We start from the raw sequence: 115,343 nt of genomic DNA, 5'->3' as shown, positions 1-115,343 counted from the left end.
TCATAACTTTAAATAATTTCTTGAGTATAAATAACATTCAGTTGAAGTTACCAGCTTCTGTAAAATCGTCCAAACCGGTTATTGAACTGGTAGTTATTCTAACATAATACTTTCTTGCTCAACATTTACATAGCCTCCTGGACAACCTGCTTTTGTTTACAATTTTAAATATCTTTGATTGATGAAAATAGTAACTTAAAAATCAGGATATGGATACCGTTTATTTTGATCACGCCGCAACCACACCTGTGGATGAACGGGTGCTTGAGGCAATGACACCCTACTTCACGGAACATTATGGAAATGCCAATTCTCCCCATCAACAGGGAAATAATGCCAAAGTTGCCGTTGAAGAAGCAAGGGAAACAGTTGCAGAAATAATCGGTGCAGAACCTGCGGAAATTATTTTTACCAGCGGAGGTACGGAAAGTGATAATTGCGCTATCAAAGGTGCGGTCCAGGCAACTGGTAAAACTGAAGTAATTACTTCTCCGCTCGAACATCATGCCGTATTGCATACTGTCGAAGCATTGAAACGCCATAACGTTACCCCCGTATATCTCGAGCCTGATGAAAAAGGAATTATTCATCCTGAACAGGTTGAGGAAGCTATCAATGAGAAAACTGCCCTGGTTTCACTAATGCATGTCAATAATGAAATTGGCTCCATTAATCCCCTTAAAGAGATCAGCAAAGTTTGTAAAGAATATGATGTTCCTTTTCATTCGGATACGGTACAAAGCGTGGGCAAAATTACGGTAGATGTTGACGAACTGGGTATGGACTTTCTCAGTATCAGCGGACATAAAATCTACGGTCCCAAAGGTATCGGCGTGATGTATATGCGTCATGCCACTCCCTGGCTGCCATGGATGCATGGAGGCTCCCAGGAACGTCGCCGCCGCGGCGGAACGTTGAATGTGCCCGGAATTATCGGATTGGCAAAAGCGATGGAGCTTACGACAAGTGAGATGGACGACCACCGGAAACATTTTATTAAGCTTCGCAAAAGACTTATCAACGGACTTGAAGAAACATTCGGCGACCGCTATCAAATTAATGGCGATGTTGAAAATGGCGTCCCCCACATTATTAATATTTCCTTCATTGATCCCGCAGGCAAAGGGCTTGACGGAGAAATGTTACTGCTAAATTTGGATGTTGAGGGCATCTGCGTATCAAATGGATCGGCTTGTACATCGGGTGCAATGGAACCTTCACACGTGCTAGAGGGTATCGGACTTGACGAAAAAACCGCCAATTCTAGCATCCGCGTCAGTCTGGGCAAACAAAATACAGTTGAGGAGATAGACTACTTTATTGAGAAGCTTGAAGTTGTCGTTGAACGCATGATGTCAACAGCCAAGGTATGAGCGACAAAAAAAGAGTTTGTATCTACTGCGGATCTAAAAAGGGAGATATGCCGGCTTACGCCGAAAAAGCAAGAAAGCTGGGTAAAACGCTGGCATTCCAAAATATTGGTGTAGTTTACGGCGGCGGATCTATTGGGCTGATGAATGAAGTTGCCAATGCCACGCTCAATCATGGTGGACAGGTACATGGAATTATTCCAAAGCATCTGCACGAAATTGAAGTAGCTCATCAACAGTTAACAGCTCTTCATATCACCGATACTATGCATGAGCGTAAAGCCCTGATGGCCGAACTTTCTGATGCATTCATTGCCCTCCCCGGCGGCTTTGGTACATTTGAAGAGCTGCTGGAAGCCACTACCTGGTTACAGCTCGAAATCCATTCAAAAGCTGTTATCCTTTACAATATAGAGGGATATTATGATAAGCTGATCGATTTTATCGATCACGCAATGGAAAGCGGCTTTATTTCGAAAAGCAATCGCTCGCGACTTAAAGTTGCTAATTCGGTGGAAGACTGTCTTGAACTGCTCCCATTTCAGACAAATAAACAGCACAAACCGGGTTAAACTTACGGGGAGAAATCAGCTTAGGAAAATCCCCCTAATCCCGGCTTATACAACCCTAACAGGATGCTTACCGTCACAAGTAGATACACAGCAATTGAAATTTTATAAGCGCTTCTCCATTGATCCGAGGTTCCAGAGCTAAGATTACTCTTTTCAAGCCTCGTTTTCCTTATAAAAATTATGCTGCGTTTTATAGAAACAACGACCATAATCAGAATAATTACAAACAGGATCTGCTTGAGTGTAAGCCAGGGATATAAAGCAATATTGAACCACCCCCACTGTGGACCACCAGATACAGAAACAAGGGCAATTCCCGAAATTAAGATTCCCAAGGCACCAAGATGACCTCCTAAGTGAGTTACGAGGCGTTCTATCCACATTAGCCTGCGCCTTCGTACAGCATCATCTTCTCTGCTTACCCAAAAGCCGTATATCATACTGCTGATGAACGCCAGCAGCCATGCGATAGAAGAGATAACATGAAGCCAATAAAAAAATTGATAGGACATAGTTAGGTAAACCTATTAGCATTTTAACACGATGCAGCACCTAAAGTGTTCGGAATCTTCCTGTGAAAAGGCATAAGTTGTCAGCCGACAGCTATCCGCTACTCAATAGCGGATTGTTGCTGCTGATAGCTGAATACTGTGAGACCTGACACCAAAGAAAGATTTAAACGCATAACCTTACTTTTAAAAGGTACTTTGCCAAAATTATGACTTTCCATCGGAAAATATATCATTGATCAAATGTCCATACTTATCTTCTACGATTCGGCGCTTGATTTTAAGAGTAGGTGTAAGTTCACCGGTTTCTACTGTAAATTCGTTAGCTACGAGCCGAAAATCACGTATTTTTTCATGTGATGCGAGCTCACTTGATCGACTGCGGACTTCCTGGCGATAGATTTTTTTGATCTCATCTTTATCCAGCAGTTCTTCGATAGAACTGTAGCTAATTTCTTGCTGTTTTGCATGTTCTTCCAGGACTTCGAAATCAGGTACAATCAATGCTGCCATATAAGGTTGCTTTTCACCGACAACTACCAACTGATCGATCCATTTACTCGTTTTAAACAGATCTTCGATCGGTCCCGGATAAATATTCTTGCCACCTGCGTTTACAATCATATGTTTAATACGATCTGTAATCTGGAGCTTTCCATCCACAAATTTTCCTACATCACCGGTATGCAGATATCCCTCGTCGTCAATCATTTCGCGTGTGGCTTCATTATTTTTCCAGTAGCCTTTCATCACATTAGGACCTTTGCACAAAATTTCACCCTGCTCAGACGTTTTATCTGTCGGATAATCTTCACCACTCAGCTCGGCAATGATTTTGTTGTCTTCGAGCCGCTGAATAGCTACGGTAACTCCCGGTATCACTTTACCAACTGTACCCATTACTTCATCGCCATAAGTATTGCAGGTCATTACCGGTGAAGTCTCAGTAAGTCCGTATCCTTCAATGATATGCAGTCCTGCCGCCATAAAAAATTCACCAATCTTGGCAGGTAATGCTGCTCCACCGGAGACAAAAAAGCGAATACGTCCGCCAGTACGTTCTTTCAGCTTATCAAAAACAAGTTTATCAGCTACCTTTTTCTGCAGAGAAATCAATCCACGCTGACCATTAGCATATTTGCGGCCAACACCCTGTGCCCATGCAAAAATTTTCTGTTTAATAGCCGTCCCTTCTTCAACACTCTTAGTAACAAGATTATAAATTTTTTCAAATAAGCGGGGTACACTAATTATAATGGTGGGACGAGCTTCGGTCATATTTTTAGCCACGGTATCCACACTTTCAGCGTAATATATTTCGGCACCGCCGGCCATCATGGCATAGTAACCAGCTGTTCGTTCAAACGAATGACACAACGGCAAAAACGACAGACAGCGATCCTGCTCATTGATCTCGATCTGCTGGTGAGCCGCTTTGATATTACTTACAATATTCCGATGGGTCAACATAGCTCCTTTGGGCTTGCCGGTAGTCCCAGAAGTATAAATTAGCGTAGCAAGATCCTCTGGCTCAATAGCTTTACTTCGCCGGTCAATTTCATCCTCATGCTTCGGATACAGCTTTAACCCTTCAGCCATTACTTTTTCAAACAATGATACGTACGGATCATCCAAATAGCTCTCGATATTCGGTTCGTCAAAAGCAATAATCTGTCGCAGGTGCTCGCAGTTATCAAAAACCTGACGTGCCTTTTTCAGCTGTATCCCGGTTGATACAAAAAATACTTCTGCCTCGGAATTTTGCAGGATATATTCACACTGATTGGGAGGCAGTGATGTATATAAAGAAACATTAACACCACCAATAAGCTGAATGGCCAGATCCGCTACGGCCCACTCGTATCGATTTTCACTTAAGATAGCCACCCGATCTCCGGCCTCTATGCCATGCTCAACCAAGTATGCCGCTAATGTATGAACATCCTCCGAAACCTGATTCCATGTAATTGTTTCATAATCGGCATCCGTTGCAGGTTTTCTGGCAAAAGCTGTTTTTTGCTCCCCATCATATTTCTTCTGTAAATTGAGGAACAATTCCGTTAATGTTTCAAAAGCTACAACTGTTGGCATAAGTTTTGAATTTTATTACCGTTAATACCCTGGCTACCTAAAGCAAAAACCAGCTCAAAACGAATATAACATTCTGAATTGAAAATTCAGCACTACCACAATGTTTTGTTTATTTTGGATTTAGGCGGTTGAGTTTTTTTGGGAACTCCAATTCATTATATTAAAAGAAAAATTTGTTGATATGGCTCATCCAGCGAAAGAAGAAACAATTAACGTAGTAAAGGAGATCTTCAGCTCCTACCTAAAGGAACATAATCAGCGACAGACCCCGGAGCGTTTTATGGTGCTTGAAGAAATTTATCGGGCGGACGGACATTTTGATGCTGATGATATCTTTTTCAACATGAAAGATGGCGGCACTCGTGTCTCACGTGCCACGGTTTATAATACGCTCGATCTGCTTGTAGAATGCGGATTGGTCCAGCGGCAGCAATTCGGCAAAAATCAGTATTACTACGAACGTGCTTATGCTTATCAGCAACACGATCATATCATCTGTAAAGAATGCGGTGCCGTACTGGAATTTTGTGACCCCCGCATTCAAGAGATTAAAACCATGATGGAAAAGATTCACAAGTTTAATATTTCAGGGCATTCACTTCACTTCTTCGGTGCTTGTGAGGATACAGAGTCGTGTTCTCGTCGTCAGGAAATCAAAGACAAAAAAAATAAGAAGAAATCTGAAGTCAACTAATAATTCATCGGATATTCCTGGCAATCTTCCCTTATGATAGAGCCGGCCCGTCCCGAACATCTTGAAACAATTAATGATATTTATAATCAAGCTGTAGAAGATGGACTGCGCACAGCGCACATAAAACCTCTTACCTACGAAGAACGAAAATCATGGTTTGAAAGACATCCCCGGGATAAGTTTCCGGTTTTTGTCTATTCAGACAAAAAAGATAACGTGCTCGGCTGGATTTCAGTTTCTGCTTATCGATCCGACCGACAGGCACTAAACGACGTTGTGGAGATAAGCTATTATGTGGATTACGACCATCACGGGAAAGGCATTGCTACTGAATTGATGAATCACGCGCTTCAATTTTGTGAAGAGACCGATTATCGGATAGCCGTTGCTATCCTGATCAGTAGTAATGAAGCGAGCATTAATCTCCTGCAAAAGTTTGGTTTTATTGAAGGGGGGCGCATCCCCGACGCTCTGCATTTTGGTGATGGTGATGAATACCGCGATCATCTTTATATGTATAAAAATCTTTGACTCGGTTTTCTGCGTCTGAATATTCATTCCCAAGCTGGAGCTTGGGAATTAGAGTATAAATTCAGGATGACACCTGCTCCTGAAGATTAAAACATATAGTATTTTTAAACAAAAATATTGCTCGATGAACCCGACTTCCTAACTTTCCTGAAGGAAATTTCGTACCGTGTTCCCTCCCCTTTTTGGCTTATTACCTTAATTTCTCCATTCAACTGTTTAACCAATTGATTTACAAGTTGATGGCCTAATGAGGTCTCAGTCATTTTCTCAAACTCCTTCGGTAGACCGGGTCCATTGTCCACTATAACGAGATTAATAGTCCCATTCCGGCTTTTTAATTTGACCTCAAGCTTATGTTCTTGTCCCTCCTCAAAAGCATATTTAAAGGCATTTGTCACCAGCTCATTTATAATCAGAGCGCAAGGTAATGCCTGGTTTATATTCAGATTGACATCATCACAGTCGATGCTAATCACAACATCATTACGCTTACCCAGAATGCTTGCAGAAACTGAATCCACCAGATCAGCCACATAATTTTCGAGTTCGAGATTGGCAAAATCTTCTGACTCATATAGTTTTTCATGGATTTTTGCCATTGTATGGACCCGTGACTTACTCTGCATTAGCACTTTATACACAGTAGTATCCTCATCCCAGTTCATAGCCTCGAGGAGCAACAGTCCTGAAATTATTGCCAGATTGTTTTTTACACGATGATGGATTTCTGATAACAGAACCTCCTTTTCTTTCAGAGATTTCTTTACTTCGTTTTCAGTTTGTCTCAACTTTGTGATATCGGTATATATACCAAAAGCTCCTATAGGCTCTTCATCAATGGTAACTGGTAATGCTCCCACCAGCAGATCTCTCCTCTCCCCTTGTTTTGTTATACGCTGATCTTCATAATATTTAGAACTTCCTGAATCTGTGAATACATTTCTATATATATCCTCTATCTCATCATACCGCTCTTCCGGCAACTGATGTTCTAGCAGATCCTCTCCGATAAGCTCATCTTCAGAATAACCAAATAGCTCTTCAAAACTTTGATTTATCTTTTGCACCTTTCCATCAACATCTATCATTGCAATGGCTACAGGAGATTTTAGGAAGAGGCTCTCAAATAATTCTTCGCGTCTTCTCAACTCATTCTTTGCCTTTTCCTGTTTTGTGATATCCTGAAGTACGCCCGACATTCTGATAAGTTCATCCTGATTGTTAAAGGTACCCTGGGCCCTACATTTTGCATATATAACTTCATCCCCATTACCAATTCTAAGAGCATAGTCCAAAGACTCTTTAGTCTGCCTGGCTTTCTCCATGACTTTCTCTAGCTTTGAGCGATCGTCGGGATGAACTAACTGGCTGAAACTCTCCAGAGTTTTCTCAAAGCTATCTTGTTCAACATTCAGAATATCATAAAGTTCATCAGACCATCTCACCTCATCTTCCTTCACATTATAACTCCACCACCCGATCCGAGCTAATTTCTGTGCTTGTTTCAATCGTTCTTGTTCGGCCTTAAGCTCACTTTTCATTTCTTTTATCTCTGTCAGATCTCGAAGTATGGCATGTAAATAAGTATCTTCTCCCAGATCAATTTTATTGAGACTGACTTCAACATCTATCAGTTCACCATCCCTATTTTTGTGACTCCACTTAAATATCTGTGGTTTCCCCTCCCTGGCTTTTTTAATCTTTTCTCGGGCTTTTTCAGATGAAAGTCTGCCATCTGGTTGTATCTCTGGAGAAAAGTCCAACGGATTTTTCCCAATGATCTCTTTTTTGGGAACGCCAAAAATTTCTGTTATCTGCTGGTTGCAATCCACAAAAGTCATATCATTCATCAAAAAAATACCATCATTGGCATCCTCAAACAGGCGATGATATTTTTTTTCTCTGTACTCAAGCTGTCGTTCATATTCTTTACGCTGACTTATATTTTCTATAAAAGCCACCACTGATTTCAGTTCACCATCAGCATACCGTAATGCCGAAGCATGAATCAACACTTCCATATATTCTCCACCCTTCAGTCGGATCGTAGTTTCAAAACGATCACTATCTTTTTCACCGGTAGCTAATTCATGAATCCGCTTTTTTATAAAATGGACTTGGTCTTCATCCAAAATGCCCATCTCAAATATCGACGCTCCAAGCGCTTCATCCTTCGTATACCCGGTTTTCTTTTCTGCCCTTGTTGACCACTCAATAATTCTGAAGTTGTGGTCATACTTCACCATACCCAGCGGATTATTATTAATGTGGTGCTGTTGCTCTCGGTAAGCTTTTTCCACCTCATTTTTTAGAGTAATCGTTTCAGTTAAATCATGAATATGAACAATTCTGATTTCTCGATCATCTGCTTGATAGAATTGAGACGTCACTTGAACGTGAAGAATTTCTCCCTCTTTTGTTTGATGACGATACGTATTATTCTCTGTTCTTATCGATTCTTCACCCAAACGATCAAGTCTGTTAAGAAATATTGGGATATCTTTGGGCGGGCGAATATCTTCGACGGTAAGCTTGCAAAATTCCTCTCTCGTGTATCCATATTTTTGCGTAGCACTTTTATTAACCTTCAGAATCTCAAGGGTATCAACATCAAAGATTAGCATTGGATTGGGATGATCCTCGAAAAATAATGTAGGCATATCCATAACTTTTATACCTCAACCAATCAAGCTCTCCTGTTAGTGGGAAAATATAATAATAGTATTATTAAAAAATTTTAATAATAAAAATATTTATCCAGGTACGGTAATGTGCGCAAATAAATTACAATTAATGAATTGACAATTAATCACGTTATACCACTCATTTTTCTCTCTCCAATGTTGAGCAATGGTCTTTCTTTTTCAGAGAATGAAGGTGATAAGATTATAAAATGCCCATATGACGCTGTAAGGGGCAAAAAATGAGGCCTCCGGAGTATCCGTCCGGAGGCCCTGTGCTTTAGGTTTCAGCATTTAGGAGTGACTAGTTGACTAACTAGATAGGGTCTAGAGAGACAATAATAGTGCGTTCTGTATACAAGAGTATTGCGAAGGGTATTTGTTACAAAAAAATTTATTTTCTTTTCAGAAATCTATAATTACCTAACTTATGATCACTTATTTTAACTCTCCAATTGGATGGCTGGAGCTCTCAGCTTCCAAAAATGCCCTGAAATCTATCCGCTATAACAAAGAACCTGTCAATGAAAAATCTTTCGGGAAAACAAATTCAATAATCGATCAAACCCGCAAAGAGTTAAGTGAATATTTTATCGGAGATCGAAAAGAATTCAGCATTCCGTTAGATCCTGAAGGCACAACGTTTCAGAAAAGGATCTGGAGCTTGCTGCAAAAAATTCCGTACGGGCAAACAACGACATATGGAGCATTAGCTAATAAGCTGGGTGATCCCAATAAAGTGCGGGCTATTGGTATGGCCAATGGCAAAAATCCCATCCCCATAATTATTCCCTGCCATAGGGTTATTGGTTCTGACAATCGGTTGGTGGGTTATGGGGGTGGTATAGAGAGAAAGCGATTTCTGTTACAACACGAGGGTGCCGTACTTTTATAATCAACTTAATAACTTTTTACTGTTGGCTGTTACAGCAGTTGTTTACATTTATCTCGTCACATGCTAATCAAATTATCTTCTATGTCCACCTTACGACCTTTATTAATAGTACTACCAGTAATACTTATTCTCGGACTAACCGGTTCTTCTTTTGCCCAGGTTCAGGAAGCACCTGATCGCACAATGGGTGAAGGACCTTATGATAAACTCATCATCCGCGGAGTAACATTGGTGGATGGAACAGGATCGCCACCGATGGGTCCGGTTGATGTGGTCGTAGAAGGCAACAGAATCACAGCTGTGCAAAACGTGGGATATCCCGGCTTGCCTATTGATGAAAACAGAAGGCCGGAAGCCGATTCCAATACAAAAGAGCTGAATGCTGAAGGTATGTATCTGCTGCCGGGATTTATTGATATGCATGCTCATACAGGCGGATCAGCACAGGGAACACCTGCCGAATACGTTTACAAGTTGTGGATGGCTCACGGTATCACTACCATCCGCGAGCCGGGTTCGTTTAACGGCATGGATTGGACACTGCGGCAGAAAGAGCGGAGCCAAAATAATGAGATTGCTGCACCGCGTATCTCGTCTTATGTGGGTTTTGGGATGGGACACGGCGGTGAAATTACAACGGCCAAAGAGGCACGCAATTGGGTACGGTCTATTGCTGATGACGGTGCTGACGGAATAAAATTCTTCGGAGCCAGCAGAGAGGTTTATGAAGCCGCCATTGATGAGGCTAATAAACTGGGTCTGGGTACTATGACACACCATGCCCAAACACGGGTAGTATACAATAATGCGCTGGAATCCGCCCGGCTTGGTTTGACGAGCATCACGCACTGGTATGGAATCCCCGAAGCGCTTTTCGATGATAAAGTCATACAAGATTATCCGCTCGACTATAACTACAGCAACGAACAGCATCGTTTTGAAGAAGCCGGCAAGCTCTGGGAACAAGCTGCAGAACCATATAGCGATAAATGGAACAACGTAATGAATGAGATGCTGGAGCTGGATGTCACGCTTAATCCCACCTTTACTATTTACGAAGCCAGTCGCGATTTAAGCGCCCAGCGACGCGCCGAATGGCACGAAAAATATACTCTCCCCTCTCTCTGGGAATTCTATAAGCCAAGCCGAAGATCCCATGGCTCGTACTGGATTAACTGGGGAACCGAGCAGGAAGTGGACTGGAAGAAAAATTACGATCTGTGGTTTGAATTTGTCAATGAGTTCAAGAATCGCGGCGGACGTGTTACGCTTGGCTCTGATGCGGGCTACATCTACAAACTTTACGGCTTCGGATATATCCAGGAGATGGAGATGTTTCGAGAGGCCGGTTTCCATCCACTGGAAATCTTTCAGGCTGCTTCATTAAATGCGGCTGAAGTACTAGATATGGATGATCAGATTGGTACGATTGAAGTGGGAAAACTGGCTGACATGGTGCTTGTTGATGCCAATCCGCTGGAAAATCTGAAAACGCTTTACGGCACGGGCGCTATTCAAGTGAACGACGAAAACGAACCGGTGCGTGTAGGTGGCATCAAATACACGATTAAAGACGGTATTGTATTTGATGCTCAAGAAATGCTACAGGATGTTGCCGAAATGGTGGAACAGGCAAAGAAAGAAAAGAATTATGAAATAACTCAACCGGGACTGAGCTATTAATTTAGATTTATATATCCCCTTATTGAACGTATAGTTCGGGAGTTAAGGCCAAGCTCTGGATTTTTCTTCCCTCGGCAGGTGTTATGACTGTTCTGTGACTGACCGGTATCTGCTTGTCCTTTTATCCTATTGGTCAAAGCGGTGTAACCTATAAAACCTGACAGACCGAAAGAAGCGCCACGAGAAAAAACAGATTGAATCTGATCTTTCAATAAAATTATCAGCATAAATAATTTTGTCACCAATGAACAAACGCGTAAGAAAAAAAGCAAAAGAGTTACATCTTGATAAAATTCAGCGCCATATATTTCTTTGTGCCGATCAAACCAAACCCAAATGCTGCAAGAAAGAGATTGGGCTTGAAGCTTGGGCTTTTCTGAAAAGACGTCTCAAAGAATTGAACATGGACGGATCGGGCGGCATCTATCGGACGAAAGCCAACTGCCTGCGGATCTGCAAAAAAGGACCAATTGCTGTTGTTTATCCAGAGGGCACCTGGTATCACTCCTGCAGACCCAAGGTCCTGGAACGAATCATTCAGGAGCATCTCATCAGAGGTAAGCCGGTGGAAGAATATATGTTTGCTGAACAACCGCTACAGGATATCAAAACTCATCGTTTTGAAGATTAGCTCTTAAAAAACTAATGATTGGCAGACCATCCCCCACTTAAAAAACCACCGCCCCTTTCGCAAATTGCAATTTTTACTAGCTGTTTCAAGCGTCCACGCTTGAAACTATTAGTGTGTGTTAAGTGTGGACGCTTATCACAGCAAGATTTCAAAGCCCGCTCCTCGGCATGACCTATTATTTTATATCTCCCCCCCAAGCTCCTGTTTTACCTCATTCCCAAGCCTGTCCTTCGTAGTTTTAACGCAGTAGGACTCCAGTTTGGGAATCTAATTATGCGTTTAACTCCGCAACTTCGGTTCAAAGCAAGAGCTTTGTACAAGGAATTATATCTTCCGCACTAAATCTGATAGCAACAATACATTAAAATCTCATTATAAAACAGTTCAGTTAATCAGAAATTTTTACTTTACAATTTCATCGGTTTCGATCAATAAAATTCCTTCTGATTATGAAAAAGTCATTGGTTATTGTTCTATTTTGTGGATCTCTGCTACTGGCAGGTAACTCTGCGATAGCTCAGGATAATCGCATTGGAATTGGAGCAATGATTAACAGTCCTACGGGTGTGAGTGCAAAGGTTTGGGTCAATAATACCCTGGCAGTGGATGGAGCCCTTTCGTTTACTATTTCTGAAATCAGCTCAAATATCTATCTCCACTCTGATGTTTTGAAGCATGGATATGCCATCAGTCATAATCAGTTGCAAAATTATTATGGGCTAGGAATTCGGATCTTGTGGAGTGATATTAGCGATAATATTACAGCAGGACTTCGCGGGCCTATGGGTGTAACTTACTCCTTTGAAGAGACAAGCATCGAAAGCTTTTTTGAAATTGCTCCCATTCTTGATTTTGCTCCTGATGCCCGTTTTTTCTTCGGCGGAGCCGTAGGGATGCGAATTTATTTGAATTAGCAGTCATTTCATCTCCATTCAGCAGAGAAGATTTACTGCATAAGTGTACTACTAGACCCTTTGAGTTCCTGTTTTTCAAAGGAAAAAGTAAACGATAAGCCATTTTGATTCTTAGTATCAATCTCAGCGTTGAGCTGTTTTATCAACGTGTCAATAATCGTATAGCCCAGAGATTTACTTTTTTTGCTGTCAAAATTTGACGGCAATCCCTTTCCGTTATCGCTAATGCTTATGGTAATAACATTCTCTTTCTCCTCCAGTCGAACTTGTATATTTCCGCATTTTTGTTCTGTAAATGCGTGCTCATAAGAATTTGAAATTATTTCATTGATAATCAGAGCGCAGGGAACCGCTTGATTTACGTTCAGATGAAAGGAGTTATAATTAAGATCCAATTCAATATTATCTGAAACTGCAGAAACCTGGCTTACGTTGTGAAGCAGATCTTCAACATATGATCCAAAATTAATTCTGGAAAGTGACTTTGACTGATATAATTTTTCATGAATCAAAGCCATTGTTTTAATTCGATTTTTGCTGTCGCTCAGCTGACTTTTAACTTCTTTATTTTGAGTTTTAAATGTTTGGAGTTCCATCATCCCCGAAACGACCGCCAAATTATTTTTTACCCGATGATGAACTTCTTGTAAAAGCGTCTCCTTTTCTTTTAAGGATTGTTCCAAATCGCGTTCATATTTTACCCGTTCAGTAATGTCTTGGGCTACTTGTTGAAGTCCCCTGCGGCCATCATCCAATTGTATGGGTACTGTCTGGGATTCCAGATAAAGTAAATTTCCCCTGGCATCTCTTATCTTAAAAGTATTTGACTCAACGCTTTCTCCTTTTAACACTTTTTGGAACCAACTTTTTTTTAAGTCAACTCTATCCTCAGCCATTTCTATAAGTTCAAGATAATTTTTACCTATTAGGTTATCGGGATGACTATACCCCAGGATCCTGGCTCCGGCCTCATTAATAAATTGTATTGTCGCATCCGGTTCCAGTATTTGTATTAAATCCGGAGCATTTTTAACCAAGTTCTCCCACTGTTCCCTACTTTTTTTCAGTTCTTCCTGAACAAGGATACGATCTATTTTCGAACAAAGAGTACCAGCAATCCCTTCTATTAGTTGTCGCTCTTCATTAGCGAAAGAACCTTCATCCAAAACTTTTTTCTCCTCAGTGTAGACTACATTTACTGAAAGCAGATTATCTCCAATACTGTTACTCTCAGCAGAAATCTTCCAGCTGGTATCGCGATAATCATCTGTTTTATAGGTTTTTCCCTTAAAGGTTATCGCTGCCTCAGTAATTTCAGGATACTTCCACCCCTCAGGTAAATATTGCACGGCCTTGTCAAGTAATTTATCAACAGATTCATCTTTCTCTGACAGGCTCGAAATATTATACAGGCATTTCTGCTCTTTAATACGTTCCTTTAGCTGATCCGTGGCCTCTTTGAGATCAGTTATATCCGTCGAAATACCACAGAGGCAGTGTTCAAAACCGGGCACCCCTTCTAGTGGATATTTTATGGTATAGTAATACCGCGTTTCATCCTCCAGCGGAATGACCTCTTCTACCTCCAGTGTTTCTCCGTACTGCAGAACTCTCCTGTCATTATCTTTTACATTGTCAGCTATCGTATCCCCGTGAATTTCTTGATCCGTTTTCCCGATTATCTCATCCCGACTGAGACCAAACAATTTTGTGTAGCTGTCATTTACCAGTCGTACCTTTCCTTCAGAATCTTTTACATAAATAATTGACTCTGTCTGATTGATAATTGCATCCATTAACTTTTGATGCTGCTTGAGCTCAAACTGGGCTTTTTTAATTTCGGACAGGTTCATTCCCGATCCAACAATAAAATATTTATCTCCCTTCATAAACTTCCGGGCTGTTACATAATGAGGGATCAATTCACCGCTTTTCGCCTTAATCTTTACTTCCGCTTCCGCAACACCGGTTTCAAGAACTTTTTGAATTAAGTTTGAAATAAATTCCTGATCTTCTTTGCGAAACAGATCAAGCGGATACATATCCTTCATATCTTCATCACTATATCCCAACACTCGCTCAATGTTGTTCCACTTGATAAAGTTTAAATCCTCGTCGATCATATAAAACAATTCCGGCAGACTTTGGATCGCCTTATCGATAAAACTCTTCTCTTCTTTAAGCTTTTGCTCATACTCTTTGCGAGCCGAAATATCGCAGGTACTGGCCTGTATCTCAGTTATTTCGCCCGTCTTCTCATTCCCGATCGGTCTCATTATACTTTCGACCCATTTATATGAACCCGATTTCATTTTTTTTCTAAATGTCCACCGTTCTATCTTGTCATCTTCAAACTCTTTTACACTTTCTCGCAGGCGGTCTCTGTCATCGGGATGAATGATGTCAAAAGCATTTAATCCAACTAATTCTTCGGGCTGATAACCCAGCAATTCTTCACTAGCAGGCGAAACATACAAATAAGTGCCGTCGGGCGAATGACGTGTAATCAAATCCGTCGAATTATTTGCCAACAACTGATATCTCCGTTTTTCTACCGTAAGCTCCCTGTTTTGCTTCTTAAACTGACGATTCTTTTCTCTCAGCTTCAACGAATATTCTCTCTGACGCAACAGTAGTTTAATACGAGATTCTATCAGTTTTTTCGTTGCAGGGATATATATCACATCATCTGCAAGTTCCAGAAGTTCGGGATCATTTCGAATCCGCTTCTCATCCTTAGATAATAATAATATGGGGAGAAATACCGGTTGTACCTGTTCCTTCAGATTTTGCAGATCCTTCCGGTGCAACTGAAATGAGTATTCATCTAACAAATAAAGATCAAATATTTCCCCGGTTATCTGATTTCCATGCTTCTGAATCTCCACAGAAAAGTAACCCGGTAAAGCCTTCTGTACTAGTTCACCATCTTTGTAGTTTCGCAGCGATAACGAAATTGTCGGGGATATGCCCTGATCTAAGCGTGCCGATTCTTTATTTAACGTTAAGCTTTTCATTGTTATCCCTTACTGCGAGTTATCCTACTATTTCCGGATTACCGCTTAAAATACCACGCATATTATCCAGTGGTTTACCAATTTTGATTCCTTCTGAAGATATTTCGTACTGGCGTATTTTCTTTTCAAAATCACTTAATCGCTTTTTCAGAACACCAATAGACTTACGTAATTCGCCATTTATTTCAAGATAGCGTAAGAACATAATGTTGTCGGCCAGATAGCTTGCATTCATATTCGTTGCCCTAAAGGTACCAGTTACACTCTGCGACTCATTGATAAGAAATATAGTTACACCCATATTCTGCAAATAAACAGTAAGTGAATGAAGGCGCTCCAAAATGTTTTCTTCCCGGATAGCCAGATTATACCCGCCTATTGAATCAAGCATCACCATCCGGGTATCATTTTTTTCCACATCAGTTCTTACTATTTTTGCGAACTCATCGGGCGAATAGGAAAGCGGCTCAATCGACATAATCTTTAAAGTGCCTGACTCCAGCATCTCATCGATCGGAATATTAACCATCCTTGATCTATTGATGATTAATTCTCTTGATTCTTCAAACGTATACAACGCCGCCCGTTCATCACGAGAAGCCGACTCTTTTAAAAATTGGAGTCCGAGATTGGTTTTACCCACTCCCGTTGCTCCTACAATAAGGGTCGTGGTCCCCTTTTCTATCCCGCCGTGCAACAACTTATCGAGCTCATCTATACCGGCCGATAATGTTTCCTGCTGAAACATTCGCTCATAATTATTAGGATGTAGCCTCGGAAAAACAGTAATTCCCTGGTCCGAAATTTTAAAAGCATGTGTTCCCTTATTGTAATCTGAACCCCGGTATTTGGTAATCTCTATTTTCCGCCATGCCTCGTTGTTATCCAATTGTATTATTCCATCTACCCAAAAAGTAGCATCATTATCAGATGTATTATCTTGAGATTCTGATACCAACAACAAGGTGGCACCACTGTTTGTTACAAAATTGATAAATGAGAGAGCTGTCTTTCGCATCTGAAAAGGATCAGGATTTAGCATCCTTAACATTGTTATAGAGTCAAACACAACACGAGTAGGTTCGTGCTTTTTTACAGCCTCGGCAATAGCCTCCAAGATAGGTCCCTGTTCAACATCGGCAGATGAAAACACACTGAAAGAACTTGAGCTGGCATTCAGGTCATCCTGCGGACTCAAATCAAGAAAGGCGACATCAGAAAGGTTAACGTCCATATTCGATGCATTTGAGACAATGCTTTCTTTAGATTCTCCAAGTGTGATGTATAAAGTTTTTTCGCCACTTTTTGCAGCCTCACTCAAAAAGTGCAATCCAAATGTAGACTTTCCAGTTCCCGGACCACCTTGTATTAAGTATGCCTTTTGGGGAATTAACCCGCCTTGCAAGATTTCATCAAGCCCACCTAAACCGGAAGAAATTTTTTCTCTGTACTCCATTATTTTATTATCTGCTGACTCCTTATTTTTTAATCATGATACAGAAAACTAAAGGATTAAAAAATCTTAACAATCGAGTAAAAGGCCTATTGCTATCATTAGGCTTTTACACGTATTCTTCATTAAAAAACACCCTTTAAGGAGGTCTAAGGCAGGTTCGGCGAACGTAATCTATAATTGAAATACAATAGGTTAGTTCGTCTGCAGGCTCCCAAAAGATCGGATAAACCCTTATTCTTTAAGGGGATATATCTGATTTCTGATAGCATATTTCACCAACCCAGCTGTATTCTTGGCCTTGGTTTTTTGCAAAATATTACGACGGTGAGCATCAACCGTACGAACGCTTATGGAAAGCTTATCCGCTATTTCTCGATTAGTCAATTCCTGGCAGATTAAGGTAAGAATTTCCCTTTCCCGTTCGGTTAGATCAGCTGATATATTATTGCTTTGAGAATTTCTGTTTGTTTCGTTATAAAGCTTGCGAATAACTTTATCAGAAAGGTACAAGTCCCCATCATTAATTCGTTTAATCGCTCTTATCAGCTCATCGGAATCCTGATTTTTACTTATATACCCCGAAGCTCCCGCCTGTATTACCTTCTTTATTTCGCTGGGGTTTTCATCTTCGCCAATAGCAAGGATTAAAAAATTCGCACAGTCTTTAGTTATCTTTTTTATAGCTTTTAACCTGTTTGAACCCGACAGATTAAGATCAAAAATAAGAATATCCAGCTCATCAGTAGATATAGAATCCAGCTCACTAATCTCATTTGTTGTACCTTTCACCTCCATTTCACTCTCACTGGATAGAATTCTTTTAAATCCGTCGCGTAAAATAGGAGATCGTACAGCTATAAAGATGTTCAATGGTTCCATCAATTAGCTCAGATAAGTTAATTTTAATCGATACGAGGGGCTAACAAAATACAATTTACAATAAATCTCTTCTCCCCATAATACATTACCAATGTTCTACTTTTCTTCTCAATCTGTGAAAAAACATTTATACAATAAGTGATTTCATCGAATATATGAATAGGTCAAACCGCCTATATTTTTTGTAGGTAGTTTTAAATAGGCATAAAGTATTAAGTCATTGTAATAAAAATAGGTATGCTCTTCCCGAGAAATCCTAATTATAAAAGATCAGTAGTTACAATACAATATATGTTATTTGTACATATTAGATCCCTACTGTCAGGTTTTAAAACCATAACCAATCTGCGGGAATCTTTTTAAAACTATTTCCTTTTTATCTTATGACATTAGAGGGACGTGTTCTCTGTGAGTAGCAATTATTACCTTTCATGATCTTATATGAAACGATACCAAAAGATTTTACTAAGCATCGTATTAACCTTGGTTATCCTCTTAGGGGGTATCCAGATTTTTGTCAGCTTTTATCTGGATGAACAACTAAAAGAAACAGCTATAACTCGTTTCAACGAAGCTACTGACGATACTTACGATCTGGAGATCGACGATATTGATCTGTGGATACTGGGACGTGAGTTAAATATTTCTGATTTAAAAATCACTAAAATTGCAAAAGGTGCTGGTACAGATATTCAGGCTACGCTTGAGCATTTGAATATTTCGGGTGTCGGCGTTATTAATTATTTGATAAACAAGAATCTGAATGTTAATAATGTCGAATTCGTCAATCCTGAAATATATATAACTGCACCGGGACAAAAAGAAGACCAAAGCCAGGAAACAGATTTAAGCAGCATGGCGCAGAAGCTTTCAGAGGCCGCCCTGCAAGAACTGAACTCCCTTTCTATTTCAAATTTCAATATTAGTGGACTTTCATCAGTTTACAATCGTGCCGACCTCCCCTTTGACACCCTAGCCTCCTTCAACGATAGCGACATTCGTATAACAGGCATCAATGTTGACTCCACCTCTCTGGAAGAAGATAAAATCCTGCCCGCCGAAAACCTATCAATGACATTTCGTGATGTTAACCATCATACAACCAACGGTTTATATCATCTTGTGGCAGATCAGCTGAAGTTTTCATCTTCCGATAGTCAGTTAACGGTGGATTCCCTGAGGCTGAATCCCAAGTACGATAAGGTTGAATTTACCGATCAGGTGAAATATGAGGTAGATCGGATTTTCCTGCTTCTCGATAGTATAAACTGGCAGGGCATAGACTTTGAGCGTCTGAATCGCGCAGAGGGACTCTTCAGCGAACACATTGCCCTCAGCGATGGGAATATTGATATTTTTCACGATAAGCGTCCACCGCCAAATCCCGGCAAACGTCCACCGCTGCCCTATCAAATGCTGCAAAACATCCCTCTTCCCTTTTCTGTGGATAGTGTTACCATAACGGAGACCGATATCCGGTACAGCGAACGTCTCGAAGAGGCCGAAAGAGCAGGATATATTGATTTTAAGGATTTGTCAGCCACTTTTAAAAATGTATCAAACAACGCAGAACGATGGAAACAGGGTGATAATCCCACATTACTAGCTTCGGCAGACGTGATGGGTGAAGCTCGCTTGAATACAGAATTTAATTTTGCAGTATATGACAGCACCTATCAGCAGCAGATCAAAGGCAGCATGGAGGGAATGGATATGCACCATCTGAACGATGCGCTTATTCCCCTGGCGTTTGTACGGGTGGATGACGGTAAAATCCTGGGGATGGAATTCGATATGACGCTTGGTCAAAAACAGGCAGATGGACAAGTGATTCTACACTACGAAGATTTGAAGGTGTCGCTGCTGAATAAGGAAACCAGCAGTGAAACTCTCGGTAAAAAAGTAATCTCCTTTTTGGCAAATGAATTAAAGCTGGAATCTGAAAATACAGGTGAGGATCTTCGCGTGGGTGAAGTTGATTTTGAACGGGATAAAGAGAAGTCAACTTTCAATTATTGGTGGAAATCCTTACTCTCGGGACTAAAAGGAAGTATTGGACTTTAAATCTCTACACATGGCTCAAGAACAACAGTCGATCTCCGTACCAACTTTTCAGGACGTAAAAAACGCCTATCTTAAAATTCGCGAAAAAGTTCATCGGACTCCGGTTTTAAGCAGTCAAAAGGTAAATGAACACGCGGAATGCCAGCTCTTCTTTAAATGTGAGAACTTTCAAAAAGTAGGTGCCTTTAAATTCCGCGGTGCTACTCATGCTGTGGGGGAATTATCTGATGAAGAGGCCAAAAACGGTGTGGCCACGCATTCATCCGGCAATCATGCTCAAGCGGTGGCACTTGCTGCCAAAATTCGTGGAATATCCGCTCATATCGTCATGCCTGAAGATGCTCCGAAAGTAAAAGTTAATGCGGTTAGAAACTACGGCGCCGATATTACCTTCAGCGGGCCAACTCAGGAAAGTCGTGAGGATACACTTAAAGAAGTTATCGATCAAACAGGCGCTACGTTTATTCATCCATACGACAATCCGAATATTATTACGGGACAGGGAAGCGCGGCGATTGAGTTACTGGAAGATCAGCCAAATTTGGATGCCATTTTATCGCCCGTGGGTGGTGGCGGACTGGTAAGCGGAACTGCTATTTCTGCTTCCGGAATTTCTCCCGATACAAAGATTATTGGCACGGAACCAGAAGTGGCTAACGATGCTTATCTTTCTTTTCAGACTGGCGAACTTCATCCCGTACAGAGTACTGATACCGTGGCCGATGGTTTACGGACCTCACTTAGTGAACTTACTTTTGCCTGCATACAGAAACATGTTGATGAAATTGTCACAGTATCAGAACAGGAAATTATAGAGGCTATGCGTTTTGTCTGGGAGCGAATGAAAATTCTGATCGAGCCTTCATCCGCAGTGCCCGTTGCCGCTGTCTTTAATGGCAAAATTGATCTGAAAGGTAAGAAAGCCGGCATCATTATCACCGGTGGTAATATGGATCTGGATCAACTGCCCTGGCAGTGAAAATAGTTATAGATTAAACGTTGAAGGCTAAAAATTGACGTTAAGTTATGAATTTGAAAGATGAAAAAGTAATTATCATAGGTGCGGGTATATCCGGCATTACAACGGCTGTCACACTACAGCTTCTGGGTTTTGATACCGAAATTTATACCGATCAGACAATCGGGCAGATTGAAGAAAAAAATGCACACCCTGATTTTGCAAGCCTCTTTCCATCGGCTTCTGTGATTCCTCATTCGGTTTATTCCAGCAGGCTTAGAGAACTTTTCCAGCTCTCGCAAGCAACATTTTACGAGCTACGCAAACTCCCCTTCCCGGGAATGACGATACACAGACATTATGAAGTTTTTGAGTTTAAACCCAGCCAGCCGGATTACGCCGACTGGATGATAAATTTTCAGAAAATTGATCAGCTGGATTCAGACGATATTCCCCGTCGTTCGGATTCTCAACAACTTTATGGATGGGTATTTAATTGCCTCTATGCAGATTGGCCGCTTTATTTTCCCGCATTAATAGAGGTTTATCAAAAAATTGGAGGGCAGGTAACGCATCACAAAATAAAACCAGGCGAAGTTGGAGATCTTCCTGCTGAGATTATAATAAACTGCAGCGGGACGAGCAGTCCCGAGCTTTTTGATGATCCGGTTGGAAATCAGCTGATACTACGCGGACACCTGCTTCATCAGCCGAATGCTCCGTTGATCACCAATGACGACGGTGAAATCATATCTTATAACTATATGCCTCAAGCCTCGGTATATGCTGATGCCAGCGGTGATCCTTGTGATGTGTACTGTTATCCACGAAAAGATGGATGGATTCTGGGTGGCAGTCGGCAAGCGGGGAATCTACAAGATGAAGAATGGGATAACCTGGATAATAGTGACAACTGTAAAATTAATGGCATCAGTTGTCCCCGTCAGATAATCGATCTGAATAATGAAATCATTGAAAAAAGTTACAATCTTTCGCTGGCGAAGACTGCTGACTTAACGTCTCTGGTTGGATATAGATACATTCGGAGTAAAAAAGAGGGCCTTCGCCTGGATCATGAAACAATTAGGAGCAAAAAGATCTTTCATAATTATGGACATGGCGGAGCGGGCGTATCTTTGTCTTGGGGATGCGCATTGGAAATCGCCAGTCAGATAAGTACACGGAATTCGATATCGCTTCAAAAAATAATTATAGAAGAAATAGCAGATTTAGAGATCACAAGTACCCTTTTAGTTTAGTTGCACAACAATTTGTATAAGAGAGAGCCATGGAAAAATATCCCATAGCATTACGTTATTTGATTCGACTCCTGCTGTTTTTTGCTATAATAACAGCATTGATTATTACCCGACAGCTATTAGTTCCTCTTTTCCTGGCTGTTTTATTTGCATATCTCCTTTATCCGGCAGCATACAGAATGGAGCAGTGGAATGTGCCCCGTATTGCCACCAACCTAATTCTTATTATCGGGTCATTTGCTCTTTTTGCAGGGTTCGTATACGGAATCATTTTACTGATCATCACCTTTTCAGAAGATCTACCTCAAATTCAAGAACAGATTGATAAGAATATCACCCGCTTTCGATGGGCACTGGGACGCACATTTGGGGTTACAGCCGAGGAGATCGATTCCTTTATCGGGGATATCAGAAATTCGGGTGAATACATTATGCAATTCTTTTCTGGCACAGCTAATACCGTCCTCACCATTGGTCTGCTGCCTGTTTACACTTTTCTGCTACTTTTTTATCGCAATAAGTTTCGCAAATTCATCTCTAAGCTCATTCCTGCTGAGCAAGAAAGAACGGCACAAAATATAATTGATCAAGCAGCAGAGGTAGTACCTCGTTATCTCAAAGGTCTAATCGTCGTTTGTTTAATTCTGATCGTACTCAACAGTCTGGGCTTTTATCTTATTGGTGTAGAATACTTTTTATTGGTGGGGGTTATCGCAGCCATATTTAACCTAATTCCCTATCTGGGAACTATTATCGGATATCTTGTAGCTTGTCTATTTGTTTTGACTACTCAATCTCCTACCGTTGCGCTCGGAGTAGCAGGTCAGTTTTTTGTTGTTCAGTTCATAGAAAATAATATTCTTACACCCAATATCACCGGTTCATATGTCAAAATTAATCCGCTGGTAACGATCCTTTCCCTTATTGCCGGTGGTATGATATGGGGGCTGCCGGGCATGCTTATGGTGATTCCTTACCTGGCTATGCTGAAAATAGTATGTGAAAATGTCGACAGCCTGAAACCAATCAGCTATCTGCTGGGCAATGAGGGAATGGAAAAATATTCGTTCTCTTTTCCATCACTTAAAAATCTTTTGAAAAGCGATGCAAAGCAGTAGTAACTAAAATGTTTCACTCATCCGACACCAAATGGTGTAGCAAATTAAGGTAAAGGTTCTCATTTGTTCGGGAGTACAACTCTCACAACTAAGAAGATATAGAGAAAAACACCCCGCGTCTGTTCCGAAAACCACGAACAGACACTCCCCTCGGAGGGAAGATTTTGGGGGCCCTTCCGACTTTTTCCGGCCTAAGCATTGTATGCTTAATTCCGGATATGCTGCTCGGCGCAGTCGGGACAGTCCAGCCAGTTTTCAGTTGGCATCTTTGGTAATGCCTCCGGACTCTTTCCTCTTTCAAAAACAGGACGGTAGAGAATTTCTCCCTTCTCGTGCTCTTCTCCACAGCTATGACAAGAGCTTTCGTTGTCTAATTCTTTAGGTGTATATCCTGCAATCACCCAGCCTTCGTGTCCCGTATGGGCAGCCAGACTCTCCAAAGCAGCTCGCACGGTTTGGGATTTATTGCCGTTATAATACTTGCCAGCTAAATCCTCGAGCAATGTTACCGTATCATCATCCAGGGTAAAGTTTAATCGTTTCATACGTCACTGGGTTCTTTATATTTATTTTGATGATGCTTGAAATTGTACCAATGTCCCGATATCAAGAAGGCACTGCCTACCATCGTAACTAGCGATTCTCCCCAAAGCCCCGTCCAATCGTGCAACAGCCAGGCAAGTGCAATTATAGCCAAGCAGATATACAACAAAACGGGAATACGTTTTGGAACGTCAGCTTTGCGGATAGCATAGTAAACAGTCGGCACTATAAGCAAAAAAAGGATAGGGTGCGTCCAGAAGTGGATGGCTTCAGCTACCGGCCAAAGAGGTAGCAACGCTACAACAACCGGAAAAAAAAGACAATGAATCGCACAAAAACCGGAAAGGCCAATTCCCATACGATCCCAAAATGCTTTCGTAAACAAAGGATATAATTTAGGCTAAGATTTAGTGTGTATTAAAATACACACTAAAATACTGATAGGCAAAGAAATGATGTAATTATATTTTCTCATCTCTTAAGGCTGATATCAATTCTTCACGGTCCATTTTGCGATAATTTTCTATTCCCATTTCTCTGGCTTTTTCTTCGATCTCTTCGTCGGACCATTTTTCATAATTTTGAGTGTCTCCCTCTTTGGTTGTAGCCTCTCTCTCAGATTCCGCTTCTCTGGCTGCAGCCTCTTCACTCATACCTTGCTCGCGCCGTTCTTTGTATTCTTCAGGATTTTCAACTTCATCTTCTTCTGGTTCTTCTGCCATAATATTTCTCTTATTGATCAATGGTTAGAGACGCTGACAGGAACCAACATCCGTTGGTACGCTGTCAGGCCCTATTATTTTTTGTACGATAAGTTTATATCTCGCTTATTATTCGTCGAACCTCATCTTTAGACTTACCTAATTTCTGCTGAAGACGACCGAGCAGCTGATCTTCTTTTCCCTCGCTGTATTTGAGGTCATCATCTGTAAGTTCGCCATATTTCTCCTTCATTTTTCCTTTGACTCTATTCCAGGATCCATCGAATTTTAATTCATTCATAATAACTCTCCTTACTTTAAATGATTAGTTACTGGTTGGTATAAATTACATTCGAGACAGGTTGAAATGTTCCCTCTTCCCTATCTTGATAACGATTTCAAATCAGGTTGTAGATAATAACGGTTAATGTGCCAATCGCTATCACTAATGCTATTAAAGCCAATAATCCATCATTATAAATTAAAGCTAGCCCAAAAGCCGTAAGCGCTGCCCCTGCCCCATTGGCACTGAAGGGGATAAACTCCAGAAAAGGCATGGCCAGAGCTATTATTATACAGACAACAGCGATAATATGTATACCAATTTCCTCAACAAATAGATTAAATCGGGGACGAAGCCATCGATCAAGAAATTGAGCAGGTGTACGTATCCACTCCAGAGCTTTAAACAAATTCTCCTCCTTTACCGAGCTGGTAACAATCCATTCGGGTAACCAGATATGATTTCTGTGAATCAGCAACTGTCCAGCTGTCAGCAGTACAAATATTCCCATAACTGTTGGTACTCCTGGAATATCCCCGATTAAAGGAGCTAATGTAATTAGCCCCGCCAAAAGCAGTAAGGGACCAAATGAGCGACGGCCCACCTGTTCCAGGATTGTGCCAAAAGTTACTTGCTCTCCATTATCAGCAGCACCTTTCTCGATCCGATCGAAAAGTTCATTTAAGCTCCTTAATTCCTGACTCATAGGCTCTAAGGTTAATGTTCAAAGGAAAGGAGTTAAGAATATTCTACGCTAGTAGTATTTACCACATCAAATTGGGACTTCCTACTATTACCGCCCTTCGGTATAAGAGTTAAATTATCAAAGAAACAAACGGCAACCCTTACCCCAGCCATAGTGCAAAGAGACGATAACAAAATATTGGATTACTGTTTGTCTATGTGGAATCAGCAGTTTTGTGGAATTAGTTCCCTTGACACAGCAAAGGATTTAGAAATACCGCATCACGAAGTGCGGGATTCGTTTAAACGGTTGAAGAAAAACCGCAAAGGAACAATTACCGATGGAGTTAAGCTCAGTACTGGTTATGGATCCAATGAGATTGAAACCCAAATTAAAGAAACAGCTACCATATTCTATCCTTCACACCATCAGTTAAAAAAGTATTTCCGGGCTAACAGAACAGAATTTTCCAATAGAGAAATTCTTCCTTTTCAAAAAGATCTCCACCTTGGACATCGTATTTTTGAGCTGAATTTCTTTTCGCCGTCAGTGTTAAATCGCTATTTCGATGGTACCGAAAAGTATAACATTCAGGATTATAAAAGGGTGGGTTTTTTTGCCAGCAACAACGAATATATCTCCGGATTAAAACTTCAGCATGCGCAGGAGAAATCATTTTCTGTGAAACGATACGGCAAGATGCGTACCGATGCTGGTGAACTCGTTGTCACCGCTATGTTAGCCGATCTTGTTGAACTACCAGCTGAGGAACAGAAACACTGGCTCGCTCATAAGATAGAAAGATCACCAGCTGCAATTAACCCCGAATTTCAAAAACAATATCTAAAATTCTTCAAGAGTGTGCCGGCCGATTCCCACGATCCCCTGCATGATCTGTTGAACCTTCTTGAAAAGATAAACTCGCTACAACATCTGGGCAGAGTCTTTAAAAACCTTGATCCGTCAAATCTCAAATACCCGGTCCAAAATACCTATCGGAGTTTTAAGGATGCCTGCAGGGAACTGTATAAACGGATTGGTCCCGAAGAAATCGATGCCAGCGTCATACAGAAGTTTTTAAGCACTAATCTTCATTATCAGGCGTCGGATTTCAGCTTGCGAAACCCTCTCAAGTTATTTCAAAATTTTTTGAACGAGTTTGAACTACCCGGGGAAACGATACAAAAGATAACAGATAAAGTTAAAAACAGCAGAATTCTGGATCCTCAAAAACGTGAGCAAGATTTTCTTATGGAGTTCAAAAAGCTCTCTCACGCTCTGCTCATTGCATATCGAATTCTTTATGAAGAGTTGAAAAGTCATAATGGCGGCCCTTCATCAAAAAAACAGATCATCAAAAAGTACAAGCTTAAATCTTAACAGCGCAACAGCTTATTCTTATGGATCCCAATATCGTTTGCACATTTTGTGGGCGCCCAAATTTTTCTTTGAACTATAACTGCAACTGTGAAAAAACAGATTGGTCTAACACTTACCGAACGCTACAACATGAGGTTCAAACAGAAGATATCGAAAATTTAGCTCCCGATTCATTCCAGGAGTATTCGTTCTTCAATCCCCGCGGCATGTTACAATATCAAACACTCCCGTTTGATAATTCGACCGGATACGACTATCCCACTGTGGGCTTAACTCCTCTGTACGAATTGAATAATTTAAGTCAACTTTTTGGTGCTCAACTGTATTTGAAGGATGAAGGGCACAACCCGAGCGGCTGCTTCAAGGACCGCGAAACTGTGCTTTGCCTGCAAAACAGCAAGCGTCGAAAGGTTGATAAGGCTACTATTTTTACTTCAGGAAATGCGGGAGCTTCTGCAGCTTATTTTGCCAAACGCTCCGGTATCGACCTCATCGCCTTTGTTCCCGGCGATACTTATCCCGAAAAAATTGAATATATCAAAAGCCACGGCGCCGACGTAGTTGTAATGGGCGACGATAAAACCAGCTTTGAACAAGGATATAAGCTATTTGCCAAGCTCAATGCTAAGCAAATTTTTGCCCGGCAGGGATATGACAACTGGTCAGTGTGCAATCCTTTTCGGGTGGAGGGCGACAAAACAATAGCACTGGAAATCGTCAAGCAGTTTTCAATGGGTAAAAAAGGCACACAGGTTCCGGAGTATGTGATTGTTCCTACAGCCAACGGGAGCTGTCTGTCAGGCATCTGGAAAGGATTCAAAGAGTTGGAAAAAGCAGGTGTTATTCTTAAGCTTCCACGTATGATTTCTGTCGGAATAAAAAATGCAAATCCTGTGGCCAAAGCCGTAAAAAAACAGACTACGGATAACCCGGTAAGCTGTGACCTTTCAAAGTCAGATAATCAAGATACAGAAATAGGTAGTGTTATTGCTGCCCGTGAAGGGTATGATTCGATGGCTGCTTCCGAGGCTGTACTAGAATCAGGCGGACATGCAATAGAACTTCAAAAATCAGATATAAAAAAGGCGTTGATAGATTTTCTTGAGCTGGAAGAAACGTTAGCCATTGAGAACAACATTTTGCCAGAACCAGCAGCCCTGACCTCCATCGCAGCCATCAAAGGACTTCATAAAAAAGTGGCACTTTCGCTTTCTGATAACGTGGTATCTGTCGCCACCGGCCACGGCATAAAGGCCAAAGAGGCGCTTTTTTCCCTAATGTCGGACCGGCCTGTCCTGCTGCAAAAAGCAAAACACATTTTAGATAAAAAAGAAAAGGGCGAAAAGAATATCATTACAGCGAAAGGTAAAAGGCTAAATGTCACAACTAATTTTGAGGCTGTTTTACAGGCTTTTAATCAATTACAACATCGGTATGTGAATGTTTGATAAGTTTCAGCAGTACAACGAAACCGATCCTCTAAAAAAAGTTATACTCGGTCGTACAAAAGGCTACAGAAAAGTTGATGATTATGTGCAGCAGGTTAATGAAGCACAAAAGTCAGGACTACCTTCGGAGGAAAAACTCAGCGGCGAGTTTACTGTATTGGCCAGTCTGTTAGAAAGCCAGGGCGTACAGGTTTTAAGGCCCGATTATGTTGGAAAGTTCGTTTATGATCAACTGACACCGCGTGATATCGGCGTCACAATTGGTGAAAAGTTTGTCATCTGTAATATGGCCAAAAGCAGCAGACGCTACGAAGCAGCCGGTATCTTCAAGCACATATTGTCTATGTACGGACCGGAACCAGTCATACTAATTCCTCCGGATCCCGATGCTTTGTTAGAGGGTGGCGACATCATCGTAGATAAAGAACATATTTTTGTGGGATTAACACAGCGTACCAATCAGAAGGGAGTTGCTTTTTTAAAGGAAACATTCGAACCTGAATTTAAAGTAGTGAGTGTGCCTTGCAAAAGTTTTAGCGGAGAAAACGAGGTTCTCCACCTGGATTGCGTATTCAATCCTGTGGGACCAAACCATGCCCTTATTTATCCCTCCGGGCTTCAATATATTCCTGAATCTATTTCCAACTCTTACGAGCTGATAGAAGTGACCACCAGTGAACAACAGGCATTGGCTACAAACGTGTTATCGATTGACAAGCGAACAGTTGTAAATAGAGATCATGCGGAATGCAAGAGAGTTAATGAATTGATGCGTAAAGCCGGTATACAGGTACACACTATCGCTTTCGATGCTGCTCCATCAACCGGCGGATCGTTCCGATGTTGTACCCTGCCACTACATCGAACAGATCATGACCAAGAATAAGTACAGCTGGATAATTAAAAATATGCCTCCAGACTCCAGGGTATATATTCAGCTGTGACATATAAATACCAGATGAAAAACGCGCCTCCTGCCAAAGCTAAATCTTTCATAAAGTGAATCTGCTCATTCTGTCTTGTTTCCGGTTCCTCTACCGTCCAAAAGTTATGCATCATGAAAGCAGCCGGTAATAAGAAAATGATTAACAACAGAGCTCCAACATCTACCCATAGTCCCAATAGAACGCTCAGTCCACCGAAAACCAGCATAAGTCCTGTTATGATAACCGAAACTTTAGGCATAATTACATTTTTGCTGGCGGCATATTGAGCCATCTCCTCAGTATTGGTGAGATGTCCCAAACCAGAACTTATAAACAGTACAGAAAACAACAGGCGGGCTAATAAAAAGAAGAACTCCATGACACTTTGATTAATAGTTAATTTTAGCTTCTCTCTCACAGTTATTGATGTAGCGTTTATGACACCTCTCCTCTCTCTCACATTTGCTACAAATCCATAATGAATACAGTTTCGCTGAAGATCAATAGCATATTATGTATTTAGCGGATCATAAAATTTATGACCTAATATTAGTACTACAATCTGCGGGGTGTCAATATTGGCGGATCAGAACCTCAATTTTCCAAGTTCATATTTAAATCGCGAAGATTCTGGGGGTGAAAATCCTATAGCTATGAATACTAAAGCTATATCACGAGCGCGGGAATTAATTCCCGCGCTATGGATTCAACTCCATCATCTTCCAAGCAAATGTTTAAATAAATTATTATCACTTTTTCGAAACTTAATATCCTCCTAACGATACAAATAATTCAACTAAACTGTACATAAAGGAAGCATTATTGTCATGTCAAATCTTGATGCATCAACACACAATACGCCATATAGCGATGAAGAACTTGAACATTTTAAGCAATTACTTTTAGAAGAACGCGAAGAGGCCCTGAATGATACTGAAGCCATGGACGAATCACTAAACGAGCAAAATGAAATAACAGATGACTTTTCTTCAAAAGATCATCATCCCGGAGATGTCGGATCAGAAGAGCAGCAAAAAGAAACCGAAAATATTTTACGCGAACGCACGCGTAAAAAAATAAATGAAATAGACGCCGCCCTGGAACGGATCAAAAATAAAACCTACGGCGTATGTGAAGATACCGGAAAAAAGATTCAAAAAGAACGGCTCGAGGCTATCCCTTATGCACGATTCAGCGTAGATGCCCGCAAAAAAGATGAGACGGACCAGCAAGGACCGCGTGTTTAATAGCAAATTTCGGTAGCTTCTTTGGTAGCCGGCGTTAACACACGGGCTACACTACACTTTCTTCAGCAAATTCCCGATCCACCAGTCGGCCATGGTGAATACTTCAGTGGCTCATCCTTCTCTAAACTTTAAACGTCAAAACACGCACAATTTGTTTAACTTTTCTCCTTCAACGCCTCGATAAGCTCTTGTTTATCCATCTTTGATCGACCTCTGATATTGGCTTTTTCTGCCTCATTGTAGAGCTCTTCCTTGGTCCAGTCGTCGTTATATTTTTCGCTGTCAGCCGCCTGTCCACCGTCGGTACGTTCGCCATTTCCTTTTTCGCCATTGCCAGCAGCGGCAATGCTTTCCTTCAAGGCAGTCATAATATCTCTGGTTTCGGGCTCTTTCTCTTCTACACTAACAACTTCTTTACCCTCAATCTTGGCTTCAATCATCTCTTTCATCTGCTGATAATAATGATCCTCCATATCGATATCAGAGAATGATTTTGTCATCTTGCTCACCAACTCTTTCGCCATCTCGAGCTGATCCTCGTCTACCTCTTCCTCTTCTTCCACATAGGGTACATCTTTCATGCTGCGTAATTGGTTCGGAAAACGAAGCTTATACATTAAAACACCTCCTTCATAAGGCTTCAGCAAAACAAGTGATTCTTTATTGCGAAGCACGACTCTCCCGACGGCTGTTCTTCCGGTATCTTTCAGTGTTCTGGTAAAAAGCCGGTATGTATCAATTCCGGACTCACTTTCAGGTCCGATGAAGTATGGCTTGTCATACAACATCGGGTGCGTCTCTGATTCGTCAATAAATCCTTCCACTTTGATGGCCTTTGAAGTGCTCGGCTTCACCTTTTCAAAATCCTCATCCTCAATAATTACATACTGATCAGGCTCATACTCATATCCTTTCACGATATCTCCTTTCTCGAGCGGTTCACCGGTCTCTTTATCAGTTTTGGTATATCCCACCGGGTGATGTTCATCCTTGGTAAGCCAGTCGAAGCTGATCGACTTTCCCGAATCAACCGCGGAATATAGCCTGATTGGGATGTTAACCAGGGAAAATTGAATATGTCCTTTCCACATTGTACGCATAAAGCACCTCTTCTCTTTATTATGTACAGTCAAAATACTGCTGAAAAGTTCCCTCACAGACGAAATTTTGAATTTTCAAGGATATCCTCCTCTCTGACATAATTGAGCTAACTAGAAAATTTTGTGCAATTTATAGTTAAAGGCAGGAAACTGAGGATCTTTCTCTTGTACCTTTTAATTGAGCCAAAAGGATTTTGGGACAGATATCAGTATAGCAAAAACAATCTGGTTTTTCCTATGCCGCGGTAATCTCGAAGCGGTTAAGGCATATTTTAAGTTTGGACATTGCCACATTCCATGAATCTTACAATCCTGGAACTGCTCCTTTTACAATGACACTTCAGCTGTCTTCAGACAGCTTCTGGTTTTACTTCTTAGACCAATCCTTTCAAGGCTGGTCTATGGAGGACTGCTCCGTGGGTAACAGGCAAATTGAGTCAGCCAGGAGGTCCCCAATACAATCCTTGGAAAAACACGGTGTTGTTGTCTAACAGTGCAAATCACCGTAACCACTTATATCGGGAGCAGAGCTCCCTCGTAACCACAAAATTGAGCGCACATTCCGCATTTCATAAAGCATTGTGTTACTCTGTGTCTGCTGTGTGAATCCTTGTATAATATAAAGGAACAAAAAAGTTATCTTATGGGTACTTATTAAAAAGAGAGTTTGAACTCAAACCCATCCTGCAATGAGTGAAGATAAAATAGTGACAAATGGAAAAAGAGTGCGACAACAAACAGACTCAGAATTGAATTTTGAAATAGATGAAGAAATCCTGAAAAACATCAAGCATTATTCCGATTTATCAGAAGAAGTGATCACCAAACGAATTAAAAAATTGGATCGGGAATGGGATATTGAGCGCATGTTGGAACTAAATTTATCCACACTGGCATTAACCGGAATTTTTCTAACGCTGTTAAAACATCGCAGCTGGATCATTCTACCGACTGTCACCCTTGGATTTTTTGCACAACACGCCATCCAGGGATGGTGCCCGCCCCTGCCTGTATTTCGCTTTTTTAAGTTCCGAACACGCAACGAAATCAATCAGGAAAAACACGCCCTCAAGGCCCTGCGCGGAGATTATAAAGATATTAAATCGGCCGAGGAGGCTTTTGTGGCGGCCAAAAAACAAACCCGCTAATTAATCTTCAAACAGGTCGGGACGCAAACGTACGAATACTGCTTCCCGAAACAGTTGATCGTTTGAAAGGCTGGAATAATCGACTTCAACAACAACTTTCGGTTCCACCCAAACTGTATCTTTTTCACCCGTCAGATCATGATCTATCGGCTTTTCTGTTTCATCCAGCTCTTGCACCAGCTCATACACTTCGGCAAGAGTAGATTGATCAAAACCGGTGCCCACTTTTCCCCGGTACTGCAGCTCACCTTTAGATCGCTCTGCCAGATGCAGAGCACCGAAGTATCGAGCCCGATCTCCCGTTCCTTGTGTATAGCCGATCACTAAACAATCAGCCGTCGTCTGTATTTTTACCTTCTGCCACAGATCTGATCGCTGGCCGGGATAATATTTGCTGTCTTTTCTCTTTGCCATGATACCTTCGAGATTATGAGCCTTCGCCGCCTCAAAAAGCTGTCTGCCTTCATCCAGCGCCTCACTAATGCGGTAGTATCCCCCTTTCTTGATGATATCCTGCAGCCATTCGTAGCGCCTCGTCAACGGTTCGTCCACAAGCGGTCGCCCGTCGAGATACAGGCAATCGAATACATAAGCATAGACTGGATTCGATTTAGACAATCTCTCGATAGTATTTAATGATGAAGTTTTTAATCTGTTGATCACCTTCTGGAAATCAGGACGTCCTTCATCATCCAAACAAACTATTTCGGCATCAAACAATCCAGCCGTTGCCCGCAGGCTGTCGGGCGCCTGCAATTCAGGAAATTTATCCGTAACATCATTTTGATTACGAGTTCTTATTCGGATATTACCATTCTCGAGCGCTATCAACGCCCGGATGCCATCCCACTTCACTTCGTAGCTATAATTTCCTTCAGGTGGCTCGGTAACCCGCTTCGCATGCATGGGGTCAATGCGATCATTCAGCCAGTCCACCGGCGACTCTTCAGCCTTTTCAAGTAACCAGTTATCACCATCCGTGCGATACATGAAATATTCTCCGTCAAATGCATCACTCATCAGATTAAAATGGAAACTGCCCTCCTTCTCTTTGGTGACTTCGTATGTGCCCCCGGAAAATACCCACATTTTTCCTCCGCCATATTCTCCCTTTGGTATTTCTCCCTCGAAAGTCAGATATTCCAGTGGATGATCTTCAGTCTGCACTGCCAGCCGTTTGACTTTGGGACGCGGCGGCATACCTTTGGGCACGGCCCATGATTTAAGAACGCCATCCTGCTCAAGACGCAGGTCATAATGTAGCCGGGTGGCATAGTGACGCTGAATTACAAAACGCTGCCCCTCCGACTTCATCCATTCGGGCTTTGGTTCGCCGGTCTTTCCAAAATCTCTTTTACTGCTATATTCTTTCAGCTGATCGGCTGATTTATAATAGTCGGAATCCGGTACTCCATTACTCTCATGTTTGCTTTCGGCACGTTTAGTGTGAAGAGGTACTGCATGCCGGCTGATATTTTTCCAGGCATCCCCGTCGGTATTTACTTTTTGCGCTGCATTTTTGATATGGTAATGATCCGCACTTTTTAACTGGGATAATTCCTGCCACTCCAGCGGCATAGAAACAGGCGCTCCCGGCTTGCCCCGCAGGCTGTAGGGGGATACAATCGTCTGGTGTGTACGATTGCGATAGATATCGATCAGAATTTTCCCCTTGCGAGCCTTCTTCTTAATCTGAAGCGTTGCCTCATCACCATGCGAATCCAAGTAATCCTGAGCGATCTCTTTGGCCGCCTCAAAGACTTCGGACATGCTGTTTTTGGGCACTATCGGCGCCAGCAGATGTACTCCCTTACCGCCGGTTGTTTTAACAAAGGGATGATATCCATATCCCCGGAGAAGATCTCTCAGCTTAAAAGCAGTTTCGATCACCGACTGAAAATCAGCATCTTCAGGCGGATCCAAATCAAACGCCATATAGTCGGGTTCATCGTAATGCGGTCGGCGGCTGTGCATCTGGTGAAGCTCGAGAGCAGCGAGATTAGCCAGCCAGATCAGTGTTGCCTGCTCATCGGCCAGGGTATAATTCTTCTTTTCATCGGTCCCCAAAGCCACCGTATCGATCCAGTCTGGTGCCCAACCGGGTATGTTTTTCTGAAAAAATTGATCTTCCCCTATTCCATCGGGATAGCGTATCAGCGTTATCGGTCGGCCTTTGATATGGGTAAGCATTATCTCACTAATGTTAAGATAATACTCAATAACTTCTGCTTTCGTAATTTTGTCCTGTGGATAAAGGATCTTCTCCAGATTCGAAAGCTTGAGCTTGCGATCACCTACATTTACCCATTGATCATCCCTGGCCATAGCTGTATCACTCGTTTCAAATTCACCATCTTTAAAACAGTATGTTACATACATCATATAACGCTTTCAGGTCCCGAGCAGTATCGGGACGCTGAAAGGTTATTTCTGCCTAAGACTTCTTCTTCGATTTGCTTACAACGAACGTAACCTTCGCATTAATACGATAAAATTGGATTTCATTATCTTCTACCATAGCCTCTATATCATCCACCCATACTTCTTTTATTTGATCAACAGTTTCTGAGGCTTCAGCTACAGCGTTTTCAAATGCTTCTTCTATGGTATCTCCTTCGGCCAGAATTTCTATAACTTTGGCAATCGACATATTATCTCCCTCTTTTAGATTATTTATTCGTGATTGGAAGGCCCGTTTGATATGGTAAGACCTCCCTGAAATGGTTAAATCTGTTACACGATACTATGTTCCTTTATTTCTCTCTACTGATTGATCTCGACTATCTTTGCCCCACGCAAAATGTGTATATATCGATTGATGACGAGCGCGGAATTAATTCACGAACTTTGGATTCAATTGACGACAATATTATCCGCTCACACTTTCCAAAAAGTTCCGAGGGAGTTGCACTCCCGAGGTCATAAGTTCGCAGATACAATCTCCTCATAACTATGATTTTTCTAATTTCTGGTTCAATTCTTCCATTAAGGAACAATTATTCATGATAAAATCTATATATCCTACAGGAAGTTTTTAATTGAATCCAACTATTATGTCAGATTCTGATAACGAAAGATTACCAAGCGAAGAGGAACCACAAGAAGAGTTTGTGGATGACAGCGTCTCGCAAGAGATTGACGAATCGAAGTACGAAACCTGGTCAATGGATAAACTTCAGGAAGAAGCAAAAAAAATAGAATTACCTAATTACGACAAGCTCTCAAAAAAGCAGCTTATTGAAAGGTTAAAGAACTATTGAGAATCTGTCTTGTAAAACAGATTTCATCAAGAACCAAAGAATCAAGGGAGCGTAAAGGGATCAAAAAATGAATCAAGCTACTCGGATAAATACGCTGGCTGTAATTCATGGGCTTTATTATTGCGCTACGGGATTCTGGCCCATCATTCACATGGATAGCTTTTTATTTGTAACCGGACCTAAAGAAGATTTATGGCTGGTTGAAACAGTTGGCATGCTTGCTTTCGCCATCGGATTGGGACTTTTCGTTGGCGGGTGGACAGAAAATATAACATTTCCTCTTGGCCTGATAGCCGTCTCCGCCGCCATCGGGTTTATACTGGTAGATGTCATTTTTGTTTGGGGGCTAATTATATCTCCCATCTATCTGCTCGATGCTGCAGCAGAGTTTGTCTTTTTGGTCGCCTGGATCATCTACATATTTAAAACCCGATTGTGGCAGCGCCGGACGCCAGCTGGCTGATTTCAGTTGCTTATTTACTGCTCTGAAGCAATTTCAATTTGTGTATCAGGATCTCCCGTACTTGTTGGAATATCAAAATGAAATTCCTGCGTATAGGACGGCTTTTCTCCCTCCTGGAAAGCTTTGTACAACCGCGCATATTCCTCCCTGGCATCCTGCACCGACAAGGTTTCGGTTATAATATCATGTGCCAGATTAATGGCCACAAAATTCATTGAGGTCCCTCCGCAACGGGCCGACATCTCTCCTTTTGTTCTTTCAGCTATCACACTGCCATCAAATTCAGCAAGCTTGGAATACATCTCGACCGGGACCTGATAATCTATAAACTGCTCCAGATAATCGGTATGAGGAGCCGGAAATTCATGGGGAATCTCTTCGTTGCGAAGCACGGTCCGCTTCCAACCATCATCAGTATTGTACCAAATCAATTGGGAATCGGAATATTCATCCGGTTCTCCGTAATAATCCAATAACCGCTCTGCTGATTCTCTGGGATTTTCACTCCAGTTCTTAATAACCTGTTCAACTGATTTATCCATATCTACCTCTCTTTTTTTTTGATTTATTTCCTTAACCGAATATTTGGCAAAATGATTTACCTATTTATTCGAAATCTTGAAACTTTTCCTGCAGAGTTCGATTAATTAATAACAAGGTGATATTCTTAACTATATGAGAGAGTTTTATGAAACAGCTTACATCTATCTGGAGAGATTTTGAAAAGGTACGCGATTATCCGTCGCTGCAACAAAATATTTCAACTGAAGTAGCTATCATCGGCGGTGGTATCACTGGCGTTACAGCTGCAAAAGTGTTGGGAGAGGCCGGTATCTCTTCAGTAGTGCTTGAGAGTAATACGGTGGGCTCTGGCACAACCGGCCAAAGTACCGGCAATTTATATTATACCCTCGACAGCCACCTATACGGATTAGAATCAAAGTACGACAGCGACACCGTTAAAGCTGTAGCCGCATCACGGGCTGAAGCCCTGCAACAGATGCGCCACTGGATTGAAGATCATTCCATGGATTGCGATTACCAAAAAGTACCTTGGTATCTGTACAGCAGTAATCGTCACAACAATGATACTATCAGAAAAGAACTGCAAACAGCGAATCACTCCAAGCTGTCGATTACAAAAGCTGAAAGAAGCGACATACCCTTTCCGCTGACTGATGCCATCACTATTGACGCACAGGCTCAGATCAATCCGCTGAGATATGTCCAAGAACTTGCGACAACTGTAGATTCAGGTTTCTGCCAAATCTATGAACAAACACATATATCATCAGTAGAACGAGAAAACGGGGGCTTCGAGCTGCACACATCTGGTGGTAGAGTCACAGCGGAAAAAGTTATTCACGCTACCCATACGCCCAAAGGATTAAAATTTGTACAAACACTTTTGGGCCCCTATCGCGAGTACGGTATCGCCTGCAGAGCTGAAAATATATCCCACCCTAAAGGAATTTTCTGGGGATTGTATAATGAGGGAACTGTTATTTCTACCCGGATGTACAGCAGAGATAATAAATCATTTTTGTTAGTGATTGGTCACCCACACAAAGTAGGACAGAAAGAAGAAAATCAGCAGGTGATCGAATCCCTAAAAGATTTTGCGCGTAACCATTTTGACATAGGAGAAATGGTATACCGATGGGGCGGACAGCATTACCGCCCGGCCGATCTGCTACCCTTTATTGGTCCCGCCCGAAAAGGATCAAACGAGTTTATAGCTACTGGATACTCCACTGATGGGCTAGTTTACGGCACATTAGCCGCAATGATCATTGGCGATCAAATTGCGGCAAAAGAAAACAAATGGGCTGACCTTTACGATGCTTCTCGCAAGCAGCCAGTGAAATCAGGCCCAAAATTCCTGAAAGAAAATATTGATGTTGCTACACACTACGCAGAGTATTTCACTACGCCTAAAGAGTTAGATCTCCAGAAGTTAAAGGCAGGAGAAGGAAAAGTAGTAAAAAAAGAGGGGCAACGTCTGGCTGTATATCGGAATGAAGAGGGAGAGCTTGAAGTGGTATCGGCTATCTGTACACATATGGGCTGTCACGTCCATTGGAATAAAGCTGAGCAAACCTGGGATTGCCCCTGTCACGGCAGTCGTTTCGATACTGATGGCACGGTAATCGAAGGACCTGCTTTTAAACCACTACAAATAAATCCTGTTAAAATATAACGGACGCTTTTGTCGCTCAAAATTTACTACAGATAAACCACAAATTATACTTGACTGCTTTTAAATTCTATTTGGTAGTTTAGTCAATCTTTCCCCTGCAGGGAATCAACAAATTGAAGAGAAATAAACCCAAAAAAGGACTGGCTTTCCAATCCCATTTACCAGTCCCATAAAAAAGAGTTAGAGAATATGAGTACATCAGCAGCTTCCCAATCGCACGACATTAACTCCATTGCAGTGATCGGCAATTACCTGCCAAGAAAATGCGGTATTGCCACATTTACGACCGATCTGGTTCAATCTCTGATAGCACAAAATTATCAGTGCAAAGCCCTGGCCATAAATGATAAGCCCGAAGGTTATGACTACCCTGAAGAGGTACGTTTTGAAATCAATCAGGATGATCTTTCTGATTTCTATACCGCCGCAAAATTTCTGAATATTAATGAAGTCGATATTGTATCGCTGCAGCATGAGTTCGGAATCTTTGGCGGCGAAGCGGGCGATTACATTTTAACGTTGCTCGGTGAACTTAAAATGCCGGTGGTTACTACACTGCATACGGTTTTAACTGATCCAACCCAAAAGCAGATAAAGGTTATGAAACGATTGGATAAGTTATCTGATCGTTTTATAGTCATGAGTAACAATGCCATCGATATTTTAAATACCCTGTATGACATTCCCCGGGAGAAAATTGCTTACATCCCTCACGGCATACCTGATATACCATTTGTAGATCCCAATTATTACAAAGAGCAATTTGACCTGTTGGGGCAAAAAGTACTGTTGACATTCGGCCTTTTATCCCCCAACAAAGGTATTGAATACGTTATCAAGGGATTGCCGAAAGTTATCGAACGATTTCCGAATTTAACCTATATCGTGCTGGGAGCCACACATCCTCACGTACTCGAAAATGAGGGAGAAAAATATCGTCACTATTTGGAGAACTTAGTCGAGGAATTAGGTGTGGAAGATCATGTCATCTTTAAAAATGATTTTGTGTCGTTTGAAGAACTTTGCGAATATCTTTCGGCTTCCGATTTGTACATCACGCCTTATATACAAGAAGAGCAAATTACATCGGGCACGCTGGCTTACGCCGCCGGCACTGGCAAAGCAATTATTTCCACACCCTACTGGTACGCAAAAGAGATGCTGGACGATGAACGAGGTTGTCTGGTACCCTTTGAAGATGAAGATGCCATTGCATCTACCATAAATGAATTATTTGAAAATGATGCCATGCGTCATCAAATGCGTAAGCGGTCATATGATTTCAACAGAAATGCTACATGGGAAGAAGTTGCGAGACAGTATGTAGATCTTTTCGGTACTATAAAAAAGGATCACAATCGCCACCCACGCCCACAAAACGCCACCACGCTCAATCAGCGCCCGCTTGAAGATACGCATCTAAAACTGCCACAATTCAATCCCGATCATCTTAGAATGCTGACCGACGATACTGGTCTTATGGAACACGCCGCCTTTGCAGTTGCCAAAAGAAATCACGGCTACTGTACCGATGATAATGCCCGCGGATTAATAGTCGCGATTAAAGGTCGGCAATTGCGGCAAATAACACAGAGTGATGAAGAGAACTTGAAAAAGATGGGCAACAGATATATGAGTTTTTTACTGCACGCCTATAACACAGAAACGGGTCGATTTCGAAACAACATGAGATATTCACGGAAGTGGCAAGAAACATCAGCCGGCTCTGAAGATGCACATGGCCGCGCGCTCTGGGCTTTGGGAGAAGCAGTTTCGTTAGCGGATCAACAATCAGATATGGCACTGGCTTCGTCTCTATTTCTGCGTGGACTCAAAGCCGCTGAAACATTCCGCTCACCTCGAGCTATCGCCTTCACGATACTGGGGATTGATGCATATCTGAATACATTTTCCGGAGACTCCAAAGCCCGCCGCATCTATATCAAACTGGCCGAAAAAATATTTAATCAATTTAAAGATCACGCCACAGATGACTGGCCGTGGCTCGAAGATATTGTCTCCTATTCAAACGGCAAGCTGCCTCACGCGCTGATACTGGCCGGACAAAAACTGGACCGAGAAGAAATGACTCAAATGGGGCTGCGAGCACTTAAGTGGCTGTTGGAAAGTCAAACCGACAATGGTCACCTCATCCCTATCGGCAATGAAGGCTGGTATGTCCGCAATATCCACAAAGCCCGCTTCGATCAGCAGCCTGTAGAAGCCAACACACTTTTGGAAGCCTGCATAGCTGCTTATGAAGCGGATGGGGATAACTACTGGCTGCGACAGGCAGAGCTTTGTTTCAGCTGGTTTTTGGGCAATAATGATCTTCATCTGCCGCTTTACGATCACGAAACCGGTGGCTGCCGGGATGGACTGCACGTTGACGGTGTTAATCAAAACGAGGGTGCAGAATCAACTTTGGCTTGGCTACTTTCACTTATTGCGATGTATGAATTGACCGAAGATGGAGTTTCGTTGTCGCCCCAAAAAACAAATCGGATGAAAGTAAAGGGATAATTGAATATGAAAATTGCTGTACTTTCACCAATTGCGTGGCGTACTCCACCCCGCCACTACGGGCCGTGGGAAAGCGTAGCTTCAAACATTACCGAAGAACTAGTAAACCGGGGACACGATGTAACGCTTTATGCTACAGGTGATTCTCTGACGAATGCCAAGCTGGAGTCAGTCTGTCCCCGCGGCTATGAAGAAGATCCAGACATTATACCCAAAGTGTGGGAAGCGATGCATATATCAAACCTGTTTGAGGAGGCAGATCAGTACGATATCATCCACAATCACTTTGATTTTCTGCCTCTCACCTATTCCGGATTGACGACAACACCGCTGCTTACGACTATTCACGGCTTTTCATCGCCCGGTATTCTGCCTGTTTACCGCAAGTATGATGGAAAGACGTACTATGTCTCCATCAGCGATGCCGATCGCTCACCGGACTTACACTATACAGCAACTGTACACCACGGTATCAATATTGCAGATTTTGATTTCCAACCGGAGCCTGATGACTATCTTCTTTACTTCGGGCGTATTCATCCCGACAAAGGAGTTCATAAAGCCATACAAATAGCTCAGGCCTGCGGTATACGGCTGGTCATCGCCGGGATCATACAGGATCAGGATTACCACGAAAAATACGTAAAGCCAGAACTTGCGGCCGATGATATAGAATATATCGGTAGCGTTGGACCAGAAAAACGAAATCCACTTTTAGGTAACGCAGTGGCAATGCTGCACCCTATATTTTTTGAGGAACCTTTCGGTTTATCGGTGGTAGAATCTATGGCTTGCGGGACACCCGTTATCGCCTTTAATAAGGGCAGCATGCCCGAGCTTATCGAACACGGCAAAAATGGGTTCTTGGTGGATGATGTACATGAAGCCGTTGAAGCGGTCGAAGATATAAATCAAATAGATCGTACTTATTGTCGAAATTACGTGGAACAGAATTTCACTATAGGAAATATGGTTGATAAGTACGAGGATGTTTACCAAAAAATACTGGAAAGAGACCAAGACGGAATAGCTGTAAAACAAAAAGACTAAATAACGGATTTAGTGTTTAAGGAAAAAGCAGGTATGCGACAATCTATTGTTAGGCGTTATGAAAACAATCCAATATTAGAACGTGATGATGTCCCCTACCCGGTAGCAACCATACACAATGCGGGAGTAGCAAAGCATGATGATCGTTATATCATGTTGTTTCGCTCTCATCAGCACAACGGCCGCTCCATAATCGGAAAAGCTGTCAGCGACGATGGAGTGCACTTTACGGTAGACTCGGAGCCATTTATGGTTCCGGCCGAGGATGGAATATTTGCCAAATATGAAGCATTCGGCGTTGAGGATGTACGCATTTGCCCATTTGAAGATCACTACCTGATCTGCTACAGCGCTTATTCTGAACAAGGAGTACGCATCGGTTTAGCACGGACAGAAGATTTTAAATCTCTGGAGAGAATTACTTTTATAAGCCAGGCCGACATGCGCAATGTGGTCATCTTTCCTGAAAAAATTGGCGGACGCTATGTTCGCCTTGATCGTCCTCATTCCGAAATTCACCCGTGGTCGATCTGGATATCATATTCTCCGGATCTGGAATACTGGGGCGATTCCAGGATGATTATAGAACCCCTGCCCTATCACTGGGACGAAATGAAAGTCGGTCCCGGCGCACCACCGATCAAGACAGATGAAGGATGGCTGAATATCTATCATGGCGTCTTTAAAACAATGGCCGGAGCCGTCTACCGACTGGGTGTGGCATTGCACGATTTAGAAAATCCCGAAGAATTAGTTGGCATAGCTGACCCCTGGATCCTGCAACCCGAAGATCCATGGGAAGTCAGTGGATATGTACCCAATGTGGTATTTACCTGTGCAGCGATACCAGAGCCGGATGGAACGCTCAGAATTTATTGGGGAGGTGCCGATACTGTCATGTGTACAGGAACGGCTAAGATTGATGATCTGATAAAGCTTTGCCTCGATCATCCCCGAAGTAGCTCAACAAAATATTACACTGAATTTTAAATACAATACTAAAATTATGACTAAGACAGCCGAATTGAATATCAAACGCAAAACTCAAGTAATAGAACGTGATGCTTCACGGGTAATTTGTCGTTTGTTACTCCATGAGGGAAATCCGGCCAGAGTCAAAAATATATTTTATCGCGTACTACGGCTTAACGACTCGGAAACAAAGTCACAGCTCGATATGGTATTCAGGGAATTTGCAGATCGTCATCTGGATATCCGCAATAACCTGCGACGACATTTTAAAAAAGTTAAAAGTTATTTGTCACCCGATGAATATTCATCGTTAACCGAAGATCAGGAACTGTTGATTGGCGCCTATTTTACGATGGAGTACGCCATAGAATCTGCGGCACTATTTAATCCATCTATTGTTCCACATCCCGATCAATCAGATGTACCCGATGGCAGTCTGCGTTTTGTGATGAGTTTGCGGGCAGTCGGAGAAGGACATATTTCGTCGATGGTTTTCCGGAGTGGCATGATAGATAGAAAAGGGAATCTAACCTTTGATCCATCCAGCTCGTTTGTAGATACACCAGATGCTTCAAACCCACTCTATGAACGTCAGCTATTTCGTTTAAAACTCAAAGAAATGGGGACGTGCAATGAAGTCACAGAATATATTTTGGAACAGTTACCGGGAGAATTCACTCTCGAAGAGTTACGGGAGGAAATTACTAAGCTGAGTGACAAACCTAGATTCCACACACAAAAGCAGCTGGAATGCTTTAGAGACATGCAGCGGTTGGCAGATTCAAATTATACTCTGCATTTTCATGAGGACCATGATCTGTCCGAAAGAGCAATATTTCCAGTTTCAGAAGAGGAAAGCGGTGGGGTGGAAGACGCCCGCTGGGTAAAATTTCGAAGGGATGACGGATCAACTATCTATTATGGTACTTATACTGCATTCGATGGCAAAACGATCATGCCTCAGTTAATTGAAACCCAGGATTTTACAAATTTCAAGGTCAGCACATTGTATGGCGACGCAATTAAAAATAAAAATCTGGCCTTATTTCCACGCAAGATTAACGGCCGCTATGCTATGTTATCGCGGCAGGATGGTGAAAACAATCATATAATGTTTTCGAATCACATCCATTTCTGGCAAAGATCAGAGGTTATTCAGCGCCCATGCGAACCGTGGGAACTGGTCCAAATCGGAAATTGTGGTTCCCCCATTGAAACAGATGAAGGCTGGTTGGTTTTGACCCATGGTGTGGGACCAATGAGAACATACTCTATCAGTGCTATACTTTTAGATCTTGAAGACCCTACCAAAATTATCGGACGTCTCAAGCAACCCCTTTTGAGGGCGATGGAAGAGGAACGAATAGGTTACGTGCCAAATGTGGTTTATACTTGCGGTGCTATCCTGCATCATGATAATCTTATCATTCCCTACTCGATGTCTGATGTACAACCGGCTATTGCCAGAATAAAATTAGATGAACTTCTTGACGCCATTAAAAGAGAGGTGTAAGATTCTCTTATCTCGCTCCGTATCTCCGGTGCGGAATGCATGCGGTATCTTCACTTTATTTAACTCGTCGGACATCAATCCCAGACGTTCGACGAGGATTGGTCGCTTTTAGTCGTAAGGGGATTATACGTCCAATCGATCGTATTTTTTGAATCGATAGCGCGGGAATTAATTCCCGCGCTCGTTATTTCCGTAGCCCTGATGCGGGAAGTATATTATTCGCACTTCCTGTCGTGACGACGCAGAGCATCGTCACAAAATATATTCTATCTTCTTTAGAATTTGGTTTTAGTAGAGTAGACAGCATTCCGCAGCAGAGCTACGGAACGAGAGGTAATAAATTTGTTATGTCTCCAGATTTTTCTCAGCTGCCTTGTCTGTTTTTTGAGTTACAAAAGATTCAGAAACTTTAGATTTACTTTCGTACCCTTTTTTTGAGGTTGAGTCGCCTCGCTTTTCCGGCAGTAATCGATCAATCAGATCAAAAGCGGCAATTGTCAATCCTGGTGCAATGCCGTGTGTAGCCACGGCCACTTTGGCAGGAATCGAAAGTGTGAGCGTTCGCTCCCGTTTCCGGAAAGCCTCAATAATTTTATCCGCCGCACGGTCGGCATCCATAGATAAAAATGGAATAGAATCCATAACCTTGAACCAGGCATATTCTTTTTCGTGTTGACCTTTTACATCGATATTGCGGGGACTGCCGGTGCGCATCAGGCCCGGATAAACCGTTGTTATATTGATGTTATCCTCCTCCAATTCAGCAGCCATCCCTTCAGAAAGCCCCGCCAAAGCATACTTGCTGGCGTTATACGGCAGAAGATGGGGAAAACTCACTTTACTCCCGATAGACCCGATATTCACAATATGTCCGGCTTTCTTTTTCTTCATATCAGGTAGAATTTCACTCATCAAATAAAATGGGCCCCAAAAATGGGTTTTCATAGCCTGTTCGTAATCCTCCTGTTTCATCGTCTCTAGCGGCCCCACCTGGATGATACCCGCATTATTGATCAGTACATCAACACTGCCAACATCATTATTAATTTTCCGGATCATCTTCTTTACCTGATCACGATCAGTGATATCACAGGGGATAGCAAGACTCTTTCCCCGGCGACCAGCGAGATCATCAGAAGCCTCCTGAAGCTGCTCTTCGGATCGTCCACAAATGACTACAGTCGCATCCATGTCAGCCAATTTCCGCGCCATCACTAATCCTAAACCGCGGCTTCCGCCTGTAATAAGCACTACTTTATCTTTCAGCGGTAACTTTTCAGGCGGATTAACAGCGTCTTTTATCATTTTTGCACCTACTGCTGCACCAGCAGCGAATGCCATTCCTTTTAACAACAACCCCGACCGGTTTTGCTTTTTTGGTTTGTCTTTCATCATAATCAATATTCTCACTTTTATTCTTATGAGATTATTGATATCTCTTTTTCGAAAAAATGATCCCTTAATTTCACAAATATCCACTAATGTATTTTCGGCAATACATCCATGATAAATTTACGGAGACGTTTTACATGATTCTTTGTTTCTTCCAGACGACCTTTGTTCTGTTCAGAAATGAAACTTGATTACTATCCGACTTAGACATTTTTTCTTGGCCTCTTATCTGGTTATACAGTTCGGCAGGAGCATCTTCTTTCGATAAATCTTTGGATATCTCCTTCACCTTAACCCATACTTGTTTCAGAATTCTTCCGCTGCGTCTGATAGCTCGGATGGATTTTCCGCTACCACTACAAGATTATAATTGTTCTCTGCAAACTGGTTAGTCAATACTTCTCCAGTCCCGCTAGATGCTCCCGTAATAAATGCTGTTTTACTCATAATGAGAGATTTTTTTAAGTTAGTTTTCTGCTTTTAAATTCATCGTATATATTTTTCCCACTCTCCGTATTCCTCTAATATTCGTCCGCGTGGTATCGAAAGTGCAGCCACGAGCACACCAACAATCAATACAATTATAAACAGTGTCGGCGATGATTCAGTAGTAAACCATATCGAACCTGCTACAAATAAACCGAATAAGATATTCAGGAAACGGACGATACGAACTACCTCGGCCATGCTGATTACAGAAGTAACTACGATCAGCGCGCCAAAGAGATGACAAATATCCGCAGTGTTGCTTTCAATACTGACCTCAAATGCACCGGGAGCAAACATTAGCACGATTCCCAAAGCGGTTGATAAAACTAATGTCCTGGGAAAACTTATTCCCCAAATTGAGGCGTTGAATACCTCGACAAAATTATTTGGCAGATCGATCAGCTCGGGTGACCGCTCATCAACTTTTTTATCCTCTGTGGAGCTTCCTTTCCAGAAAACTTCCCACATGTTCCAGTCTCCGCTTAACTTTTTTCGGATAAGATCGTGAACGGTGGCCACTACCTCATCTATTTCAAGTGGAATTACCGGCAGCATAAGGAGAGCTGTAACAAGACATATCGTGCACCATAAACCAACAACTACCGACTGGGCGATCACCAGAAGAATACTTACCAGTCCCAGCGGAACCACTAAAATACCGAACATCACCACCATCCATGGCATGGTTCGAAAGCGGGATGGACCGCCCATAAATCCCAATAGAAACTCAATGGTATAGGCCAGCGACCCCAATGCCGCATCGGAAATTGAAAATGAATGGGATAAATCAGAATCAAGAACCTGCACCGTACCGGCTCCAAAAAATGGATCCCAGGCGTAATCGATATAACCCAACTGATAAGCGCCAAGGTAGCGAGAGATCAACCAGCCGAGAAATCCCATTACTATGAGAAGCCAGCGCTGCGGCCAGCTCGAGGGATTATAGCTCCAGCCGTCAGGATATTGGGATCCTTTTTTTATAAACATGAAGATATTGGGAAGGCCCGGCACAAGAATAGCCAGCGCAATCACCCATACGCCAACTAATGTACCATTGAGATAAGCCACGGCCGTTGGCGCCCAAAAAAGAAGTGGCGCCATGCTGATCCATATCCCGATAAAGCAGCAGATCCACAGGCTGACAGGACGATTGGGTGTTAGCGATCGCCATCCAAAAATAATGAGTAAAATACCGCTGATAATGTCGCTCCATTTCATGGCTGAAATACGAGTATCCATCGACAGCCAGACTTCGCGTCCCAGTTCTACGGTACCGATACTGTAGCTGAATGTCAGCGGCGACAGTACCATCCAAATGCCGAGCATAATCAGCGTCCAGTAAACCCACAGCGTCTGCTTATGATGCATATGCAACATCTGGCGACGCTGGTCGGATCCCATCTCATGATGACCGTTATCGTCATCCTCATGCTCTGACATCGGACGAGTTGTGCCACGATTGCTCATTCCCTCGTGTTGGTTTTTATTGTTTTCGCTCTCTCCTGATTTCTTATTTGAGCTATTTTCATCCATAAATATTATAGATCGCCTATAGATACTGCTACCACTATAATCGCGTATGGTTAAGATGTATTATTTATACCCATCCAATCGTCCGCTCTGGTTCATGTTGCAACTTGCACCAGCTATCCAAGATTTAACTTTACTAGTCCATCCGATCCCAAGATCAGCGGTCGGATGGGTGTTATTCCCACTGCCTTGACCCATTTGATCTCAATAGCTGTTTCAAGCGTCCACGCTTGAAACATGAACTATAAATTGGTGATAAGCGTGGACGCTTATCACAGCAAGATTATCACAGGGCCAGCTCCTCAGCAAGAAAACTCCGGTATCTTTTTACCTGCTATGATTACCCATGCGATCGCAAATTAAGCAGTCGAATGGATTTTTTTAATGCTCGGCTGGTTGTGGCTCTTGTTCTTTCAGATCAGACGGTATTTCAAGATTATTTTCTTTGTACCATTTTTTTGGATCAGCTTTTAAATTGTTAATCATTTCAGGCAGCGTATCCGTCAGAGAATGCTGTGGTTCCCAATCAAGTAGTTCGCGTGCACGGGATATATCCAGCTCGAAATGTTGATCTGCACGATCAATCATCCACGGCTTGATAAACGGATCTCCCACCATATCCATGCTCCACGCACCGGCTTTGGCCAGCGGTTTGGGGACTTCAAAAGTCTCCCATTCTTCACCGTGAATAAGTCGACCGATCTTGTCCTGCAGCTCCTGATAGCTGGGTGTTTCGGGTTCTCCAATATTAATCGCAACTTCTTCGGGTAACGACTTCCGTTTTTTCACCGTTTTTACGACTGCATCCAATAAGTCATCCATATGCAGAAAAACATTGCCGTGTGATTTATCACCCGAGAAAAAATGGCTGGTGAACTCCTTTTCATAGATACGTTTAATCTGATGTGATATCGGGATGGAATGACACATCTCATCGTAAACTCCGGCCAGTCGTAGCAATACAGCATTGATATTACCGCGATTTTGACGAATAATTTCTTCCGTATTTTCTTTGGATTCTGGATAGTCCCAGTTTGATTCTACAGGAGCACTTTCGTCGATTTTTTTGCCTGGCTCAGTCGGCTTGTAAATCAAATTTGTGCTAGAGAATATGAACTGTTCTACGTCAAAATCCTGCAGAACGTTCAAGAATTTATGCGTTCCTTTTTCAGTCACTTCTTCGTATAAAGGACTTGGTTCTCCGGAAAAATCATAATAGGCAGCTAGATGAATTACCGAGGCGATTTTATTGCCATATACGTGGCGGATTCGCTCCATCGCCGCCCTAATGCTATCTTCTTTGGTGATGTCGAAATAGACAAATTCAGCTTCCTTCGGCGGATAAGGGTTACCCTGCTTATCCATACCCACAATGCGGAAATCATCTTTTAGAATATTGATAAGCCTAGTGCCAATAAGTCCACTACTGCCGGTGATAATCACTACATCTTTATCTTCCACATTTGCATCTCCATGATATTTTGATTCATTACTTTCTTCCATAATGCTGCTTTTTGGCTTTTAGATATTCTGTTGTCAGCGACTAAAATTTTCTCCTCACTTTTTTACTCTTCAGAATCTGGCTTTTTTAAAGACTATTCTTACAGTTTTTCAAGGAAGTCGCTTTAACCGCTAAGTTCAATAGTATTTTATTCCTTATATGGGCCCTAATTTTTATGACTTAAGGATTGAAGAAGTTGGGATTATCTTGGAGGTATTCGACCCTACTACTTCCCTATCAGATCGGAGTGCCGAGAGGAGCTGTTTCGTTAGTAAGGTTGTTTCGCAGAATTATACAACAGATCAAATAATTAATACTCAACATCTGATCGGGTTGCTCTGGTGCACGACCTGTATCATAGGCCAAAGAGAAGCACATAATAATATAATAGTCCGAGCGAACGCTCGAACTGTTATGCCAAACTGCAGATCTATTAATAGAGTTTCTCTCCAATCTTTATTTTATAACCTCCCGTTATGAACTAGAAGGGATACATAGTAGAGTTAGAAAAAATCATCTCCGTTTGAAGGCACTGACGATAAGAGCTTTCGCGACGATGCAGAGCGCCGGTTTAACCAGGAGAGATATTCTACTTCTGGAGGTATAGAAAAAGAATAACTCTCTCACTAAACAATAGCGCGGGATTTATATCCCGCGCTTGTAATATCAGTGTGATTTTTTAACTGAACCAGCCTTCTTTTACCTGTTCTTTTTGAGCATAGGCAGAAGGATCAGCAGGCCCAAGATCAGGTTTTTCACCTTGTGGTTCAGCTTCTGTAAAAGTAAATTCACCTTTGCCGTCAATGGAGGAACCTTCACTCCAGCGTCCTTTGGCTTTTGAATTCTTATTGATGTTGGTGGACATAAAATTATAATTAAAATCCTGATTCTCTTTATCCTGTGGAAATGAGTTTGGTATCGGATGATTATTTTCAAAGCCTCCCAATTCTTCTAACACAGCTAGCCACTGATTTTGGTGCATAGTATCGCGGGCAATCAGGAAAGAAAGCATATCTTTCATTCCGGGATCATCTGTAATCTCCCAAAGCCGCGTTGCCAAAGCACGTCCGCCCGACTCTGCCGTTACATTTGCATACATATCAGCAGCAATATTTCCAGTGCCTACCACCCACGATCCGTTAAACGGTACACCGTTGCTGTCTACGGCCATAGCTGATAAACCAGACGAAAGGACATGGCGCGGATTCATACCGCCCATAACTGCCTCAGTAACCGGATTTTTATCCGCCATTTGTTCTTTTATACTGGTGGATGCTCCTTCAAGATTTTTTGCAACAGCCGTAGATAAAATCTCAATATGCGACATCTCTTCGGTGCCGGTATCAAGCAGCATGTCGCGATACTTTTCTGGTCCTCGGGAGCCCCAGGCCTGAAACAGGTACTGGAGACAAACTCTTATTTCACCTTCGATTCCTCCGATAGCCTGCTGAAGCAACATTGCAAACTGGGGATTTGGCTCTTCTACTTTTACTTTGTACTGAAGTTTTCCATCATGATAAAACATAAATACACCTGTTAGCTTAGGGTTGCTAATACGATTTGGTTAGATCATTTAGAGGGAAGACTGCGCATATCAAGTAGTTTTTCTTACCCTCTGAATTACAAGTATTATTCTACCTCTCAATGAACGTACCTTTGCCACTAAGTACAATAGAAATTAGTACTGTATCTCAACCCTAATATTTATGATCCAACTTTCGAAGTGGCTTGAAATCCCCAATATTGATCTACATCCTTATAAACTGGCAACGCGACTGACTAGTTACTAATCAAACCTGAGATCGGCTTCAGGATGCTTTAGTTGATTAGCGTGTTATAAAAATTGAGACATTCCCTGGCGTAGCGTTCAGAACCAAGACGTTTACGTGCATCATCACTACAAAAAAACCGGTCGATTTCATCTATTCTTTTAATTTTTTCAAGTGCTTCCTCAAAAGATGTGAACAGATACCCATTTTCTCCATCGATTATCTGTTCTTCCATAGCACCATTCTTATATGCAACCACTGGAGTGCCCGTAGCGAGACTCTCGACCACAGTGCGCCCGAAAGTTTCATGCCACCTGTCATCCTCGTATCCAGCTGGAAAAATAAAAGTGTGAGCATATTTCATCAGTTCATACTTTTCAATCTCGTTTGCCTTATCGAAATAAAATATTAGCTCATCGTCAAAATGCGGCTTAATTTTTTCTTGAAAGTAGCTAATTGAAGTTTTTTGCGCATCAGCATACTCATCTATAGGTTTGCCAGCCAGCACCAATGGCATATTCAGCATTTTTGCCAGCTTTATAGCGGTAAGCTGACCCTTTCGCCTTGATATTTTTGAAAGCATCAGTAAGTATTGTTCAATTCCCTTTTGCTTCATTTTTTTTTGAAAATCCAATGAAAGCTCCGACTCCGAAACATCATAAAAAGGTTCATCAGAAAAAGGGATATGATCTGTACGTATACCCTGCAAGATGCCCACCACATTCGATAAAAATTGCTCGTAATAAGCGGCCTGTGATTTAGTTTGTGTAAGATAATAGCTTTCGAATTCATCAAATTTTCGGACGCGTTTCTCATCCACATAAATATATATACTCGTGATGAGCGGTGAGGCAACTTCTGATATTTCACGTACAAACTCTTCCTGAAAGATATGAAGATGTATTATATCATATCTTCTTTTATGATGTCGCAAGCACTTCAAGATAAAATCCAGATTGTCTTCGTCCGGATAGTAAATAGAATTGATGTTATCCGGAGCCAGCTCGGAACCTTCTTTACAAATTACATCGACGGTGTGTCCCTGTTGGATAAACTGTAATGCCAGGTCGTAGATTGTCTGTTCGCTGCCATTATATCCCTCATAAGTCGGCAGTGGCAAGTCATCGGGTGCTATAAAAAGTATTGTCACTATATTGTCATGCTTTTACAATTTGATGGTGGAAATTATCTAATGGGATAAAAAAAGGATAAAGAAATCCCATCAACGCTTGTCCTTGCGCAGTTTTAAACCAGGTTCAAGAGTTAAACCAGTACTAATGATTTCTCAGTGCATCAATAAGTTCGTCCTTGTCCATTTTTGAACGATCTTCAATGCCTACTTCTTTGGCTTTATCATAAAGCTCATCCTTTGTCCACTCTTCATATTTATTATGCTTGCCTCCTTTTTTGGAACTTTTATCGGATGAATTAGCAATACGAGCTGCCTTTTCTTTGCTCATACCCTGTTCACGGAGCTTTTCATACTGTTCATCATCTTTTACCGTAGGTCTGTCTTCCTCTGGCATAACTTCGTTTGCTTTATGGTTGCCATGCGGTAATCAGGGTATTCTTAACAATACCCCTTCTTGTTTGTTAATAAAATCAATCAACTGTAATAGATTAACATCTACCTATTCTACAACCGATAGCCTTTTCTATCTATTATTTATTTTTCAAGGCTTCTATCAGTTCATCTTTATTCATATTCGTATAACCATCAACATTTAATTCTTTGGCTTTGTCGTAGAGTTGATCTTTAGTCCATTCTCTGTAGTTTTCTGCCTGTTCTTTGGCCTCTTCTTTGGTCTCTTTAGCCTTTTGTTTGGTATCTTCCAATATTTCCTCGCCTTTTCGCTTGGCTTCGGCGCTCATTTCGCTCGCCTCTTCTTTGGTCTCCTTCATCCTTTTGTTCAGATTATGACGTATCTCATCGAGATCATCTTTCAATGTCTGAAGATACTCATCACTGGTTTTACTTATTTTTTTTCTGGTTCGTGACCCCTTGTCCGGTGCAAATAAAATACCAAGGGCTGCTCCGCTGATAGCACTTGTAATTGCAGCTAAAAGTATATTTCCTTTTTTCATTGTTTTAAGCTCTTTTTGGTTAAGGTTAAGAATTATTGTAAGTGAGTTCTAAAAACACTACTGATGCATCAGGAGGGTTATGTGTCATGGTCCCTTTCTGGAAACCAAAGACAAAGCACTTTCTCTCCCAACACACTGTTTCAAATAACATCAATTTTTGTGTCGTTGAAACAAATAAAGTAACTCTTTGCCAACTACTGATTTTACATAATTTTTGGGATACTGCTGTAGTAATTATTTGCTTTTTCCTCAGTCTGCACATCTTTATATGATCCTGCTAATACGATAAAAAGATGAATCGGAAAAGGCTTACCCCCATACTCATAAGCTGCTATATATACCCGAAAAGAACCTGAAATCTTCAGCATTTATTCGACTTTGAGCAGAGTCAAAAAACCATCTGTGCTAGTAAAAAGCTATGCATTCTCTCAACTTCAATTATTGAACAGAAAAGAAAGATACGCACGTATTACTGGTGCGTAGCAAATTTTAGGGGAAGCATTTCAAATAATGTGCTATTTCTAATATTCGAACTTTAAAGAATATTAGAATTGCATAATAAATGTTGACGGCCCGTCCCCAACATGCACTACCACCACACCTCTAACCCAAAAACTAATTTTTATGGATCGCTTCGACAATTTGCAAGACCTACTGAAATATCAGCTAAAGATTATTTTTGATGCAGAACGCCAGTTAATAAAAACCCTGCCAATATTTGCCAAAAGAGCCACGAATATAGAGTTGAAAGAGGTATTCTCAAATCATTTCACCGAAACACAGATGCAGCAGGAACGAATGCTGGGCATAGCACAAGATCTGAACATTTATCTTAAAGGTAAAACATGTAGTGTAATGGAGAAATTAATCGCCCAAACCAACTCGTTTTGCGAACCTAATAGTTCGTTATATAAAAAAGATACGGGACTTATTGCATGTGCTAAAACTATTGAACGTTATGAAATGGCTTCGTACAAGAACCTGATCAAGTATGCCCAGGCTTTGGGATTCGACTTTTTAGCAAATAACCTACAGCAAAATCACGCCGAGGAACTAAACACGTTTGAATCACTTCAAAACATCTCGCTATCTGCTAATAATCATTGGCAAAGACAAGCTATTTAGCAATACGAGTGACATCATGAACAGACCTAAAACTTTGGAAATTAAGCTTATGAACTCCCTCAACCTCGATAAAAAAAATTCTCTTTCTTTTGAAATTAAAGATCTAATCCAGTCCATAGGATCTGAAGTAAGAAATCAGAAAGGAGAAATTCTTGGTAAAGTTGATGATATAAAAATCGATGAAGAACGAAGAATTCCTGAGTACCTTATTCTTTGTTCTCAGGATTTATTTGGCGATGGTAACCGATACTTCGCCATACCGGTTCAGCCCTTGCTAATTAATTTCGACAGAAATAAAAATATTGTCATTCCGGTAGAAAAAGACTCTTTAAAAGTTGCTACTGGCATCAATGTTGATTCTTGGCCAAAATTCGATCCGGAGATTTCTGACTCTATCTTTGAACTCCTGCGATACGAAACTTCATCTGTTGATAAAAGAAAAAATAAAGAAGAAACAGACCTGGCTAAAGGCACTGTAGATTCTGCGATGTAATATTTGGTGATATCTGTTGTGAGAATGGATCTCGAATGATTGAACCAATACTTATAAATAACTTCATCATATTCCTTGCTATGCAAAGTAAAACAAAACCAAAAATTCTGCACGAAGAAAAGGAAAAGCAGGAAGAGCAATGCTCTTCTTCGGAAAAGGATCTATTATATAAATACGATGACGAAGCGCAGCTTATTGGACAATTACAAGAGAAGTTGAAAATGTCGAGAGAAGAAATAAAACGAATTCTCCAAAAATTATGAGCTTCAATGAGATGTAATTTACATAACCATAACCTTTAATGTCTCGCAGCTAGTGAGACGTAAAGATCAAGTATAAATCAAAATGCCCAGCCCATAACATGGCATACCCCCGGCGTGCAAACCGGGGGTTTTTTTCGCACACATAAAAAAGGGATATTGGTAAAGATGAACTTTATTTATTATGCCTGAAATTCCCCGCTCTAATCTTCCCGATGATACAATATCAATAGCACGTGAGGGATATCGCTTCATTACCAATCGCTGCAAACAGCACAATACTGACCTGTTTGAAACTCGTCTTATGTTTAAGAAAACTATATGCATGCAGGGAAAAGAAGCTACAGAAACTTTCTATGATTCAGAATATTTCATGCGCGAAGGAGTAGCGCCTGAATATATTAAATAAACGCTATTTGGTCACGGTGGTGTACAAGGAATGGATGGCGAATCTCATGATTATACCAGAAAATTCCACAAAAATCGGGTTGCGCGCTACAGGTTGCAGGTTGCATGCTTTACATTATGATGTAGATGTCAGGAGGTATGTTTTATCATACCAAATAGGAACACATTCTGCCAAAGTAGTCCCCATGACAAGTTCATAAGAATTTCCACGGTCAAACCATACTTTCTTCTATTTTTTCTCTACTGGTAAACTACTAGACTTTGAGTGCAGTAAATATAAACCTCAAAAACAGTAATGATATGAGCCAACTAAAAGATTTGAACGACCTTTTTCATCACCAGCTAAAAGATATTTACAACGCTGAGCAGCAATTGATCAAAGCACTCCCGGAAATGGAAAAAGAAGCGATCAGTAAAGAATTAAAAAAAGCATTTTCTGAGCATCTGGATGAGACAAAAACACATAAGGATCGATTAGATAAAATTGCCGATCAATTAAATATTGATCTCGGCGGAGAAACATGCGAAGCTATGCAAGGACTCATTAAAGAAGCTAAAAATTTAGTTTCAGAAGATGCAGAAGACTTTGTACGCGATGCCGGAATTATTGCCGATGCCCAACGAATAGAACACTACGAAATTTCTGCTTATGGAACAGCAAGACATTTTGCCAGTGTGCTGGGATATGACGAAATCGCTAATCTATTGCAGGAAACTCTTGACGAAGAGTCTCACGCCGATCAATTGCTGAATGAAATTGCAGTTGATAACGTCAATCAAAAAGCCAAAGCTTAACAGCAAGTATTTCGTTGAAGGCGCAATTAATATTTATTGCTCCCAAAGCACGGTAAGCCCCGGATTTAAGCAATCCGGGGTCTTTTTTTTAGAATTCTACCGGTTAAGCAGGAACTTTTTAATTACTGATAGCAACCCAATGGGTGATGAAGCAGCAGAATATAAAAATAAGGTAAAAGATATTTTTACAGCCGATGAAGAAATAGCAGTAGATGCAAACAGAGCTATTGTTGGCGGTATGCTGGCCGCTGTCACCACCCTTGCCGGTGCTTTAACTGTAGGAACTGCAAGGGGATTAGAAACCTTTGAACTCTTACAAACCTCACTCGAAACTGCACGTTCCTTTGCCGGTACATTGACACTGGCATTGGGCAATATTCTGGCATTAATGCTTACCCTTTTAAGTCTTAGTGCAGCTACCAATATCGATCTTAAATGGAGCCATTATCTGCGAATCAAGCAGATCTCGTGGCTAACTACATATACACTGGTCGCTGCAATTCTGATATACCTGCTTTTAAACTTTCCACTAACCGAAGCAAAGGATAAAACATTACCATGGTTTTCCTATGTCTATTATGCCACGCTGATACTTTCTTCGCTCCTTGGCGGGGCACTTATTAGTATTGTATTAATGCTTTATAACGCCGCCAAAGATATCATTTTAGCTGTAGGCCCAACAGAGAGCGGGGAGTATATTTTACGGGATGAAGAAAAGGAACAAGAGGAAGTAAAAAAGGAAAAAAACAGCAGCACTAATCATTGACTAATACCAATCTGTTGTTACACTCTATCAGAGATAAAACGGTATCTTCTCTCCTTCGGAACTTAAAAAACAGTGTTATACTAAGCGGAGCTCCAAAAACTTACGGGGCGTAGTCGAGTGTATCCCGCCGGTCGGACAGGTCTTTAATGCATTTTTGTGTAGAACCTGAAGAGAAGATCTGATTTAGCAGATAATTTCATTCCCAAGAAGGAGGCTTGAAAATGAGATAAAAGAAGAGTGAAACAGAATATTGCTAACTTGAGCTTCGTTTTCTCCTTAGCCTGATGATTCATCTTCAGGCGGAGAGTAAAATCAGTCGAACGTTCTTTTTATATCCTCTTCTTGATCTCCTACTTCGCCGGGGAAGATATGAGTTAAAATCTATCTCGGTGAATATTACCTAAAAATCAATACCGATAGATATGTAATGGATCGGATCACTGTCGAAACCACCGCGATACAGGGGCCAGCCAACATCATAACGGAGTGGGAATCCTAATAAAATCGTACGCAAACCAAAGCCGGCTCCCATAAGTATATCTCCCTCGTTAACCGGTACGTCAAAAGTGCCGCTTTCCGTAGCGATCGATCGTGTTTGTTTCCGGCTGACTCTAAAATCGAGATCGGCTTCGTTTAACACCTCAGGTTCTGCATCAGGATCTGCAAATTCAAATTCTACTGCTTCACCCCACGCCATACCGGCATCCATAAATGCTACTCCAGTCAGGTTATAGAGCGGAAGTATTGGGACGGGTCCCGGCAGAATTGCCGCAAACAGCGGAAATCGAAACTCTGCGTTAGCCAGCGTAAACTTATCTCCATAAATAGCATTATAGGGATGTCCCCTGAGCGGTAGCGCCGGCTGGGTGAAAAACGTATCGCCGAGGCGGCTTATGGGAATACTGTTCGGTGAATACTTGTAGTTTATCCACCCCAGCATGCCTCCCATAAAAAAGGTTTGTGAATCACGTCCGAATGAAGCCGCACCCGATCCCCGCAGGGCTATGGAGTAGCGCGATCCGAGATTAAAATATTTCCTGTAATCTGCAAGCACCGAAGCAAAGCGCAGTGTTTCATTAGTTATGGGCGGACTTCCAGATAAACTTAAAGCATAGCGCGATCCCGCTCTCGGCGTAATAAAGCCCGGCAGTGTTTTATCACTGGTAAATGTGACTTGAGGATAAAGAAACTGAGAAGTCTGATTGTCGCGTATATCAGTATAAGCAACGGTATAATCCTGTGCCAACCCTACCATAGATAAACTGGCATCGACACGACGGAATTTATCGATCGGATATCGCATATTCACCGCGCCGCCATACGAGCGGAAGCGATACAAACGACCGGAAAAATCTTGAAAATTATTGGAATTATGGAAGAAGTTGAATATCCAATCCGCGCGATTCTCAAGATATCCATACTGTAAAAAGTAGGTACTGTTTCTTAAGTCCAGGTTGAGATTTGTCCCAAATGCTATTCGATGGTTACCAAGCAAATCGCTGAACTGAATTTGCGTAAGGCCGTATGTACCATACGAAGTCGAAAAGCTACCGCCGGCATAAACAATATCAGTACTGAACTTGAGGCGATAATCTCTGGGAACGAAGCGGCCGTCATCCGTTTGATTACCTTCCAGATCGAACTTAGCTTCATCGAGATATCGCTCTCGGAAAACCGAATCCTCCTCTACTGACGAATCAAAAACATAATTACGGAAATCTATGCTTTCTGTATCCTGCTCTGTTGTATCCTGTTCAGCCTGATCTGTTGTATCTTCTGCCACTCGCTGAGTATCAGTTATAGCATCTTTTGGCTGGGGATCAATTTGCGGAGCAACAGCTTTGGTCAGGCTGGTTTCATCGACCGGATTCGTTGTCAGCATCTGCTGTACATAACGTGTTGCAGGTACGCGATCTTCTTGTGATTCTTCAGCTCGTCGCTGGGCCCATTGATTTGGCTCAAGCGGCTGATCTTTAATTCGCGAGAGCGGTGATCGAATCATAAATATATCAAGATCCCCCTCGTTAATGGAATTAACCGCCATGCGACTGGCATCGGCACTGATAGACATCTGCATAACCCCGGTCTGCAGATCTGTCAATGGCTGAGAAGTACGATCATCCAGATCCATCCGGTAAACATTGGGAATACCATTCTCATCTGAAATATAAAACAGCTGTCCGTCGCGTGTGGTTGCGGGCTGATTTTCATCCCACTGCGGAGTTTTTGTGAGTCGCTGCGCTTGGGATGCCCCGATTTTAGCAGCATAGATATCAGAACTATATAAATCGTCATTCATTAACAGCCGTGAAGTATTTTTCACATTGTTCAATCTCACCTCATCACCCCGATGCGACACAAAATATACGGTTTCAGAATCACCGCTCCAGGCCGGTTCATAGTCGCTGAATACATCATTCGTCAGATTATTAAATTCCTGTGTCTGCAAATTATAGATGTAAATATCCTGATAGGGACCAATATTACCATCAAACGCAATTTTATCGCCATCCGGTGACCATGCTACTGACCCGATCGCATCCAGTCGTGGAAATTCAACCATCTGAACCTTGCCCGTTTCATAATCTACAATCGCCAGGTTGTCGGATCCTTTTGACTTGGAGGAAAGGGCAAGTTTTCGACCATCCGGTGACCATGTCAGGTTGGGATTAAGGATGTTGAGCTCTTCAAAATTGATATTGTCTTCGCCTTTAATCAGCGTTTTTATTTTCTCACCGGTAATGGCACTGATGACGACAACATCAAAATAACCGCGCTGATTGGTAATCATCGCAATTTTATCACCCTGCGGCGATACGGTCGGGCTGGTATCGTAAATACCGCGCCGCCGGCCGTAGTCCGTCAACAGTTCACCAAAATTTGAAAGATCTTCGCGATTAGCCACTTCCGGCAGATATCGTTTTCTGTAGAAATCCCGCCAGCGTTCCGAAAGCTCTTCGAGGTTGAGTCCCAGTGAACGTTGAAGCGCCGTTTCCAGATTTCGATTGGTATACAGTGCCTGATGAATCTCGGTAACTTTCTGGCGTCCGTACTCCTCGGCAATGTAATTCCAGACTGATTGGCCACCGCGATAAGCATAATAACCGCTAAGCCTTGGAATAGGCGGAAGATAATCATTTATAACGGCATCTCGGATATACATATCCGTATTAGTATCCCATCCCAGCGAAGTGTATTCGGCCATCCCCTCGTTATACCAAAGTGGTATTTGCAGTGCATTACCACTGAGTCGCGACTGCACATTTCCCCCGTAAAACATATCGTTAACAACAGCGTGCTCCAACTCGTGATGCAAGGTACTGCGGAATTCAGCGTAATTGCCGGTAAAAGGCATTGTAATACGATTTTTATATGCATCCGTAACTCCACCAATGCCTTCGGTATCTTCGGGCAGAGGTACTACATTCGTCTGTGAAAAATCGTTGTGGGAATCGTAAATAATAACCTGGATGCGGTCGGCGATCTGGTGATCAAATTCATTATGCAGCTGCTGAAGTGCAGCTTCTAACGCATAAGCCGAGAAATTTGCAAAGTCGTAGTTTTTCGTCTCATAATAATAAATATCAAAATGCTCCGACTGTATATACCGCCAGTTAAAATCTTTATACTGAACCCTGTTTTTTCCGAAAGAAAAGTACTGGGCTTTTGCCTCGTGTACCAATCCACCCACAAAAGTAATTAAGAAAAATATAACCAGAACCCGCCGGAGAAATTGAAAAGCCTTCATAGCTAGATGTTTTATTAACTGGATACGTTGCTATAGATTATCATCAACAAGTTTTAAATCTATTTGACGTGCTTTTACATCAGTCCTAACAACTTTGACACGAATTTCTTTCCCTAATTGATATTTTTTACCGTGATTTCTACCAACCAGGCAATGCCGCTGCTCATCATATTCATAATAATCATCTTCAAGGTCACTTACACGTATCATGCCTTCGCAGTGGATCTCTTTTAAATCTACAAAAATCCCACTACTCATTACACCGCTTATTACGCCGTCGAAATCCTGACCAAGCCGCTCACTTAAATACTCTACCTGTTTCAGTTTTATCGAGTCACGCTCGGCATCAATCGCGGCTCGTTCACGCTCGCTGCAGTGAGATCCCAGCTGCTTCAAATCATTATAAGAATAACTCGGTTTACCGTTTGAATAATTTTTCAGCAGTCGATGTACCAATACATCGGGATAACGGCGAATAGGACTCGTAAAATGAGCATAATCATCAAATCCCAATCCAAAATGGCCGATATTGTCAGGGCTGTATTCGGCTTTTGCCATTGCCCGTAGCATCAGGTCATTGACCGTCAGTTCCAGCGAAGTATCTTTAATTTGATCCAGAAGCACGTTAATGGCTTTTGAACTTACCGTAGGACTATCGATATGAAAACTGATACCGATCGGCTTCACGTTTTCTTCGATATTCTTCAGCTTTTCAAGATCCGGCTGGTCATGTACACGATACAGAAAAGGATACAGATCTTTTGTTTCCGCTTTGCTGGATTTCTTGCGAAGATTATCTACGTGTTTTGCCACCGTTCGATTGGCCATCAGCATACATTCTTCAATCAGACGATGGGCAAATACCCTTTTCTTGAGCTTCACATCGATCGGCCGGCCATTTTCATCCAGAATAAATTTCGGCTCCGGCGTATCAAAATTGATACTACCCTCGCTGAAACGCTTGTCCAGCAACACATGAGCCAGCTTGGCGGCTGACTGGATTTCGGTGGAATATTTACTGTCGGCTCCATCGATAATTTCCTGGGCCTCCTCATATGTAAATCGCTGATCAGAATGGATAATCGTTTCTTCGATCGAGTAATCAACCAGCTTACCATTAGGAGCGATCTCCATAAAGCAGCTAAAAGCCAGCTTGTCTTCATGGGGATTTAAACTGCACACATCGTTGCTAAGCTTTTCGGGCAGCATCGGAATCACACGATCAACCAGATAAACACTGGTAGCCCGCTTCTCGGCTTCGTCATCAAGCACTGTATTTTCTGGCATATAGTGGGTAACATCTGCGATATGTACTCCCAGATAATAATTGCCGTTATCCAGAATTTTTATGCTTAACCCGTCATCAAAATCTTTAGCAGTTTCGGGGTCAATCGTAAAAACCACTTCATCGCGCATATCGCGGCGCCGGCTGATCTCTTTCTCGGGAATGTCGGTCTCAATCTGCTCGGCGTATTCTTTCACTTCATTAGGGAAACCGGGTTTTATCTGATTTTCGGCCAGAATCGATAACACATTGGCATCGTTAGTTCCCTCCTTGCCAAGAATCTCAACAATGTTTGCTTCGGGCAGCGAACGCGGATGTACCCAGTCTACAAGCTCAAACACTACTTTGTCGCCGGGTTGGGCATCACCAATATTGTCGGGCAGGATGAAGAAATTGATATGCGCCGATTTCTCATCGGGCTCAATAAGGTAATTTTGTTTCCCCTGTTTTTTTAGGATACCCACAAAAATATTTCGGCCGCGTTCTAGTATTTCAACGACCTTTCCCTCTCGGCGGCCTTTATTGCCTTTTCCAATAAGCTCAACTTTTACAGTGTCATCCTGCAGGGTAGTACCCAGATGTTTCGATGAAACTCTGACATCCTCATCAAATTCATCGGTAATTAAATATCCGGTACCGCGACGGCTTATATCCATCTTTCCGACAATAACTCTGCCACCGCGATCTTTTCCATTTGTCTGGGCCAGTTGAATAGCCCCACCTTTCCGTTTCACAATCAGATTGCGATCGTACAAACTGTTAATAGCGCTTTTCAGCCGCTGATTGTCTTTTTTACTGTTGACTTGCAAAATATTCTGCAAAACATCGAACGGCAGATGTGCCTCGGGGTTGTTTTGCAAAATATCTAAAATGATATCTTCAAATGTTTCTTTCTTACTTTTCTTCATTGCTTAATAATAGATGTAATGCTTTTATAATTTCTTACTTCTCTTCTTCTTTCGCTTTCTGGTTGGCTAAATCTTCATTCTCTTCATTTTCTTTATTATCCTCATTCTGTTTTTTGCCACCAAAAAGTCGATTAAATGTTCCTGTTATCTGATTCAAAAATTCTTGGCAGGTATTAAATTGTAATTGTGCTTCAAGTCCAAGGCCATCAACACTGGGCGTAACGTCTCCGGCCCGACCTCCCGATTGTAGATTATTTAAAATCTGATTTTGACGATGAAAAGCCGTCAGTGATAGTCCACGTCGGATGCGATAGGTAGCATTCAGATCTCCGATTCGATCGCCCAGTGAACTTTGCTGTCCTCCGCCGGTTATTTGACCTTCACGCCGAAAAATCAGCCGGTCGTTATACAATCGCAATGCAATCCCCAGATCAACCTGGTTATAAGCATTTAAATTAAAATCGATATCCAATTGGCTAACATCGCTGTTAAGTAATGCATTTATTTGGTTAGACAGTAACGGGCTTATAACCTGATTTGAGAGCAAAGGGTTCAATACGGTTGATCCCCGCGTCAAACTTTGGCTTAGTGATGATGTTGAACCGCCTACTCCCTGTGTCGGGATAAACTGACCCGTAAACAAAATACTAGTAGCCTGTAGCAGCTTCTGCTGTTCATCGCGATTGATCTGACTGATAGTATACTGCAGCGTCGAATTCGAAGACAGATCAACAGAAGTGGGGAGCCTAAAATAGTAATTATTTTCCACACTATTTAATGTACCGTTAATTTCAACAATAAGATCTACCGGTACCTGCTGTGTTCCTCCATTTTCAGTAGCCGCTTCACCAGTACCATTCCCCATCAACGTAGATATATTGGGACGTGCCCGGTATGAGGCACTGATATCAAGACGTGCATTATCGGGCGGGCCTTCCCAAATAATAGTTCCTCCTGGTTCCAGCTCAAGGTTTCGACTGATAATTTCGCCCGTCACAAACTGGTAATTTCCATCATTGATATTATAACGACCAAACATTTGTACTTCCTGATCCTGCATCGAAAGCCGCATCTGACCAGTCCCCCGCGCTGTAAGCACTTCATCGACAACAGGATCAAAAATAAGATTTACTGTAACATTATTTGAAGCCTCAAACTGAAGATCAAGATCAAAACGTTCACTAAAAGTCATATTGCTAATTGCCTGCTGAAGCTCTTGAGTGTTTCGGGTTTCTTCTTCCGATGATTCATCAACCCGAGTAGCTGTTTTTCGACTAGCTTCATCAAATGAATCCACAAAGCGAATAAATTCCCCCGTCTGCTGTAGTTCAGTTTCTTCAAGCAACGGAACTGAAATTTCGGAGTCTCCGGTAACTTGTATGGGATTATTTGTGCGCAGATACATATCTGTATTTGAACCGGTCAATTGCACTCGACCGGTGCCGGATACATTGCCATAAAAAGGTACGTCGGGATCATACTGATTATTCAGGAACTGCAGCCGATTCATATCCAATGTTAGATCCAGATAGGTAATCGGATCAAAATCGTTTAGGTCCACCGTACCCCATACCTGTCCCGTACCTCCTTTGGTGTCCATCACATTCACCGAATCCAGAATAACCCCCTCATGCCGGTCGAGTTCTACGTCTCCGCTAAGAAAATAGTTGGTATTCAAAAAACGAGGTTTGGCAAATACGTTTTGAACATTAAAGTTGGCATTAAAGTCGAAATCTTCGAGGTTACCTGTAATATATCCTTCTCCATCGGCCTGCCCCTCCATTTCAGCAAAAACATTATCCACAATCAGAGCAATCACCCACATATCAATCTGGTTGAATTGAGTGTCAAAATAAAAAACTGAATCCTGCTGGACGCCAGGATCGGGCGTTACAAAATAACCGTCGAGCTGTATATTCTGACCTATATCGTCGTTGGCTTCGAGATATTCTTCGTAACGAGTAGTATCGGTAGCGATACTTATCTGAGTATCAAACCGGTCGCGGTTGGGATTGTATTGGCTATTGAATTCAATGTCACCAACCGGCCTGTTATTCAGAGCAAATCGACTGACATCCAAATTACCCTGTATCGTTGGCTGACGAGTTAGAGAGCGCGTGGTCAGTTTTCCATTGAGGACGCCGGAAAAATCTACTTCCCCCTTTATGAGATCCGAAATCCGATGAAGATTTATATCGTTGAGGATATATTCTAGCGAATCGCTCCTGTTTTTGCTGAGTCGCCCCTGCATCCTGAAATATTCATCCTGGTTGTGAAAGCTAAAATTATCAAAATCGATATCTCCGTTACGCAGATAAGTTAGTGAGGGATTACCTTCGTTTGTCCAGGCATATTCGTTATTACCTACAAAGAAATCCTGTAGAGATACCACAATAGCCGAATCCGAAATACCCGAGTTCAATGTCATTTGATAGCTGGCATCGTCGTTTATACTGCCTACATGCTGGCTGAAATAAACCGAGTCTTGCTTTACGGACAAGTCGATGCCCATAGAATCAAAGTCGGCAGCCTCGGTTTCCAAAATACCTACTTGGGTTTCGAAATCGACCGATGAGAATTCACTAAAATTGCGATCGCTCCTGAAACTGGCTGTTAACTGGCTCTGACTATTTTTAAAGTTCAGCTGATTATAAAACAAAGTATCGGCTCTCATTTCCGCTGATACCAACAAACGCGTACCGTCAGTATTTACATTAAAATTGATTTGCGAATCGGTCTCAATTGTAGGAAAGTCAGGCAGATAATTTTGAATAAGTCCCAAATCTTTGGCCGTTATCTCACCATCCAGCACTACATTATCAGGTGGCGGTGGCATTGTCGTCAGCTGTGAATCAGCCGGGGCATTCATCAAAATTTCCGACCGAAAGCGATTTGTCAGATATGCAGACCAAAATTTAGCCTGATCTACAATATCACGGGGTACAATTTGGCCGGTAATATTCATGTCGATCAGTGAGCTTGTCAGCCGAAAAGAACGCGTCTCCTCATCGGGAGAATTCAGATCCATATATAACTGATGAGCACGAACGGTATCACCACCAATAACAGATGGCTTCACATCGAGATTAGCGCGCCCCTGAATGCGATCAGGATTGAGCCCCTGCAGCTCCACGTTATAGTCAAAATTAAGCTTTGAAGAAGCTATCCCGAGCCCGCCCAAAAAAGGTTCCAGATCTATATTTTCAGCATTTCCCTGCATCGAAACCGGAGGCTCATCCTGACTAAAATCAACCCATCCCGATCCACTTACCAGCTCATCATCTTTGCGATATTCATATTCCTGCTTCCAAAGTCCATTGACCAGTGAAGAGTTTAGCTCAAGTCGATCAAATTCTACCTCATCCACTCTGCTGTTTATAAAGGTGGCGTTAAAGTTGGAAACGGCGTCTTCCAGTGTTATACCAACACCGCTGAGACGCGCATCAAAATTAAGGGCAGTGGTATCTATCCTGGTTCCGGAAAAAGCACTTACATCCAGATTACGGCCGTCCATAACCCCTTGATATTGATACGGCGGTATCAGCTGGGTTTGTCCCCGCATGGCCAGCTCACCCAGCGGGCTTGAAATGGACCAATCTATATTCATCTCGTCCAGACTACCATCTACTTGGCCGGCAATCGAGAGATTTTCGAATGCTTTGTACTGAGGAAAAGTCAGTGTATCAAAAATTTGAGCCATGTCTTGCTGTTGCAGACTCACAGTATCCAGCTGTAACTGGTAACCAAACTGATCGCGATTCTGCAGGTTGGTAAAAGAACCGGTTGCATTAACGAAACTTTCGCCCAGTCCTACTGAAGCCTCCTCTATCCACAACGAATCCGTTGTCCCCTCAGTTTGAAACTGCACCTTTAACGAGTTGTCAATATCAGGAGTATTGGGGATTAGATCCCGGAGATCCGAAAGATATACTTCTTCGGAATTGATACTCAGATCATAATGTGAAGCCAAAAACTGTCCCACAAAATCCGGCTCCAGGAGATTGACGCCATCAACTTCGCCGTTTAAAAGGAATTGGGAATTATCAAGAGTAATATAAAACGAGTTGAACTCCAGGTATCGCTGATCACTGTAAAGCTGTCCCGAAAGTGCCACCCTGTTGATCGCCAGCTCACCCGTTTCGGCAGAAAATGATTCAATATCCAGATAACGCTGCTGTTCACTCCAATCTACAAATAATTCGGTGTTGATATTTGATACCGTAAATGCCTGTGGCAAATTCCCCACCTGGTTTTTATCAGTGGCCGACTCAAGATGTACCATGCCGCCGGTAATTTCCACATCCGGGGCAAAAATCTCAATATCGCTCAACCAAGGCTCGGAATCAGAATCAGTAGTATCAATCGCAACAGGCAACCTGCGATCGAGAAGCATGAGCCTGCCCGATTCATTTGAACGCAGCCACAGGCGCGGCTGATCAACAGAAAAACCGGTAATTGTCAAATTATTGCGAAGTAATCCCCAGACATCAATATTGCTGCTGATACGCCCCAGCGAAGCAATTGTATCTGTTGATACCGAATCCTGCCGCATAAGATCAACATCATACAAATTCAGCCGAAACGGCAAAAATCCGTTAATATCTCCTATTTCAAGATCAGCTTTGTATCTGTTCTCCACCTCCTGCTCAATACGGTCGGCTATATACTCCTGTGTAACCTCAAGCTGAAGCAATCCGATAAGCGCTCCGACCAGGATAGTAATAGTAAGCAGGAGCGTTAAGATAATGCCCCAGAAATATTTCCAGCTCTTATGTAACCAGCGGAAAAACACGTAATTCTATATTAAACTTTTTCATTTAAATTGAGCCAGAGCATATTCCCAGGCGTCTTCCAATTTTGATAAATCGGTACATTCATAAATATAAGGTGAACCCCAATCATTCAATAACACTAATCGAATGATATTATTTTTAGTTTTCTTATCGGATTTCATAGCGCTAATCAGCTCATGTATGTCACCCGGCAACTCAGACATCTGTTTTTGATATAACGAGATAAAGGGATCAAAACGTGCCTCATCCACAGGATATCCTAATTGTCTGGAAAAATAGGTGGCAGCGATCATCCCCACAAAAACAGCCTCTCCATGCGAAAGCTGCCCATAGCCCGATACTTTTTCCAAGGCATGTCCAAACGTGTGGCCAAAGTTCAGGTAGGCCCGCTTGCCGGCTTCCAGCGTATCTCCCTGCACAATATCCGTTTTAATGCGCGCACTCTGCTCCACGATCGCCGCCCATTTTTGTTGTGGGGCCAGCGGCTGGTTTGTCAGTGTTTTAAGTTCTTCGAATAAATCCGGAGTTCGTATGGCAGCATATTTGAGAATCTCGGCCATGCCCGTAATCCATTCCTCCTGTTCGAGCGTTTCCAGGAAAACGATATCCGAAAATACCGCATCCGGCTGGTAAAATGCACCGATCAGATTCTTCCCGGTTGAATGATTGATGCCCGTCTTTCCACCGATCGAGCTGTCAACCATTCCCAGTAACGTAGTGGGCATGTGGATTAGCGGAATGCCCCGCAGTACTGTTGATGCAACAAAACCAGACAGGTCGCCCGTTACTCCGCCGCCTACGGCTAATAGTGGCGTGGTTCGTTCTACTCCTGCCAATAAGATTTCGTCGGAAATTCTTTGCCATTGCTCAATTGATTTTGATACTTCACCCTCTGGAATCTTGATAAAGTGGGCGGTCGAAAAATAACTCACCAGCTTTTCTACACGCTGTCGGTGCAGGTTATTCACTTTCTCATCTATAAGAACATATATTTTTTCGGCAGAATAGTGGTCGGAACAAAAGTTTTGAAATGATTTCTTCAGGTGCTCACCGATAACAATTTGATAACTGTGATTCAGCGAGATATTTACATCAATAGTATTCGACATGATTTTTAATTTTCTTTACTAGTGTTTCTACAAGCTGTTCGGGCGATTGACTACCGTCGTTCTCAAGAGTTAAAACAGCTTGTTCATAGAGCGGGAGCCGCTCTTCATACAGAGACGTCAATTCCTCCCTTAGCTGTTCTTTATCTTTGGGATTTCCCTGCTCATCAAGCAGAAGCGGCCTATTTTCATCTTCTGATATTCGGTCTAAAATAACGGATACAGGCGTTTCTATAAAAATTAGTAATCCGTTCAGCTTTATGTGATCAAGCATGTGCTGATTTTGGATACTTCCACCTCCAAGTGCCACTATTCCTTCGAACTCGCGGATCACTTCCAGGACTGCCCTTCTTTCAATTATCCGAAATTCTGATTCGCCCATTGTTTCAAAAATTTCGGGAATCGACTTCTCGGATTTTTCCTCGATTTTATCATCAAGATCCATGAAAGGCCGGTCTAGCTTGTCGGCCAGTTTACGACCGATAACAGACTTACCGGCTCCCATAAATCCGCACAAAAAAATACGCTTGGGTAAGTTTTTAACAGTTATCATAATTCCAGGTTTTCTAAAGTTCTCAAAATCAAATTCTTAAAAGTAGGCCGTAGACAGGAGACGGTTTAACTGCCGACTGCCTCCCCCTACTGGTTGTCTTAAATTACCGCGGTTTCATCGGCGGAACCATCACTACTTCTTCGCGCTCTACGACCACTGCACCCGGTGCAGCTCCTTTGGGCTTACGCACATATTTTACTTTGGTGTACATTACCGGCGCCGACTTCATACCCCGCGCCTTTGAGAAAAAAGCTGCATAACTTGCCGCTTTCAGCAATACATTTTGCGGAGGATAATCTTTGCGGTTCCCCATACGAATAACAACATGTGATCCCCCTACACCACGAGCGTGCAGCCAGATATCCTCTTTATGGGCATGACTGGTCAGCTGATCGTTGCTTTTGGCACTCTTGCCGATCCAGATCTCAAACTTTCCTTCCTTAAATTTTCGAAACGGCGAAGTAGCCTGTACATCCTCACTGCTGCCAAAACCAAGATCGCCGAGTTTACTCCTGTTATCTTTAATCCAGCTATCGAGATCGGGCAAGTGATCGATCTCCTCAATTTCATCCAGCAGTTTTCGCACTTCGCGAAGATCACTTTTTGCCTGTGGCAAACGCTGTTTTGCCTTCTTATAAGATTTTTTAGCATCCTTGGCTTTCTCATAATAATACTCGGCATTAGCAGGGATATCCTTATCCTCTTTCAGCGGAATCGATATCTCCTGGTTATCTTCATAAATATCTTCGATCGTAATTTCAGTGGTACCTTCACTCACCTGTTCGTGGGCATGAGTCATCAACAGGTTTCCATATTTTTCATATTCTTCTGCCCGCTTCAGACTTTTATCAGCCTGCTGCAACTGATTGATCAGGCTTTCTTTTTTACTGATGCTGCGCTCTAAAAATTGAACAACATCTTCTTTTTTCTCGTGCAGCCGACGCAAATGCACAGCATTTTTATAGGCGAAAGCCACGCAGTCGTTCACCTCGTCACACTCTTTTTCACTGGGGATATCCAGCCACTCTTTCGACCACAAAGTGAAATCACCTGTTTTTAAAACGCGCGGATGCGGATCCTCCAACAACGCTTCACTGGCCTCTTCGGTAAATGCTTTAACCTCCTCGGGCTCCATCTCATCCACATTGTGCTGGTCAATTAAATATGGCAGCAGATTGCGCGGCAGCAGTGGATTCGCTTCTGTCATCTGATTTTTTGCTGACCGCCGTGGACTCACTTCATCCAAAAATTCGGGAGCTTCGGGTTCGGGCGGCGCCTTTCCTTTTACCTCTTCCGGATTTTTAAATGCATCAATAATCTCATCACCTTCGACTAAAAAAACATTTGGATTACCGCTAAAAAGCTTAAATAACAGATGCTGCCCGTTTTCAAAAAAGACAGAAAACAGCCGGTCTTTGTCGGCCAGATGAGTACCCGTAATTTTTTGTCCCTCGAGTGTCGGGAAAAAGTTAATGACATTACTTTTTTTGGGCGGACGATAGAAATCCAAAAACAATGCTGTCTCACGCGGATTCGCACTAAAAATTAGTCTCGATGTCTCCTCCTCCCGATCCACATAAATATGGAGTACATCTTTGTGGGGAGAGATGCTAAAGCTGAAAAATGCATCTTCTACCTTTTCATTTATCTCCCGGTTTAGATATATTAACGTGTAAAAGTTATTCATACTTTTATTGAGACGTTCTAAACAAATATTAAAAAATTAGCAAGGATGAACGAATGACATATCCGATATTCAACTCCGTAGTGAACCGGATAGAGAGCGACTTAAATCAGAGAGACTTAATCATTAATACTTTTCGAACTTGGAATGAAGATAGAATAAATGCAACGGGACTGGAAATTGAATTTGACCTGCGCAAAAAGTCTGAATTCCTAAAAGCATTATCTATAAATTTTGACTGGGATCGATTCCGCGAAACCGTGCTGGCTAAACAGCTTAAGGGAATGGAAGAACATCCTTTTTTACAGGAAGAAAATATGGTAAGTACATCTATTTCTCCTGCCATTGATATAGAAATTACATGGCTTTTTGATGAAAAAGCTCCGCACCCTAAGCTGGCTGCTCACAACGGTAACCACCGACTGGAGGCAGCAAGCCAATGGATGGAAGAAATCAGCAAGGAAGTTAATGAACTTCTTTCTGATGATGATATTATTACGCGTTGGCATATTGAAGTTGAGGGTTCCGAGAGTGGAAAATATCTGTCAGCCGTAAATCTTATTTCGTATTTCCAATATAAGATGACGGATCTCCACAGCCTCAATGATGTGCATGATTTCGTTACTCGTGTGTTACAAGAACTACTGATCAAATCTAACAGAGTTCTTAAGATTGCCGATCAAACACTGGAGACAAAAGCAGCCTAAGATGTAAAACGTGTTTATTGCTAAAAGGGAATTTTGCAACGGGAAAATACACACCCTAAATCCCGAGACTGTACAAAAGGGTTCATCAAATTGAGGTAGCTAAATAACTAATATAAAGCTTTTGATTGCTTAGGGGTGTTATCCCCCTGTCACTTTTGTGGCTGTCCACAGGGACAGCCAGCAGATCATCGGGATGACAAAGTCATTAGAGTTACGTGTTAAGAAATACTTTAGTTATTTAGGTACAGTTTTAAAAAATGAACTTATTGGGCAGCCTTATTTCAAGGCTTTTTTCCCTTTGACTAGAGAGTTCTCTGCCAGCCGGCGAAGGGGCCACAATAGAACTTATAATCAGGTTCAAACTTTTTAGTCTCAACCGCTTAGAATATCAACTAAAAAGGCCTTCTAGAAGTGAAGGCCTTTAAAAGTTAAAAAATTGCCGGAGATCCTTATAGAACACGTTTTATCTATCGGGTCTTACAAACACCTCTTCGAAACTCACATGCCGCCTACTTTTTCTTGTGACGATTTTTTCGAAGCCGCTTTTTTCGCTTGTGCTTCGCAATTTTTGATCTTTTTCTCTTTTTTCCGCTTGGCATTATACTCACCTTATGTTTAATCTGCAGTATACCACAGGATTCGAAAGTTATATAGCCCCCTAAGATACGGATATCCTACATATATTCCTCAACCATAGTAAAATTACTACTGATTTTCTTCTTTTTCCATCATTGAGTCGTTCACTGCTTCTTTAAAATCCTTCGACATTTTTAATACCGGCACGTACTGCTCCGGTACAATCACTTCTTCATTCGTCTTGGGATTACGGGCCACACGTTGGGCACGTTTCTTAACCTTAAAACTACCGAACCCTCTGAGTTCGATATGTTCACCGCGTTTCATGGCATCGATCACCGTCTCCATAAAACCATTTACTACAGCTTCTGTCTCTACCTTTGTTAGTCCGGTTGATGATGCAATCACATCAACAATATCTGCTTTTGTCATAGAACGTCACCCCTTATTTTCATAAGAATTAACCAATTGCTTTTTCCTAAATATAAGTCGCTTAGTAAATTAAGACGATCCCATTTCCTATTTGTTCCATTTTAACATTTTTAAATGGTTTGTCATAGACCTAAGAACAATTAGTATTAAATAATTAAAGAATTCTTGCCAAATTAGTCCGAACATATAAACAAAATCCTCATAATTTCAATAACGGCTGTTTAAAAGATAAATGAAAAAGATTGTTTGTTTATTAGAGTCTTTGGTCCTTAGCTGTCACCATTCAGATATTAGCAGTAACAGTCCATTTAGCATAACTGATGGTCAACGGGCAACAACCAACAACTTTATTTTTCAAGGATGATTCAAATCTATTGATGACGTTTTCAAACAGGTAGTACAAGTTATACAATACATTCTTTAAGTGCATTATCTCTGCGAATCCTTCGACCCTTTTGTATCTCAACAAACGTATTATTTGTAATAGTAAACTGTTATTTCTTGTTTTCATTGTCACATACAAAGCCTCTAACTTATTAAAGGCTGTATAATTACTGCTGATGCAGTAGCAATGTCGATTGATTTTTTATACATTCCGCTTGATTCTTTTTCCAACAATTAAAAGCCCTTTTTAGTACATGGAGACATTTGATTTAATCATTTCCACTCTTGAACACTACATTTGGAATTTTCCCGAGGCTTTCCCTGCCATGGTGGCTATACTGTTGGTGTTTGGGTTGTATATCACCATCCGCATGGGATTTATTCAAATAAGAAAATTCGGACATGGTTTAAAAGTAGTCACCGGGTTTTACGATGATCCCGAAGACGAAGGGGATATTAACCATTTTCAGGCTCTTACCACGGCCCTGTCTGCAACCGTGGGTACGGGTAATATTGTTGGAGTTGCACTTGCTATTCATTACGGCGGACCCGGTGCCCTGTTTTGGATGTGGGTAACAGCCGTTTTCGGAATGGCTATTAAATTTACCGAGGTGACATTAGCCCAGGAATACCGAGGGACAAATCCAGATGGTACTGTATCGGGCGGTCCCATGTACTATATCGAACGAGGTCTGGGCGACAACTGGAAATGGCTGGCCGTCGCGTTTGCCATATCAGCAGCAATTTGTGCATTTCTAACCGGTAACGCCGTGCAGGCAAATTCGGTGGCCGACATGATGAAAACCGATTTTCAAATTCCAATGTGGGTTACTGGTTTTATCACAGCCAGTGTTGTGGCCGCTGTAGTGCTCGGCGGAATTAAGCGAATTGGTAAAGTAACATCCCGCTTAGTTCCTTTTATGGGAATTATCTATGTATTCGGCGCTCTGGTAATTTTAGCGTTGAACTATGAATCGATCATTCCCTCGTTCAAAACAATTTTTGCGTATGCGTTTAATCCGCAGGCCGGTGCACTTGGCGTTGGATCTGGTGCTCTAATCTTTACACTCAGTTATGGTGTTCAGCGCGGTATCTTTTCGAACGAAGCAGGACAGGGATCAGCTCCAATTGCCCACTCTGCCGCTAAAACCGACGAGCCGGTACGTGAAGGTGTGGTCGCTCTGCTCGAGCCATTTATTGACACGCTCATCATCTGTACCATGACAGGATTGGTAATCGTCTCTACCGGCGCCTGGGATATGCATCACAAAGCACCGATAGATCCAACGGATGATATTGTCAGCTATGAAGTAACTTCTGAAATATCCGGAGGAAGCACCAACCCCGATGCACAAGTACTCTATTTCGATGACGGTGTGCCACAAAACGGCGAAATGACGCATTATGAAGCTCCGGTTGATACTATGTATACGGATGCAAATTATACCACTCCCTTTTCCGGCAGAATTGAAATCGTCGGTAATCGGGAAATCGTCTATACAGAAGATGATGTTCAAATATTTTCGCTCTACGGTGGTGTTGTTCAAAATGGGGCACCACTAACATCAGCAGCCTTTGAGAAAGGACTTTCTCCACTTATTCCCGGTGGTGGATATATTGTGACATTTGCAATCCTTCTGTTTGCCATTTCAACTTCAATCAGCTGGAGCTATTATGGCGACCGTGCGGCCCAGTACCTGTTTGGATTTAAATCCATATTCTGGTATAGGGTAGTTTATGTAGGGATGCATTTCTTCGGAGCTATTGTCACGCTCACTACCATCTGGGCCTTTGGTGATGTAATGCTTGGTCTTATGGCCTTCTTTAATATCATTGCATTATTTGCCCTTTCTGGTGTAGCTTATAAAATCACTCAGAAATACTTCAGCAAAGATCACGACACTCCGGAATCATAAGTAACAGCCTCATGAGTTCTCAAGACTTTGAGCACGTAACACTAATTGAGCATCCCGTTATCAGCAGAGATTTGACGGTGCTGCGGGATGTCTCAACCAAAACGGCAGAATTTCGAGGGGCTATTAAACGGATTGCTGTAATTTTGGCTTATCACGCGCTCAAGGAGCTCCCGATAAAAACGTTCGAAGTAGAGACACCAATCGAAAAAACAACGGGCTATGATATCGACCAGGATGTCATGGTGGTGCCAATATTGCGGGCGGGGCTCGGGCTTTCTGATGCCCTGCTTCAGTTTATCCCCGATGCTAAAATCGGTCACCTGGGTATGTACCGCGATGAAGAAACTCACGAACCAGTCGACTATTATTCCAATATCCCTGATGGTGTAGAACGAGATATGGTGTTAGTTGTGGACCCCATGCTGGCGACGGGTGGCAGCGCCGATGATGCGTTAACGTATCTTAAAGAACAGGGTGCACAACATCTTCGCTTTGTTTCGTTAATTTGTGCACCCGAAGGCTTACAACGCTTGGCAGAAAAACATCCTGATGTTCACACCATCACGGCAGCTATTGATGAAAAATTAAATGACAATGCATTTATCGTCCCCGGATTAGGTGATGCAGGTGACCGCTATTTTGGAACCACATAAAACAGCTCTTGCTCTCATAACTAGTCTGCTTATTGCAGCGGGCATGATTTCGTGCGGCGAACTATCGGAGGAACAAACACAACAGGTAGATGAAGCACTTCAAGACTCGTTGACCTCTACAACAGAAACTTGGGGGGTAGATATGGAGCTTATCGAAGAGGGAACAAAAAAAATCCGCCTGTGGGGATCATACGCTGCTACCTATAATGAAGACGGCAATAACAAAACGCGTATAAAGGGTCCGGTTAAGATCCATGTTTTTGATACTACCGGAGCTGTAGAAACCGAAGTCTTTTCTGATCGTGCGGTGTACCAACCGGAAGAGGCCATCTTTGAGTTTTTCGGTAATGTTGAGGTAAATACAGCTGATGATCGCCACCTGCAGTCGGAATACCTGGAGTGGAGTCAAGATGATAATTCTATTCAAACGCCGAAGTTTGTAATTGTAATGACCCCTACCGACAGTATTGCCGGCACTGGTTTTGAAGGGAATACCGATTTAACCGACTACACCATCAAAGAACCCAAAGGCCGGGTTATCCTGGACTAAAAGGTAATGCAAATCAAAAGTAATTTTATTATCGCCCGCTCAAGTCTGTTTTTATGTATTTGCCTCTTGGTAAGCATGCTTGCACCAAAAGAAACATATAGTCAGGACCCGGTAAATATTATTGAAGCCGATCGCATACAGGGCGGGCAGTTTGAAGGGAAGCGGGTTCAAAAAATCCTGGGTAATGTCCACTTGCAGAGCAAGGATATGGAGATGTATTGCGACAGCGCCTATCAATTTGTCAACGAAAGTGAAATTCGAGCCTATGGAAATATTGAGATCAATACAGAATCAGAGAAAATTTGGGCTGATTCGCTAACATATTTTACAGATGTCGATTTCAGCCAGCTTCGCGGACGCGTGATCATTGAGGCTGATACTACTACCCTCTTTGGTAATAGTGTGGATTATCGATTCACCACCCGTGTTGCCCATTTCTTGGATGAGATACGGCTTGAAGACAACCAAGGCACCCTTTTAGCAAATTCTGGGTTTTATTATCGCGAAGCAGACAGCGCCGAATTTCGCGGAAACGTTCAAATTGTTGATTCGCTACGATATCTAGAGGGTGATTCGCTGTTCAGCAATCGCGAATCAGAGTATTATGAACTGCATGGAAAAGTATTTGGCGATGATCGGGAGAATAATTCCATGATACAGGGCCGTTATCTTGAAAGTGATTCTACAGGACGCCGCCTGCTTGAAGGCGAAAAAGCCTGGCTCAAAAGCTTTGAAACGGATACTAGCGATACCACCCAAGCAGACACGACACATATCAGGGCGAAGAGTATCCTTTCACTAGAGGAACGATCGCCGGTCGATACCACAAATACCGTCTTCGGATATGACAGCGTGGAAGTCTGGTCTCCCTCTTTTTCGGCTATTTCTGATACTTCAAAATATAACGACAGCACAGATACGTTTGAATTGTGGTCGAACGCAAAAGCATGGCATGAAGACGTACAGTTAACCGGACCATATATCAATGCAAAAATTGTTGATGGTGATATCGACAGCTTAAAATCTCATCCCCGGCCGTTTTCTGTGCAGCATGATACAACAATTGATCGCCTCAACCAGATTACCGGGGATACGCTCCATGCCGACTTTGAGGATGGCACACTCAGACAAATTTACGTTTTCGGAAATTCTAAACTGCTTCGTTTTACTAAAACTGAAGAGGGCGAACCCGATGGCGCTGTTGATTTGGATGCTCCGAATATTCGTATCTTTTTTAAAGATGGAGAACTTGATGAAATGAAAGCAATGGGGCCCGTTGACGGTTCTTACCTGCCAGAAAATGAAGAAACGGCCCAGCGCCGCCTTGACGGCTTTGCCTGGAATCCCGAGCTGCGTCCACAGCGCCCTGAAGAACAAATGCAGCGACGATTCCCTCCTATTCCGGATGATATTTTCTTTCAATTGCCACCACGGTATATCCAGCATCTGAAAGAAAACCATCCCGAAAGCAAATGGCTAAAGATCGAGAACGAGGATAAAAAAGAGACAAAATAGGTATCCATTTTATCGGGTGTAGGCCGAGCATCTTGCCCGGCTGGTCGGACAGGATGTCCGACCTACCTAATAATAGCTCCAGCTTCGGCACGAACGGACGCTGGGCCGATTAACCAGACTACCTCGTTCCGTACCTCCGGTGCGGAACATAATCTCTACCTTCCTGTTCCTTCAAGGAAAAATTGCTTCCACGATAACGGTCGCGCACCAGAGGTACGCGACCAGAATAGGTGGGTTATCTTCTGATTCCAAAAGTAGTTATCAGGTCGGGAGTACAACTCCCTCCTAACTCTGTTATGGCGCGAGGGTCCGCTCGTGCCGTACAATTAGCCAGCTATTTAAATTAGCTAGCTCGCCTCCTGCATCTCCATTGTCTCCTCCATTACACGCTGCTGGATATCGTGCGGCACCTGCGCGTAGTGCGAAAATTCACGCGTATAACGCGCACTGCCCTGGGTGATCGACTTCAGGCGCGTTGCGTAGTGATCGAGTTCCTCGAGTGGAACCTGCGCCTTAATCTTCTGAATCGATCCCTCCGAATCCATGCCTAAAATTTGTCCGCGCCTCGTACTGATGTCGCTCATCACATCCCCCATATAATCGGCAGGTACGTCAACTTCGATCGTATAAACTGGCTCCATCAACTGTGGGTCTGCTTCCAAAAAGCCCTTGCGGAATGCCATAAGCGCAGCTGTACGGAATGCCGCATCATTGGAATCTACCGAGTGCATATCGCCGTCATAAACAGAAATACGCAGATCGCGAACACGACAGTTGCTTAAGGGACCGTTTTCCATCTTCTCCATAATTCCCTTGAGAATGGCCGGCATAAACCGGTTATCAATTACACCCCCTACAATGCAATTGCGGAAAATTAACTTGCCGCCCCACTCGAGATCGATCTCCTGCGTATCCCGAACTTTCAGATCGCTGTGCTCCGGCATGTTATCAGAAAGCGGCTCCATCAGCAGCGAAACCACCGCATATTGACCAGCACCGCCCGACTGCTTTTTGTGTTTGTATTCCGCCCGCACCGTTTTGGTAATGGTTTCGCGGTACGGAATGCGCGGCTGGACAAAATCAAGATCGAGACCGAGTCGCGTTTTTAACGCATGCTTGATAGCAGCCAAATGCTCTTCGCCCTGACCGTGAATAATTACCTGTTTCAACTCCTGACTATGCTCAACCTGCAGGGATGGATCCTCTCGTTGCAGCTGATGCAGGGCATTCCCCAGCTTATCTTCCTCTCCCTCTTGTTTAAGTTTGATAGCAGTCCGAATTATAGGCTCGGGGAAATGAATCGGCTCGATCTGTATATCACTGTTTTTAGCATTTAGCGTATCATTGACACCCGTGTTTTTCAGTTTTACTGCCGCAGCAATATCTCCCGTCGGCACTTCGGTAGCTTCCGTCCGCTTTTCGCCGTTCATCCAATACAGGCTTGAAAGCCTTACTGCATTCCCGGTCGTGTGATTAACGAGATCAAGCCCCGGCTTCATCGTTCCGCCATATGTTTTGAAATAGAGCGTATCTCCCACGTGCGATTCGGAACTATTCTTAAACACAAACATCAGTGGATCGCCATCCGGATCTAATTCCACTTCTTCACCATCTGTTGTTTTCGGGGGATTGGCCTCGAGCGGATTTGGCGCGACGTTGCCCAGGAATCCCATCACGCGGCCCGTCCCCATATTTCTTTTGGCAGAATTACAGAACAGTGGAAAAATTTCGCGTTTCAGCAACGACTGCTGCAATCCTTCCCGCATCTGCGACTCCGTCAATTCTCCCTGCTCCAGATACAGGTCCAGCAACGTTTCGTCATTTTCGGCCACCGCTTCTACCAGTTCATTATGTAAGAGCTCGGCTTGCGACTGGTGTGAATCCGGTATGGGAAGTTTGTCCGGCTTGCCACCCTTTTCGGGAAATTCATACATCGTCATTTTCAGTACATCAATAATCGCATGGAAATCTTCGCCCTCGCTGTAGGGGTATTGCACGACCACAACCCCACGTCCAAAACGCTCCTTAGCCATATCCACTGTTTTCTGAAATTTGGATTGCTCGCTGTCGGGCTTATTTACAATAAACAGCGAAGGGATATTATATTTTTCTGTGTACTCCCAATGTGTTTCTGTTCCCACTTCTACTCCGTATTCGGCATTTAGCGTAAAGATGGCCGTATCGGCCACGCGAAGTGCTCCCACTACTTCTCCGATATAATCAGCCGTGCCCGGTGTATCTATCAGATTGATTTTACTGCCTCTCCAATCAAGATTTAATAATGTTCCAAAAACTGATTTACCCTTCTCATGCTCAATTTTGTGGTAGTCGGAAGAGGTCGTTTTTTTCTCTACCGAACCTCTGCGTTTTTTACTTTTTGATTCGAAAAGCATTGTCTCCGATAATGTGGTTTTACCCGATCCTGCATGGCCCAACAATACAACATTTCTGATGTTTGACGGTGAATAGACATTCATAGGCTACCTCCTTTTTTCAAGATGTGATGTGAGTCGTACCGGGGCTGTCTGTCATCATCGAATGGCAGTGACAAACAGCGAGCTAATATTTGTAATGGCAAAATGGCCATCGCTCCTCCCCGTTTTTTGGATAGTATATCAAACAAGTAAGGCAAAAAAAGATTTGAACTCAATACTTTGTTTGATTTTTGGTAACATTAGGCAGAATTAATTGGCAGAAGATCATTTATGAAAAAAATATTACTCATCCAGACCGGCGGCACTATCGCAATGGATAGCAATAACGGGGAACAACCAAGTCTTAACCCAGAAAAGTGGACCGAATTGATGTATCAGTCGATACCTGAACTTTCCAAAATTGCTCAGGTTGAAATGGAGCGCCTTTTCTTTGAAGACAGCTCCGACATCCACAAAAAACACTGGGGCAAACTGGCCGAATTTATCCACGATAAATACCAGAATTACGATGGATTTGTGATTCTGCACGGTACAGATACGATGGCTTATACTGCCTCAGCACTCTCTTTTGCGCTGCAGGGATTGAGCAAGCCGGTGATCATTACCGGTAGTCAGGTGCCGATGAGCAATGTTCGCAGTGATGCGCGCCGAAACCTGGTGAATGCCATTGAAATGGCCACACTGCCTGTGCCCGAAGTAGCTGTCTGTTTTAACGATTTTGTTTATCGCGGAAACCGATCGACAAAAATGAGTATCGGCGATTTTGATGCGTTTGCCTCACCGAACTATCCCCCGCTGGCAGAGATCGGACTGAATATTGAGTTGCGGGATCATATTCGCACGGCTTCTGATTCCATGCGGCTGTCCACTGATTTCTCGGATCAGGTTTTCCTGCTCAAGATTTATCCGAATCTAGATCCACAGTTTTTAGAGCAAATTAATTTTGGGGATATTCGTACACTCATTGTTGAAGCTTTTGGAAGTGGTAACTTTCCTATTCAAGGGTCCCAAAGTCTCCTGCCGTTTTTCAAAAAATGCATCCAAAACAATATACTGCTGATCATTACTTCACAGGCTGCCTATGATGCTGTAGAACTCACCAACTACGAAAGCGGACGCAAAGCGCAACAGTTGGGAGCACTGAGCGCAAAAGATATGACGACCGAAGCAACACTGACAAAAATAATGTATCTTCTTGCCCGATATCCTGATAATGAGAAAATAATCGAGCAGTTTAATCGCAATATTGCCGGAGAAATTACGGAGTAACTATGTTTTTTGTTTTTGATGTCGAGACGATCCCGGATTTTGAATTTGTGCGCAAGATCATAAAGAATCCCGAAGAAAATGACGATGACCTGCTGATACAAGCCAGTGAAGAGCTGGCCCGCAACTCATCGGGATTTCTGCCGCCGATGTATCACAAAGTGATTTCATGGGTGGGACTTTGGATCGAAAATAACGGTGTCCCCAAAAAGAAATCCGGCTGGCACGGCATGGATGAAAAAGAGGGGCTGGAAGAACTATTTGATGTACTGAGCACCTATAAAGATTTTGGGCTGGTGCATCATAACGGGCGTGGTTTTGATCTGCCGCTTTTGACCTACCGCGCCATGAAACACGGACTGCAAATGCCGAAGCGGCTGAATCACTACGACATCAAATACCGCTACAGCAACGATAATATTGATCTGCTGGATGAGTTCAGCAATTACGGGGCCAGCTCGTGGCCAAAACTAAAACACCTGGGACATCTTATCGATATCCCTTTCAAACAAACCGGTGAAGGGAATGAGGTGCTTCGGATGTTTCGGGAAGATAAGCTCGAAGAGATCGAACATTATTGCTATGAGGATGTCATGGCCACATACGTGGTATGGCTCCACCTTAAATATACAGTGGGCGATATCACCAAGGAGCTTTTCAACAATCTCAATGAGCGAGCTTTAAACAAGCTGAATGAGATCCAGAATGAAACGCTTGCTAAACACTGATAGCATATCGTTAAAGGGACATAACTAGTCAGGTTTTCGGACCCAGATAAAATAATAAGTGTGAATTTCGAACATCAAACAAGGAACCGAAGTATTATTTCGACATTCATTATTCCTTGTTGAATATTGATTCTCAATTCATGGTGCCGTTCTGCTACACAAAGCCCGCTGCATAAAATCTGTATTGCTTTACCATCTCATGACGTGCCCCTCTTCGTCAACCCCTCTTATGGCTCCCCTTGGTAAGGGCAGACATACTTCCATCTGATGTCTGAGCATCTTACTGATCATGTTAGAAAATCAAAAAGAGGAACAAAAAAATGAGGTTTACTATATACATATAAAAGAGAGAGAGCCGCTCTGGATGTCATACGATATGAGAAAATAAATCACCGCTTAGTCCAATTCATCATGGAATCGCCAATTTTTTTTGTACTTCTTTTTATTCATTTAAGTGCTTTAATTCTCGCCTTTGGGTCGGTTTTGGTTACTGATCTGTATGGTTTGATGTGGATACGAAACCGGGCCGGTTTTGATCATATTATTAACGTGACTGGTGACACTGAAAAATTCATCTGGAGCGGTTATGCCGGAATGGTAATAGCCGGCATTCCCCTACTCATCTTAAAAGGTACGATTGATAACCTGATGATTCTCAAACTCGCAGCGGTAGTTCTCATCGGCCTCAACGGCATTCCATTACACATGCTTCAGAAAAAGTTACAGGAATTTAAAAAAGAGGATGTAGTACCAACGATATTCATTTTCCGACTTATGCTATCCATAACCATATCACAGATCGGATGGTGGAGTGCTGTTCTTATCGGATTTTTGCACCGCCATGTCTCTACAATTATTGAATGGCCGGAGCAGCCGTGGCTTTTTATTGGGCTGGTTATTGCTTGCTTCCTGATCATTTGGATGATTGGAGAAGTAGTGTTAAAACAGAAAAAAGGCGGAGAATATGTTGAAACATGACTCCTAACCGTCAGAAATTTCAAATCATCTGATTAGGTCCTAAATCCACTTCAGCCAACTTTTACTTCACTGCGAATGGTCTTTACAAGTGCTTTAAAAGCCTGATCTTTACTGAGATAAGCCGAAGCTCCTGCACTAAACATATTTTCCACAACTTCTTCACTATCATGAAGCGACAATCCGATAATACATATGTCAGGAAATTCTGAAGTGATAATCTTAGTAGCTTCAATTCCATCCATAGCCGGCATATTAACATCCATCAATATTACATCAGGTGTATTGTCCCGAGCCATTTTTACCGTCTCCTCACCATCAGCTGCTTCACCAATTACTTCCATATCCTCTTGTTTATTAATCATCTGCCGAAAACCATTACGCACCATCTGGTGATCGTCAGCAATTAAAATTTTTATATTCATTTTTTGCTCGACTTTTGCACCATCTTCATTAGTGGACAATTCTTTTTCTGTTTCCTGATCTTCCGACATAACATTCTGTTCTTTTTCTTTTATGGGGATATGAAGCATAGCTTTTGTGCCTTTTTCGGGTTCAGATATAATATCAAAACTACCCCCAATCCAATGCATCTGCTCACGAATATTAAACAATCCAAATCCTCCCTTACTTGAGAATTCACCCATATTATTTTTATCAAATCCTTTCCCTTCGTCTTCTATAGTAACTTTAACTTTCCCATTGCTCCGTGTCAGTTTAAGATAAGCTTTATTTACATTAGCATATTTAACAACGTTAGTCAGTAGTTCTCTTACACACTGTGAAATTGTTCTTCGCTCCTCTTCGCCAAGAGGCTTTGGTTTATCATCATTTTCAAAAATCACTTCCAAATCATATTGTTTCATTTGCCTCACTATCCATTCTAATACCTCTTTAATATCCTCTTTATCAAGCACAGGCGGAGGCTTCAGCTGAGTCATAAGATCTCTGGTATAGGTAAGCGTGTCATCCAACAATTTTGACAAATCATTTAAACTATTAGATGCCTCGTCAGAAAATAAAGCCGTATCTGTTTCGTCAAGCTTCATCTTAGCCATGGTAAGCATCTGTCCCAGGTTATTGTGTAGTTCAGTAGCTAAATTATGACGCTCCTGTTCTTTCGCCTTGCTTAATTCTGATGCCAATGATCGCAATTTCTGCTGATAAATTTGAAGCTCTCTTGTTCGATCTTCCACTCTTTCCTCCAAAGTCTGATTTAATTTTTTCAATTCTTCTTCAGTTTCTTTGCGTTCAGTAATGTCTCGAGCAATTTTAGATGCACCTATAATATCTCCATCCGAACCTTTGATTGGAGATATAGTCAAAGAAATGTCCAGCCGTGATCCATCTTTCCGTTCTCTTACCGTTTCGAAATGATCTATGCGATTTCCATTTCTTAGGCGTCGTAGAATCTCATCCTCTTCTTCAAGACGCTCATCCGGAATTATCAATGTTATTTTTTCTCCAATTGCTTCTTCAGCTGTATAACCAAACATGCGTTCAGCACTCTTATTCCAGCTGGTAACTACTCCATTAAGATCCTTACTGATAATAGCATCATCGGAATTATTAACGATAGCTCCCAATAAGGCATTGGTATATTCATTTTCCTTACGGCTGGTAATATCCTTAAACAGAACAGCCACTCTTTTTTCTTCCGGCTTTCCGACGGGAAAGGCATGTACATCAAAATACCGGTCGAATGGCTGGGCATACTGCTCAGTGTTAACTGATTCACAAGTTTGAACAACTTGACCAAACAAATCCGTCCAACTACTTTCAAGTGTCGGGGCCAGCTCGCTAATTTTCTTCCCTTCAGGATCTTTGAACCCTGTTATCCTTTCAAATGCCGGATTTACTTCCTCCAAAAGATAATCTACTGGATGATCGTACTCATCAAATAACATTTTAATAATACAGAATCCTTCATCTATCGTCTCAAACAGGGTCTGATACTTTTCTTTATTAGCCATAAGCCGTTCATATTTTGTAGCTTCATTAAGGTCGATCTTTTTTAACAGAGTATTATCTTTCAGTTCAACTACACTGCGTGATTGATGTACTGTGTATGCTACATCTGTTAAATGTATGAAATTCAACATCACTATTGGACAGCTTATCACAGGAGTGCCATTTAAAACTGGCTCTTCCCTTACATTTTTTGTTCTTGCTACCCGATCAGTATGTAACTTGGTAAAATCCGTGGAAAGAATGTCTAAGAGCGCCTTACCTCTTGCATTCTGCTCTTGTGTAGCTAATACATCCCGACAACCAGAACTTATTCCTGCCATTTTTAGATCATCTGCTTTTTGTATGATATAAACATCAACGTTATTATCAAATGATGGACAAGGCATTCGTCCGTTGTTCTTTAATAGAATTGCCAGCCATCCTGGCTCCGAAGATTGGTTGTGCAAATTATCAGCCATAGATAAACTCCTCCTACATTACTGGTAGTATAATATCTGTCATCAACTACTCTTGCTACTAATGAGATTAGATCAAAAAGCTGAACCTAAGCAAATTTTTTATCGATCCGCCATTCCCATGGCTCTTTAATACAAGTTACTGAGACAGATAAAGTAGCAACTAGTCCTTCCTGTTAGGGTGCTGAAACCCTTCCTATTTTATATGCAAGTGTAACAAATATTCTTTAATAATTCGTACGACAATTTTTCATAGATCCAGCAAAAACAACAGTTTAACAAACTTTAAAATTATTCATCTTCCTGTTTTTTCAATTGCTCTAAGGGCAGTGAACATACCACACGGGTACCTGTTTTCCCATCCTCCGAAATTTCTGTTCTTTTGAAAGATCCACCGAGCAGTTCAATACGATGTCGCATAATATTAGTACCGCTCCCAATACCGTTATCAGCTTTTGCTTTAGACAATCCAATCCCATCATCCGTAATCTTAAGCTTCAGCTCATCCTGCTCTCTTACCGTTTCGATAACAACATTTTCTGCTTTACCGTGAATAGCAGCATTTTTAACTGCTTCTTGGATTATATGATAAAGATTAGTTGCCACTTTCTTGTTCCGGACTTGGTCAATTACTTCGTCAACTTCGAGAATACATTTGATATCGTGCGTTTTTTGCAGCTGACGAATAAGCAAACGAAAGGCATGTTCTACACCTTCATCTTCGATATCAACAGGGATTATTTCATGGGTAAGATTGCGAATATCATCTATACCCTGATCGATATTCTCAAGAATCATATCTATATGCGATGCCAGTCCCGTACCTTCCAGTTCAGACTTGAGGCTTGATATCATTACTTTTATCGATACCAGGTCTTGAGCCAGATTATCATGTAAGTATCCTCCTAAATTCCAGCGTTCAGTGATACTGTTTTGCAGAATCTCTCGCTGGTATTTTTCACTTCGCTCGATCTCTTTTTCCAGCTTCTTGTTCGATATCTCCAGCGATTCCCGTGTCTTTAAACGCTCGCTGGCCATGCCTATAATATTTACTACGTTCTGAATGAACTTTAGCTCTTCATCGGAAAATGTCATTTTTTCTTTCGCATAAACAGCGAGAATTCCACAAACCTGATCTGATTCGGTAATTCTAATCACTACACCACTCGCGATATTAAGGTGATCCATAAGAGGCAATAAGCTAAATCGCTCTTCTTCGGCATAATCCGAGATCACAACCGGCCCCTCGTTTTCAAATGCATAACCAATATCCCACTGCGTATCCAGTTCAACCTCCACATTCTTATCGGTAGGTTCCCAGCCTTCCCATCCAAATAGTTGAAATATTTGTTCTTCCGAATTCCATAACATCTGGATTGAATAGTCTGTCCCCAATGCAGCACATATCTGCTGTTGCGCACGATCTATGATCGCTTTCAAGTCATCAGCACTTAATGCATATGTTCCCATTGTTACCAGTGCTTCCTGGAATTCTTGCTGCTTTAATTTCTCCTCGGCCTCTTTCAGCTTCGTAATTTCCATAAAAGAAAGAATCACACCCTCTATTTCATCTTCTATAGATCGATAGGGTTTTAATCGCATCATAAAGGTGTCTCCCTCTTCACTGGTGACAATCTTCTCGATATTATCAAGTGTATTCAACACCTGATTCATATCTTCTTTAATTGAACTATAATTTAATATATGAGTCACATCATCCAGCGGACGTCCTTCATCAGTGGAAATTAAGTTAAAAATGCTTTTTGACTTTTTATTAAAGCGCTGCACGTGAAAATTTTCGTCTAAAATCAGGATAGCTAATTCGGTTGCCTCCATCAGGTTCTTCAAGTCGCTGTTTGCCCGTCGAAGTTCTTTTAATTTAGTTTCGAGCTCTTTATTAACAGACTTTAGTTCTTCCTGGCTCGTTTCTAACTCTTCATTTACTGATTTCAACTCTTCATTCATAGACTGCAGCTCTTCGTTTGAGGTTCGCAGCTGCTCATTGGCCATCTTGTATTCTTCCTCTGTCAGATGCAGTTGTTCTCGTGTTTCTTCAAGTTCAGTTTCCAGTGCTTCTATAATATCTTTTTTCTCCTGACCATCAACATCATGTCGGGAAGCTTTTGCTTCTTTTGAGTTGACTGCCTGCTGGGATATCGACAGCTCTTTAAAAACAACTTGCATCAAATCTTTTGAAAAACCTGTATGACTTATACTACGAACGGTAACCTCTACTTTTTTGCCCTCTTTTTGGGGATTAACCACAGCTTTTTCACGTCCGGTAGATCTGTTTTTTCTTTCTACCTGCGAAATCAGAGTCTGTAACACCTTATGCAGTTCAGGCTTTACTATCTCCATTATTTTTTTATTCCGCGGATCTCCTTTATGCTCCAGGAACTGCTGGATATCTTCTGTGGTGTCAATCACCTCACCATTCTTGTTAATAATAATGCTCTGCGGAGTGTATAACCGCATCAACATATTTTGATGAAATTGCTCGATATCGGTCATTTTTTCTGATCGGTTATTTACCCGCTTCTTCATCGAAGAACTGTTATTAAATTGTAACGGTAATTGTGGAGGTAACTCCCTCGCCTTATGCTTTGTACTCTTTTGATATATCCGGTGCTTTTGATCAACAGGATCAAATAGTTCGCCGGCTTCAATACTGGAATCCGACATCCCTAAAAACAGCCAGCCGCCTGGTCGCAAAGCATATTTAAACAGCTGAAATAATTCTTTTTGGATATCTTGTTTCAGATAAATTAATACGTTACGACAGGCAATAAGATCCAGATTTGAAAAAGGTGGGTCGCTAAGCAGATTGTGAAATGTAAAAAGTACCATATCCCTGATTTCATCCTTAATATGGTATTCACTTCCCACCTTTTCGAAATGTCGATTGAGCTGCCTTTCTGTAAAATTGGCTGCAATCGATTCCGGATATATCCCTTTTCGTGCTTTATCCAAAGCCGACTGATCTATATCACTGCCAAAAATTTGAACATCGGCCATTTTATCTTTCTGACACATATAATCCCGCAGCAAAATAGCGATAGAATAAGTTTCTTCACCAGTGGCCGTTCCGGGTACCCATATTCGCAGTTGGCCTTCAGGATCTTTTTTATCAAAAAGCTCCGGCACAATTCTATTTTTTAAAGCATGAAAGGCTCTGTGATCTCGGAAAAAGCTGGTAACGCTTATCAGCAAATCTTTATACAACTCTTCGTTTTCCTCAGGATGTTCGTTAAGATATTCAAGATAAGCACGCAACGTAAGGCAGTTGTTTACCTGCATACGACGTTCTATGCGGCGAACTACAGTTGATTCTTTATAGTTTTTGAAATCATGCCCTGTTTCCGATTTTAGCTTATCAGAGATAGCGTCTAATACTTCATCCCGATCCTCTGATTGGACAAGATCAACCCTGGATAAATTCTTTCTGTATTTTGTGAGCTCCTGATACATATCTTCTACCGGCAGCACCTTGTCAACTACTCCTGTTTTTATAGCACTCTGCGGCATACTGCTATAATTAGCTTCGCCCGGATATTGGGTAATTGTCAATCCACCCTGTTCTTTTATTGCTTTTATGCCCACTGATCCGTCGGTCCCATTACCAGAAAAGATGATAGAAGCAGCATTTCTTTTCGCAGTATTACCAAGAGAGCGAAAGAACGAATCTATGGCAGCCAGGCCTTGCTCTCTTCCTTCGGGCTCCGACAGCTCCAGATACTCATCCTTGACAAAGAGTAATTTATCAGGTGGAGTTATGTAGATATGATCACTTTTAATCTTGCATCGCTCGGTAACCTGCTGGATATTTAGCGGAGTATGTGCTTGTAAAAGCTCGTCAATCTTACTTTCGTGATCGGGATCCAGGTGCATAACAACTATAAAAGCCATACCGGTTTTACCGGGAAGTGAATCGACAAATTGCTTTATTGGATCTAGTCCGCCGGCAGACGCCCCCAATCCTACAATCAATTTTTCACCATCTCTATGTTCTTTTATCGATGCCATAATTTTTTTGCCCCTCTCCTTTTTTAAATATCACTATTAAAAGAGACTAGTTAATTTATTGCAGGATAACAACTTGTATTAACTATATAAGGGGAAGTTTATAAGGATCTAATTTTTATCAATATCAATAGTTGCTTAATCTGTGGAACATGATCTTTGCATCGATGTTTAAAATATTCTCTATTCAAAACTTCTCTACTAAGTTCAACAATTTCAACAAGTTATTCATAATTTTTAGTAACTTTGTTGATATATTGTTTCCAAAATAATCATCAAAAAAATTAAAGGATTAGAAACGCCAGGGCTAAAATGATAAAAATTGTTGTTGTAGATGATCACCCACTAATGCTGAAAGGTGTAAGAATAGCTGTAGACAGTTCAATTGATATGGAGGTGACGGGAGAAGCTTCGAATTGGCAGGAGTTGTTAGATATTCTTGATGATCATATCCCTGATATCATTATTCTGGATATTAATATCCCACAAAAAAGCGGTCTTGATATTTTGAAAGATCTTCAGAACCGTCATCCGAATCTCCCGGTTTTAATACTCAGTATGCATTCCGAAGAACGTTTTGCCATACGTGCATTAAAGGCCGGTGCGAAGGGATATTTAAATAAATCAAGCATATCAGACGAGTTGGAAAAAGCAATCCGAAGAATTGTTACACGTAACAAACGCTATATCACACCCAAGGTTGCAGAATTAATTTCGGATCAGGTAAGTAATAATCATGATATGCCTCACGAAGCACTTACCGATCGGGAGTTCCAAATTTTTTGCAAAATTGCCTCAGGTGAAAGTGTGAATGATATAGCCGATGATCTGTGCCTGAGTACACAAACTGTGTATACTTATCGGGCTAACATCAAGGAAAAGATGAATTTTGATTCAAATGTTGAGATGGCTTTGTATGCTATTAACAATAATTTGATCGAAGGATGAGTCAACTCATCTGATCCACAATACTGATTTGCAGAGTTTCCTACCAAAAATTATTACAGGCAAATCAAATTTATTTCTGTTTTATGTGGCTCCGACAATCAATAGACTTATAACAGAAAAACAGGGCGGGGGAATGTTCTCCCTTCGGTTAATTAAATTTTTAAAAAAGAGCAGAAACTATTTCGGTAAGATAACTACGTAAACAGAAGAAAAGTAAAAGATAAATTGCATGAAACAGTTCAATCCAGATAATTTAGATCATAATAACTATAAAAACCATTCAAGGATGAGATTCAGAAACAGAGCGCAAGAAAATAAAAATAAATATCGTATTTCAAATGCCCATACAATGACAACAGAAGAACTTATCAGTGCAATGCGTAAAAAAATAAATGAAATTTGTAATTAAGAAATCAGGTAACAGTTTCCCAAGAGAGAGAAAACGTCTGTAGCTTAGAATTTTATTAATAGCTGCAGTAACGCCCGAAGCCCTCCGACTTATATGAAGTCGGGGGGCTTTTTTTAGTTTATCTCAACTATCGGGTACAGTTGTTAAGACAAATCCTGTAACAGAGTCTTGATCTCCTCTTTTGGCTTACCCAATTTCTCCTGCAAGCGATGCAGGAGCTTTTCTTCTTTACCCTCTTCATATTCGAGATCTTTGTCAGTTAAAACAGCATACTTCTCTTTCAACTTCTGTTTTACCTCGTCCCAGTCGCCCTCGATTCTAAGCTCATTCATAGTATAACCCGTCAATATTTTACTAATTGGTGTTGTAGCGGTGCGCGTTGTACTTTATAATCTCAACATCAGTAAAAGTTTCAGATCATTACTCGATGTTATCGATGAGAATATCGAGTTTCTCTATTCAATACCTTTGAGCAGAACAGAATCTACCTCATGCTCCTCATCATGGTGATGAAGAACAGAAATATCACCTGTTGTTTCCATCACTACAGCCTTAATCTGATTCATTTTCGTGACATTGGCTTCTCGTAATTTGGAGAGCAAGTCGGATTTGGTAACCCGGGCTTTTCTTAAATTTTCATCAATCATGTTTACCCCATCCATAAGTAGCAGCGGTTTATTATCAACCATATCTGCAACTATCGGTAATTTGCTTCTCAATACAGCCACTGACATTTGAATAAGATACAACATCCCAAGCCCCACAATTGCCTGCGATAAGGGGGGATCTTTTGTAATAATTGTGCTGGCAACAACCGTTCCCAAGGCAATAGTAATTGTAAAGTCGAAACTCGACATTTTTGAAAATGATCGCAGGCCTGCCAGTCGCGTAAATAAAACAAGAGAAACATATATTACAACGGCAGATAATACGACCATCAATGCAGCGGTCCAAGTAGTATTAATCCATGAATAATCCATAAAAGTAAGGTTGGTTTACACTCTCTTTTAATAGATAATAAGGATTATTCGAAGGGTAGCCAATTCATCTTTCCCTCTCCCATCTCCAGCGTAGCAATGACATCCACAAAAAGATCAAATAAAGCACTATAACATTATTCGTATGAAATAATGATCATGATAGATGTTTATCTTTATCAACTGAATCTCATTAGCTATTATGCAAGTGAAAAACTCAATAGTATTTCTGATACTGCTCTTTTTCACATATTTAATATTCACCGGTTGTGAGGAAGATATTGAAAATAAGGATCCAGATAATATTAACGTTGATCCCGAACAGAGACGCGAAATATTAGAAGAACGCCATAATATCCCCGACAGAGGCAATCCTATCTTTGAGGCAGATTTAGAGGAGACCAATCCATCAAGAGAAGAAACTGAAGCCACCGGTTATGTAACAATGGTTCTTCAGGGTGACAGTGTCAACATGAAGGGAGAATTTAGCGGACTCAGCTCTCCGTATACCGAATCCTACATTCACGAGGTAATACAGAGTGATCGGGTAAAGCGTCTGGAACCTTCGTTAAACAACGATAAAACTTCCGGTACCTGGGAGACAAACTTTCAGCTTGACAAGGAGACCATGGAAAAGCTAAAAAATGATAGTCTTTACATCAGTGTTTACTCTGAAAAATTCCCAGACGACGGAGAACTACGCGCGCAAATTACCAACTGGGATTCTGTTGCGGTTTCTTCTCCCCCGGAAGAACCACAAGGACAGCAGTAACAGACTATCCTAAAAAGTATCGTTTAACATCAACGGTTGATGTATGAGCAGATCTTCCCCTACAAAAACTATTCAGAATGATGAACCACACTCACATTCAACGAATGAAGTTTTAACTGCACTCGAAACGGATGGAGAACAGGGTCTTTCAGGAGATGAAGCTCAACAACGTCTTAAAGAATATGGGCATAATCAGCTGAAAGAACACGAACAAAAGAGTCTGATTCGGATCTTCATTGATCAGATCACCAATCCTATCGTATACCTGTTAACGGCAGCAGCTATTCTTGCTTTCGTTTTTGGGGATATACCCGAAGGTATTGCTATTGTCGTGGTGCTGATTTTAAACACCGTTATTGGTTTTTGGATGGAGTTTCAGGCCCGTCAAAGTATGAGCGCTCTGCAACAGATGGATAAGATAATGGCGACCGTCATCAGGGATGGAGAAACACAGGAAATTGATGCCACCAATTTGGTTCCGGGTGATATTATTACTCTGGAAGCCGGTGATTTGATACCGGCTGATGCCCGGATACTCACGGCAACCGAGTTTTCAATCGACGAGTCAGCTTTGACAGGAGAATCAGTACCGGTAACGAAATCGACCGAGCCTGTCGATTCAGATATTTCAGTTGCTGACCGCTCAAATATGGCATTCAAAGGCACCGCTGTCACCGATGGCAAGGCGAAAGCTGTCGTTGTGGCCACTGGAATGGAAACAGAGATCGGCTCCATATCAGAGATGGTAACCGAAGCCGACGAAGAAGGAATCCCGCTAAACCTTAAACTTGAGCAACTTACCAAAAATCTTATTTGGGCCACGGTGGGGCTGGCTTTTGCATTCTTCTGTTTTGGCTGGCTGGTGGGAGAAGAAATCTATCAGCTGGTGCAAACTGCGATTGCCTGGACGATAGCTGCTATTCCGGAAGGATTGCCGATTGTTGCAAGCATTGCGCTGGCACGCGGAATGCTCAGGCTGGCAGACCGCAATGTAATAGTAAAACGACTGGCTTCAGTTGAAACGCTGGGAGAAACAACCGTCATTTTCACCGACAAAACGGGTACTCTTACTCATAATCGCCTCACACTTAATAGAATAGAATTTGCCGGAAGCAGCGGAGAGGTTCAGTGGCAAAATAATCATCAAAACATAAACATTGTACAGGCCGACAATCCTGATCAGGAATTTGATTCAAATGACGAACGGCTTAATCGTTTTTTTGAAATTGCCACGCTTTGTAATGATGCAGAATTTTCTGAAAATGAACATAATGACGACAGTAGCGAAAATGGCAGTGGCGATCCGCTGGATTTTGCGCTGCTGCAGTTCGGAAGGGCTTTTCGTCCTGATGACTTCCAAAAGTTGCGTTCCAACAACCGGCTGGACGAAGAGCCTTTTGATTCGGAAGATATGGTAATGGGTACCATCTATGAAATTGAGGATCGTACCGTTCTTCTCTGTAAAGGAGCACCGGAAGCCATCATGCAACGATGCGCCAAAATAATGCATAAAAGTGAAGAAACGGTTTTTTCGGAGGATGACATTGAAGAATGGAAACAAAGAAATGAAACATTGTCACAGAATGGCCTGCGCGTAATTGCTATGGCTTTCCAGGAGCTCGATCAAAACCCTCATGGCGATCAGAATGTAGAAAAGGAGCTTATGCATGACCTCACCTTCCTGGGACTGGCCGGGTTTATAGATCCCCCGCGCAATGCCGTCAAAGAAGCTGTAGATACATGTCTGGAAGCTGGAATTAAGGTGGAAATGGTAACCGGCGATCATCCCGGTACTGCACGGAATATTGCACGACAGGTCAACATCGTTGATGAAGATGAGGATCAAGCACTGCATGGCAGCGATCTGCAAAAAGATCTGGAAGATCATGATGCCGATGAGATCATAAATACCCGCATTTTTGCACGGACGGATCCCGGTCAAAAGTTAGACCTCATCAGTTATTATAAAAACAATGGAGATATCGTAGCTATGACCGGGGACGGTGTTAACGATGCACCGGCATTAAAAAAGGCCGATATCGGCATCGCTATGGGTAAGAAAGGCACCCAGGTGGCACAAGAAGTCTCCGATATGGTTCTCATGGACGACGCTTTTTCGTCCATCGTTGAAGCTATCCGCGAAGGACGTGTAATTTTCGGAAATATCAGAAAATTTATCATGTACCAACTCTCCTACCATCTGTCCGAAATTTTAATTATTGCTGCTATCAGCTTTTCAATTTTTCAGCTGCCCCTGCTCCCCCTTCAGCTTCTGTTTCTGAACCTGCTGTCTGATGTATTTCCTGCTCTTGCTCTGGGCATCGGCAAAGGGAGTCCCAATATTATGAAACATAAGCCGAAGGACCCGGCCGAGCCAATCATTAGCAAACAAAACTGGTTTATGATTGGTGCATATGGCACAATATTAACTATTTATATTACCGGCTCCTACTTTTTTGCATTTGCCTACTGGGATCTTTCTGCAGCTATCTGTAATAATGTAGCTTTCTTCAGCCTGGCCTTTGCCCAGCTTTTACACGTTTTTAACATGCGTGATGCTGATGAAAGTATTTGGGATAACCAAGTAACCCGCAATGGATATGTATGGAGTGCAATCGCTTTTTGTGCCATTGTCATTTTTATTGCGTATCTCATTCCCCAGATTAGCACAATTCTTTCCTTTCAAGCACTAGAGCCTCACCTTTGGTTACTGATCGCCATCACTAGTTTTCTACCATCACTGACGATACAAGCAATCAAAGCAATCAGTAAGAAGCACGCGTTTAGCTTTTAGCGTAGTTCAATAATCTACAATAACAAAGCTATGGTCGACTGGGTAAAACAGTTATGAGGCTATTGGTTATCCGGGAATTACCATGCTTATGATGATTGAGAATATCTTCCCTCCTATTCCATCTGAAATTATCATGCCTTTTGCGGGATTTGTAAGCATAGAGGGAAATCTGAATTTATGGGGAATTATTATTGCCGGCACTCTCGGCTCGGTTTTGGGTACTACGCCCTACTATTTTTAGGATATAAGGTAGGAGAAGACCGACTGGAACAATGGGTGGATAAACACGGTCAATGGCTGTTTCTCAGAGATGATGATATCAAAAGAGCGCAAAACCGGTTTGCCCGTCATGAGGCATTAGCTGTTTTGTTAGGTAGGATTGTACCTGGTATCCGCACACTCGTATCAATTCCTGCCGGTCTGAACCGCATGAGCTCCATCACATTTATTCTTCTGACACTGCTTGGTACCTCCCGCATGGGTAAGCATATTAACACTGTTAGGACGTGAACTCGGCCGAAACTACGATGTAGTAGAAATCTATCTTAGGCCAGTAAGTATATCGTAATTGGCGGATTTCTACTTGCATATGTTGTTTATGTCGTAAGGCGTTAGAGAAATCTGCGGCTGATAATCTTAACTGTGGACCAGATTACTGCATTTTTAAAATCGGACGGCATTCTTCTATGACTGTCTGATTACTGTTTGATCTAACATTTTGTAGCAAAAAAAATTACAGGGAGATCACAGTTAGTTCTATTTCTTCCGGGTTCCTCCTTCCCTACTATTACTACTGAAGAAAATTACTCTGCGGATTAGCTAAAAAAAGTTTTAATGGAACAATCTTTCAGTAAGCCGGGATCCAAAAAGAAAAACTTTAATGTTCCAGATAGAGGATTGAGCCAACACAGTGCCGGTTGATTCCAACTATTGCTACTGCATAATCACTAATACTCATAATAACTGTAAACATGGCGCAGGCACTCCAAACTAATTCGTTGTCACAATTTGTAGGATTTTTGATAAAAAATCACAAGATAGAACCTATGGGTAATCGAATTGCAAACAGGCAAATGAAATCACATTTGATCAACCCTACAGACCGATATTCTCTTTTGAACCAATAATCTTAGAGCTGTGCCACTACAATCAGACCGAAAGCCGGAAACACTAAAATAAATCTAAAAAAATTTTTATGCCGCATTCAAATTCTCAAAAAGAGTTCATTGATGAAGATGTTCATGTGATTGAACAAACTCCTGACATGGAGCTAAAAGATTTCGTTGAAAAGATAAAGAATAGAGTTCAACAGATTTTATCAGAAACGGCCAACGATTCAAAACACACTAATTAAATACTAAATACAGAAAACCAATTAAACTGCACTATGGAACAATTAAATATTGACGGTAACTGGAATGAGAAAAGAGGCAAGTTAAAGCAAAAATTTGCTGACTTAACGGATGATGATCTGGAATATACCGAAGGTAAAGAAGAAGAACTCATTGGACGCATTCAACAGCGGCTGGATGTACCGAAGGAGATCGCTCAAAAAATCATTCGTTATGTTTGATTTTGTTGAAAAATATCCTGCCAATATGTAAATCAGGAAGTTAAGACAGAAAAAGTCTGCTATGAAGGATATAAATCTTGATAAACAGAAATGGAAGGAAAAAAAGGACAAACTCAAACAACGTCATGAAGAGTTGACAGATGAAGATCTTAACTATGTGGTAGGAGAAGAAGACGAGCTGGTTAATCGTATCCAGCAGCGACTGGGTACATCCGAAGAAGAAACCCGCACCCTTCTGCGTAGAATTTGAAAGGTAATAGAGAGAGGTTTTCAAGGAGAAATATCCAGCCCCTCACTGGGGATTATGGTATTTTTCTGACCTCCATAAAAAAGAATGGAGTACTTATGAATAAAACTAGAGAACCAAAACCATGGAGCCAGAAAAAAGAGATTCTTAAGAAGCGTTATGCTTCTCTTTCTGATGAAGATTTAACCCATAAAAAGGGACATGAAGATCAGCTACTCAGCCGAATTCAGCAGAAGCTGGGAAAGTCAAAAGAGGAAGTAATAAGCCTCATTAAAAAACTATAATTGATATCCATTCACCGAAACTTCATATATTTATCACACCAAGAATTTAACCACCAGATCTAAGAGAGAGGGAGGAAGCCCCGGTTTTGTACTTATTACAACCGGGGCTTTTTTTTCGCTTCTCAAAAAGTAAAAAGGTTCCTGATCAGGTACAGAAGAGAGATAATGAAAAAGAAATCGAGAAATTGAAATCGCATAACAAGAACCCTCTCACTTCTTTTTTATGGCTAAGTCATCCGAAAAAATAAATCAATACCGCAAGCTGCTGAGTTTTATCATCAAGTATTGGAACAGTAATCTTTTTGAAGAGACTGCATCTACAGCCATGGGTACCGGCACTGAGATAGATCGTGAGGATGGGTGGTATGATCAATCTCCGGAAGAGCTGGTAGCTGACCTGGAAAATATGGGACCTACCTATATAAAGTTGGGCCAACTGCTATCTACCCGTCCCGACTTTCTGCCGGATCGCTACCTCAATGCATTGTCTGACCTTCAGGATAAAGCCGAACCCATTTCTTATGAAGAAGTGAAGCAGATTGTTGAATCCGAAATTGATACCAGCATCTCCACTGCCTTTGCCGATTTTAAAGAAGATCCATTAGCCAGTGCCTCAATCGGACAGGTACATCAAGCAACTCTGCGGTCGGGCAAAGAAGTGGCAGTAAAAGTACAACGGCCGGGCATTCGGGATCAGTTTATGAATGATCTTAATACCTTAAGCGAGATCGCTGACTGGGCCGTAGAACACACAAAGACCGGACAGCAATATGCTATTGACGAACTGATTGAAGATCTGCAAAGAATGTTGACAAACGAGCTGGATTACAAAAAGGAGGCACAAAATCTGTCTCGTCTTCATCATAACCTTCGTTCGTTTAAACACCTGGTAATTCCACTACCGATTACGGATTATTCTACATCCCGCGTTCTCACTATGGAATTTGTAGAAGGAGAAAAAGTAATATCCCTGTCTCCCGTCAAGCAGATTGAAATTGACGCTACCGAACTGGCAGATGAATTGATTGAAGCATATCTGAAGCAGATCATGATTGACGGTTTTGTCCATGCCGATCCTCATCCCGGCAATATACATCTGACCAAAGATTATAAAATTTCGATGCTGGATCTGGGTATGGTGGCGAAAATTTCGCCTTCGAATCAGGATTATCTGCTTAAACTGATGACTACCCTTAGCCGAGACGATGGCGAAAATGTGGCCGACATTTTAATTGAGATGGGAGAACTAAAGAAAAATCACAACCTGTCCAAATTTCGAGAAACCGTAAATAATTTGGTGATGGAAAACAAAAGTGCCACTGCCGAAGAGATGAAAACGGGGCGATTGCTTATCCAGATAAATAAGTCTGCGGCCCAAAATGGAATCGATATTCCCACTGAATTAAATATCCTGGGAAAAATACTACTGAATCTGGATCAGATTATAAGCACGCTGGCTCCCGATTTTGATGTCCGCCGAGCTATTCGAAAGCACATATGGAACCTGATGCAAGACAAAGCAAAGGAGGAGCTTAAGCCTGAAAACTTTATATCCAGCGTACTGGAAGTTAAATCACTGGTCAAACATCTGCCTGAACGTATCAATCGCATCAGCGAAAAGCTGGCCAAGAACGAGTATAGCCTGAAAATTGATGCCATTGACGAAAAGCGACTGACCGACGGGTTCCAAAAAGTAGCTAATCGTATTACGCTGGGCCTCATTGTAGCTGCCATGATTATCGGTGCGGCCATGCTCATGAGCGTCCCCACTGATTTCACCATCTTTGGTTACCCGGGATTGGCTATCATCTTTTTTCTTCTGGCTGCTCTTGGTGGCATTGGACTTGTTTACTACATCATTTTTGAGGATGAGCATATTAACTGATCTTCACTCAAACTCCGTCCGAACGCTGATTTCGCGGTCGGGCGGATGAAAAGAGCCACTGCACTTTCATTTTACTTTTCAAACTCTGCCTTTCCAATCCACCGGACGGCAAACCCAGCCGCCCGATGGGTTGTGCCAATAAATCTGTAAGGCATTGCTTTTAAAACGATCTTACTTAAAAAAACCCTCAATTATTTTCTATGCATGCTATTTTATCCTCAGCAATGTTATCACGTATACAATCGCGGTAATAACAGTGAGCCTATATTTTTCACATCTGAAAATTATCTCTTCTTTTTAAAGAAAATGCGTAATCATTTACTGTCCGAAAGCAAGATTTTAGCCTATTGCCTGATGCCAAACCATTTTCACTGGTTATTATATATTAATGATGGACCAGTAAAAAAACCTGGAGAACATCCCCTGAATCAGCAAATTAGTACTCTGCTTAGCTCCTACACGCAGGCTATTAATATACGCTATAAACGAACCGGATCTCTGTTTCAACAAAAGACAAAAGCCGTTCCAATTGATTCCCTCAATTATGCTTTAACCTGCCTACATTACATCCATCAAAATCCTCTTCGGGCAAATTTAGTAGCAAAAATGAACGACTGGCCTTTTTCTTCATATCCCGATTATACCGGTGCACGAAGTGGAACACTAATATCAAAAAAGTTCACATTCAATTACTTGAACATTGATCCCGACTCGTTTATAAAAGAATCCAAACAGAGCATTGATCCGGACAAATTAAAACAGATATACTAATCTCCCTCACATCTGTCCCCACGCTGATTTCGCGGTCGGGCGGATGAAAAGAGCCACTGCACTTTCATTTTACTTTTCAAACTCTGCCTTTCCATATCCACCGGACGGCAAACCCAGCCGCCCGATGGGAAACTGTAACAAAAAAAGCCACACTCAAACCACATTTATCACTATTTATCTTCGCCCGTCGATTCTCCATACTACATAACCGCGTTTAGCTGGCCCTTTCAGGGTGTCATCCCGAGGCGGCCGTAAGCGTTGATACAGACTTTATTATGTTAAGGTTGATTCCATGTTATGCATTTGAGATTCCTCATTCCCGATAATCGGGATTTCGCGATGACAATCAGGGCGCTGATAAATACATATTATTTCCTATCAACTACTCTGAACGGTTTTATATTTTAACCCTTTAGATCTAACCATGCAGTACGGTACTTACAAGATAGAGATTACGAACGGGGATAAGATCTATTTCCCAGAAAAAAATATCACCAAAAACGACCTGGTTAAATATTATGATAAAGTAGCTGATTACCTTCTGCCCTTTTTGGAAGACCGGCCACTTACCTTGAGCCGGTTTCCCGATGGCATCCAAGGTGATGGATTTTATCAGAAAGAAGTAGCCGATCACTTTCCCGAGTGGATCGAGTCGGTTGATGTGGAGAAAAAAGAAGGCGGCTTTATCAGACAGGTTGTCTGTAATAATAAAAAAACGCTGATCTATTTGGTGAATCAGGGTACACTTAGTCTACATCCCTGGCTGAGTACAGCTTCGGATCTGGACAAGCCGAACAAACTGGTTTTTGATCTCGATCCACCACCGAAAGGAAATTTTGAACTGGTTCTGAATGGCGCAAAAGAACTGCGGAAAATATTAGAGGATGACCTGGGTTTAAATGCATTTGTCATGACTACCGGCTCAGAGGGATTGCATGTAATTTGCCCGATTCGTCCTGAAAAACCTTTTGATGAAATCCGTGCTTTTGCAAAGGGCGTGAGCCAATACTTAGCAGATCAAGACCCAGAAAATTATACCGTAGCAACGCGTAAAGAACAGCGAAAGGAGCGGCTCTTTATCGACTATTTGCGCAATGCCTATGGGCAAACCTCTATTCCACCCTATTCTGTTCGAGCGCTGGAAGAAGCGTCTATTGCTACTCCGCTGAACTGGGAAGAGCTCGATAAAGAGGGATTAACATCTAAGACCTATCACATTAAAAATATATTTCGGCGATTATCACAGAAAGATGATATCTGGGAGTATTTTCGTCAAAAGGCAAAAACTCTGGACGACAGTATTGATAAGCTGGAACAGTTAGTAAATACTGTTGAATAAATAAATGTTAGCTACTTACAGCCTCACCGCCATTAACATGTATCACCTGCCCGGATATATAGGATGCATCCTTAGAAGCTAAAAATACATAAGCCGGCCCTACCTCGGAGGGCTGCCCCGGCCGGCCCAGATTCGTTGATTTACCGAAATTAGCAACGTGCTCCTCATCGAAAGATGCCGGAATAAGAGGCGTCCAGATAGGTCCCGGCGCAACGGCATTCACTCGAATTCCTTTGGGAGCTAAGTCTTCATTCAGAGAACGGGTAAATCCAACAATGGCTCCTTTCGTTGCCCCGTAGTCAATCAGATACGGACGTCCTTGGTAGGCAACAACACTGGTGGTATTGATGATGGAATCTCCTTTCTTAAAATGTTTGGCTGCAAGCTTGGTCAAGTAGAACATCGACACTACATTCGTCTGAAAAGTTCGTTCGGCTATATCCAGATCCAGCTCATTGATTCCCTCTCTTATATGTTGTTCAGCGGCATTATTCACCAGAATGTTCAACCCTCCAAATTCATCTATAACCTTTTGTATACATTCTTCACAAAAATCACGATCACGAATATCACCTTGTAAAATCAAACACTCTGTACCCTCTGCCTCAATCATCTCTTTTGTCTTTTGCGCATCTTCACTCTCTTCGAGATACACAATTGCCATTTTTGCACCTTCACGGGCAAAATGTACAGCAACAGAACGCCCGATGCCGGAATCTCCACCTGTTATTAAAGCAACCTTATCTTTCAATTTGTCACTGCCTTTATAATCGTCTCTGATAATTTCCGGCTCGGGTTCCATCTTTGATTCTTCACCGGGCAGCGACTGATCTTGCTTTGGGAGTTCCTCTTCTTTCAGCTTCTCTTTATCCATAGTTATTCATTTTTTGATGGTATTTCATCTCCTTTGGATGCAATGGAAATAATATATTCACTTGCCGATGGTTTCGCTATAGCTCAATTTGCATAAATTCTGTAGCAGTTCTAATGACTTTGATATGCACTCCGTCCGAACGCTGGTTCTGCGGTCGGACGGATGGTAAAAACTCTGCCTTTTATATCCACCGGACGATGACTCCAGCCCCGATGGAGCCGGTTTGGTACTGGTGGTAGTAAAAGAAACCACAGAAAGATCACACAAATCACTATTTCCTTTGGGTAGGTTTATCGGAAAGTTGGTGATAGAAAATAAAAAGTATCAATAAACTAGATTATTTTACTATGAAACCTCATGCAATAAGGGCAACTAATCTTACAGGAACAAAAGTTCAAAATTTGCAGGGAGAAAATATTGGAAAAATTCAGGATTTAATGGTCGATACCGAGACAGGTCGTGTATTGTATTCAGTTCTTTCATTCGGCGGATTTATGGGCCTCGGTGACGATTATTTCGCTATTCCTATGGAAGCGCTGGTTTTCAGCAATAAAGACAAAAATCTTATTAAACTGGATATAGATAAAGAAACTCTTGAGAAGGCACCTGGCTTTGATAAAGATAACTGGCCCATGGAAGCCGATGATGACTATATACACTCGGTATATGACTATTATGGATATGAATATAAGCCACGGACGCAAGTATAACTTCACTAAAAAACTATTGATCAACGAGATAATATGAGGAGTAAAAAAACAAGATGGGTCTCATCTGTAACAATGATTCTAATCATTGTGGGGATGGGCCTGTTGATTAGCTGCGGAGAAAGTGACACACAAACTGATGACGTAAATACTGAGGATTTAGGTGAAGAGCCTGAGGCTACAGTCAGGGATAATACCCAAGATACGACTCAACAGCAGGATCAAAAGGAAGAAGTATTTGAAGCATCTCTGGAAGGAGCCAATCAAGTGCCGGAGGTAGAGACTAAAGCAACTGGTAATGTCACTGTTACACTGCAGGCAGACAGTATACGAGTACAGGGAGGATTTTCCGGCTTAAGAGGAGAATATGTTGCTTCTCATATCCACATGGGAAGCGAGCAGGAAAATGGAGACCCTGTCGTACCGTTAGATCCCGAGCTCGGAGACGATGGATTATCCGGAAACTGGGATGAAACACATCAAGTAGATGAAGAATTCATTTCGGCACTTAAATCAGATAGTCTCTATATCAATGTTCATTCTGAAGAATATCAAAAAGGAGAAATCCGCGGGCAGTTATCTCCTTCGGATGAGAATATGAATATGTAAAAGAAATAAATCTGAATACTCAAAATAACAAACCATTAAAAAGGAGAATATATGCTTAGATGGGCCGTAACATTTTTAATTATTGCCATAATTGCAGCCATTTTCGGATTCGGTGGCATTGCAGAAGGCGCCGCTGATATTGCAAAAATTTTATTTTATATCTTTATAGTTCTGTTTGTCATCTCTTTATTGTTCGGAGGTTTTCGAAAACCTAGTCCATAACATACAAACAGAAAATTACTTGTTTCGGACAAGAGTAGAGCCAGTGAGGGTTGAATAATAGGTACAAGTCTGTGCTAGACAACGCTACACCAGACTCCAAGATTATTCTATTTCTATACAGAGCCGATTTGTGTAATATCTTCACAGTAATCGATCAGGACGAAAGCAGATCCCTTGTCGAGATCCCTTCGACTACTCAATAAGCTCTCTAGCTCTATCGGCAAATCCTGATTTTCTAGCAGAATGCAAGAAGGGTTTTCTTACACAGAGATGAGATTACAGGCTCTTTTTTTATAATTCAAAGTATATGCATTATGGAAACGTCATTACCTATTGCAAGTATTAACGGCAACGTCGTCCACGGACAGGCTCATATACAACCTGGAGTAAATAATTGGATCGGCGTGTGTATTGTATCTGAAGATTTTTTTGAGGAAGAACCAGAAGCGTTGTCATCGATAATTATTGATTATGAGGGGCCCTTCAACTGTAGAAAACATCAAACAACCGGAAAGGGCAAAGCAAAAGTGCTGTCCGTATCAAAGATGCCACAGAAAAATCAGATCATTGTTACTTTTGAAGGTCTGGGGGAACCCGAACTAAAAAGGAAGCTAAAACAAAAGCTGAAATTCAGTTACGACGAAAATCTTCCGGTGTTTATAAACAGGAAGATGCGGAAAGAGGAAATGACTCGAAAATGAATATCTGAATCCTATCGATATCATTGTATCTAAAGATTTGCCAAGTATTTGGGACATAGCAAGTCTCACATCCTTTGATGCGAGCCTCCGCTCGTGCCGTCTAATAAATATTTTGCCATCTGTACTAGCAATCAGATGCATTTTATGGTTTGATTCATACTTTCTCAACGTCATCCCATCCAGACACCAGTCGAAAGAAAAATCTATCATGGCCTCCATCTCCATCGGTTGGGTTGGCTGAACTTGCCAGCCGATAGATGAAAAAGCAAAGAATAGTCGGAATGACGCTTATCTAGTTTGTTTAAATATTTTTTTCAAAGAACAGAATGAGTAACGGATTACCAATCAATCTAATCCCCTCCTTACAAAGGAGGGGCGTACGGGGTGGTTGTTAACATAATCTACTCGCAGAATTCGGTCATCAGAGAACCCCTCTTACATCTCCCCTTGACAAGGAAAGAATTTTCTGAATTATGCCCTCTACTGGCGCAAGTCGGCGACTTGTGCCAAATAACTGGTACAAGTTACAAACTTGCACCAGTTATTATTCACCAAAAGTAACAAAAGAATATCCTGCTATTCTTTCTTTAATGTCCTCGTTTAAAATCAAAAAAGCCGAAATCCAGCTCAAACTGAATTCCGGCTTTATCTATACTTATTAAAAAGCTTACATGTCAGCTGGCAGCAGCTTTCTTCTTCGCCTTGAAGCGATTGATTACGCCACCGTGGAGCACAGCTTCTTTCTGTCGGTCACTAAAGCTGTGTTTTACCGTGTATTTGTTGCCTTTCGTTTTATTATGAATGACGACTTCATTGCCATTTTCAATAGCACTTCGGATATCGTTGACTGCCAGCGTATCACCCTGATCGATATCCTCGTAATCCTCATCATTTACGAACTCCAGAGGCGGAATCCCAAAGTTGACGAGGTTTTGCCAGCCGATGCGGGCATAACTTTTCGCTATTACGGCCCGCTGTCCCAGATAACGAGGTGCAATAGCGGCATGTTCACGACTTGAGCCCTGCGCATAGTTTTCACCGGCAATCACTACGTGTCCGCCGTGCTCTTCTCGTGCCTTCATTGCCCGGTCGTGGAAATTCTTATCCACCACGTCGAGCGTAAACTTACTAATCTCAGGAATATTACTACGAAAAGGCAGCACTTCGGCCCCGGCACGCAGAATTTCGTCTGTCGATATATCATCTCCCATCTTCAACAAGACCGGAACTTCAAAGTCCTTCAGCTCATCAAAGTCAGGCATTGTGGAAATGTTGGGCCCCTTCTTGATTTCGCCACGCTCTTCTTTTGGCTTCGGCTTTGTGAGCATTTCGGTATTAATAACCAGCTTGGCAGGATGTTCGTACTTCGGATACTCCATATTATACAGATCCTCGAGGTCACGCGGATCGGTAATCTTACCCGTCAACGCCGAAGCAGCAGCTGTCTCCGGACTTACCAGAAAGACTGAATCTTCCGGCGTTCCCGAACGGTCGGGGAAGTTACGCGGTACTGTGCGCAAGCTGTTCTGTCCGGATGCAGGCGCCTGCCCCATCCCAATACAACCATTACAACCAGCCTGGTGAATACGCGCACCTGATTGTACCAGATTAAACATTACGTTGTTTTTGACCATGTTTTCTATGATCTGTCGCGATGTCGGATTAATATCAAACGATACATTATCATTCACCGTTTTATCCTTCACAATTTCAGATGCAACCCAGAAATCGCGATAGCCCGGGTTAGCAGAAGAACCAACATAGGACTGATAGATATCTTCGCCTTCGACTTCGCTAATAGGCACTACATTACCCGGACTGCTGGGCAGAGCAATAAGCGGCTCTACTTCGTCCAGAATTAATTCTTCATACTTGTCATACTCTGCGCCTTCATCGGCCAATAGCTCTACATATTCATCGCCCCGCTCCTGGGATTCCATAAAGCGTCGAACCTCACCGTCGGCCGGAAAGACCGTGCTTGTTGCACCCATTTCGGTTCCCATGTTCGCAATAACGTGACGATCCATTGTGGAAAGATTCTTTAATCCTTCGCCAAAATACTCAATAACATACCCGGTAGCTCCGTCCACATCATAACGGCGTAACATCTCGAGCACCACATCTTTGGCACTGACCCAATCGGGCAGTTCTCCTTTCACTTCTACGCCCAATACTTTCGGCATTTTGATATACAAGGGTTCACCGGCGATGGCAAAAGCCACATCCAAACCACCAGAACCGATGGCAAGCATGCCCATACATCCCGAAGCGGGAGTATGACTGTCAGATCCGGCAAGCGTTTTTCCGGGGATAGCAAAACGTTCGGTTTCAATAGGATGGCTTACTCCGTTACCCGGTCGGCTGTACCACATGCCAAATCGTTCAGCGGCAGATTTTAGAAATACGTGATCATCCGGATTCTTGTAGTCGGTCTGAATCAGGTTGTGATCCACATACTGGCAAGAAAGTTCGGTTTGGGCCTCATCCAGCTCCATTGCCTCCAACTCCAGCATCACCATAGTACCGGTGGCATCCTGTGTAAGTGTCTGGTCAATTTTGAGGCCAATCTCGGTGCCCGGTTCCATCTCCCCTTCAACCAGATGACTTTTAATTAATTTCTCCGTTACATTTAGTGGTTGACTCATAAATAATATTCAGTTTTGGTTTCTGCTATATTGATTGGTTCTACCTAAAGTTTATCTGCACAAAATTCGTTCATAAAATACCGGTGTAGAAGCCTATTCATCAAGTTTATGAACAAAAATCACCTATTTATAAGTATTCTAAGCTATAAGGCAAAATATGTACTTAGTTTTTAAAATTTTTTTTCTTAATTAAGAGTATAGACGATTTTACTTGCGAATTCAGAGAATTTAATGATGAACACAAGTGAATTAGTAAAAATACTGGCTGAAAATCGGGGTATGACTCAGGCCGAGACACGGCGGCTGTTAGACACAGTCATTGATACCTTTAATAATAATCTGGCTTCGGGTAACACCTTTACCATCCCCAGTTTGGGAACATTTAAAACAAAAGTTCGGGAGGAAAGAGAGTCATATAATCCTCACTATGAGCAGTATATGAAATTGCCGCCCAAAAGGGTTGTGGAATTTAATCCCAGTAAAGGATTAAAAGAAGGATTAAAACAAGTGGAGTAGAACCATGAGTGAAAAAATAACATTTAAAGAACTCATCGAGTCGATTGCCGAGGAAACAGATAAATCAAAGCAATCAACACAGGATTTTGTCAAAAACTTAGTCGAGGTTATTAACGATGGACTCGAGGAGGACGGGAAAGTAAATATTGCGGGATTCGGAAAGTTTAATCTGAAACGTGTGGATGAACGGGAAGGATACAATCCGCAAACGGAAGAGAAAATAACGATTCCTGCTCACAACAAAATCGTTTTTAAACCTTACAAAGGTGTCCGTGAACGGGTCAACGCCCCCTATGCCCATCTGGAGCCTAAACTGTTACAAGAAGTGGAAGACGAAGATCAAAATCTTACCGAAGAAGGTTCTACCGATCCGGCCAGCAGCGAACAGAGCGATTTTATTCCTACGGGTCCGCCTACTTCGGAAACAGAAGATGAAACTATTTCTGAAAATATAGATGAGTCGACTCAAGATGAAGAAGTTGAGGATGAAGATATTGTAGAATTTAAGCCTGATAAAGACGAAGGGAGTAACGAAGGGCTAGAAGATTTTTTTGAAGAACCTGATCAATCCGATGATACAAAAGCCGAGTCTGTTGAAGAGAAAGAAGATCAGCAAGAGGAACATAAAGATGAAAATGAGCTTATAGAAGAAACGATCTTCCAGGCAGAAGAACTTATTAATGATTCCGAAGATCTTTTGGATTCCCTTGATGAAGATGATAAGGAAAAAGAAAAAACGCCCCCCTCTGATTTTGATCAAAATAAAAAGAGTGCAAAGAAAAGTTCCTCTTCACTGCTCACAATAGCCGCTGTTGCTATCTTATTGTTAACAGCAGGTGGGCTTTGGTATTTCAGTACAACTTCTGAGGAAAATCAGCCTGAGATGATTGCAGAGGAAACAGTGTCATCTTCTGATAATGTATCTACAGCAGCTGATGAACAATTGCAAGCCGGTGATGAGCAGTCTAGTAATGAACAACAGTCCGGTCAGGATCAGCAACAAACACAAAATCAGAGTTCCAGCTCGTCAACCACATCTGAATCCTCCGCAACTGTTTCTTCGGAGAGTAAGTCTGAAGGTGTTGAAATTGCACAGGGACAAACTTTGTGGAGCCTGGCTGAGGAAAAATATGGGAATCCCCGGCTCTGGCCATGGATTTACGGTACTAATGATTCATTGGAAGATCCCGACCTTATCTATGCCGGAAGTTCCCTTTCTGTTCCCCTGCCCTCCGGACCTGACAACAACTTAAATAGTGCTGATTCTCTAGGGGTTGCAAAGGGGTTTATTGCTACCTACCATTGGTATAAAGATCAAAACTCTTCGAAGGCCAAAGATCATCTTTGGGGAGCGAAAGTATATCATGATGATATTCGCAGTATTGCGGATGTCGAGATAGACAAAGCAGACCTCAAATACGCCAACCGAGCCCGATAAGGCTCATTATTAGCTTAATCTCTCGAAATCCATACACCAAAGTAGAATTCGTAACAACAGAATAATAGGAGAAAATATATGATTCGTCACGTAGTTATGTGGAAACTTAAAGATGAAGCCGAAGGTGCCACCAAGGATAAGAATGCCGAAAAAATGAAATTGATCCTGGAGGGGCTGAAGGTGAAGATTGATGAAATTAAAAATGTAGAAGTCGGGATAAATATTACCGATGATGACGAAGAGGCTGGCTCACCCTATGATGTTGTTTTGATTTCTGACTTTGAAACGGAACTCGATTATACCATGTATACACGAAATGATCATCACAAAAAAGCAGTCAGTTTTATCAATTCTGTTATTGAAGAGCGACATTTCGTGGATTACGAAGTGGATACGTAAATCTCAAGACTTCACCTGTCACTGGCGCGGGAATTAATTCCCGTGCTATTGATAGATATTGAATTGCATCTACCTCCCACGGATAAATCAGTGGGCTAAGAATTTTTATAAAGCTCGCTTAAAGTGAGCTTCTTTTACTTCTTATCCTGATGATTTTCCTTCAGGTGGAATCTGTGGACACATTTGAAGCAGTTTCAAAGAACCCAGATTTTCTGGATTACAGGATTACCATGATAGTTGGATATCAACGAACTGTACAGGCAACAACTACTAAACATATAAAACCTGCATCCGTAACCTGATCCTAATCCCCGCCAACCATCTTCTCCTTTGCCCGCTTCACAAGTGAATTAAAAAGGCGGCGCTGCGGTGGAATTTGCGGCATATACTCGGGATGCCACTGGACACCCAACACAAAATCGCGACTTTTGTGTTCGATAGCCTGCACTACACCCGATTTCTCCTTTGCTACAATCTCCAGCTCATCGCCTAAATCATCAACTGCCTGGTTATGCAGAGCATTTACCCACACATGTCGATATCTCAAAACCTTGTGGAGAATACTCCCTTCGGCCAGCTGTACCTTCTTCTTCGGCCATACACTATTCACCTGCGGTTGCTCAGTATAAAATGTGCTGATATCTCTGTGCAATGTCCCGCCAAAATGAATATTAATCAGCTGTGCTCCCCGGCATATTCCTAAAACCGGAATTTTCTTATTCAGCGCCTGACTCAGAATATTAAATTCGAGATCATCTCGCTCTTTGTCGATTCCATAATGAGTCGTTGAAAACAGTTTTCGGATAAGATAAATAATCGGAAAAAAGAAAAGTGTTGCCAAGCGGATAAGGAACTTACGTATTCCCGTAATCTCTTCATCTTCCGAAAACAGCTCTTTCATTTCATCACTGCTTCCATAATAGCTGGGATTAATGTCGGCCCCACCACCAATGATAAGGCCGTGAATATCTTCTTTCGGAATGCCATCTTTGGGGCGAATATGTATAGCACGTCCTCCCTGGATAAATATAGCAAACTTTGTAAACCACCAGGCAGCACGTCCCCCCTCATTCGGACCCGTAACACCTATATTTGGTCGTTTACTACTCATCCAGGTCAAGAAGTATGGTTACTGTAGTTGCCCATTCCTTGCGAAAAGCCAAAACTGTTTCCTCTTTTCGAGTTATATATAACCGGCTCAGCTTGTTCAACATTTCTTCATCATGGGCCAATTTTTCTATTTCAAGCCAGTGATTCCATTCATCCTCAAATCGCCATTCCGGGTTATCTATGCTACTGTTCGGTAATCGATAATGAAATGCAGGCCGTGGCTCATTCTTCTTACCTTCCATCACAGGCTGCAACAGCTTTTCATTCATCAGGGCAAATATCGGCATCATATCCAACGGGCGGTTTCTGGTGGGATTAAATTCAAGATAGTCCCCAATAAACTGCTCCTGATCGGGATCATAAGCTGGATCCAAAACTTTATGAACATATTTATTTGGAAAAGGATCAACAAACGGAGACAACCGCCGCGAAAAAGCAATTTCGAGAACCTGCAAAAGCCAGGGATACAGTATCATAAACGAACGCAAATAGCGAAGCAGCGTTGATATCCGCAAATCGGGAGATTCTACATTAATATGCATCCCAAAAGCATGCACCAGCGATGCATGTGTCCCCTCCGCCTTGTTTTTCTGTAGCTTGTCTCTCAAACGTTCTAGTCGATGAAGTTTTTGCATCGGAACCGGCGGCATTACAACTTCCAGTGGCACTACCCTTTTTGCCAGTTTATCCACCACATCTTCAAGCGGCTTTCGAAACGTCTCTTCATCAAGCTCCATTCCCCATTTACTGAATAGATCCTCGCTTGCCATCTTGCGCAAAATCCGCGCATCAAGCTCAACTCTAAAGTCTCCCAGTTCAGTATCTAAAATTTCGTAGTGATAGCGATTCTCCTTTTGAAGGTGTCCCTTGAACAGGGATTGGATAATCTCAGCTGCTTTTTCTATTTCAATTCCGGCAAACTCCAGTTCAAGTCCAACTCTCCTTGCTTTGCCGTCACTAGTATCTACCATCTGGGGAAATTTATAAGCCATCTCTGAATTTTTTGGAAGCTACAACAGAATTCTTTTATATGTAAAAGCTTGAAAATAGAAATCCATTCCATTTGCCAACCTAATGGCTTATTAGCATAATCAAGTTCCAATTCACTGCAAAAATTACGAAAAAACGTAGACACCATTATGAAAAAACTGTTCTCTCTCAGTTTTCTGATCTTTTTTCTATTTCCCGCCATTTTGATGGCACAGGCACAACCTAATGCATTCGTTAATGCTAAGATAATTCCGATCAGTGGCGAGCCCATAGAAAATGGCGTGCTGGTTGTGGAAGATGGAAAAATAACTGCTCTCGGTGAAGCGGGAGAAGTCAATATTCCCGGTAATGCCAAAGAACATGATGTTTCCGGACAAGTTATCATGCCCGGACTTGTTGATACTCATTCTCATATAGGCGGTGGAGACGGTGGAGATCGCTCATCGGCAATGCATCCCGATGCCCGGATCATAGACAGCATTGATCCGAAAAGTGACACCTTCAAAAAGGCACTGGCCGGCGGTGTTACCACAGTGAATGTGATGCCCGGCTCCGGACATCTGATGAGTGGGCAAACGGCCTATCTGAAATTACGCGACGCCGATAAAATTGAAGAGATGCTGTTTGTGGATGATCCGCGAAATGAAATCGCCGGCGGACTTAAAATGGCGAACGGTACTAATCCCATTGGTAATGGTGGTCCGTTCCCCGGCACACGAGCCAAGTCGGCCTCAATGGTTCGTGATCTCTTTTTACAAGCCCAGGAATACAAAGAAAAAATTGAAAAAGCTGACGGCGACCCGGAAAAAATGCCGAAACGCGATATCGGGATGGAAGCTCTTGTAGAGGTACTTAACGGTGAACGTATTGTACACAATCATACACACCGCCATAATGATATATTAACAGCCATACGACTGGCCGAAGAATTTGACTATCGACTGGTACTGCATCATGTCAGCGAAGCGTGGAAAGTGGCTGACGAAATTGCCGAAGCTGATGTTCCTGCCTCTATCATAGTCCTGGATTCGCCCGGAGGCAAACTCGAGGCAACTGATATTAAATATGAAAATGGAGCTGCACTTGAAGAAGCCGGCGTTACTGTCGGATATCACACGGATGCATCGATCACCGATACGCGCCTGTTTTTACGATCCGGTGCTTTTGGAGTACGAGCTGGTATGAGTGAAGAAGGAGCTCTCAAAGCCTTAACGATTGAAAATGCAAAGATGATGGATCTGCAGGATCGTGTGGGGACACTTGAAGAAGGAAAAGATGCCGACTTTATCATCCTTTCCGGTGATCCGCTCAGCGTTTATACCCGCGTGCAACAAACATGGGTAGAAGGTAAAAAGAGATTTGATCTTTCAAATCCCGAAGATCGTAAATATGCTACCGGCGGGTATAAAGTTTTTGACGGGGCGACACATATTCATCACCACGGAAGTAAATAATTGCAGTTGTCGCTCATGAAATTGAAGAATTTTAAAACTATGAACACTATGAAAAATCGAATTGCACTATTAGCACTTGCACTTTTATTAGGGGTCAGTATCACCGCCAATGCCCAAATAGCGGTAGAAGCAGATACCCTCTACACTATGGAAGACGCTAAAATTGAGAATGGCGTGGTTCTGATCAACGATAACAAAATTGAAGCAGTCGGTCCGGCTTCGGAAATTGATATCCCTTCGAACTATGAGACCCGGCAGGCATCTGTCGTTACTCCCGGACTTGTTGATGCTCACAGCGTGGTTGGTTTGGCGGGCATCTACAACCAAGACAGTGACCAAGATCAGCTGGAGACCTCCGACGCCATTCAGCCTCATCTTCGTGCCATCGATGCTTATAACGCCCGTGAAGAACTTGTAAAGTTCGTTCTTGATAAAGGTGTTACCACTACACATACCGGCCACGGTCCGGGTGCGCTGGCAAGCGGACAGACGATGATCGCCAAAACGCCGTACAACACGGTCGAAGAGGCCTTAGTCGATTCTGCTACCACCGTTTCCTTTACGCTTGGTCCCACCGTTAGCCGCTACTTCGACAAGCCGGGAACCCGTGCTAAAGGTGTAGCTATGCTTCGTCAAAAATTTATCGATGCACAGGACTACCTCGAGAAAAGGCAGTCTGATAATCCCCCGTCAAAAAATCTCGAAATGGAAACGCTGGCGGATATCCTAGAGGGAGAACTTATTGCTATGATAACGGCTCATCGATCCCAGGATATTATGTCGGCGCTGCGCCTGCAGGATGAGTTTGGTTTTAATATGATTCTGGATGGCGCCTCAGAAGCATATTTACTGATTGATGAGATTAAAAAAGCAGGCGTTCCGGTCATCATCCATCCAACGATGATTCGTACGTACGGAGCTTCAGAAAGTGCCAGCTTTACAACAGCCGCAAAACTTGCCGAAGAAGGTATCCCGTTCGCCTTCCAAAGTGGCTTTGAAGGTTATGTGCCCAAGACGCGCATCATTCTTTACGAAGCAGCGATTGCTGCAGCTTACGGGCTGGACAGAGTAACAGCTTTAGAGGCACTTACGCTAAAACCGGCAGAACTGCTCGGCATTTCAGATCGTGTTGGATCACTGGCCGAGGGCAAAGACGCTGATCTCGTTCTTTTTGACGGCGATCCGCTGGAGTATACGACACATATTACGGGTGTAATTGTTGACGGAAATCCGGTCAAATCTGCTGAATAAGGTATAAATTAGAGTAAATTCTATGTAACCAACTAATCCTGGCTATGGTTAATCTCCGAAAATACATTTTCGCAGGTGTACTTATTATTCTGCTGCCTTTTGCAGTACTTGCTCAATCTTATACACTCGAGCAGGTACTGAGTTCACCCTACCCTTCGGAGCTGATTTCTGCCGACGACGCAGACCGCATAGCCTGGGTAATGAATGATGAAGGAGTTCGAAATATCTGGACAGCCGCTGCCCCGGATTATACCCCGATCAAGCTTACAGATTATGATGAGGATGACGGCTTGCCCTTATCTTCACTTACGCTTACCTCCGACGGCTCTAGGTTGATTTACGTCAGAGGGGGATCACGAAATCAAGCGGGTGAACATCCCAACCCCACCAG

103 protein-coding genes (2 of these 103 running past the window's edge) are annotated in these 115,343 nt (G+C 42.1%); 60 read left to right on the top strand and 43 right to left on the bottom strand.

Annotated features, from left to right (window positions below):
* Nucleotides 1-4, bottom strand: the 5' portion of a protein-coding gene (locus ACT3ID_RS05285) for a phosphoglycerate kinase (protein ID WP_491540949.1). 1,190 nt of this gene lie to the left of the window's left edge; only the first 4 of its 1,194 coding nucleotides appear in the window; its start codon is at nucleotides 2-4; its stop codon lies off the left edge, out of view.
* A gap of 205 nt (nucleotides 5-209) precedes the next feature.
* On the opposite strand from ACT3ID_RS05285, the gene ACT3ID_RS05280 reads away from it, so the two are divergent.
* A complete protein-coding gene (locus ACT3ID_RS05280) occupies nucleotides 210-1,373 on the top strand; it encodes a cysteine desulfurase family protein (protein WP_491540948.1) in 1,164 nt (387 codons plus the stop codon).
* Nucleotides 1,370-1,942, top strand: coding sequence for an LOG family protein (locus ACT3ID_RS05275; RefSeq protein WP_491540947.1), 573 nt, complete (start codon nucleotides 1,370-1,372; stop codon nucleotides 1,940-1,942). The genes ACT3ID_RS05280 and ACT3ID_RS05275 overlap by 4 nt, the downstream gene beginning before the upstream one ends.
* A 20-nt stretch (nucleotides 1,943-1,962) precedes the next feature.
* Here ACT3ID_RS05275 and ACT3ID_RS05270 read toward each other — a convergent pair whose 3' ends face one another.
* Entirely contained in the window at nucleotides 1,963-2,454 is a 492-nt protein-coding gene (locus ACT3ID_RS05270; RefSeq protein WP_491540946.1) for a hypothetical protein, read from the bottom strand.
* Between the two features lie 204 nt (nucleotides 2,455-2,658).
* A complete protein-coding gene (locus tag ACT3ID_RS05265) occupies nucleotides 2,659-4,542 on the bottom strand; it encodes an AMP-dependent synthetase/ligase (RefSeq protein WP_491540945.1) in 1,884 nt (627 codons plus the stop codon).
* Nucleotides 4,543-4,723: 181 nt separating this feature from the next.
* On the opposite strand from ACT3ID_RS05265, the gene ACT3ID_RS05260 reads away from it, so the two are divergent.
* Both ACT3ID_RS05260 and ACT3ID_RS05255 read left to right on the top strand, forming a co-directional pair.
* On the top strand, nucleotides 4,724-5,236 hold the full coding sequence (locus ACT3ID_RS05260) for a Fur family transcriptional regulator (protein WP_491540944.1): 513 nt from the start codon (nucleotides 4,724-4,726) through the stop codon (nucleotides 5,234-5,236).
* A gap of 33 nt (nucleotides 5,237-5,269) precedes the next feature.
* Entirely contained in the window at nucleotides 5,270-5,767 is a 498-nt protein-coding gene (locus ACT3ID_RS05255; RefSeq protein WP_491540943.1) for a GNAT family N-acetyltransferase, read from the top strand.
* Between the two features lie 104 nt (nucleotides 5,768-5,871).
* Here the strand turns inward: ACT3ID_RS05255 and ACT3ID_RS05250 are convergent, their stop codons facing one another.
* A complete protein-coding gene (locus tag ACT3ID_RS05250) occupies nucleotides 5,872-8,427 on the bottom strand; it encodes a PAS domain S-box protein (protein ID WP_491540942.1) in 2,556 nt (851 codons plus the stop codon).
* A 451-nt stretch (nucleotides 8,428-8,878) separates the two neighbouring features.
* Here ACT3ID_RS05250 and ACT3ID_RS05245 point away from each other — a divergent pair, with 451 nt between their 5' ends.
* The 4 genes from ACT3ID_RS05245 to ACT3ID_RS05230 all read left to right on the top strand — a co-directional run bounded on the left by ACT3ID_RS05245 (nucleotide 8,879) and on the right by ACT3ID_RS05230 (nucleotide 12,571).
* Nucleotides 8,879-9,343 (top strand): methylated-DNA--[protein]-cysteine S-methyltransferase, encoded by a 465-nt coding sequence (locus ACT3ID_RS05245; protein WP_491540941.1) that lies wholly within the window; start codon nucleotides 8,879-8,881, stop codon nucleotides 9,341-9,343.
* Nucleotides 9,344-9,424: 81 nt separating this feature from the next.
* A complete protein-coding gene (locus ACT3ID_RS05240; protein ID WP_491540940.1) occupies nucleotides 9,425-11,026 on the top strand; it encodes an amidohydrolase family protein in 1,602 nt (533 codons plus the stop codon).
* Nucleotides 11,027-11,270: 244 nt separating this feature from the next.
* Nucleotides 11,271-11,657 carry a (2Fe-2S) ferredoxin domain-containing protein gene (locus ACT3ID_RS05235; RefSeq protein WP_491540939.1) on the top strand — a complete coding sequence of 129 codons (387 nt, stop codon included), beginning with the start codon at nucleotides 11,271-11,273 and terminating at the stop codon, nucleotides 11,655-11,657.
* A 449-nt stretch (nucleotides 11,658-12,106) separates the two neighbouring features.
* Nucleotides 12,107-12,571 carry a hypothetical protein gene (locus ACT3ID_RS05230; protein WP_491540938.1) on the top strand — a complete coding sequence of 155 codons (465 nt, stop codon included), beginning with the start codon at nucleotides 12,107-12,109 and terminating at the stop codon, nucleotides 12,569-12,571.
* Between the two features lie 32 nt (nucleotides 12,572-12,603).
* On the opposite strand, the gene ACT3ID_RS05225 is transcribed toward ACT3ID_RS05230, so the two are convergent.
* From ACT3ID_RS05225 to ACT3ID_RS05215, 3 genes are all read right to left on the bottom strand, one after another.
* Complete coding sequence (locus ACT3ID_RS05225; protein WP_491540937.1) at nucleotides 12,604-15,588, bottom strand: PAS domain S-box protein; 2,985 nt, start codon at nucleotides 15,586-15,588, stop codon at nucleotides 12,604-12,606.
* Nucleotides 15,589-15,607: 19 nt separating this feature from the next.
* Nucleotides 15,608-17,044, bottom strand: a complete 1,437-nt coding sequence (locus ACT3ID_RS05220; RefSeq protein ID WP_491540936.1) for an ATPase domain-containing protein — start codon at nucleotides 17,042-17,044, stop codon at nucleotides 15,608-15,610.
* Between the two features lie 231 nt (nucleotides 17,045-17,275).
* Nucleotides 17,276-17,923 (bottom strand): LuxR C-terminal-related transcriptional regulator, encoded by a 648-nt coding sequence (locus tag ACT3ID_RS05215; protein ID WP_491540935.1) that lies wholly within the window; start codon nucleotides 17,921-17,923, stop codon nucleotides 17,276-17,278.
* Nucleotides 17,924-18,364: 441 nt separating this feature from the next.
* Between ACT3ID_RS05215 and ACT3ID_RS05210 the strand changes: the two genes are divergently transcribed.
* The 4 genes from ACT3ID_RS05210 to ACT3ID_RS05195 are packed head-to-tail and all read left to right on the top strand — an operon-like array spanning nucleotide 18,365 to nucleotide 23,322.
* Nucleotides 18,365-19,987 (top strand): AsmA family protein, encoded by a 1,623-nt coding sequence (locus ACT3ID_RS05210; protein ID WP_491540934.1) that lies wholly within the window; start codon nucleotides 18,365-18,367, stop codon nucleotides 19,985-19,987.
* A gap of 10 nt (nucleotides 19,988-19,997) precedes the next feature.
* On the top strand, nucleotides 19,998-20,966 hold the full coding sequence (locus ACT3ID_RS05205) for a threonine ammonia-lyase (RefSeq protein WP_491540933.1): 969 nt from the start codon (nucleotides 19,998-20,000) through the stop codon (nucleotides 20,964-20,966).
* A gap of 47 nt (nucleotides 20,967-21,013) precedes the next feature.
* On the top strand, nucleotides 21,014-22,204 hold the full coding sequence (locus ACT3ID_RS05200; protein ID WP_491540932.1) for an FAD-dependent oxidoreductase: 1,191 nt from the start codon (nucleotides 21,014-21,016) through the stop codon (nucleotides 22,202-22,204).
* Between the two features lie 29 nt (nucleotides 22,205-22,233).
* Nucleotides 22,234-23,322 (top strand): AI-2E family transporter, encoded by a 1,089-nt coding sequence (locus ACT3ID_RS05195; RefSeq protein WP_491540931.1) that lies wholly within the window; start codon nucleotides 22,234-22,236, stop codon nucleotides 23,320-23,322.
* A gap of 206 nt (nucleotides 23,323-23,528) precedes the next feature.
* Here the strand turns inward: ACT3ID_RS05195 and ACT3ID_RS05190 are convergent, their stop codons facing one another.
* From ACT3ID_RS05190 to ACT3ID_RS05170, 5 genes are all read right to left on the bottom strand, one after another.
* Complete coding sequence (locus ACT3ID_RS05190) at nucleotides 23,529-23,867, bottom strand: ribbon-helix-helix domain-containing protein (protein WP_491540930.1); 339 nt, start codon at nucleotides 23,865-23,867, stop codon at nucleotides 23,529-23,531.
* Nucleotides 23,864-24,250, bottom strand: a complete 387-nt coding sequence (locus ACT3ID_RS05185) for a MerC domain-containing protein (protein WP_491540929.1) — start codon at nucleotides 24,248-24,250, stop codon at nucleotides 23,864-23,866. The genes ACT3ID_RS05190 and ACT3ID_RS05185 overlap by 4 nt, the downstream gene beginning before the upstream one ends.
* A 76-nt stretch (nucleotides 24,251-24,326) precedes the next feature.
* Nucleotides 24,327-24,587, bottom strand: a complete 261-nt coding sequence (locus tag ACT3ID_RS05180; RefSeq protein ID WP_491540928.1) for a Rho termination factor — start codon at nucleotides 24,585-24,587, stop codon at nucleotides 24,327-24,329.
* Nucleotides 24,588-24,681: 94 nt separating this feature from the next.
* Entirely contained in the window at nucleotides 24,682-24,867 is a 186-nt protein-coding gene (locus ACT3ID_RS05175; RefSeq protein WP_491540927.1) for a CsbD family protein, read from the bottom strand.
* Nucleotides 24,868-24,964: 97 nt separating this feature from the next.
* Entirely contained in the window at nucleotides 24,965-25,555 is a 591-nt protein-coding gene (locus ACT3ID_RS05170; protein ID WP_491540926.1) for an exopolysaccharide biosynthesis protein, read from the bottom strand.
* A gap of 195 nt (nucleotides 25,556-25,750) precedes the next feature.
* Here ACT3ID_RS05170 and ACT3ID_RS05165 point away from each other — a divergent pair, with 195 nt between their 5' ends.
* Genes ACT3ID_RS05165 through ACT3ID_RS05155 form a run of 3 tightly spaced genes read left to right on the top strand, consistent with a single transcriptional unit; the run spans nucleotide 25,751 to nucleotide 29,248 of the window.
* Nucleotides 25,751-26,914 carry a hypothetical protein gene (locus ACT3ID_RS05165; RefSeq protein WP_491540925.1) on the top strand — a complete coding sequence of 388 codons (1,164 nt, stop codon included), beginning with the start codon at nucleotides 25,751-25,753 and terminating at the stop codon, nucleotides 26,912-26,914.
* A 20-nt stretch (nucleotides 26,915-26,934) separates the two neighbouring features.
* The gene (locus ACT3ID_RS05160; protein WP_491540924.1) at nucleotides 26,935-28,362 is read left to right on the top strand and encodes a pyridoxal-phosphate dependent enzyme; all 1,428 of its coding nucleotides are present in this window, start codon (nucleotides 26,935-26,937) and stop codon (nucleotides 28,360-28,362) included.
* Complete coding sequence (locus ACT3ID_RS05155) at nucleotides 28,355-29,248, top strand: dimethylarginine dimethylaminohydrolase family protein (protein ID WP_491540923.1); 894 nt, start codon at nucleotides 28,355-28,357, stop codon at nucleotides 29,246-29,248. Before ACT3ID_RS05160 ends, ACT3ID_RS05155 begins: the two co-directional genes overlap by 8 nt.
* Nucleotides 29,249-29,262: 14 nt before the next feature.
* On the opposite strand, the gene ACT3ID_RS05150 is transcribed toward ACT3ID_RS05155, so the two are convergent.
* Entirely contained in the window at nucleotides 29,263-29,667 is a 405-nt protein-coding gene (locus ACT3ID_RS05150; RefSeq protein WP_491540922.1) for a DoxX family protein, read from the bottom strand.
* A 448-nt stretch (nucleotides 29,668-30,115) separates the two neighbouring features.
* On the opposite strand from ACT3ID_RS05150, the gene ACT3ID_RS05145 reads away from it, so the two are divergent.
* Nucleotides 30,116-30,535, top strand: a complete 420-nt coding sequence (locus tag ACT3ID_RS05145) for a TraR/DksA family transcriptional regulator (protein ID WP_491540921.1) — start codon at nucleotides 30,116-30,118, stop codon at nucleotides 30,533-30,535.
* A 155-nt stretch (nucleotides 30,536-30,690) separates the two neighbouring features.
* Here the strand turns inward: ACT3ID_RS05145 and ku are convergent, their stop codons facing one another.
* The gene (gene ku / locus ACT3ID_RS05140) at nucleotides 30,691-31,635 is read right to left on the bottom strand and encodes a non-homologous end joining protein Ku (RefSeq protein ID WP_491540920.1); all 945 of its coding nucleotides are present in this window, start codon (nucleotides 31,633-31,635) and stop codon (nucleotides 30,691-30,693) included.
* Nucleotides 31,636-32,324: 689 nt separating this feature from the next.
* Between ku and ACT3ID_RS05135 the strand changes: the two genes are divergently transcribed.
* Nucleotides 32,325-32,783: a hypothetical protein gene (locus ACT3ID_RS05135; protein ID WP_491540919.1), complete on the top strand. Its 459-nt coding sequence runs from the start codon at nucleotides 32,325-32,327 to the stop codon at nucleotides 32,781-32,783.
* Here ACT3ID_RS05135 and ligD (ACT3ID_RS05130) read toward each other — a convergent pair whose 3' ends face one another.
* Together ligD (ACT3ID_RS05130) and ACT3ID_RS05125 are read right to left on the bottom strand one after the other, a co-directional pair.
* Nucleotides 32,784-35,165 carry a non-homologous end-joining DNA ligase gene (gene ligD / locus ACT3ID_RS05130; RefSeq protein WP_491540918.1) on the bottom strand — a complete coding sequence of 794 codons (2,382 nt, stop codon included), beginning with the start codon at nucleotides 35,163-35,165 and terminating at the stop codon, nucleotides 32,784-32,786. It lies immediately after the preceding gene.
* Between the two features lie 52 nt (nucleotides 35,166-35,217).
* Complete coding sequence (locus tag ACT3ID_RS05125) at nucleotides 35,218-35,433, bottom strand: dodecin family protein (protein ID WP_491540917.1); 216 nt, start codon at nucleotides 35,431-35,433, stop codon at nucleotides 35,218-35,220.
* 403 nt (nucleotides 35,434-35,836) lie between these two features.
* Between ACT3ID_RS05125 and ACT3ID_RS05120 the strand changes: the two genes are divergently transcribed.
* Nucleotides 35,837-36,043, top strand: a complete 207-nt coding sequence (locus ACT3ID_RS05120) for a hypothetical protein (RefSeq protein WP_491540916.1) — start codon at nucleotides 35,837-35,839, stop codon at nucleotides 36,041-36,043.
* A gap of 67 nt (nucleotides 36,044-36,110) precedes the next feature.
* Nucleotides 36,111-36,506, top strand: a complete 396-nt coding sequence (locus tag ACT3ID_RS05115) for a hypothetical protein (protein WP_491540915.1) — start codon at nucleotides 36,111-36,113, stop codon at nucleotides 36,504-36,506.
* Between the two features lie 14 nt (nucleotides 36,507-36,520).
* Here the strand turns inward: ACT3ID_RS05115 and ACT3ID_RS05110 are convergent, their stop codons facing one another.
* Nucleotides 36,521-37,048, bottom strand: coding sequence for a hypothetical protein (locus tag ACT3ID_RS05110; protein ID WP_491540914.1), 528 nt, complete (start codon nucleotides 37,046-37,048; stop codon nucleotides 36,521-36,523).
* A 146-nt stretch (nucleotides 37,049-37,194) separates the two neighbouring features.
* On the opposite strand from ACT3ID_RS05110, the gene ACT3ID_RS05105 reads away from it, so the two are divergent.
* The 5 genes from ACT3ID_RS05105 (at nucleotide 37,195) to ACT3ID_RS05085 (ending at nucleotide 44,764) form a co-directional block, all read left to right on the top strand.
* Nucleotides 37,195-38,706, top strand: coding sequence for an FAD-dependent oxidoreductase (locus tag ACT3ID_RS05105; protein WP_491540913.1), 1,512 nt, complete (start codon nucleotides 37,195-37,197; stop codon nucleotides 38,704-38,706).
* A 189-nt stretch (nucleotides 38,707-38,895) separates the two neighbouring features.
* Complete coding sequence (locus tag ACT3ID_RS05100) at nucleotides 38,896-41,229, top strand: glycosyltransferase family 4 protein (RefSeq protein ID WP_491540912.1); 2,334 nt, start codon at nucleotides 38,896-38,898, stop codon at nucleotides 41,227-41,229.
* A gap of 6 nt (nucleotides 41,230-41,235) precedes the next feature.
* Nucleotides 41,236-42,279, top strand: coding sequence for a glycosyltransferase family 4 protein (locus tag ACT3ID_RS05095; protein WP_491540911.1), 1,044 nt, complete (start codon nucleotides 41,236-41,238; stop codon nucleotides 42,277-42,279).
* 33 nt (nucleotides 42,280-42,312) lie between these two features.
* The gene (locus ACT3ID_RS05090; RefSeq protein WP_491540910.1) at nucleotides 42,313-43,269 is read left to right on the top strand and encodes a glycoside hydrolase family 130 protein; all 957 of its coding nucleotides are present in this window, start codon (nucleotides 42,313-42,315) and stop codon (nucleotides 43,267-43,269) included.
* Nucleotides 43,270-43,285: 16 nt separating this feature from the next.
* Complete coding sequence (locus tag ACT3ID_RS05085; protein ID WP_491540909.1) at nucleotides 43,286-44,764, top strand: glycoside hydrolase family 130 protein; 1,479 nt, start codon at nucleotides 43,286-43,288, stop codon at nucleotides 44,762-44,764.
* A gap of 345 nt (nucleotides 44,765-45,109) precedes the next feature.
* Here ACT3ID_RS05085 and ACT3ID_RS05080 read toward each other — a convergent pair whose 3' ends face one another.
* From ACT3ID_RS05080 to ACT3ID_RS05035, 10 genes are all read right to left on the bottom strand, one after another.
* Nucleotides 45,110-46,159: an SDR family NAD(P)-dependent oxidoreductase gene (locus ACT3ID_RS05080; protein ID WP_491540908.1), complete on the bottom strand. Its 1,050-nt coding sequence runs from the start codon at nucleotides 46,157-46,159 to the stop codon at nucleotides 45,110-45,112.
* Between the two features lie 303 nt (nucleotides 46,160-46,462).
* The gene (locus tag ACT3ID_RS05075) at nucleotides 46,463-46,603 is read right to left on the bottom strand and encodes a hypothetical protein (RefSeq protein ID WP_491540907.1); all 141 of its coding nucleotides are present in this window, start codon (nucleotides 46,601-46,603) and stop codon (nucleotides 46,463-46,465) included.
* Between the two features lie 39 nt (nucleotides 46,604-46,642).
* Complete coding sequence (locus ACT3ID_RS05070; protein ID WP_491540906.1) at nucleotides 46,643-48,178, bottom strand: vitamin K epoxide reductase family protein; 1,536 nt, start codon at nucleotides 48,176-48,178, stop codon at nucleotides 46,643-46,645.
* A gap of 113 nt (nucleotides 48,179-48,291) precedes the next feature.
* Nucleotides 48,292-48,414: a hypothetical protein gene (locus tag ACT3ID_RS05065; RefSeq protein WP_491540905.1), complete on the bottom strand. Its 123-nt coding sequence runs from the start codon at nucleotides 48,412-48,414 to the stop codon at nucleotides 48,292-48,294.
* A 142-nt stretch (nucleotides 48,415-48,556) separates the two neighbouring features.
* Nucleotides 48,557-49,678 (bottom strand): NAD-dependent epimerase/dehydratase family protein, encoded by a 1,122-nt coding sequence (locus tag ACT3ID_RS05060; RefSeq protein WP_491540904.1) that lies wholly within the window; start codon nucleotides 49,676-49,678, stop codon nucleotides 48,557-48,559.
* Nucleotides 49,679-50,355: 677 nt separating this feature from the next.
* Nucleotides 50,356-51,201, bottom strand: coding sequence for a manganese catalase (locus ACT3ID_RS05055; protein ID WP_491540903.1), 846 nt, complete (start codon nucleotides 51,199-51,201; stop codon nucleotides 50,356-50,358).
* 293 nt (nucleotides 51,202-51,494) lie between these two features.
* Nucleotides 51,495-52,595 (bottom strand): glycosyltransferase, encoded by a 1,101-nt coding sequence (locus ACT3ID_RS05050; RefSeq protein WP_491540902.1) that lies wholly within the window; start codon nucleotides 52,593-52,595, stop codon nucleotides 51,495-51,497.
* Nucleotides 52,596-52,719: 124 nt separating this feature from the next.
* A complete protein-coding gene (locus tag ACT3ID_RS05045) occupies nucleotides 52,720-52,971 on the bottom strand; it encodes a DUF7218 family protein (protein ID WP_491540901.1) in 252 nt (83 codons plus the stop codon).
* Between the two features lie 136 nt (nucleotides 52,972-53,107).
* The gene (locus ACT3ID_RS05040) at nucleotides 53,108-53,530 is read right to left on the bottom strand and encodes a YtxH domain-containing protein (protein WP_491540900.1); all 423 of its coding nucleotides are present in this window, start codon (nucleotides 53,528-53,530) and stop codon (nucleotides 53,108-53,110) included.
* Nucleotides 53,531-53,733: 203 nt separating this feature from the next.
* A complete protein-coding gene (locus ACT3ID_RS05035; protein ID WP_491540899.1) occupies nucleotides 53,734-53,898 on the bottom strand; it encodes a hypothetical protein in 165 nt (54 codons plus the stop codon).
* 256 nt (nucleotides 53,899-54,154) lie between these two features.
* Here ACT3ID_RS05035 and ACT3ID_RS05030 point away from each other — a divergent pair, with 256 nt between their 5' ends.
* From ACT3ID_RS05030 to ACT3ID_RS05005, 6 genes are all read left to right on the top strand, one after another.
* Nucleotides 54,155-54,655 carry a YciE/YciF ferroxidase family protein gene (locus tag ACT3ID_RS05030; protein WP_491540898.1) on the top strand — a complete coding sequence of 167 codons (501 nt, stop codon included), beginning with the start codon at nucleotides 54,155-54,157 and terminating at the stop codon, nucleotides 54,653-54,655.
* Nucleotides 54,656-54,671: 16 nt separating this feature from the next.
* Nucleotides 54,672-55,148: a PRC-barrel domain-containing protein gene (locus tag ACT3ID_RS05025; RefSeq protein ID WP_491540897.1), complete on the top strand. Its 477-nt coding sequence runs from the start codon at nucleotides 54,672-54,674 to the stop codon at nucleotides 55,146-55,148.
* A gap of 35 nt (nucleotides 55,149-55,183) precedes the next feature.
* Nucleotides 55,184-55,411 (top strand): hypothetical protein, encoded by a 228-nt coding sequence (locus ACT3ID_RS05020; RefSeq protein WP_491540896.1) that lies wholly within the window; start codon nucleotides 55,184-55,186, stop codon nucleotides 55,409-55,411.
* 181 nt (nucleotides 55,412-55,592) lie between these two features.
* On the top strand, nucleotides 55,593-55,817 hold the full coding sequence (locus ACT3ID_RS05015) for a hypothetical protein (protein ID WP_491540895.1): 225 nt from the start codon (nucleotides 55,593-55,595) through the stop codon (nucleotides 55,815-55,817).
* Between the two features lie 260 nt (nucleotides 55,818-56,077).
* Nucleotides 56,078-56,611, top strand: coding sequence for a YciE/YciF ferroxidase family protein (locus ACT3ID_RS05010; RefSeq protein WP_491540894.1), 534 nt, complete (start codon nucleotides 56,078-56,080; stop codon nucleotides 56,609-56,611).
* Between the two features lie 139 nt (nucleotides 56,612-56,750).
* Complete coding sequence (locus ACT3ID_RS05005; protein ID WP_491540893.1) at nucleotides 56,751-57,377, top strand: hypothetical protein; 627 nt, start codon at nucleotides 56,751-56,753, stop codon at nucleotides 57,375-57,377.
* A 400-nt stretch (nucleotides 57,378-57,777) separates the two neighbouring features.
* Here ACT3ID_RS05005 and ACT3ID_RS05000 read toward each other — a convergent pair whose 3' ends face one another.
* The 6 genes from ACT3ID_RS05000 to ACT3ID_RS04975 form a co-directional block, all read right to left on the bottom strand.
* Nucleotides 57,778-61,125 carry a BamA/TamA family outer membrane protein gene (locus ACT3ID_RS05000; RefSeq protein WP_491540892.1) on the bottom strand — a complete coding sequence of 1,116 codons (3,348 nt, stop codon included), beginning with the start codon at nucleotides 61,123-61,125 and terminating at the stop codon, nucleotides 57,778-57,780.
* A gap of 30 nt (nucleotides 61,126-61,155) precedes the next feature.
* Nucleotides 61,156-63,318 (bottom strand): ribonuclease R, encoded by a 2,163-nt coding sequence (rnr, locus tag ACT3ID_RS04995; protein ID WP_491540891.1) that lies wholly within the window; start codon nucleotides 63,316-63,318, stop codon nucleotides 61,156-61,158.
* A gap of 34 nt (nucleotides 63,319-63,352) precedes the next feature.
* Nucleotides 63,353-68,110, bottom strand: coding sequence for a hypothetical protein (locus ACT3ID_RS04990; protein ID WP_491540890.1), 4,758 nt, complete (start codon nucleotides 68,108-68,110; stop codon nucleotides 63,353-63,355).
* Between the two features lie 21 nt (nucleotides 68,111-68,131).
* Nucleotides 68,132-69,220, bottom strand: coding sequence for a 3-dehydroquinate synthase (gene aroB, locus ACT3ID_RS04985; RefSeq protein WP_491540889.1), 1,089 nt, complete (start codon nucleotides 69,218-69,220; stop codon nucleotides 68,132-68,134).
* Nucleotides 69,204-69,770: a shikimate kinase gene (locus tag ACT3ID_RS04980; protein ID WP_491540888.1), complete on the bottom strand. Its 567-nt coding sequence runs from the start codon at nucleotides 69,768-69,770 to the stop codon at nucleotides 69,204-69,206. Before ACT3ID_RS04980 ends, aroB begins: the two co-directional genes overlap by 17 nt.
* Nucleotides 69,771-69,873: 103 nt before the next feature.
* Nucleotides 69,874-71,457 carry an NFACT RNA binding domain-containing protein gene (locus ACT3ID_RS04975; protein ID WP_491540887.1) on the bottom strand — a complete coding sequence of 528 codons (1,584 nt, stop codon included), beginning with the start codon at nucleotides 71,455-71,457 and terminating at the stop codon, nucleotides 69,874-69,876.
* Between the two features lie 53 nt (nucleotides 71,458-71,510).
* Here ACT3ID_RS04975 and ACT3ID_RS04970 point away from each other — a divergent pair, with 53 nt between their 5' ends.
* Entirely contained in the window at nucleotides 71,511-72,161 is a 651-nt protein-coding gene (locus ACT3ID_RS04970) for a hypothetical protein (protein WP_491540886.1), read from the top strand.
* A 705-nt stretch (nucleotides 72,162-72,866) separates the two neighbouring features.
* Here ACT3ID_RS04970 and ACT3ID_RS04965 read toward each other — a convergent pair.
* Nucleotides 72,867-73,169, bottom strand: a complete 303-nt coding sequence (locus ACT3ID_RS04965) for an HU family DNA-binding protein (protein ID WP_491540885.1) — start codon at nucleotides 73,167-73,169, stop codon at nucleotides 72,867-72,869.
* Nucleotides 73,170-73,807: 638 nt separating this feature from the next.
* On the opposite strand from ACT3ID_RS04965, the gene ACT3ID_RS04960 reads away from it, so the two are divergent.
* Genes ACT3ID_RS04960 through ACT3ID_RS04945 form a run of 4 tightly spaced genes read left to right on the top strand, consistent with a single transcriptional unit; the run spans nucleotide 73,808 to nucleotide 78,187 of the window.
* Nucleotides 73,808-75,469: an alanine/glycine:cation symporter family protein gene (locus ACT3ID_RS04960; protein ID WP_491540884.1), complete on the top strand. Its 1,662-nt coding sequence runs from the start codon at nucleotides 73,808-73,810 to the stop codon at nucleotides 75,467-75,469.
* Between the two features lie 11 nt (nucleotides 75,470-75,480).
* Entirely contained in the window at nucleotides 75,481-76,122 is a 642-nt protein-coding gene (gene upp / locus ACT3ID_RS04955) for a uracil phosphoribosyltransferase (RefSeq protein WP_491540883.1), read from the top strand.
* The gene (gene lptC / locus ACT3ID_RS04950) at nucleotides 76,109-76,672 is read left to right on the top strand and encodes an LPS export ABC transporter periplasmic protein LptC (protein WP_491540882.1); all 564 of its coding nucleotides are present in this window, start codon (nucleotides 76,109-76,111) and stop codon (nucleotides 76,670-76,672) included. Before upp ends, lptC begins: the two co-directional genes overlap by 14 nt.
* A 6-nt stretch (nucleotides 76,673-76,678) precedes the next feature.
* On the top strand, nucleotides 76,679-78,187 hold the full coding sequence (locus ACT3ID_RS04945) for an OstA-like protein (protein ID WP_491540881.1): 1,509 nt from the start codon (nucleotides 76,679-76,681) through the stop codon (nucleotides 78,185-78,187).
* Between the two features lie 347 nt (nucleotides 78,188-78,534).
* On the opposite strand, the gene ACT3ID_RS04940 is transcribed toward ACT3ID_RS04945, so the two are convergent.
* A complete protein-coding gene (locus ACT3ID_RS04940; protein WP_491540880.1) occupies nucleotides 78,535-80,664 on the bottom strand; it encodes an elongation factor G in 2,130 nt (709 codons plus the stop codon).
* Nucleotides 80,665-80,892: 228 nt separating this feature from the next.
* Here ACT3ID_RS04940 and ACT3ID_RS04935 point away from each other — a divergent pair, with 228 nt between their 5' ends.
* The 3 genes from ACT3ID_RS04935 to ACT3ID_RS04925 all read left to right on the top strand — a co-directional run bounded on the left by ACT3ID_RS04935 (nucleotide 80,893) and on the right by ACT3ID_RS04925 (nucleotide 83,594).
* Nucleotides 80,893-81,891 (top strand): asparaginase, encoded by a 999-nt coding sequence (locus ACT3ID_RS04935; protein ID WP_491540879.1) that lies wholly within the window; start codon nucleotides 80,893-80,895, stop codon nucleotides 81,889-81,891.
* Nucleotides 81,892-81,893: 2 nt separating this feature from the next.
* Nucleotides 81,894-82,616: a ribonuclease H-like domain-containing protein gene (locus tag ACT3ID_RS04930; protein ID WP_491540878.1), complete on the top strand. Its 723-nt coding sequence runs from the start codon at nucleotides 81,894-81,896 to the stop codon at nucleotides 82,614-82,616.
* 411 nt (nucleotides 82,617-83,027) lie between these two features.
* Nucleotides 83,028-83,594 (top strand): hypothetical protein, encoded by a 567-nt coding sequence (locus ACT3ID_RS04925; RefSeq protein ID WP_491540877.1) that lies wholly within the window; start codon nucleotides 83,028-83,030, stop codon nucleotides 83,592-83,594.
* A 50-nt stretch (nucleotides 83,595-83,644) separates the two neighbouring features.
* On the opposite strand, the gene ACT3ID_RS04920 is transcribed toward ACT3ID_RS04925, so the two are convergent.
* Both ACT3ID_RS04920 and ACT3ID_RS04915 read right to left on the bottom strand, forming a co-directional pair.
* Entirely contained in the window at nucleotides 83,645-86,020 is a 2,376-nt protein-coding gene (locus ACT3ID_RS04920) for a PAS domain S-box protein (RefSeq protein WP_491540876.1), read from the bottom strand.
* 288 nt (nucleotides 86,021-86,308) lie between these two features.
* Complete coding sequence (locus ACT3ID_RS04915) at nucleotides 86,309-90,040, bottom strand: CheR family methyltransferase (protein ID WP_491540875.1); 3,732 nt, start codon at nucleotides 90,038-90,040, stop codon at nucleotides 86,309-86,311.
* 309 nt (nucleotides 90,041-90,349) lie between these two features.
* Here ACT3ID_RS04915 and ACT3ID_RS04910 point away from each other — a divergent pair, with 309 nt between their 5' ends.
* Entirely contained in the window at nucleotides 90,350-90,985 is a 636-nt protein-coding gene (locus ACT3ID_RS04910; protein ID WP_491540874.1) for a response regulator, read from the top strand.
* A 229-nt stretch (nucleotides 90,986-91,214) separates the two neighbouring features.
* A complete protein-coding gene (locus tag ACT3ID_RS04905; RefSeq protein ID WP_491540873.1) occupies nucleotides 91,215-91,394 on the top strand; it encodes a hypothetical protein in 180 nt (59 codons plus the stop codon).
* A gap of 143 nt (nucleotides 91,395-91,537) precedes the next feature.
* Here ACT3ID_RS04905 and ACT3ID_RS04900 read toward each other — a convergent pair whose 3' ends face one another.
* Nucleotides 91,538-91,726, bottom strand: coding sequence for a CsbD family protein (locus tag ACT3ID_RS04900; RefSeq protein ID WP_491540872.1), 189 nt, complete (start codon nucleotides 91,724-91,726; stop codon nucleotides 91,538-91,540).
* Nucleotides 91,727-91,849: 123 nt separating this feature from the next.
* Nucleotides 91,850-92,374: a DUF421 domain-containing protein gene (locus ACT3ID_RS04895; RefSeq protein ID WP_491540871.1), complete on the bottom strand. Its 525-nt coding sequence runs from the start codon at nucleotides 92,372-92,374 to the stop codon at nucleotides 91,850-91,852.
* Between the two features lie 205 nt (nucleotides 92,375-92,579).
* Here ACT3ID_RS04895 and ACT3ID_RS04890 point away from each other — a divergent pair, with 205 nt between their 5' ends.
* The 10 genes from ACT3ID_RS04890 to ligD (ACT3ID_RS04845) all read left to right on the top strand — a co-directional run bounded on the left by ACT3ID_RS04890 (nucleotide 92,580) and on the right by ligD (ACT3ID_RS04845) (nucleotide 102,036).
* Nucleotides 92,580-93,143: a CHRD domain-containing protein gene (locus ACT3ID_RS04890; protein WP_491540870.1), complete on the top strand. Its 564-nt coding sequence runs from the start codon at nucleotides 92,580-92,582 to the stop codon at nucleotides 93,141-93,143.
* Nucleotides 93,144-93,186: 43 nt separating this feature from the next.
* On the top strand, nucleotides 93,187-95,937 hold the full coding sequence (locus ACT3ID_RS04885) for a cation-translocating P-type ATPase (RefSeq protein WP_491540869.1): 2,751 nt from the start codon (nucleotides 93,187-93,189) through the stop codon (nucleotides 95,935-95,937).
* Between the two features lie 177 nt (nucleotides 95,938-96,114).
* Nucleotides 96,115-96,447: a DedA family protein gene (locus tag ACT3ID_RS04880; RefSeq protein ID WP_491540868.1), complete on the top strand. Its 333-nt coding sequence runs from the start codon at nucleotides 96,115-96,117 to the stop codon at nucleotides 96,445-96,447.
* A 685-nt stretch (nucleotides 96,448-97,132) separates the two neighbouring features.
* Nucleotides 97,133-97,291, top strand: coding sequence for a hypothetical protein (locus tag ACT3ID_RS04875; RefSeq protein WP_491540867.1), 159 nt, complete (start codon nucleotides 97,133-97,135; stop codon nucleotides 97,289-97,291).
* A gap of 33 nt (nucleotides 97,292-97,324) precedes the next feature.
* A complete protein-coding gene (locus tag ACT3ID_RS04870; protein WP_491540866.1) occupies nucleotides 97,325-97,510 on the top strand; it encodes a CsbD family protein in 186 nt (61 codons plus the stop codon).
* 61 nt (nucleotides 97,511-97,571) lie between these two features.
* On the top strand, nucleotides 97,572-97,760 hold the full coding sequence (locus ACT3ID_RS04865) for a CsbD family protein (protein ID WP_491540865.1): 189 nt from the start codon (nucleotides 97,572-97,574) through the stop codon (nucleotides 97,758-97,760).
* Nucleotides 97,761-97,855: 95 nt separating this feature from the next.
* Nucleotides 97,856-98,041, top strand: a complete 186-nt coding sequence (locus tag ACT3ID_RS04860) for a CsbD family protein (protein ID WP_491540864.1) — start codon at nucleotides 97,856-97,858, stop codon at nucleotides 98,039-98,041.
* 223 nt (nucleotides 98,042-98,264) lie between these two features.
* Nucleotides 98,265-99,926 carry an ABC1 kinase family protein gene (locus ACT3ID_RS04855; RefSeq protein WP_491540863.1) on the top strand — a complete coding sequence of 554 codons (1,662 nt, stop codon included), beginning with the start codon at nucleotides 98,265-98,267 and terminating at the stop codon, nucleotides 99,924-99,926.
* A 354-nt stretch (nucleotides 99,927-100,280) separates the two neighbouring features.
* Nucleotides 100,281-100,697, top strand: a complete 417-nt coding sequence (locus tag ACT3ID_RS04850) for a transposase (protein WP_491540862.1) — start codon at nucleotides 100,281-100,283, stop codon at nucleotides 100,695-100,697.
* 424 nt (nucleotides 100,698-101,121) lie between these two features.
* Nucleotides 101,122-102,036 carry a non-homologous end-joining DNA ligase gene (ligD, locus tag ACT3ID_RS04845; RefSeq protein WP_491540861.1) on the top strand — a complete coding sequence of 305 codons (915 nt, stop codon included), beginning with the start codon at nucleotides 101,122-101,124 and terminating at the stop codon, nucleotides 102,034-102,036.
* Nucleotides 102,037-102,043: 7 nt separating this feature from the next.
* Here the strand turns inward: ligD (ACT3ID_RS04845) and ACT3ID_RS04840 are convergent, their stop codons facing one another.
* Entirely contained in the window at nucleotides 102,044-102,910 is an 867-nt protein-coding gene (locus ACT3ID_RS04840; RefSeq protein ID WP_491540860.1) for an SDR family oxidoreductase, read from the bottom strand.
* A gap of 347 nt (nucleotides 102,911-103,257) precedes the next feature.
* Here ACT3ID_RS04840 and ACT3ID_RS04835 point away from each other — a divergent pair, with 347 nt between their 5' ends.
* The 4 genes from ACT3ID_RS04835 to ACT3ID_RS04820 all read left to right on the top strand — a co-directional run bounded on the left by ACT3ID_RS04835 (nucleotide 103,258) and on the right by ACT3ID_RS04820 (nucleotide 105,149).
* A complete protein-coding gene (locus ACT3ID_RS04835; RefSeq protein ID WP_491540859.1) occupies nucleotides 103,258-103,620 on the top strand; it encodes a PRC-barrel domain-containing protein in 363 nt (120 codons plus the stop codon).
* A gap of 33 nt (nucleotides 103,621-103,653) precedes the next feature.
* A complete protein-coding gene (locus tag ACT3ID_RS04830; protein WP_491540858.1) occupies nucleotides 103,654-104,226 on the top strand; it encodes a CHRD domain-containing protein in 573 nt (190 codons plus the stop codon).
* A 51-nt stretch (nucleotides 104,227-104,277) separates the two neighbouring features.
* The gene (locus tag ACT3ID_RS04825; protein WP_491540857.1) at nucleotides 104,278-104,448 is read left to right on the top strand and encodes a DUF1328 domain-containing protein; all 171 of its coding nucleotides are present in this window, start codon (nucleotides 104,278-104,280) and stop codon (nucleotides 104,446-104,448) included.
* Between the two features lie 314 nt (nucleotides 104,449-104,762).
* Nucleotides 104,763-105,149 (top strand): hypothetical protein, encoded by a 387-nt coding sequence (locus tag ACT3ID_RS04820; RefSeq protein WP_491540856.1) that lies wholly within the window; start codon nucleotides 104,763-104,765, stop codon nucleotides 105,147-105,149.
* 674 nt (nucleotides 105,150-105,823) lie between these two features.
* Here ACT3ID_RS04820 and ACT3ID_RS04815 read toward each other — a convergent pair.
* On the bottom strand, nucleotides 105,824-107,794 hold the full coding sequence (locus ACT3ID_RS04815) for an aconitate hydratase (protein WP_491540855.1): 1,971 nt from the start codon (nucleotides 107,792-107,794) through the stop codon (nucleotides 105,824-105,826).
* A 231-nt stretch (nucleotides 107,795-108,025) separates the two neighbouring features.
* Here ACT3ID_RS04815 and ACT3ID_RS04810 point away from each other — a divergent pair, with 231 nt between their 5' ends.
* From ACT3ID_RS04810 to ACT3ID_RS04800, 3 genes are all read left to right on the top strand, one after another.
* Nucleotides 108,026-108,310 (top strand): HU family DNA-binding protein, encoded by a 285-nt coding sequence (locus ACT3ID_RS04810; RefSeq protein ID WP_491540854.1) that lies wholly within the window; start codon nucleotides 108,026-108,028, stop codon nucleotides 108,308-108,310.
* A 4-nt stretch (nucleotides 108,311-108,314) separates the two neighbouring features.
* Nucleotides 108,315-109,748, top strand: coding sequence for an HU family DNA-binding protein (locus tag ACT3ID_RS04805; protein WP_491540853.1), 1,434 nt, complete (start codon nucleotides 108,315-108,317; stop codon nucleotides 109,746-109,748).
* 78 nt (nucleotides 109,749-109,826) lie between these two features.
* Entirely contained in the window at nucleotides 109,827-110,147 is a 321-nt protein-coding gene (locus tag ACT3ID_RS04800) for a Dabb family protein (protein ID WP_491540852.1), read from the top strand.
* Between the two features lie 304 nt (nucleotides 110,148-110,451).
* Here ACT3ID_RS04800 and ACT3ID_RS04795 read toward each other — a convergent pair whose 3' ends face one another.
* Nucleotides 110,452-111,258, bottom strand: a complete 807-nt coding sequence (locus ACT3ID_RS04795) for a gamma-glutamyl-gamma-aminobutyrate hydrolase family protein (RefSeq protein WP_491540851.1) — start codon at nucleotides 111,256-111,258, stop codon at nucleotides 110,452-110,454.
* Nucleotides 111,251-112,249 (bottom strand): amidoligase family protein, encoded by a 999-nt coding sequence (locus ACT3ID_RS04790; RefSeq protein WP_491540850.1) that lies wholly within the window; start codon nucleotides 112,247-112,249, stop codon nucleotides 111,251-111,253. The genes ACT3ID_RS04795 and ACT3ID_RS04790 overlap by 8 nt, the downstream gene beginning before the upstream one ends.
* 147 nt (nucleotides 112,250-112,396) lie before the next feature.
* Between ACT3ID_RS04790 and ACT3ID_RS04785 the strand changes: the two genes are divergently transcribed.
* The 3 genes in view from ACT3ID_RS04785 to ACT3ID_RS04775 are tightly spaced (at most 48 nt apart) and all read left to right on the top strand, a layout consistent with a single transcriptional unit that may run on beyond the window.
* Entirely contained in the window at nucleotides 112,397-113,701 is a 1,305-nt protein-coding gene (locus ACT3ID_RS04785) for an amidohydrolase family protein (protein ID WP_491540849.1), read from the top strand.
* A gap of 48 nt (nucleotides 113,702-113,749) precedes the next feature.
* Nucleotides 113,750-114,952 (top strand): amidohydrolase family protein, encoded by a 1,203-nt coding sequence (locus tag ACT3ID_RS04780; RefSeq protein WP_491540848.1) that lies wholly within the window; start codon nucleotides 113,750-113,752, stop codon nucleotides 114,950-114,952.
* Nucleotides 114,953-114,996: 44 nt separating this feature from the next.
* A protein-coding gene (locus ACT3ID_RS04775; RefSeq protein ID WP_491540847.1) for a S9 family peptidase crosses the window boundary here: on the top strand, nucleotides 114,997-115,343 show its 5' end (the start). Its footprint extends 1,765 nt past the window's final position; the window shows 347 of its 2,112 coding nt (coding positions 1-347); its start codon is at nucleotides 114,997-114,999; the stop codon falls past the right edge of the window.

Source organism: Fodinibius sp. GM108, from assembly GCF_058386985.1.
Note: the sequence above shows the minus strand (reverse complement) of the source record. Positions and strands in the feature narration are given on the sequence as shown.

What these genes read in the sequence shown, in the direction of transcription:
- ACT3ID_RS05105 (WP_491540913.1), top strand. Translation starts at nt 37,195, where the DNA reads ATGAAACAGCTTACATCTATCTGGAGAGATTTTGAAAAGGTACGCGAT.
- upp (WP_491540883.1), top strand. Translation starts at nt 75,481, where the DNA reads ATGAGTTCTCAAGACTTTGAGCACGTAACACTAATTGAGCATCCCGTT.
- ACT3ID_RS04790 (WP_491540850.1), bottom strand. Translation starts at nt 112,249, where the DNA reads ATGGCTTATAAATTTCCCCAGATGGTAGATACTAGTGACGGCAAAGCA.
- ACT3ID_RS05155 (WP_491540923.1), top strand. Translation starts at nt 28,355, where the DNA reads ATGTTTGATAAGTTTCAGCAGTACAACGAAACCGATCCTCTAAAAAAA.
- ACT3ID_RS05165 (WP_491540925.1), top strand. Translation starts at nt 25,751, where the DNA reads ATGTGGAATCAGCAGTTTTGTGGAATTAGTTCCCTTGACACAGCAAAG.
- ACT3ID_RS05080 (WP_491540908.1), bottom strand. Translation starts at nt 46,159, where the DNA reads ATGATGAAAGACAAACCAAAAAAGCAAAACCGGTCGGGGTTGTTGTTA.
- ACT3ID_RS05210 (WP_491540934.1), top strand. Translation starts at nt 18,365, where the DNA reads ATGAAACGATACCAAAAGATTTTACTAAGCATCGTATTAACCTTGGTT.
- ACT3ID_RS05030 (WP_491540898.1), top strand. Translation starts at nt 54,155, where the DNA reads ATGGATCGCTTCGACAATTTGCAAGACCTACTGAAATATCAGCTAAAG.
- ACT3ID_RS05090 (WP_491540910.1), top strand. Translation starts at nt 42,313, where the DNA reads ATGCGACAATCTATTGTTAGGCGTTATGAAAACAATCCAATATTAGAA.
- ACT3ID_RS05245 (WP_491540941.1), top strand. Translation starts at nt 8,879, where the DNA reads ATGATCACTTATTTTAACTCTCCAATTGGATGGCTGGAGCTCTCAGCT.
- ACT3ID_RS04900 (WP_491540872.1), bottom strand. Translation starts at nt 91,726, where the DNA reads ATGAATGAGCTTAGAATCGAGGGCGACTGGGACGAGGTAAAACAGAAG.
- ACT3ID_RS04785 (WP_491540849.1), top strand. Translation starts at nt 112,397, where the DNA reads ATGAAAAAACTGTTCTCTCTCAGTTTTCTGATCTTTTTTCTATTTCCC.
- ACT3ID_RS04835 (WP_491540859.1), top strand. Translation starts at nt 103,258, where the DNA reads ATGAAACCTCATGCAATAAGGGCAACTAATCTTACAGGAACAAAAGTT.
- ACT3ID_RS05145 (WP_491540921.1), top strand. Translation starts at nt 30,116, where the DNA reads ATGTCAAATCTTGATGCATCAACACACAATACGCCATATAGCGATGAA.
- ligD (WP_491540861.1), top strand. Translation starts at nt 101,122, where the DNA reads ATGCAGTACGGTACTTACAAGATAGAGATTACGAACGGGGATAAGATC.
- ACT3ID_RS04780 (WP_491540848.1), top strand. Translation starts at nt 113,750, where the DNA reads ATGAAAAATCGAATTGCACTATTAGCACTTGCACTTTTATTAGGGGTC.
- ACT3ID_RS04895 (WP_491540871.1), bottom strand. Translation starts at nt 92,374, where the DNA reads ATGGATTATTCATGGATTAATACTACTTGGACCGCTGCATTGATGGTC.
- ACT3ID_RS04815 (WP_491540855.1), bottom strand. Translation starts at nt 107,794, where the DNA reads ATGAGTCAACCACTAAATGTAACGGAGAAATTAATTAAAAGTCATCTG.
- ACT3ID_RS04860 (WP_491540864.1), top strand. Translation starts at nt 97,856, where the DNA reads ATGAATAAAACTAGAGAACCAAAACCATGGAGCCAGAAAAAAGAGATT.
- ACT3ID_RS05040 (WP_491540900.1), bottom strand. Translation starts at nt 53,530, where the DNA reads ATGAAAAAAGGAAATATACTTTTAGCTGCAATTACAAGTGCTATCAGC.
- ACT3ID_RS05180 (WP_491540928.1), bottom strand. Translation starts at nt 24,587, where the DNA reads ATGGCAGAAGAACCAGAAGAAGATGAAGTTGAAAATCCTGAAGAATAC.
- ACT3ID_RS04970 (WP_491540886.1), top strand. Translation starts at nt 71,511, where the DNA reads ATGACATATCCGATATTCAACTCCGTAGTGAACCGGATAGAGAGCGAC.
- ACT3ID_RS04965 (WP_491540885.1), bottom strand. Translation starts at nt 73,169, where the DNA reads ATGACAAAAGCAGATATTGTTGATGTGATTGCATCATCAACCGGACTA.
- ACT3ID_RS05100 (WP_491540912.1), top strand. Translation starts at nt 38,896, where the DNA reads ATGAGTACATCAGCAGCTTCCCAATCGCACGACATTAACTCCATTGCA.
- ACT3ID_RS05235 (WP_491540939.1), top strand. Translation starts at nt 11,271, where the DNA reads ATGAACAAACGCGTAAGAAAAAAAGCAAAAGAGTTACATCTTGATAAA.
- ACT3ID_RS05175 (WP_491540927.1), bottom strand. Translation starts at nt 24,867, where the DNA reads ATGAATGAATTAAAATTCGATGGATCCTGGAATAGAGTCAAAGGAAAA.
- ACT3ID_RS04855 (WP_491540863.1), top strand. Translation starts at nt 98,265, where the DNA reads ATGGCTAAGTCATCCGAAAAAATAAATCAATACCGCAAGCTGCTGAGT.
- ACT3ID_RS04980 (WP_491540888.1), bottom strand. Translation starts at nt 69,770, where the DNA reads ATGATAACTGTTAAAAACTTACCCAAGCGTATTTTTTTGTGCGGATTT.
- ACT3ID_RS05070 (WP_491540906.1), bottom strand. Translation starts at nt 48,178, where the DNA reads ATGGATGAAAATAGCTCAAATAAGAAATCAGGAGAGAGCGAAAACAAT.
- ACT3ID_RS05060 (WP_491540904.1), bottom strand. Translation starts at nt 49,678, where the DNA reads ATGGAAGAAAGTAATGAATCAAAATATCATGGAGATGCAAATGTGGAA.
- ACT3ID_RS04960 (WP_491540884.1), top strand. Translation starts at nt 73,808, where the DNA reads ATGGAGACATTTGATTTAATCATTTCCACTCTTGAACACTACATTTGG.
- ACT3ID_RS04810 (WP_491540854.1), top strand. Translation starts at nt 108,026, where the DNA reads ATGATGAACACAAGTGAATTAGTAAAAATACTGGCTGAAAATCGGGGT.
- ACT3ID_RS05230 (WP_491540938.1), top strand. Translation starts at nt 12,107, where the DNA reads ATGAAAAAGTCATTGGTTATTGTTCTATTTTGTGGATCTCTGCTACTG.
- ACT3ID_RS04925 (WP_491540877.1), top strand. Translation starts at nt 83,028, where the DNA reads ATGGAATCGCCAATTTTTTTTGTACTTCTTTTTATTCATTTAAGTGCT.
- ACT3ID_RS04975 (WP_491540887.1), bottom strand. Translation starts at nt 71,457, where the DNA reads ATGAATAACTTTTACACGTTAATATATCTAAACCGGGAGATAAATGAA.
- ACT3ID_RS05025 (WP_491540897.1), top strand. Translation starts at nt 54,672, where the DNA reads ATGAACAGACCTAAAACTTTGGAAATTAAGCTTATGAACTCCCTCAAC.
- ACT3ID_RS05270 (WP_491540946.1), bottom strand. Translation starts at nt 2,454, where the DNA reads ATGTCCTATCAATTTTTTTATTGGCTTCATGTTATCTCTTCTATCGCA.
- ACT3ID_RS05240 (WP_491540940.1), top strand. Translation starts at nt 9,425, where the DNA reads ATGTCCACCTTACGACCTTTATTAATAGTACTACCAGTAATACTTATT.
- ACT3ID_RS05150 (WP_491540922.1), bottom strand. Translation starts at nt 29,667, where the DNA reads ATGGAGTTCTTCTTTTTATTAGCCCGCCTGTTGTTTTCTGTACTGTTT.
- ACT3ID_RS04850 (WP_491540862.1), top strand. Translation starts at nt 100,281, where the DNA reads ATGCCAAACCATTTTCACTGGTTATTATATATTAATGATGGACCAGTA.
- ACT3ID_RS04885 (WP_491540869.1), top strand. Translation starts at nt 93,187, where the DNA reads ATGAGCAGATCTTCCCCTACAAAAACTATTCAGAATGATGAACCACAC.
- ACT3ID_RS05035 (WP_491540899.1), bottom strand. Translation starts at nt 53,898, where the DNA reads ATGCTGAAGATTTCAGGTTCTTTTCGGGTATATATAGCAGCTTATGAG.
- ACT3ID_RS05280 (WP_491540948.1), top strand. Translation starts at nt 210, where the DNA reads ATGGATACCGTTTATTTTGATCACGCCGCAACCACACCTGTGGATGAA.
- ACT3ID_RS04920 (WP_491540876.1), bottom strand. Translation starts at nt 86,020, where the DNA reads ATGGCTGATAATTTGCACAACCAATCTTCGGAGCCAGGATGGCTGGCA.
- ACT3ID_RS05215 (WP_491540935.1), bottom strand. Translation starts at nt 17,923, where the DNA reads ATGGAACCATTGAACATCTTTATAGCTGTACGATCTCCTATTTTACGC.
- ACT3ID_RS04795 (WP_491540851.1), bottom strand. Translation starts at nt 111,258, where the DNA reads ATGAGTAGTAAACGACCAAATATAGGTGTTACGGGTCCGAATGAGGGG.
- ACT3ID_RS05190 (WP_491540930.1), bottom strand. Translation starts at nt 23,867, where the DNA reads ATGAAACGATTAAACTTTACCCTGGATGATGATACGGTAACATTGCTC.
- ACT3ID_RS04945 (WP_491540881.1), top strand. Translation starts at nt 76,679, where the DNA reads ATGCAAATCAAAAGTAATTTTATTATCGCCCGCTCAAGTCTGTTTTTA.
- ACT3ID_RS05160 (WP_491540924.1), top strand. Translation starts at nt 26,935, where the DNA reads ATGGATCCCAATATCGTTTGCACATTTTGTGGGCGCCCAAATTTTTCT.
- ACT3ID_RS05220 (WP_491540936.1), bottom strand. Translation starts at nt 17,044, where the DNA reads ATGGAGTACAGAGAAAAAATTTCTTCCGGTTTAGGTGGGCTTGATGAA.
- ACT3ID_RS04940 (WP_491540880.1), bottom strand. Translation starts at nt 80,664, where the DNA reads ATGAATGTCTATTCACCGTCAAACATCAGAAATGTTGTATTGTTGGGC.
- ACT3ID_RS04875 (WP_491540867.1), top strand. Translation starts at nt 97,133, where the DNA reads ATGCCGCATTCAAATTCTCAAAAAGAGTTCATTGATGAAGATGTTCAT.
- ACT3ID_RS05120 (WP_491540916.1), top strand. Translation starts at nt 35,837, where the DNA reads ATGTCAGATTCTGATAACGAAAGATTACCAAGCGAAGAGGAACCACAA.
- ligD (WP_491540918.1), bottom strand. Translation starts at nt 35,165, where the DNA reads ATGATGTATGTAACATACTGTTTTAAAGATGGTGAATTTGAAACGAGT.
- ku (WP_491540920.1), bottom strand. Translation starts at nt 31,635, where the DNA reads ATGCGTACAATGTGGAAAGGACATATTCAATTTTCCCTGGTTAACATC.
- ACT3ID_RS04930 (WP_491540878.1), top strand. Translation starts at nt 81,894, where the DNA reads ATGTTTTTTGTTTTTGATGTCGAGACGATCCCGGATTTTGAATTTGTG.
- ACT3ID_RS04805 (WP_491540853.1), top strand. Translation starts at nt 108,315, where the DNA reads ATGAGTGAAAAAATAACATTTAAAGAACTCATCGAGTCGATTGCCGAG.
- ACT3ID_RS05195 (WP_491540931.1), top strand. Translation starts at nt 22,234, where the DNA reads ATGGAAAAATATCCCATAGCATTACGTTATTTGATTCGACTCCTGCTG.
- ACT3ID_RS05275 (WP_491540947.1), top strand. Translation starts at nt 1,370, where the DNA reads ATGAGCGACAAAAAAAGAGTTTGTATCTACTGCGGATCTAAAAAGGGA.
- ACT3ID_RS05095 (WP_491540911.1), top strand. Translation starts at nt 41,236, where the DNA reads ATGAAAATTGCTGTACTTTCACCAATTGCGTGGCGTACTCCACCCCGC.
- ACT3ID_RS05065 (WP_491540905.1), bottom strand. Translation starts at nt 48,414, where the DNA reads ATGTTTCAAGCGTGGACGCTTGAAACAGCTATTGAGATCAAATGGGTC.
- ACT3ID_RS05250 (WP_491540942.1), bottom strand. Translation starts at nt 8,427, where the DNA reads ATGCCTACATTATTTTTCGAGGATCATCCCAATCCAATGCTAATCTTT.
- ACT3ID_RS04865 (WP_491540865.1), top strand. Translation starts at nt 97,572, where the DNA reads ATGAAGGATATAAATCTTGATAAACAGAAATGGAAGGAAAAAAAGGAC.
- ACT3ID_RS04910 (WP_491540874.1), top strand. Translation starts at nt 90,350, where the DNA reads ATGATAAAAATTGTTGTTGTAGATGATCACCCACTAATGCTGAAAGGT.
- ACT3ID_RS04825 (WP_491540857.1), top strand. Translation starts at nt 104,278, where the DNA reads ATGCTTAGATGGGCCGTAACATTTTTAATTATTGCCATAATTGCAGCC.
- ACT3ID_RS05260 (WP_491540944.1), top strand. Translation starts at nt 4,724, where the DNA reads ATGGCTCATCCAGCGAAAGAAGAAACAATTAACGTAGTAAAGGAGATC.
- aroB (WP_491540889.1), bottom strand. Translation starts at nt 69,220, where the DNA reads ATGTCGAATACTATTGATGTAAATATCTCGCTGAATCACAGTTATCAA.
- ACT3ID_RS05045 (WP_491540901.1), bottom strand. Translation starts at nt 52,971, where the DNA reads ATGCCAGAGGAAGACAGACCTACGGTAAAAGATGATGAACAGTATGAA.
- ACT3ID_RS05265 (WP_491540945.1), bottom strand. Translation starts at nt 4,542, where the DNA reads ATGCCAACAGTTGTAGCTTTTGAAACATTAACGGAATTGTTCCTCAAT.
- ACT3ID_RS05125 (WP_491540917.1), bottom strand. Translation starts at nt 35,433, where the DNA reads ATGTCGATTGCCAAAGTTATAGAAATTCTGGCCGAAGGAGATACCATA.
- ACT3ID_RS05255 (WP_491540943.1), top strand. Translation starts at nt 5,270, where the DNA reads ATGATAGAGCCGGCCCGTCCCGAACATCTTGAAACAATTAATGATATT.
- ACT3ID_RS05225 (WP_491540937.1), bottom strand. Translation starts at nt 15,588, where the DNA reads ATGAAAAGCTTAACGTTAAATAAAGAATCGGCACGCTTAGATCAGGGC.
- rnr (WP_491540891.1), bottom strand. Translation starts at nt 63,318, where the DNA reads ATGAAGAAAAGTAAGAAAGAAACATTTGAAGATATCATTTTAGATATT.
- ACT3ID_RS04905 (WP_491540873.1), top strand. Translation starts at nt 91,215, where the DNA reads ATGAAACAGTTCAATCCAGATAATTTAGATCATAATAACTATAAAAAC.
- ACT3ID_RS04840 (WP_491540860.1), bottom strand. Translation starts at nt 102,910, where the DNA reads ATGGATAAAGAGAAGCTGAAAGAAGAGGAACTCCCAAAGCAAGATCAG.
- ACT3ID_RS04800 (WP_491540852.1), top strand. Translation starts at nt 109,827, where the DNA reads ATGATTCGTCACGTAGTTATGTGGAAACTTAAAGATGAAGCCGAAGGT.
- ACT3ID_RS05015 (WP_491540895.1), top strand. Translation starts at nt 55,593, where the DNA reads ATGCCTGAAATTCCCCGCTCTAATCTTCCCGATGATACAATATCAATA.
- ACT3ID_RS05055 (WP_491540903.1), bottom strand. Translation starts at nt 51,201, where the DNA reads ATGTTTTATCATGATGGAAAACTTCAGTACAAAGTAAAAGTAGAAGAG.
- ACT3ID_RS05000 (WP_491540892.1), bottom strand. Translation starts at nt 61,125, where the DNA reads ATGAAGGCTTTTCAATTTCTCCGGCGGGTTCTGGTTATATTTTTCTTA.
- ACT3ID_RS05020 (WP_491540896.1), top strand. Translation starts at nt 55,184, where the DNA reads ATGATTGAACCAATACTTATAAATAACTTCATCATATTCCTTGCTATG.
- ACT3ID_RS05075 (WP_491540907.1), bottom strand. Translation starts at nt 46,603, where the DNA reads ATGAGTAAAACAGCATTTATTACGGGAGCATCTAGCGGGACTGGAGAA.
- ACT3ID_RS04880 (WP_491540868.1), top strand. Translation starts at nt 96,115, where the DNA reads ATGGGGAATTATTATTGCCGGCACTCTCGGCTCGGTTTTGGGTACTAC.
- ACT3ID_RS05115 (WP_491540915.1), top strand. Translation starts at nt 36,111, where the DNA reads ATGAATCAAGCTACTCGGATAAATACGCTGGCTGTAATTCATGGGCTT.
- ACT3ID_RS05170 (WP_491540926.1), bottom strand. Translation starts at nt 25,555, where the DNA reads ATGAGTCAGGAATTAAGGAGCTTAAATGAACTTTTCGATCGGATCGAG.
- ACT3ID_RS05200 (WP_491540932.1), top strand. Translation starts at nt 21,014, where the DNA reads ATGAATTTGAAAGATGAAAAAGTAATTATCATAGGTGCGGGTATATCC.
- ACT3ID_RS04915 (WP_491540875.1), bottom strand. Translation starts at nt 90,040, where the DNA reads ATGGCATCGATAAAAGAACATAGAGATGGTGAAAAATTGATTGTAGGA.
- ACT3ID_RS04830 (WP_491540858.1), top strand. Translation starts at nt 103,654, where the DNA reads ATGAGGAGTAAAAAAACAAGATGGGTCTCATCTGTAACAATGATTCTA.
- ACT3ID_RS04820 (WP_491540856.1), top strand. Translation starts at nt 104,763, where the DNA reads ATGGAAACGTCATTACCTATTGCAAGTATTAACGGCAACGTCGTCCAC.
- ACT3ID_RS04870 (WP_491540866.1), top strand. Translation starts at nt 97,325, where the DNA reads ATGGAACAATTAAATATTGACGGTAACTGGAATGAGAAAAGAGGCAAG.
- ACT3ID_RS05135 (WP_491540919.1), top strand. Translation starts at nt 32,325, where the DNA reads ATGAGTGAAGATAAAATAGTGACAAATGGAAAAAGAGTGCGACAACAA.
- ACT3ID_RS05205 (WP_491540933.1), top strand. Translation starts at nt 19,998, where the DNA reads ATGGCTCAAGAACAACAGTCGATCTCCGTACCAACTTTTCAGGACGTA.
- ACT3ID_RS05085 (WP_491540909.1), top strand. Translation starts at nt 43,286, where the DNA reads ATGACTAAGACAGCCGAATTGAATATCAAACGCAAAACTCAAGTAATA.
- ACT3ID_RS05110 (WP_491540914.1), bottom strand. Translation starts at nt 37,048, where the DNA reads ATGGATAAATCAGTTGAACAGGTTATTAAGAACTGGAGTGAAAATCCC.
- ACT3ID_RS04935 (WP_491540879.1), top strand. Translation starts at nt 80,893, where the DNA reads ATGAAAAAAATATTACTCATCCAGACCGGCGGCACTATCGCAATGGAT.
- ACT3ID_RS05005 (WP_491540893.1), top strand. Translation starts at nt 56,751, where the DNA reads ATGGGTGATGAAGCAGCAGAATATAAAAATAAGGTAAAAGATATTTTT.